Below are 115,343 nucleotides of genomic sequence, written 5' to 3' on the forward strand. Positions count from 1 at the left end.
GACCTTCGTTACCAAGCACCCCAATGCCATGCGCATCATCGACAAGCGTCCAAGCACCCTGTGCTTTAGCACACTTCGTCAGTGCGGGCAGATCCGCAATATCACCATCCATACTGAACACGCCATCTGTGACCACAAGCGTGCGTCTGGCCTTGGCAGAGAACCGCTCAAAACGCGCCGCTAAGCTGTCGGCCTCGTTGTGCAAATAGCGTTGTGAGCGAGCGCCGCTGAGCACACCTGCATCCAACAGGGAAGCATGGTTTAAACGATCCTGAAGGATAAGGTCCTCTTTCCCCATTAAGGCGGTAATCGCCCCTTGATTGGCCATAAAACCACTTGAGAACAATAAGGCTTTGCTGCGACCGGTAAACTCAGCCAGCGCCTCTTCAAGCGCGTGGTGGTAATGGTTGTGTCCATTCACCAAGTGGGAAGCACCGCCCCCAACCCCAACTTCATTAGCGGCCTTTTGAAATGCGGCTATGACATCGGGATGATTGGCCAGCCCTAAATAATCGTTCGAGCTGAACGCCAAATACGGCTTACCATCAATGATGACCTCAGGCTGCTGGGGGGATTGCAGTACCACACGCTGACGATAAAGATGCTCTGCACGACGTTGCTCAAGCTCGGCAGCCAACTGATCAAAGGACATAGAAAGACTCACAGGTGCGCCCAGAACGGGCACACCAATTATTTGCAGATTTTAGGCTTCGTAGAAATGCTGGCTGTCGGCTTGTTTTTGAACGCTCGACAAGATGGCGGCTTCTTGAGATTGATCGTCTTCTTCGATGCGCTGTTCTGGATTGATGCCCAAACGACGGAACAGCATCAGGTCGCGATTCTTCTCTGGGTTGGGTGTGGTCAACAGACACTCGCCGTAGAAGATCGAGTTTGCACCCGCCATGAAGGCCATCGCCTGCATCTCATCGGACATGCTTTCGCGGCCGGCGGATAAACGCACGTGGGATTTAGGCATCATCAAACGGGCCACCGCGATGGTGCGAATGAACACCAAGGGGTCTAAATCTTCAACATCTTCCAGCGGTGTGCCTTTGACTTTGACCAGCATGTTGATCGGCACAGATTCTGGCTGAACAGGTAAGTTGGCCAACTGGCGCAGCAAACCGATGCGGTCGGACGCTTGTTCACCCAAACCTAAAATACCGCCACTGCACACTTTCATACCGGCACTGCGGACATGATCAAGCGTATTAAGACGATCTTCATAGGTACGGGTAGTGATGATTTTGTCGTAAAACTCTGGCGAGGTATCCAAGTTATGGTTGTAATAATCCAAACCCGCCTCAGCCAATTGATCCGCTTTATCTTGAGACAGCATCCCAAGGGTCATGCAGGTTTCAAGACCTAGTTCTTTAACACGGCGCACCATCTCCGTGACATAAGGCATGTCGCGCTCGTGCGGGTGTTTCCAAGCCGCCCCCATGCAAAAACGAGTCGAACCACTGGCTTTAGCTTGCTTAGCTTTCTCTACAACACGCTCAACTTCCATCAACCGCTCTTTCTCAAGGCCTGTGTTGTAGCGGGCGCTTTGCGGGCAGTATTTGCAATCTTCTGGGCAAGCACCGGTTTTGATTGACAGCAAGGTACTGACCTGAACCTGATTCGGATCAAAATGCTGCCTGTGAACCGTTTGCGCGCGGAACAACAGATCATTAAACGGTAGATCAAACAGGGCTCGCACCTGATCAACACTCCAGTCGTGTCGAATAACACCGTCAATCTGTGTGGATGGCATGGTCATAATGGGCTCCGCAAAGGTTCAGGAAAGGCAGCGTATACTGCATTAAAAAGTAAGGGCTATGATAAACCTAGACAACGGACTGTCAACTTATGAAATGGCATCAAATCAACATTAGATCATTTTTTAAACAATCTTGTGCATTATGCCGCCTCAGCCTCAGCGACGAAACCCAAAGCCACCTTAACGAGCTGTGCCAAGGCTGCATGCGCGATCTGCCTTGGGTTGAGCACGCGTGTTTGCAATGCGGCCTGCCCTTGGAGGAGGACAGCCCTCATCTTCGCTGCGGATTTTGCTTAGAGTACCCACCGCCTTTTACCAACACGATCAGTGCGCTTTGGTATGACTTCCCTATCAACCGCATCATGCCAAGCGTTAAGCATATGCGCGGCCAAGCACAGCTTCGCTGGTTGATGAACGCCCTGCTGTTTCGCGTAAAGCAAACGCACGGCGATTACCCAGAAGCCTTGCTGCCGGTGCCGATGCACCCCATCAAACAGCTGCATCGCGGATTTAATCAGGCCGAACTCATAGCGCACTTTCTAGGGAAGCACTTAGATTTGCCCGTACTCAACCATCACCTAAAAAAGCGCAAGCGCACCCAAGTGCAAGCCAGCCTTAAGCGCGATGAAAGGCTCAATAACCTAAAAACCGCGTTCGAGTATTCTGGGCTGCCGGATAAACCGCCGCCTAAGCACATAGCCATCATTGATGATGTCATGACCACCGGTGCCACCATGACCGCCATCGCGTTATGCCTTAAAAGTGCGGGTGTGCAGCAGGTGGATGTTTGGACGTTAGCCAGAACGCCCAGACCATAAACGCAACGCACCGTTGCTTTTACACCTGTGCCAAACGTTGCTGGCATCACGTACACTCGCTCAATCACCTAGCCATCGAGTGGATATGAATGATTGTTGATCCGTGGTTTTACCTTGCTGCGATACCCGCCGTATTAATTACCGGTATATCCAAAGGCGGCTTTGGTGGTGGCTTAGGGTTGCTGGCGGTTCCGATGATGGCCTTGGTGATCGAGCCTCAGTTAGCCGCCACCATTATGCTACCCATATTGTGCGCGATGGACTTAGTAGGCCTTTGGAAGTTTAAAGGCCATTGGAACAAAGAGTGCCTGATGACTCTGCTGCCTGCCGCCATGGTGGGGATTGTGCTTGGCGCACTAACCTTTCACTATTTTACGGCCGACCATATCCGCTTTATGGTCGGTATCATAGCGCTGGTCTTCGCGCTTAATTATTGGTTACGCCCAAAACACATCGAGCCTAAACCCCAAAACCGCCTTCGCGGCTCCATTTGGGGCAGCATCGCAGGTTTTACAAGCTTTGGCGTCCACGCAGGGGGCGCGCCGTTCAATGCGTATATGCTCCCCCTTCGTTTGCCGCGCAGTGAATACGCAGGCACCAGCGTTGTGTTTTTTGCGGCGATCAATTTTGCTAAAGTCCTGCCCTATTTTTGGTTGGGGCAATTTACCAGCGCTACGCTCTCGACCTCACTGGTATTGATGATATTAGCCCCAGTTGGGGTGTTAGTGGGTGTACGTTTACACCATTGGATTAATGACCAATGGTTTTACAAGGTCTGCTACACCTTGCTGCTATTGGCCGGCGCGAAACTTCTGTACGATGCGCTGTTTTAATCGTGGCCGCTTAAGCCCCCGTGTGTGAACGAAGGAGATCTGTGTGAACCTAGAACCGATTGGCTACATTCGATCCGGCTTTAAAGAGAAGTTCGGCATCCCAAGACAACCGGGCCTCACACAAACCATGGTCTCCACGCTGGAGCTTCTCCCTGACTTTGGACACCCCGATACCGTCTTGGGGTTAGAAGGTACCACCCACCTTTGGATTGTCTTTTATTTTAGCGCTACGGCCGATCAAGGCTGGAAACCAAAAGTTCGGCCACCTCGCTTAGGTGGCAACGAGAAAGTCGGCGTATACGCCACCCGATCCCCCTTTCGCCCCAACGCGATCGGCCTCTCGGCCGTGAAGCTCGAATTCATCAAGACCGAGGCCCAACGCGTTGTGCTTGGCATTTCTGGTGCTGACCTTTTAGATGGCACACCGGTATTGGACATCAAACCGTATCTGCCCTATTCAGACTGCCTACCCGAGGCCGAGTGCGCGATTGCCAACCGTTTTGAGCCGCTTGATCTTCCGATCAAAAGCAGCGATGCGGTTAAAACCAAGCTTAGCCAGCTTGGCGAAAGGGGTTTTACGTTGTTAGAGGAGATCAGCGAGATTTTGCGCTGCGATCCAAGACCGGCGTACCAGCGGGACCCAAATCGGGAATACGGTATTCGCCTATACGAATTTGACGTTCGTTGGTCGATTGATGAGGATGCGATCCATCTAGTGGATCTGATTCTCTGCGACCAAGCTTAACCATTAACTTACCAGCTATCGAGGCCGCTATGAGCATCACCGCAAGCGACATTCAGTTTGATCAGGACCACATCTGGCACCCCTACTCTTCCATGATCAACCCGCCTGCGGCTTACCCCATCGTTTCAGCAAGCGGCGTTCGCTTACAAATGGCCGATGGACGCTCTTTGATTGATGGCATGGCCTCTTGGTGGTCGGTGATTCACGGCTATAACCACCCGGCGCTTAACGAAGCGGCGCATAACCAGATCGACCAGATGTCTCACGTTATGTTTGGCGGACTCACCCACGAGCCTGCGATTCGGGTTGCACAGCAACTGGTTAAGATGACGCCTACACCACTGACGAAAGTCTTTCTGGCCGATTCTGGCTCTGTGGCCGTTGAAGTGGCGATCAAGATGGCGATTCAGTATTGGCACGCCAAAGGTCGATGCAAAAAATACCGCCTGATCACTCTGAAAAACGGCTATCACGGTGACACCTTCGGTGCGATGTCGGTCTGCGACCCCGTGACCGGCATGCACGAGATTTTCAGCGATATTTTACCCAAACATCTTTTTGCAGAGCGCCCAGAGGTGGGGTTTGATCAAGCATGGGGCGAGAGCGATATTCGCTCCTTGCGGGAGTTAATTGAACGTCATCACAACTGCTTAGCCGCGCTTATTCTTGAACCGATTGTTCAAGGCGCAGGCGGCATGCGCTTTTATCACCCTGAGTATTTAAAAGCCGCTCGTAAACTCTGCGATGAGTATCAGGTTTTGCTCATCGCCGATGAGATCGCGACAGGGTTTGGACGCACCGGTAAACTCTTTGCCTGCGAACATGCCGACATCATCCCGGACATTCTTTGCCTTGGCAAAGCGATTACCGGCGGTTACATGACGCTTGCCGCCACCCTCACCACCCAAGAGATTGCCGAGACGATTTCGTCAGGCGGGGCGGGCTGCTTTATGCACGGGCCAACCTTTATGGCCAACCCTTTGGCATGCTCGGTAGCCAATGCCAGCCTAACACTTCTGAATAACAGCCCATGGCAAAACACGCTGGCCCGCATCGAGCAGCAGCTTAAACAGGAACTTCAACCGGCGGCTGACTTAAAAGGCGTCAAAGAAGTTCGCTGCCTGGGCGGCATTGGTGTGATTGAACTTGAAGAAGGGGTCGATAACCGAGTCCTGCAACCGATGATGGTTGAAGCCGGTATTTGGGTACGCCCTTTTGGACGCCTTGTGTATATCATGCCACCGTACGTGATGAGCGAAGAAGACCTTCGCACGCTCTGCCAGCAACTGGTGAGCGTGGTCGAGCGTTACCTTGCCCTCTTAGAGTGATCGTTCACTAAAAGAGCAAGGTATTATTGCTACTCTTCAAAGTCGGTGTAAGTGCCCGGCGCTAAGTTTTCAAAGCGCGTGTACTTACCGATGAAGGCTAACTTACACGAGCCGATTGGGCCGTTACGCTGCTTACCGATGATGATTTCACCTATGCCTTTGTCCGGCGAGTCCTCGTTGTACACCTCGTCACGATAGATGAACATGATAACGTCGGCATCCTGCTCGATCGCCCCCGATTCACGAAGGTCGGAGTTTACAGGGCGTTTATTTGGGCGGTTCTCCAAACTACGGTTAAGCTGCGACAGCGCCACCACAGGACACCCCATCTCCTTTGCCAAGGCTTTCAGGGAGCGGGATATCTCCGAGATCTCCTCTGAACGACTGTTCGGCTTACCGGTTTTAATCTGCATCAACTGAAGGTAGTCGACCATGATCATGGCAATATCGCCATGCTCACGCACGATGCGTCGTGCCCGAGTACGCATCTCGTTAGGGCTGATACCTGACGTATCATCGATAAAGAGAGGTTTATCGCGCATCATATTGACGGCTGTGGTGAGCTTAGGCCAATCCTCTTCATCCAGTTGCCCGGTACGAATTTTCGTTTGATCGATCCGCCCGACTGACGAGAGCATACGCGAGATCAACTGATCCGCCGGCATCTCCAAGCTGAATACCAACACGGGGCGGTTTGTCGCCATCAGGGCATTCTCGACCAAGTTCATCGCAAAGGTGGTTTTACCCATGGAAGGACGTGCCGCAACAATGATCAGATCCGATGGTTGAAGACCGGCCGTTCGGTCATCCAGGTTGTCAAAACCTGTGGTCACGCCGGTCAGTTCGCCGGAGTTATTAAAGAGGTAATCTATGCGATCGACCGCTTTTTTCAACAGTGGGTTAATCGGCTCTGGGCCACCTTGGTTAGGACGGTTTTCAGCGATCTGGAAGATCTTTTGCTCGGCATCGTTCAATATCTCCTCTGGGGCGCGCCCTTCTGGGAAAAAAGCGTTATCGGAAATCTCCTGAGCCACACCGATCATTTGGCGCAATAAGGCACGGTCGCGAACGATCTCGGCGTACGCTCGAATGTTCGAGGCACTCGGGGTATTTCGAGCAAGCTCTACCAAGTAATCCAAACCGCCGGCTTTATCGAGGTCACCGGTGCGATCTAACTCCTCGGATAGGGTCACAACGTCAATCGGCTGCTGCTCATTGACCAGCTTTTGCATGATTCGATAGATCAAGCGGTGATCATGACGGTAGAAATGCTCTTCTGAGAGGACTTCTGAAGCCGTATCCCATGTGTTGTTATCCAACATCAAACCGCCGAGCACCGATTGCTCCGCCTCTATCGAGTGCGGTGCAATTTTGACTTTAGCGACTTCGTCATCTTGCAGTTCGGAATAATCCATCAAGCAACCTGTATTACTGAACACAAAACCGTTGAGCTTATTGTTAACCCATTTAACAACAAGCTCAACGAGTCTGATAGCTTAGTGTGTTTACGGCAAAAAAAAACACCGTACCAGTTGCCCGGAACGGTGTTTTTTCTTAAAGCGGGCTAAAATTAAGCTTCAGCAACCACTTTGATAACAGCTTCAGTGCTGACTTCTGGGTGCAGTTGCAGAGCTACGTTGAACTCACCAACTGTACGCAGAGCGCCTTCTGGCAAACGCACTTCGCTTTTCGCAACTTCTTGACCAGCCGCTGAGATCGCATCAGCGATATCACGAGTACCGATAGAACCGAACAGTTTGCCTTCGTCACCCGCTTTAGAAGCGATAGTCACTTCGAAGCCATTCAGAGCTTCAGCACGTACTTCAGCTGCAGCCAGCTTTTCAGAAGCGGCTTTTTCAAGCTCAGCGCGACGCTCTTCGAATTTTGCAACGTTAACCGCTGTTGCAGGAACAGCTTTACCGTTAGGGATCAGGTAGTTACGACCGAAACCAGCTTTCACGGACACTTTATCGCCCAGTGAACCCAGCTTACCAATTTTTTCGAGCAGGATAACGTCCATCTCGTAAACCTCTTTGGTGCTGCAGATCGCTCTGCAGTGCTAAATTCTTATCAACGACCTAAGTCGCCAATACCGTATGTTAACGCCCCGTAAAAAGGACGAACTGACAATTATTCGTGGTTGTCAGTGTAAGGCAGTAAAGCAACAAAGCGCGCGCGCTTGATCGCTGTAGCCAGCTGACGCTGGTAGCGAGCTTTAGTACCAGTGATACGGCTAGGTACGATTTTGCCCGTTTCAGTGATGTAGCCTTTCAACGTTTCCAGATCTTTGTAATCGATCTCAGTTACGTTTTCAGCTGTGAAACGGCAGAACTTGCGACGACGGAAAAAACGAGCCATCTTGATAATCTCCTATCTTATTCAGCCGCTTCGGCTGTTTCAGTTGCTTCAGAAGTTGCTTCTTGAGCTGGCTTCTCTTGTTGCTCACGACGAGGCTTACGCTCTTCACGTGCTTCAGCAGCTTTGATTGGAGATACTTCAGTGATCGCTTCTTTACGACGGATCATCATGTTACGCAGAACAGCGTCGTTGTAGCGGAACATGTTTTCCAGTTCGTCCAGGATCTCTTGCGAACATTCGATGTTCATCAAGATGTAGTGTGCTTTGTGAGCATTGTTGATTGGGTAAGCCAGTTGACGACGGCCCCAGTCTTCCAGACGGTGGATTTTACCTTCAGCACCTTCGATCAGGTTGGTGTAACGCTCAACCATCGCTGGTACTTGCTCACTCTGGTTCGGGTGAACCAAGAATACGATTTCGTAATGACGCATAATAGCTCCTTACGGGTTAAAGCCTTCGGGCGTAATGAGGGTCTTACGACCTCGCCGAAAGCAAGGAGGATGAAAAGTTCTCAAAAAGAGGCGTGCATTGTACAGATTTCGAACACCGCATACAACAAAGAAACACGACCACTTGTACGAAATCTTTGACCTTAGCCACAATAAAGACGATATTACTTTGACTGGCTCATCGTAAGCGTGCTTGCGTTGACACAGCCTGACTCGAAGTACCGGAAACGGATGAAAAGGGAACCCCATGAATCGGCACTCTATTGTGACATTTGCAAACGTAGCGCTTATAACCGCCTCGCTTTTCAGCACGGATCTGCTGGCCGACGCCGTCTATGAATGCTCAGGCGAAGATGGCCGCTCTATTTTTACCGATCGGCCCTGCAGCACGGACGCACAGCGGAAAATTTTTAAACCGGCAACCCCCGTTCGAGATGCACCCGAACCGCAAGCCCCTCCTAGAAGCGGCAGCCTCATCAATGAGACCGAGCAGCCGCAGGCATCCTCGCAGTATAAAAGCTTAGAGATTGAACGCGCAGAACGCGAAGCTTATCAAAACAGAGACAGAAACCTCGACAAGCCCGCCACCCCGGAAGACACCGAGTAAAGCGACGTTTGATAAGCCCAAAAACACAAAAAGCCCCTAATGGGGCTTTTTGGATAGAGGCAGAGAGAACTTAGCCCTCTAACTCGACAATTTCGTAACTGTGAGTGATTTTAACACCGCCTTTCTCTAGCATGATCGATGCAGAGCAGTACTCTTCAGCCGAGAGTTTCACGGCGCGCTCGACCATCTTCTCTTTGAGCTTTCGGCCTGTCACAACAAACTTAACATGAATGTCGGTGAACACCGATGGCACCGTGTCAGCGCGCTCTGCCGAGATTTCAGCGACGCAACTTTCAACGTCTTGACGAGATTTTTTTAAAATCCCCACAACATCGTAACTGGTGCAGCCGCCAAGACCTGCCAAGAGCAGTTCCATTGGTCGAGGGCCTACTTTTTGTTCGCCATCGATCATAAGGTTGAAACCCGTACCGGTTGTGGCTTTAAATCGGACGTCACCGTCCCATGCAACGGTTGCTTTCATGATGTTCTAACCTTATTCGTCAAACAGTTCGGCCAGTTTTGCACCTGGATCATCGGCACGCATGAAGGTCTCGCCGACCAAGAAGGTGTGTACGTCGTGCTGATGCATTTTCGCCACATCTTCACGCGTTTGGATACCACTCTCGGTCACCACAATGTGGTGTTTTGGGATGGCATTTAGCAATTCAAACGTGTGATCTAAGCTCACATCAAAGGTGTGCAGATTGCGGTTGTTGATGCCGATGAGTCGGTTATCCAATGTCAGTGCACGCTCAAGCTCATCGCCGTTGTGTACTTCGATCAGGACATCCATATCTAAACGCTTAGCAAGATTATCTAACTCGGCCATCTGAGCCTCTTCAAGTGCGGCGGCAATCAACAGAATGCAATCCGCGCCAATCGCACGCGCTTCAAAGACTTGGTAAGGATCAACGATAAAGTCCTTACGGATCACTGGCATCGAGGTCGCAGCACGCGCTTGCATCAAGTAATCTTCATGCCCTTGGAAGAAGTCAGCATCGGTCAATACGGACAAGCAGGTTGCGCCGCCTTGCTGATACGATTTGGCAATCGCCACTGGGTCAAAGTGCTCGCGCAGAACACCTTTAGACGGGCTCGCCTTTTTCACTTCGGCGATCACCGCGCAGTTACGGCCCACAATGGAAAAGGCGATGTTATCGGTAAAGCCACGAGGATCGAAGTCGGTTCCTTGCTGTGCTTGGATGCGTTTTTCCAGATCAGCAATCGTACACCGCGCAGAGCGCTCTTTTACTTCCTCGTACTTGCGCTCAATGATGGTTTTCAGAACCGTTGGTAATTCAGACATAACTTACTCAATTCATTCCCTGACTCACACGAGCCAGCTCGGCTACTTTTTCAGCCGCCTTACCGTTATTCATAACGGCCAGCGCTTTCTCGACACCCGCTTGAAGTGTTGCTACTTCGTCGGCGACATACAGGGCCGCCCCTGCATTCAGTGCGATCATCGCTTGTGCTTTTGGCGACTCACCGGCAAACGCACTTTTAATCAATGCCAAACTTTCCTGTGCTGAACCAACCTGCAGTCCATCTAACGAGGTTGTTTCAAGCCCGACATCTTCTGGCGTAAGCTCATATTCTTTAATAACCCCCGATTGTAACTCAGCTACGTGGGTTTTGCCCGACAAAGTGATCTCGTCCAACCCATCAGATGCATGAACCACCATGGCATGCTGAGCACCGAGGTTTTGCAGCGCTTTTGCCAGCGGTAAACACAGTGAAGCATCAAACACCCCCAGTAGGTAATGCTTAACGCCAGCGGGGTTGGTCAGCGGACCTAACACATTAAACAGGGTTCGCATCCCCATATCACGGCGCGGGCCAATGGCGTGCTTCATGGCCAGGTGATGTTGCGGGGCAAACATAAAGCCTACGCCTACTTGCTCAATACAAGCGGCGATTTGCTCTGGGGTGATCTCAAGATTCAAACCGGCGGCTTCAAGCACATCGGCGGCACCAGAGCTTGATGATACAGATCGGTTACCGTGCTTAGCGACAACGCCACCCGCAGCTGCAACAACAAAAGCGGATGCTGAGGATACATTAAACAGGTTTGCGCCATCACCACCTGTACCTACGATATCAACCGTATTGCTATGCTTGATGCTGACAGGCAAAGCCAATGAGCGCATGACACCTGCGGCGGCGGTGATCTCTTCGACGGTTTCGCCTTTCATGCGAAGTCCCATTAACAAGGCACCGATTTGAGCATCGCTGGCTTGCCCTGACATGATTTGCTCCATAATGGATTGCATCTCATCGCGAGTCAGATCACTGTTCTCTGCTATGCGCGCTAGGGCTTGTTTAATCTCCATCCGATACTCCGATCTAGTCCTGCTCTTTATTTATGGCTCGATTTTGGCATTGATTGCGGCTTGGGTCGAGCCTAGCTCTCACGATTACGCTCTTTACGATTGCAAAAATCGATCAAATAAGGCGTGACCGTGCTCTGTCAGGATCGCCTCTGGGTGAAACTGCACCCCTTCGACCAAGAGATGTTTATGCTTCAACCCCATGATCTGATCACGCTCGCCCTGCTCGTTGCATGTCCAAGCAGTGACCTCAAGCTCATCGGGCAGAGACGCAGGCTCAACCACCAGCGAGTGGTATCGTGTGACACGCATGGGGCTTGGCAAACCTTCGAACACACCTTGCTGGTTATGTTCTATCAAGGAGGTTTTGCCATGCAGCGCCACTGGCGCACGCACCACCCGCGCACCGAATGCTTGCGCAATGGTTTGATGCCCTAAACAGACGCCCAGTAAAGGGATGCGGCCTGCAAAGGTTCTCACCACCACTTGGGATATCCCCGCTTCGTTGGGGGTGCAAGGCCCTGGGGAGATCACTATATGAGAAGGCGACAGCGCTTTGATCTCATCCAGAGTGATTTGATCGTTGCGTTTGACCACAACGTCTTTACCGCTAGTAGTAAGATAATGCGCCACATTAAATGTGAAGGAATCGTAATTATCGATCAGTAATACCATCGGTGACCGGCTCAAAAGCGGGGATTAACGCCGCGGAAAAAAACTCAACGGCCTGCTTTAGTGCTGTGCTTGGTTCATGAGGCTCATACCCAAAACCAAACTCGGCTTTATGGTACCAAGGAGCCTTCAGCATTTCGATAAATTGTGCGGCGGCCACCTCCGTATCTACGACCCGAATGTGTCCTTGCTGCTTCTGAGTTTCTAAATAGGCTGCCAAAAGCCCGGTCACATGCTGTGGGCCTTGAGTGTAAAACGCTTGTCGTATCGCCTGACTTTCAGCACTGCTCACGGATAATGCGATGCAACGGATCGCCCTCGCTTCGGTTTGGGTCAGTACAGCGATCATCTTTTCACCAAAACGGGTCAACGAGCGTCGCACATCATCGCACCAAAGCTGTTCATCCTCGGTCATCGGGAACAGGTCCATGGTGGACTGCTCGATCATCGCCTCAAACAAGCCTAGCTTACTGCCGTAGACTCGATACAGAGTACTCATCGACCCACCCGCCCGTGCCATGATTTCGCTGACATTGGCCCGTTCAAAACCCTGTTCTAAGAACACCGATTTTGCAGCAGCCAAAATACGTTTTTGACGATGACGACCTTTAACCGTCGCGGCTTTCTGAATGGGCATAGTGGCAATAAACCATGAATGAATTAAGTGAGACGCTTGCACAGCATTTGTGCGCAAAGATTCCCCAATGAGTCAGGAAAAGCTCTACGCGTTCAACAACAATCTGTTCTTGGAAAAAACGCCTGCAAAACACACGGCGGTCATAAATGTAATGTATATTACACATTAAGTTTCCGCTTGATCTGCGTCAATCACACTTTTGGGCAATCTCCGCACCCTTCAGTCAAACCGCAATGCGATTCGCCCATGCAATCAAGCCTACCTGTACAAAGTTCAGAGGTTTTATGACACACAAACACTCCATACCCGGCCTGATTTTTATGTTGGCGGGTTTAACGGCGATGGCGCCCTTGGCCATTGATGCCTACTTGCCGGCCATCCCCTCCATTGCCGATGACATCGGCGCATCCGTTCACGATGTAGAATTGTCCATCAGCTTCTTTTTATTGGGCTTTGGCTTTGGCCAATTGATGGGCGGCCCTTTATCTGATCACTTTGGACGACGTCGATCAGCCTTTACGGGACTGCTAGTCTTTGTGGTCGCGTCCTTTTTGATCTGCTTTATCGATGATGTCCACGCGCTGTGGGCGTTTCGTATTTTGCAGGCTTTAGGTGGCGGTATTGCAGTGGTCAACGCCAACGCCATCATCCGTGACATCAGTAGCGGCAAGGACAGCGCCAAAACCCTATCAAACATGGCGTTGATTCTGATGCTTGCGCCTTTGTTGGCACCGGTGATTGGCTCGTTTATTTTGGGTGTGATCGGCTGGCGAGCCATTTTCATCTTTTTGCTCGTGTATGCCGTGCTACTGATCATCGTGTTCGCTTTTAACATGCCAGAAACTCGGGTAAAACATGAGCATAAAATCAGTCTTTGGAAACGTTACTGGATGGTGTTGTCGCACCGCCAAGCTTTAGCGTATCTATTTACACTGGCGTGCGCACAAGGTGGATTGTTTGCCTTTATTACTGGCTCTCCATCGGTCTATATGGGCTATTTTAATCTGAGCGAGAACCAGTATCCGATCTTTTTCGGGGTCAATATCTTAGCCTTGATCGTCTCTAACCGTATCAACAACCGAATGTTGCGCAATAAATCACCACATCAATTATTGGGACTTGGTCAAGGGATGCAGTTTGCTGCAGCCATCTTGATGTTTGCTTACATTTATCTGGTCGAGCAGCACTCAGTGTATATCTTCGCACTGCTGATGATGTGCATCATGGCTTGCCACAGCTTTATCATGAGCAACAGCATGTCGAGCACCATTGAACACTTCCCCACCAACAGTGCAACGGCCACAGCGCTACTGGGCGCTTGCGGGTTCAGCACCGGCGCGTTGACGGGGTCTTTAGTGGGTATTTACGGCGATGGCACGCCGCTGCCGATGGCAACCGTCATCTTATGCTGTACGGCCTTAGGGATTGTATTGCGCATGAGCTTACAAAAACGCGAGGAGCCCATCACTCAGGAGGCGTAACCCGCCACTTTAAAACTGGGCACACCCCGGTCGGTCTAGAACGTATTCAGGTTCTAGGCTGATCGGCACACTTCGGCGAAACGCCACCAGCACCAACCCCGGCGCATCAGGGGTGATTTTAAACCCTTCATCCATAAGATTTGTGGTCAGCGCCATACGGCTACTGAGGGAGTCTGCCCCCAAGACCACGCTGATCAATCGCATCCCATCGCGCTTTGCTGCAGCCACTAAATTGTAACCAGAGCCGCAGGTATAGCCGGTTTTAAAGCCCTCAGCCCCTTGATAGCGGTTCAAGAAAGCATTGTAGGTCGGTAACACTTCCCCCTCGTGTGTCAGGCTTCGGTTCGAGAAGATAGGGTAATACTGTGGGTAATCTTTGATAATGGCGCGGGCTAAAATCGCCATATCCCGAGCCGAGGTCAGCTGCTTGGCGTTCGGCAAGCCTGTGACGTTGGTAAAGTGGGTATCCAACATGCCAAGTTTACGGGCCATTTTATTCATGGCCGTCACAAACTTGGAGGTACTGCCCGATACCGCTTCGGCTAGGACTACCGCTGCATCATTGGCCGATACTGTGGCGACCGAATACATCGCCTTATCCAAAGCGATGCTGGTGTCTTTTTCTAGCCCTAGTTTTTTTTGCGGTTGAGTGGCCGCTTTGGCTGACACAGTCAGTGCACTTTGGCGGGTCAGCTTTTTTTGATCAAGCGCCTCGAACACCAAATAAAGTGTCATCATTTTGGTCAAGGAAGCCGGGTACCAAGGTACGTCTGCATCACTTTGCTTAAGGACAGCGCCACTCTCGGCATCAATTAAGATATAGGGTGTCACCGCACTGGCGTGGTTGGATAGAAGTGATGTGCTTAACATACACATCAGGGCAAAACTGCGACCCTTCGACAGACTCAGCCACCGGAAAAACCGCAGCATTACTTTCCTCCTTGAAAGGGAAATCCCATTTCCTTGCGTTTGGCGATAAAGCCTTGATTAGATCAAGGACAGTACGCGATACACTTTTTCCACAAACCCTTCGGGGTTGATCAAAAACAGCACCATGGTCGAAATCAACAAAAATGCCACAATCGATAATAGGATCAACCCCACGCTGTTCGTGCGCTTAGGCGGCTGATATCCACCTTCATCGTAGGGCAGCCCATTGGAGCGGTATTCTGAACGAGAGTGAAGCTCGGTATCAATCGGTACACGAGCATACGCGTTGCTCTCTTTTTCGATGGTCTTTTGGTTTTCTGAGCGATCAAGCGTATCCAAAAGCGCTTGCTGACCAATAGGCGGAGGCAGCTCCGATTCTTTTTGTACGGTCAGCGGTACCGTTTGCTCGGTAACCGAAGACTCCGGAGATTCTACTGGTGAAGCGTCCAGCTCCAGCTCCTCCAGATCGCCCAATTGAAGATCAATCGGCTCGTACCAATCCTCTTGATCAAACTCCTCTCCCAGAGTGAGATCAGCACTGAGGAGCTGCTCTGTGATGAGCTCTTCGATGACCTCTTTTGCGTTGGCGAGCGTTAAACGCGTTAACTCTTCGATGCTGCCAAACAGCATGAGACGGCTACACACCAAGTTGATTTTGCGCGGAATGCCCTGACTGAACTTGTGAATAACCTGATAGACCGGCTCGCTGATCTCAGGCTTGCCAATCCAGCCCGCTATTAGTAAACGGTGCTGTATGTAGGCTTTGGTCTCTTCAAGATCCAGAGGCTTTAAGTGGCAGGTGGCCACCAATCTTTGATGCACTTGCTCCATCTCTGGTCGCTGAATCAAGCTTTTAAGCCCTTCTTGGCCTAGCAAAAAAATCTGAATTAAAGGCTGGTTGCCATCTTGCAAGTTAGTGAGCAAGCGCAGCTCTTCTAACGAGTTCAGTGACAGCCCTTGCGCCTCATCAATGATCAGCAAAGCACGTCCGCCACTTTGATGATTACGGCGAAGATGCAGCGTCAACGCTTGAAGCGTTTGTGCTTTACTGAGCCCCTTGGTGTCTAAACCAAAATGAAACGCCACCATGCTCAGCAGGTCGCTCGCATCCATCTGCGTGGTAACCAGCATGGCGATCTTTACCGGACGATCGGATTCCAGCGTATTGGTAAGATCATTAACTAAGGTGGTTTTGCCGGTGCCAGGCTGGCCGGTGATCATCACAAAGCCTTCTGCACGCTCAAAGGCATACTGCATGTAAGCGCGTGCTCGCGTATAGCTTTTATGACCGTAACTGAAGCGGTAATCAGAACTTAAGCGGAACGGCTCTTCATTCAAGCCATAGTATGATTCGTACATCGTGTTAATCCATCAACGGCGTCAGCGTCTGGCAGAAGCCAGTTGCTGCCAATCCTATAAAATCGAGTATACCTTGATCACAAAGTGATGACACGGTTATTGTCGTCAATGCCCTATTTAAGTAGGCTTAACAAACATCAATGATCGGCATTGTTAGCACAATAAGATGACGATCGCATAAAAACAAACTGTCATCAAAGAGTGACAAATAAGGATTGTAACGTTTTTTAACGTTAAGTGCAGGGATCAATGACAGAGTGCGCACTGCCCACTTCCAGCGTGGAACGCTTCTTTGGTTTTAGAGACCAACCTTTTCGCATCTCTCCTGATACAGAGTTGTTTTTTTCCAGCCAATCCGTGATTAAAGCCAACCGACTGCTGACCGAATTCCTTGCACTCAATGAAGGCGTCTTTTTTATCAGCAGCGAGCCTGGCGTAGGCAAGACCAGTTTTTTAAAACGTCTGTCAGAATTACACTCCAAGCAATACCGTTTCGTTTACCTTCAGTGCTACCCCTTTACCTCTAACGAGCTTTTTGAGGCGATGGCTTTTTCGTTAAAGCTTCGTCCAAGTGAGGACAAAGCCAAAACGTTACAACTGATCACGCTGTACATTCGCCGCTTACGCAGAGCAGGCCACAAAGTGGTGTTTTTACTCGATGAAGCCGACGCCCTCTCAGATGAGGCCTTATATGAGTTGGGGTTATTTGCAGGTGCTCAACATCAGAATGAGCATTTGGTACAAATTGTTTTGGCCGGCTCTCAAGAGCTGATGCAACGGCTGCAAAAAGGGCGTGCTCATTATTTACTGGATAAGATTGCGCTCAGCACAGAACTCAAACCCTTAATGCCCTTTGAGATTCAGCCCTACATCGAATATCGGTTAATGAGCCTATCCGATAACCCGCCAGCTCTAGTGAACGCCAAAACCGCCGATTACCTATTTAAGTTCAGTCGAGGTAACCCGCGACTGCTGAATATCATTTGTTTTCGACTACTCTTAGAAGGTGCCGAAGCCGAAAAAAAAGACCTATCACTGTTGGATTTCCATACCGTGATTCATTCTATGCATCAGGAGGGGTTGCTTCCGAGAAAGCAGGACGGGAGATAAACTCTCAAGGAGTGACGTATGCCAAGCAACACGCCGTTTGAAGACGAACTCGCCAGTCTGGATCATTTTTTAAGCCACCATCCAGACATTGATAATTCCCTGCACGAGCTGACCGAGCAAATAGCGTCTCTATTGGTCGTTACGCGCTGCTCAATCATGTTTGTTAAGCCCGCCAAAGACGATGCGTCCCATCTTAGGATGCGCATTCGCGCCCACACTGGAAGCCTCAGCGAAGAAGCCACCCAAAGCGATCAATCCAAGACTGGGATTTCAGAAACCGTACTCAAAAGCGGAAAGCCGCTTCTGGTTGCCGATATTCAACAGAGCGCCTTTGCACATCTTGCCGAGCGAAGTGGTGGCTTCATCTGCGTACCGATCTGGATGAATGAGACGCCAAGTGGCGTTGTTAACATCAGCGAGCCACTGGATGGCCGAAGCTTTTCTGAACATGACCTTGAGCTGGCCTTAGTCCTGACTCGTTACTTAGCCAAATCGATTCAATTGCTGCGAGTTGAGGGCATTTTGAACTCGCGCTTTGCCATGATGATGCTGGAGAAAAGCCAAACCGCAAACGAAATGAATGCTCAGTTTGCCGGCGACCCCCACAAAGTTGCGGTGATCCTAGCCCGAGGCTTTTTTAACGAATTAAAAACCTTAGGGATTGGCGATGATCACATTTTAGAAGCCGGCAATGAGCTGATTGGGCTGGCCATCAAAGAGATCAACACCCATAAGAAAAACACCGGTTAGGCCTCAGTCCTTGGCTTTTTGAAACGGCACAACAAACGCTTTATAGCTAAGGTGACGCACCAATAAGCCAAGTGGCATCCGAAGTGCATGACCGCGAATAAACAAAACGCGTAACGCAAACGGGCTAATCGCTTTGTACGACTCCGGATGCGGCGGGCACAACACAGCACCGTATAAACAGTCCAACCAGGACCACGGAAGCCAAGGCCGGTAATGTGCGTTCACAGCGGCTTGCCACGTATCGGGGACCGGTGTGTTCAATACCTTCTGTGTATAACGCAACACCAAGGCAAGCGGCATTCCTAAATCCAACACCTTAGCGCGATCGAGCAATGCCTCTAGGGTGATCTGCTCCTCTAGAAGCAAACGAATTAAGGTGTCGCAGTCAATCAGATCTCGATAGGCGTGATCCCATTCACTGTCTGTAAACAGATGGGTCGCGCTGTGAAGAAGCTGATCCACTCGGCTTAGCCTTGATAACCCGTTACCCAAAGGGACAGCGTTATCCAACAAGTCTTTTCCAGAAGGCTTATATTTGGCGGTTAACGGCAATATGGTGTGGTGTAAATCCAATACAGTAAATCGCTTAGAGTGTATCAATGGCGGTAGCTCATGCATCCATTGACGATAATACCGCTGATCGTACTCCGAATGGTGACCACCGCCCCATCCGAGCCAGCCTAGAGACTTTTCAATATTGGGAAGCTTCTCCTGGGGGATCAGTAAGTCAATGTCAGAAAAGATCCGCCCTTCAAAATAGGGATGCCCTTCGGTGACATAGGCCGCGCCTTTTAACAGAACGGTGCTGATACCCTCGACACCGACCACAGGCTCGATATGCCCTAACTCTAGGGCAAGGTCCCGCTTATATTTTTCAGCCAATTTGGCTGCGGACACCAAGTGCCACTGCACCACGTGCGGAACAAATCTTAGCTGCACACGCTGTTTCAAGCGATGATAGAGCATAGCCAAGGTTTGCGATGCTCGGGCTTGCTGAATCACCTCATTCCAAGCTGCGTTATCCAACCCCTTTGGCGACAAGTCACCGACTAACAGTTGCGAGAGTATGCTTGGTGACCTCATTGCGCATCCAACCACTTAATGACATCGTCAACGTCGCTGTACTCTAAATCAAAGAGATCCACATTTTGCACGCATTGCTCTAAGGCTCGAAACCCATCACCGTGAAGCACATGGTAGTTAAAGGCGTTATCTATCAAATCCAGAAAGGCTGCGCCTTTATCTACTTCACTGCACACAAAAGGACTGTCCGGTGAGTATTTTGGGAACAACACCCAATAAGGCGAGACGGCTTGATCCGACGCCAACATAGAGTCATCAGGGGCCTTAAAGTGTGCAACAACGCCCTTGGTCGTCTCGTGGCACTCTTTGCCTTTGATAGCCTCTGGCCAACGCTGCTCGATAAACGAGATAGACGCATTTTTTAAGCTAATCGGTTTTGGGAAGGGAGTAATCTTACCCGTACTCAAATCAATCAAGGTGAGCTCGTCTGACAACAAGCGCCAACCGTGTGCCACCAAAGAGGTGCAGAGCGTACTTTTACCTGAACCCGACGGGCCAGGCATAATCAACCCACGGCCGTTTTTCTCAACAACGGCAGCATGAAAAATCAAATGCGTTTGCACAAAGGCCGAGATACACCAATTAATCCCCCACTCCATTAATGCTGGCGCTTGTCCTTTAGGCAGCGGCGTAAAAGGCACATTACCGTTAAAGACAAACTCAGCCAGCGGTTTAAACCAGCGTCGCGCCCCTTTAACTAAACGAACCTCAATTGGAAAATCGTAAAAAGAGCCCTTAGGGCACAGCTCACTTTTAGGGTAAAGGTGATAGATGTGATCCACTACATCACTCAAGGTGGATCGAATCAAAAAACGATATCGGCCGATTTTTAAACCGAGCCCATCTTGTTTTAATAAGTGGTTTAACTCGCTTCTTGATAGATCTTCAACAATCATGATTCAACCAAGTAGCCCGCTCTACGCAGTTGATCGAATTCACTGACCAAGGGCGCGGTATCAAGAAGGTAGAGCTTCAAGACAGCCTGATCAAAAGTAAGGCCAGAGTCAGCTTCCGTAAAACTTGGGAAAGCAGATAGGAGACGAAAAGCCGCCGCAGACAATAAGAGAACTTGGCCGCTATTCTTGTGATGTAATACCAAACTGGTTTCGAAATCGGCGACCCAAAACTCATCGAGCTGGATCGCGGCACGATACTGCTTCAAAACGATACTGGCAGATTAGGCGATATAGGAAGCCGTAAAATAATCCGACATAGTGAAGCCTACGCTGTTCGGATCTGAGTTCCAGTATACCTCTTGGCCTGTGCTCATAACATAGCCAGAGCCCGTCATTAATGTACTGAAGATTTCGATGACTTTAGCCACGGCATACGCCTGAGACGGCTCGCCTAAGGTGATGTTGCCCGCTTCAGCATTTAACAATGCCGCCACTGCGCTGGCTTCAATATCGCCACCTAAACTGTTCGCACCGGTTTTATTTTTGAGCACTTCCATCAGAGTCACTTCTGGGTCAAAGATACTGACACCAAAAACCTCATTAAAGCGAGATGGGCTACGGCAAGTGGCAAAGCCTGTGACTTCATCAAAGTAGTAACCGTTGTCCGCGCCCCACATAGAGGTGCTTACCGAGCACTCGACCGTAATATCGTCTGGGTCAGCGGTGCTGTCGAGCGTGGTTGCCGCATCAGCCAAGTAGGCTGATGGCCATGCTGTTGGGTTATCGCGCCAATAGCTTGGCGAGTAACCGGCTGATTGCGCACAATCGTTCGCTTCGCTCGGGTGGTGGGATGCAAAAGTTGCGGAGTTGAAAGCAGAAGGCGCACACAACGTGCCCCCCCATGCCGTACGTGATGATAGGCTCATCACCACAGGAGCAGCCAAACTGGCACCAAACAGTTTACGACGCCCTTTGTTCACAGCGGGTTTCTTTTCGCTGTTTTCTGAGCGTTGGGTTGAATTTTGATCCTGCTCCATCATGTTCACATCCTGTTTACTGAAGATCTCGGACTGAAATTGGTCCGTATTCCATAAGCAATTTTGGCACCAACAAAGCTAATCCCATGATATTAATAGGTTTAGCTTACGGCTAACCGCGTTCTTCCATCACACTAATGGGCTTTATACGAAAAGCCCCCTAACTTTGTAAAATTGCATGACACTTAAAGGATTATAAACGCCATAAACGCAAATCTGAACCATCAAACTGATCACGATTCATTAAGCTTTTCACATCCATCACAAGGGCATCACCGTTTGCAAGGAACTGCAAATCGCTGACAGACAAACCTTTGTAGTCCTTATGAGCAACCGCCAAAATAATTGCGTCCGCTTTTGGCAGCTCATCCCACTCTTTCAACGTAACGCCGTATTCATGAACGGCTTCTTCATTGTCAGCAATAGGATCATGCACAGACACATCGCATCGGTAATCGTTGAGCTCTGCAATAATATCTTCAACACGAGAGTTACGAAGATCAGGGCAGTCCTCTTTAAAGGTCAATCCCAAAATAGTGATCTTAGCGCCATTCACCGCTTTTCCGGATTGAATCAACCCTTTAACCGTTTGCTCCGCAATGTACTTACCCATGCCATCGTTGGTCTGACGTCCAGCAAGAATAACCTGAGGGTGATGACCCGCCTCTTCCGCTTTAAAGGTAAGGTAGTATGGATCGACACCTATACAGTGACCACCCACCAAACCTGGACGGAACGGCAAGAAGTTCCATTTGGTACCCGCCGCTTCAAGTACATCCAGTGTATCAATATCGAGTTTATGGAAGATTAATGACAACTCGTTCATTAAAGCGATGTTGAGATCACGCTGAGTGTTCTCAATCACTTTTGCCGCCTCAGCCACTTTTACACTGGCCGCACGATGTACGCCCGCATCAACCACTAATTCGTATAGACGAGCAACTTTGTCCAAGGTATCAGCCGTATCACCTGATACGATTTTAACGATGGTCTCAAGACGGTTTACTTTGTCACCTGGGTTAATGCGCTCTGGCGAGTAACCGATGTAAAACCCTGACGTATCAGCTGCAGCATCAGGCGCTCCCGCCCAAGGCATGCCCGACTCTTTTTCAAGAATAGGTACGCAGACCTCTTCCGAGCAGCCCGGGAAAACCGTTGATTCAAACACAACAATTGCACCAGGCTTGATGTTCGCACCGACTGTTTTGCAGGCACCAATCAGAGGGCTAAGGTCTGGACGACGCGCTTTATCAATTGGCGTTGGCACGGCAACAACGATAATATCCGCCTCGCCTAAACGCGCAGGATCTGCCGTGTACTCAAGCTGCTTTGCCGCAGCTAAACCTTCTGGATCAACCTCACCACTTGGATCCACTCCGTTACGGTAGTTGTCGAGTTTCTTTTGGTCCAGATCAAAACCGATCGTTGCGGTTTTTTTCCCAAAGGCGACAGCCAAGGGCAAACCAACATACCCTAAACCTACGACGGCAATTTTTTCCATGATTACTACCACTCAATCCTTAAATCTAAAAAACGGTTTGGCTCAGTTTGACTCGTGACTGAACCAACGGACGGTCTCTGTTAAACCGTCGGAAATTCGATGGGTCGGCTGATACCCAAGCAACGTTTGTGCTTTACTGATATCGGCCTGCGAGTGACGCACATCACCCGCTCTAAAATCTCGATAATTCGGCTCTTGGCCCAAAACAGACGTGTCATCTTCTGCCAAGCGCTCACGAATGGCACTGAATAACTGATTCAGCGTTGTACGATCACCCACAGCCACGTTGTAGACCTGATTTTTAGCATCTTGATCTTTGGTCAGCGCGGCCAATAAATTCATTTGCACCGCGTTTTTTACGTAACAAAAATCCCGGGATGTTTCACCATCGCCATTGATATGACAGATCTCATGGCGTTTCAACATATCACACCATTTAGGGATCACCGCCGCGTAGGCGCCATTAGGATCTTGTCTTGGACCAAACACATTAAAGTAACGAAGCCCAACCGTATTCACACCGTACACACGCGTGTACACATTCGCGTACAACTCGTTAACGTATTTGGTAACAGCGTAAGGGGAAAGCGGATTACCGATCAGGTCTTCTTGCTTAGGAAGACCAGGGTGATCGCCATACGTCGATGAAGATGCAGCGTAAACAAAGGTTTTAACCTTCGCCAGTCGAACCGCTTCAAGCATATTCAGAAAGCCGTTGACGTTGGACTCGTGAGTGCGAATCGGGTTTTCAATTGAACGAGGAACACTGCCTAATGCTGCTTGGTGAAGAACATAATCCACACCGGATACCGCCTTTTGACAGGTATCAAGATCGCAGATATCGCCCTTAATCAGCGTAAAACGCGACCAGTTTTCATCGCCCACAATGGCTTGAACTTGCTGTAAGTTAATCTCGCGACCTGTCGAGAAATTATCTATCCCAACCACACGCTGACCCAGCTGTAGCAACTCTTCTAATAAATGGGATCCAATAAAACCAGCGACACCGGTGATCAACCAAGTGTGGGATTGGTTTTGGAGGGCGCTTCGAACTTCGTCAATTTTCGACATAAGGAGGCCTTGATCTAATCCTTGATAATCCTGCGAGCATTACTTCCATGACTGGTTTACAATGGTACTGCTTATAGAAGAAGATTTCACTTTAATTTTTTGTGTATTCTCTCCAACTTTACAGGGAATTCCCGAATACACAGATCACCCAGCGACAAGGATTTCCGAAGTACCATGGATTTGGTTGGACACATTGGTTTTTACACCTATGCAGCGACGGGCGTTGGCTTTTCTCTGCTGACCCTACTGCTGTTATTCAGCCGCCTAGCCTCCAAACCTGGAAAACACTCGCACAAGCTCCCCTCTTTCTTTTGGGTTGCCCTTCTGTCCACAGCGCTTTGGGCGGGCTTTACTGCAAGCGGGTACTCGCAAGCCACCTATATCCCTTTAGCCGTTTTTGCGACCGAAATGCTGAAATCATTGGGGTGGTTTGTTTTCCTATTACGCTTCTCTAGTGAACAGATGCCCGATCAACGCTCTTGGTTTGGGGTTTTCTCACGCTCTTGGAAAGCCCAACTTTTTGCCAGTATCGGCATTACACTTTGCATGACCGTGCCGATTCTAGTCAGAATCTGGAACCTCAACCAAAGCACCTTCATTGAAGATCTTCCGACCATCACCCTGTTGATTGTCACTGTTGTAAACCTGATCGTGATCGAACAGATCTTTCGTAACAGCGACCGTGTTCGCCGCTGGGCGGTAAAGCACCTATGCTTAGGACTAGGCATTATCTTCTGCTTTGACCTTTACTTGTTCTCAAACACGCTTCTGTTTCGTCAAATCGATGTCAGCCTAATCAACTTCAGAAGCTTGGTTTACCTATTAGCCATCCCCTTACTTGGCCTTTCACTGCTTCGCCTACCCAGCTGGAGCCGAAGACTGCAAATCTCCCGCGAGGTCGTCTTCCATACAGCAACTCTCACAGGTGCGGGTGCTTATTTAATCATCATGGCCTTCGCAGGTTACCTGATAAACCTGTACGGAGGCTCTTGGGGACAACTTCTCCAATTTACCTTCATCGCCGGCGCTCTGATGCTGCTTTTGGTGCTGCTGTTCTCGGACAAAATTCGCTCCAGCACCAAAGTTATCTTAAACAAGCATTTCTTCTCTTATAAATACGATTACCGAGAAGAGTGGCTGCGCACTACGACTTTACTGTCCGATCATCAGATGGAAATTCCAGAACGAATTTGCACTACGTTCTCCACTATGATCAAAAGCCCAGGTTGCAGCCTTTGGAGCCGTGCACGAGATAATTCGTTCAAGAAGCTCGCACATACTCACATGCCAGAGACGATCGATATCGGCCAAGCCACTCCATTGATCGACTTTATGGAGCACTCTCAATGGATTATCGATTTAGATGAATGGAATAACACCCCAGAGCGTTATGAGCAGTTGCAACTTCCTAAAACTCTAACCGACATCCCTCAAGCATGGCTGATCCTTCCCCTGCTTTTTAACAACGATTTAATTGGTATCTTATTGGTTAAGCGCTCAAGCTTCATGACCGTGGTTAACTGGGAGGATAGAGACCTACTCAAGATCGCGAGCAAGCAGGCAGCCTCTTTTTTAGCTCAACACCAAGCCAACCAAGCCCTGATCGAAGCACGCCAATTTGAGGCATTTAATCGACTCTCGGCATACGTCGTACATGACTTAAAAAATATTTTGGCACAACAGTCACTGATCGTTACCAATGCTGAGCGTCACAAACACAAACCCGCCTTTGTTGATGACGTTATTAAAACGGTCGATAACTCCGTCAAGCGCATGACAAAACTCATGGAACAGATGCGCGAGGGGATGCGAGGCGAACAACTTGACCTTCTAGACATCAACGACATTGCCAAACAGGCCGCTGCTCGATTTACCCACCTTGAGCCAAAACTCTCGATCAGCTTAAGCGATGAGCCCATCTACGCGAAGGCCGACCAAGACCAACTGATCACGGTCATTGGCCATCTTTTACAAAATGCCTACGATGCGACAGACAGGGACGGACACATCACCCTGGCGACCGAAAAAAATCTAAACGACATCACTGTCATCATCCAAGATACCGGCACAGGCATGAGCGAAAGCTTTATACGAGAGCGCTTATTCAAAGCGTTTGACTCCACAAAAGGATTGACCGGCATGGGCATTGGAGCCTATGAAAGCCGCGAGGCCATTCGCGCCTTAGGCGGCGAGATTCACGTCACAAGTTCAGAGGGCGAAGGAAGTAAATTTACGATCACACTTCCCTTTACGACCCCTGAATGATTTATAATGCGAAAAGATGTATGGAAAATGTGTGAAAGGAATGATCAAGCACTTATTAATTGTTGAGGATGACGAGGGGTTGCAAAGCCAGCTACGCTGGTGCTTTGACGACTACGAAGTAAGTATTGCCGGCAACCGCGCCGATGCAATCGCCCACTTAAGACGCACCGAGCCCGGTGTTGTTTTGCTTGATCTTGGCTTACCGCCAGACCCCGGCGGTACTCGAGAAGGGTTTGCAATACTTCAAGAGATCTTAAAACTAATTCCTGAGACAAAAGTCATCATCATTACAGGCGACAACGACCGCTCAAATGCGGTCAAAGCGATCGCCTTAGGCGCTTACGATTTTTATCAAAAGCCAGCCGACCCCGAAATGATCAAACTCATGGTCGACAGAGCTTATCGCGTTTTTGATCTTGAGAAGGAGAACAAACAACTTCATCTCAACCAAAAACAAGGAATGCCTCTGGATGGCATTATCGCAACCAGCCCAGCGATGCTGAGAGCCTGCCGCACCATCGAGAAAGTCGCCCCATCCGACATCACAACACTTTTGCTTGGCGCAAGCGGCACAGGTAAAGAGCTGTTTGCTCAGGCTATCCATAATCTTAGCTCACGCTCGAACCAGCGTATGGTGGCCATTAACTGTGCTGCCATCCCTGAGAACCTCCTTGAAAGCGAGCTGTTTGGTTACGAAAAAGGGGCTTTCACAGGGGCCGCCAAACAAACCATCGGTAAATTTGAAATGGCCAATGGTGGTACGATCTTCTTGGACGAGATTGGCGACCTTCCCTACGATTTACAGGCTAAACTTTTACGCTTCTTACAAGAGCGCGTCATTGAACGTGTCGGCGGGCGCAAAGAGATACCACTGGATGTTCGCATCATATGCGCAACCCACCAAGACCTGACCCAACACATCCAAGACGGACGTTTTCGCGAGGACTTGTTCTACCGGATCAGTGAAATCACCGTCGATATTCCTTCACTGAAGGAACGAGACGGCGATGTACTCTTGTTGGCAAAAGCGTTTTTGAATCGCTTTAATCAGGAATACAGTAAAAACCTAAAAGGGTTTGATCGCGATGCTCTGTCAGCTATGGAGCAATATTCCTGGCCTGGCAATGTACGCGAGTTAGAAAGCAAGGTTAAGCGAGCTGTTATCATGTCGGACGGCCCACTAGTCAATGCCGAAGACTTGGCACTGCTACCCAGCAGCCTACCTATCGACTCAGCGCCGCTTAATCTAAAGCAGATTCGCGAAGAAGCCGAACGCAAAGCCATTTATCGTGCTCTGCATCATGCCAATCAAAGCATTTCGGACGCCGCTAAACTACTTGGGATTACTCGCCCAACCCTGTACAGCATGTTCGAAAAATACGATATCGACCCTAAGAACATCCCGTACCCTGTCTAAAAAGTTAGACAAACTTTCGGCCATAAAAAAACCAAGCATCAGCTTGGTTTTTTTATGGCCGAAAGACCCGCACAGCCTTCCCGCTAGCGCGATCCTTTTTGGAACAAAACCACTTCAACGGTTTGAATTAGGATGTACATATCCAGAAAGAAGCTGTGATTTTTGACATAGTACAGGTCAAACTCCAGCTTTTTCAAAGAGTCTTCATCCGATGCACCATACGGATAACACAACTGAGCCCACCCCGTTACACCTGGGCTTACACGGTGACGCTCTGGGTACAGGGAATTCAACCCCTCGAGGTGATCAACAAACTGAGGACGCTCAGGACGCGGCCCCACCAAGCTCATATCACCAATCAAGACATTCCAAAGCTGTGGCAACTCGTCAATTCGGAATTTACGAATAATCTCACCCACCTTTGTAACACGCGCATCATTTTTCTGAGCCCACTGAGCCTTACCGCCCGCTTCGGCATCAGAACGCATACTTCTGAACTTATAGACATCAAACGGCTTACCGTCACGCCCAACGCGTTTTTGCGTGTAGAAAATTTTATCTTTACCCCGACACTCAATAAGAATGGCGATAATCGTCAACACAATAAAAGGCGAGAAAATAAACAACAAAAAAAGACTAGCTAACACATCAATCGCTCTCTTTTTAAATGAGCGCCATGTATCAGGCTTAAAGCCACGTGAATAGATCATCCAACCCGGGTTAAATAAGTCCAGATGGATCACACCGCGCTCGCGCTCAAAGAAGTCGAGCATATCGATCACTTCAATGCCGCTAAGTTTACATTGCAAAAGCTCGTTAATACGCTTGCCTTGGCGTCGATCATCCAGCGCCACCACAATCTCATCGACTTGATGCGCCTTCGCCCACGCAGCCAGCTCTGAGCTATCATGAAGGATATCTTTGCCCGAGTTTTGAATCGCATCATCAACAGAAACACCGGACTCAGATACAAAGCCAACCAACTCAAAGCCACGCATATCAGCCTTACGACGCATCAGCTGAATGTAGGCCGCTCGTTTACCCGCACCGTATACCATGACTCGTTTGCGCAGCACTTTTCCATCGACATATCGATAGAAAAGACCACGAATAGAGAAAAGCACCAACGCCGATGAAGCCGCTTCTGTAACTCCCAGCTCGAAGAGCGGGTATCCTCTAAACCATACCCAAACGATGTTGACCGAGACTAAGCACAAGGTAGAGAGCACCAATGCCGACAGGATGCGTTTAATCACATAAGACGAGTGCGGACGCTGACGCGTATCATACAAACCAACAGCCGCTAAAAAGAAGGACAATAACATCGGCGGGAACAACATACGCGCATAATCACCCAGCCCCTCCAATTTCCAATCGGATAGTCCAAGCATTAAACACGCTAAAGTTACGAATTCGAACGTGGCAAGAAGAACAAACTGACCATGGACAAAATGATTAAACAGTCGGAATTTGCCGACAAAAAGAGAACGCTTACGCTTGCGGGTATCTTCTTTACCCACAGAGCGACCGTTTAGGGGCAGCGATTCAGACTGACGATAAGCCGTTGCAGAGACCTTATCCATGATCGAACATCCTTGGCAAAATGCCGTTAACCTTACGTAAAGATTAATGTTTCCTTATCCCTGAGTTACCTCAGTACAACCCGAAAGTGAAACATCTTTAAAGCCGTTTAAAGATGCGATATCTCACATTTAGCGTGAATGATACACCAGTTAATGGACCAACCAAAACCTATTTCAAGGGAAAATACCTAAAATTAGGTATCCATTAAGAGACACTTCGAGTAGTTTGGTGCAAATTACTTTTACCATGATCTGTCAATTGCGCTTCAACAGCTTGATAAAGTTCGAGTAATTCACCGTTCCAACTGCTTTTGGCAACCTCTGCGCGGATTTTATAGGGCGCCCGAGTTCCATGGTATTCCATAGGAACCCCTGCATCTAAAAATTCCAACCCAGAGCGTCTTAACAGGCGCGGTAGAAAGCTTTCCATCATCGCCAACACGTTATTCCAACCATAATCCAGCGCCACAGTATTCACTCCCATGAGTAGCGCAACCGCCAACAATGGGAACACCCGCTTTTCGTCATCATGAAAATGTACATTACCGTATCGCGCTGATTTTTCATTTGGGCGGCGACGAAAGTCTGGATCAACGGCAAGTCTTGAAATCTCACAAATCGCATCGCGCTCGGTGGCAAGCAATACAAGTGTCTCTTGGTCGAGACAGGGGGCACAATAGACCTCCATTGGCAAACGATTCACCTTTTTGGTCTCTAGACTTCCGGGGACCAAACGAGCCCCTGCCGCGACACGCCCCGTAGCATTGTGAATTATCACGATATGCTTGGACACCGCATCAAACTTATCTGTCTCTTCGGGTTTAGAAAATGCAGATTGATCCTCATAGCCAAACTCTTCACAGTATACTCGGTAGCGCATTTTGAAGAATGCCTGCTGCTCTTGCTCTGTTAGCGCCTGCTGAATCGTAAAGTACTGATGAAATGTTTCGGCGATCGACTCTGTCATACTGCTACTCTCTAGTACGGCACTCTTAATAGAGACCTAAATTATGATCGGAATAACGTAAGCATAGTTCAAACATGGCATTTTGCTTCCTTGCTTCAGTGAAAACTTGAGTACACGACCTGCTCTGAATGAAAAATACTCAACCGACTGAAGTCAACTGTTACTTATTTGCGAAAAATGGTACCTTTGCATCCAATGTTAATTTGAAAGGAATACCGTGGGTTATGGATTACCGCAGTAGCACTCATCGAAAATATTTTCGTGGGCTTATCAGTCGTATAGGCCTTGTTACCCTGAGCAGTACTCTTATTCTGACCGGCTGCAACCAAGCCTCCAAAACCTATGACGAATATCTAGCCGAATCCCAAAAATTCATTGACCAAAATGAATTTAAATCGGCTGAAATCAGCTTAAAAAATGCGATACAGCAATCTCCCGATGCACCACAAGCTCGCGTCGAGCTGGGTAAGCTCTATCTAGAAAAAGGCCAAGCACACATTGCCGCAGCCGAGCTTCGCAAAGCGGTTCAATTGGGGGCAAACGACGTTGAAGCTTACACCCTCCTTGGCGATGCACTCCTCCTCAAAGGCGACTTCAGCATCATCCTGGAACGTTTTAACCCCTCAGCGACCGATGCTGATCCTTTGGTTGCCGTAAAGAAAAGTTACCTTGCCGAAGCCTACCTGGGTCTTAAAAAGTTTGATAATGCAAAGGTTATGTTTGATCAAGCTTTACAAAGCGACTCGAGTAACATGCGAGCCAAATTGGGAGCTGCCAAGGTCGCCTTGGTAAATGGGCAAACCGATTTAGCGACAGACAGGGTTGGCAAGATCACTGAAGAAGAGCCTAACAGCGCTCTTGCTTGGATCACATTAGCCGATGTATATCGTGCCCAAAAGCAGCGCGAGAAAACCATCGAGGCGTTTGAACATGCCCAATCGGATGATGTAAATGCGACACCTTATGAGCGCTACATTGCCAGACGAAATCTGGCCTATGAGTACCTACATGCACAGGATCTAGAGAAAGCGAGAGCCGCCTTAGACAAGATCCCTAAGGATTTTCAACAGCAATCGAAAATCGACCCTATGGTCAATTATGTCAAAGCCTTTTTAGCGTATGACCAAAAAGACATGGCCAAAGCGAAGGAGCTTGCTGAAAAAGTCCAACCACCTCAGGCTTATCCATTTATATTGATGCTGCTTGGCCACGCCAACTTAGATGCGGGTAACTTTGAGCAAGCCGAAGCGCAATTAAACATCTTCCATAAGATGTATCCCAACCACCCAACCGGCAACCGTCTGTTAGCGATGGCTCAAATCCAGTTAAACAACCTGGATGACGCTAAAGAATCGTTAGAGCGTACAGTCAAAGCCCAAGGGGATCGCGTTGACCCATCTGTGCTCGCATTGTTAGCAAACGTTAACCTCAAGGAAGGTAAAGCAGAGGAAGGCGAGCGCTTATTCAAGCAAGCCATTGAACTGGCTCCAGAAAATGACGCTTTAAAGTTCGGACTTGCAAAAAGCATGTTCATGCAAAGCAACTCTGAGGAGGCCATCAATGAGCTAGCCTCCATTCAAGACAATGAACGTAACCAGGCCTTAGCGACTTTGGCCATTGCCGAAGCTGAAGCGCGTAAAGGTAACTTTGAAGAAGCCCTAACCAAACTGGACAGTTTGCCTAAAGAGTTGGACAACTCACCACTCGTACCCAGCTTTAAAGGAACCATTTACCTGATGATGAAGGATCAGGAAATGGCCAAAAAACTATTTGATGAAGCACTAGAGAAACAGCCTGACTACTTACCCGCTATACGCCAACTGGCTTACATCGATGCTTTTGATGGTGAACTCGATAAGACCTTAGAGCGATTAAAAGCAGCTTATGATGCGAAACCTGATAGCTACATGCTATCAGTGGATTATGCAAAGGCCTTGGTAGAGGATAATCAGACAGACAAGGCCATTAAAGTCCTAGAAGACGCCATCAGCCTCAACCCGAACCGGTTTGAAGCCAAACTTTACTTGGCTCAGTTACAACTGGTTCTTGGACGCCCTGCTGCAACTCTTGGCATATTGAACGCCCTTGAAAGCGGAGCGCCAGCCGATGCTTGGGTGTTGACAGGTAAAGCACGTGCACAGCTGGATGAATGGGTAACTGCTATCGATGCATTTCGTAAGGCTGACCAAATCAACCAAAGTGCCGACACTAGTTTGCTTTTATACCAAGCACTCTTAAAAAATAACCAATCCGTGAAAGCGGATGCTTTGCTCAATGAACGATACGAGCTGTATCCTGAGTCTGAACCACTCAACATCATCATGGCCAATAAGCTGATGGCGTCAGGTCGGTTAGACGAGCTGGATTCGGTGTTAGCCAAAATGAAGGACATCAACCCTGAAAGCGGCGCCTATCATTCCTTGCTGGCCAAACGTATGACTCTTGGGGATGAGTCTGAAGTCGAATCTAAACTCAAACATGCGTTCTCTGAAACAGATCAAATCGCTTACGCCAGCACTTTACTGGCTTGGATGAAAAATCATAACGAGAAAAGCGAAGCCAAAGCTTACATTGAAGATCACCTTAATCACCCAACCCGTGCTGATTACTTTTACACGCTCATGGGCAGTGTGAACTTAGAAGACGGCGATGAGAAAGGCGCGCTCAATGCGTTTGAACAAGCCATTGAGAAGAACGGTAACAATGTCATTGCGTTAAACAACGCGGCATGGCTAATGAAAGACTCTAACCCGAAGAAAGCACGCGAACTGATTAATCGCGCATTAGAGCTTGCTCCGAGCAATCCTGATGTAAGAGACACTTCGGAGAAGATCAAACAACTGTAATTCCCGCCTCCAAAAGCACGCGTTAGCTTAACGACCTAACGCGTGCTGACTTTACTCTGTAAGTGCTCCGATACACCTATCGCGGCCTCTTCAATCAGATCATATACCCGCTCAAACCCTTGTTGATTCGTATAATAAGGGTCAGGCACATCTAGCGTCTGATGACGTGACGATAAATGCGCAAACTCCATCAAAAGAGGCGCCCTGACACCAAGTTTCTCTTGCAGAAGCTGCTGAACGTGATGATCTACCGCAAGTACCAAATCGCTTTGCGCGATCATTTTAGGATTGATCTGACGGGAGCGCCCTTTGGGCACCCTAAGTCCTTTTTCCTGCATTAACTTGATCACACGAGGGTCCGCTTTGCGGCCAGGAATCGCAACAGCGATACCCGCAGATTCGGCTCGAAAGCGCTTATCCACCCCTTGAAGGGCAAACACGGCATTCAACAACTCAGACGCCAACGGTGATCTGCACAGGTTTTCCATACAAACCACCATGACCGTGGTTTTAGGGGCTTTTCGAAATAACTGCGGGAACGCGCGTAGTAACATCCAACTACTTCGCTCTTAAGGCATGAAGGTACTTAACCGGAATGGCATAGGTAATGCCACTTGGTTTTTCAATCGCTGACTCTTTTGTCCCCTTAACAAAGACACTGTTAATGATGCCAATAACCTGACCGGTTTTGACATCCAACAGGGGGCTTCCGCTGTTGCCAGGATAGGCAGTAGCGTCAAGTTGGTACACGGTTAAAGGGTCACGTAATCGACGGATTTGAGCGGCCGTTAAGGTTTTAGATGAAAAGGCTGGCAACACAATGGGAGAAACGGCCGAGATCATCCCTTTATGAGTTACCGAATACAACCCCAACACCATTCCTAGCGGATAGCCAGTAAAGGCAATGTCAGCCCCTGGCAATACCATAGCACTGCCCGCTAAAGACAAAGCTGGCACCTGCCCACTGATTTTGAGTATCGCTAAATCATGGTCCATATCGGCTTTTAATACGGTTGCGGAGTAAGCTCGGGCTTTTTTACCCTCCCCCACAAACACGACCAATTCTTGATTTTTTGTCACATCCAGCTCATTGGCAGAGATGACGTGATAATTGGTAACGATCTCACCGCCGCCTAACGAGAACCCCGTCCCCCAATATTGAACGGCCGGCTTACCACGCGGAACCGCTTTCGCTGGGTATTGAGCCCCAATGGCAACGATACTGGGTTTGACGGATTGGATGAATTGCACAAGATCCGCTTTTGCAATCATTGGCATCAAGATCAATGTAAAAATACTGACGAGTATTGCTATCAAACGCACCCTGTTTTGCATGGCCCCACTCCTTGAGTCGATCAGTGTTCAGATATACACATACTACCCAAAAGCGATAGAATGGGCCAAAGGATTAACCGGTTGTCACTTAAGGAACGGACATATGCGTAGAACTCTGGATGATCTCATCCGTGAGAAGGCGGTTTCGCACCCTTCATCAGCCGCGCTGATGCATAAACAAGACACATATACCTATGCTGAGCTGGACGAACAGATCAGTCTTTTCAGCCAAGCATTAGCGCACAGCGGGCTCACCCAAGAGGAGCGTGTTGCAACCTACTTGCCTAAGCTGCCTGAAAATGTGATCGCCATCATGGGGACATCACGCCAAGGGGGTACGTTTGTGCCCATCAACCCCCTATTGAAAGCCCCTCAGGTTCAGTACATTCTGAAAGATTGTAATGTTCGCATTCTTGTCACCGCCAGTGACCGTCTTACGCTATTGGCAGATACGCTTTCTGATTGCCACGACCTTCGAGAAGTTTGGTTAGTGGATGACAAACCGGTCAACAAAGAATATCCGCACCTGACCTTAAAACGGGTCAGCACACTGCTTGAGGCCACTCTTGAATCTGAGCCTCATCCGCTGCAAAGCGGCCGAACCGACATGGACATGGCGGCTATTTTATATACCTCCGGGAGTACCGGGCAGCCCAAAGGCGTTGTTCTAAGTCATCGCAACATGCTGGTGGGTGCCGAAAGCGTTTCGAGCTATCTCAATAACACCGAGGAGGATCGAATCCTTGCGGTGTTACCGCTCAGTTTTGATTACGGCCTTAGCCAGCTGACCACCGCCTTCAATGTAGGTGCTTGCGCAATCTTGATGGATTACTTACTCCCAAGGGACGTCATCCGTGCGGTTGCGCGCTACGGCGTTACAGGCCTTGCGGGCGTACCGCCTTTATGGACACAACTGGCCGCGCTGGATTGGCCAGAAGAAGCACGTACACTGAGATACGTCACCAATACCGGTGGTGCTATGCCTGTTGCCCTAACTGAGCAACTAAGAGCCACATTGCCCAATACCCAGTTCTTTTTGATGTACGGCCTCACGGAAGCGTTTCGTTCTACATTTTTGCCACCCGATCAAGTCAGCATCCGCCCAAGCTCTATGGGCAAAGCCATCCCGAACGCGTGTGTTCAAGTGGTTCGTGAAGATGGCACCTTGTGTGAGCCGAATGAGCCAGGTGAGCTTGTACACTCCGGCCCCTTAGTTTCGAAAGGGTATTGGAACGCCCCTGGAAAAACAGCCGAGCGCTTTAAACCCAAACCAGGGCAACATCCGGAGCTGCCCATCACCGAAATGGCGGTCTGGTCAGGTGATCAAGTAAAATACGACGAAGAGGGCTACCTCTATTTCATCAGTCGTAATGATGAAATGATCAAAACCTCCGGATACCGCGTAAGCCCAACGGAAGTCGAGAGTGTGATTTACGGCATGGATGGTATTGACGAGGCCGTAGCGATTGGCGCGCAACATCCAGAATTGGGACAAGCAATTGCACTATTGATTGTGGCACCCGAGGAAATAGATGAGACCTTGATCAAGCGCTATTGCCAACAACACCTACCTGCGTTTATGCACCCACGTACGGTCGTTCAGCGCGAGAGCTTGCCGCGCAACCAAAACGGTAAAATTGACCGTAAACAATTGGGCGATGAATACAAAACGATTTTTATGGAGATTGAGGGTGAATAAGCCACAACATGCCCCACAAACCAGCTTTGATGTATCAGAAAGCGGTGAACTGCTGATCGGTGGCCACCCTCTTCGCCAGCTCGCCGCACGCGCTGGCGGTACACCTTTTTACGTGTATGACCGAAGTGTGATGTCACGAACCGTGCACCGCTTACGCGATGCGTTTCCGGAGCGCTTACACCTGCATTACGCGATTAAAGCGAATTCAATGCCAGCGGTGGTTCATCACATGGCTGGCATTACCGATGGCCTTGATGTTGCCTCCGGTCTTGAACTATTAACCGCGCTTGATACCGGCATCCCTGCACGCCACATCAGCTTTGCTGGCCCAGGTAAAACCGAGCCAGAACTCACCCAAGCAGTAGCATCTGGCGTCATCATCAATGTGGAGTCGGAAACCGAGCTCTCTCGTATTATTGCCATCAGCGAACAGCTTCATCTGACGGCTAACATTGCTTTACGCGTCAATCCCGACTTCGAACTTAAGTCATCGGGTATGAAGATGGGCGGTGGCGCTAAGCCGTTCGGCATTGATGCAGACCGAATACCCGCATTGGTGAAATCGATTGTCCAGCACCCTCATTTGTCCTTCGAGGGGTTTCATATTTTCAGCGGCTCTCAAAATTTAAAGCCAGAAGCGATCATCGAAGCTCAGAACAACACCTTTGAGCTTGCGTACCGTTTAGTTGAGGGTTTTGAATCAGAGCTGACTTGGCTGAATATCGGCGGCGGTTTAGGTATTCCTTACTTCCCAGGTGAATCTGAACTTGATTTAACCGAGATTGCTGCAAACTTGACTCTGCGTCTAGAAGAAGCGCACGCGCGACTGCCTAACGCCGAATTTGTAATGGAGTTAGGCCGCTACCTTGTCGGACAAGCAGGCCTTTATGTATGCGAAGTGACTGATGTTAAATCAAGCCGTGATGAGCCTTTTGCGATCACCAATGGCGGTCTTCATCACCACCTATCCGCGTCCGGCAATTTTGGCCAAGTCATCCGCAAAAACTACCCCGTTAGCGTTGCAGGCAAGATTAACGAAAGCCCTGCCGAAAAGCCCATAACAGTGGTTGGACCACTGTGTACGCCGCTGGATATTATTGCCGATAAAATGGCCCTACCTAAAATCCAGATCGGGGATCTAATCGCCGTACATCAATCTGGTGCATACGGTTTTACGGCCAGCCCACGCGACTTCTTAAGCCACCCGCACCCAAAACAGATCTTGGTCTAAAGACAACTGCAACACTCAGCTTTTTAACGCGCTGAGTGTTGCTTCTGCCACTTGCTGACGCATCAACTGATTCGAAAACGTATGATCCGCCTGAGGCAAGTTAATCAGAGTTAGCTTTTTAGAATCAGACCATTCGGCTCGATTGAGTACCTGATCCTTAAATTCGGCTGCGGTTAAATCCTGCCCCGAGATCACCAACGAGATCGGCCCATCAAACAATCGCATTCCGGCATCACAACGATCCGCCAACGACCCCGTGCGAGTTGGATCGGCGGCTTGCGAAGCCCCTTCTGAGCCTTTCGCCATCACCCGTCGTATGATCGAAAACAGTGAACGCATAGAGTTTTTTACATCCAAGCCGCCACTTAAACACTTCTTCCAGAAGGATTTGGACGTTAGACGAGACCAATAATAATGCTTCAGGTACGCCTCGGCCTCACTTTGCTCGCTGCGAACCCATGGGTTTAGCAAAAACAACTGACTGATGCGTGGATCTTTATGGGCATAAAACAGGATCGCGCTGGCTGCATCACATAGCCCCCAGAGCATCACCTGCTGAATGGATGGCTGCTTTGTCAGCAAAGCGTCCACGGCCGCTCGAATCTCGCCTTCGATGGCCTCAAACCCTCGAAGCTCTCCAGCTGAATCGCCCATGCCTTGATAATCAAACCGCAGCGTCATCACTCCCTGTTTTTGGAAGCTTTGGGCCAAACGCTTGAATTGCTGATGACTTCCTACCCGATATTGAGGGCCGCCAACCACCATGATGATCGCTTGCGTCGGTGGCTCTTGAGTTGGGTGAATCACCCCCTGAAGCGGGCTCGACGAGTAAGGGATAACAAAAGGTTCGCAGGCATAATCAGTCGCCAATGGCCAAGACAAAGCCTTCGACTGATTCACGGACGTAACTAAATCTAATGCGTTAGAGGTTAGCTCGATCACCCCGCCCCCATCAGCCAGCTCTTGCGTACCCCAATAGCTTTCACCCTCAGCCACCAGAAGTTCTGCGTTGTTAAGCCCTTCGTAGAACTTAGTCATCACGGGTGTTGCCACACCTTTAGCCGAAACATCCCCCAGCAGGGTGAATTGGTCTCTAATGACGGCTGGCTCAAGCTCAAGAGATTCGAGCGCTAAGAGTGACGTTGCCGACACGCGATACCCTGCTATCTCTAACACTTCACCTGCATTCAGTTGGGCTTTAATGTCGTTTGCGCTCTCTTTGACACCCGCCATCATCGCAGCGGCGGTTCGCAATCGAATAAACTGATTCACCCACTGCGTGCCCTTTAACACTGGGGACCACAGAATTAAGGTTTTAATGGGTAAAGAGGATGATGAAATCACCTCCGGCAGTAACAGAGCGCCAGCACGTATCGCCCAAAGAGTAAGTGAAGTTGCACCTTGTGCCTTGGCCTGCTCAATGATCCAAAGGATTTCCTGCTGCCACTCTTGGTAGGATGTGTTACACCAATCGCCTTCTGAATCACCGGTCCCTCTGAGATCCGGTACGATGACACGGTAGCCTTTCTCCACCAGGCGCTCGGCTTGTTGACGAATGATATGGCGGGATTTGTTCATCTCCTCGGCAAAGGGCGGGAGCAACAGGACAAGATCGGTTGAGGCAGGATTGTAATCACACAAAAAAAGGGCACCGAACGGGCCCTTTACCGAATAAAGATTCAGCATACTCAGCTCAGTTTGCTTTCAACAAATTGATGTAATGTACCAACTGTTTCAAACACATCTGCGCTAATTTCGTCATCATCGACAGTGAAACCGTATTGATCTTCCAAAGCACCAATCACCATAACCACAGCCATGGAATCAAACTCTGGAATACTGCCTAACAAAGGTGTTTCGGCATCAAACTGGTCAGCACGACCGCCTAATTGCAGCGCGCCATCTAAAATATCGATGATCTCCTGAACAGCTACCAAAACAACCTCCTGTCATCCACAGCTCAGAAACCGCACATGATACTAGGAATCGAGTGAAGGCTTAATCCTTAATGTAAAAAAAACCGGATATTTATCCTTTTAGAAGGGTAAAACGAGACACTTCCGGCAAAGGTTTATACAATAAGCCCCTGTAAGGATACAGCTGATTGAGTTTCTAAGGATTGAAGCATGACTGACTCGACACAGGGTACATCATCGAACACATTTATGGGCCTCAACCCTACGTTCGATCTTTATCTGACCATTACGCCGGGTGAACTCCCCCATGGCGAAGGCGAAATTCGCCCATTAGTCGTCACGCCCCACCATGTGCCTCATCAAGTTGAAACCACGCAAACCCATTACCTTTGGTGTGGGGATCCTTACATCGACTCGGCCCCCTTAAGCGAACAGATCCCCTCCATTGAGGCGGGAAAACTCGACCTTAAACAACTGCGCGGCGAGTTTTTCGTCATTGTGGTCGATAAGCTTCTGTGCGAAGTACACCTGTATAACGATAAGTTTTCGACAATCCCGGTCTATTACCATGCGGATTATCGACAAATGAACATCGCAACCCAATTACCCGAGGCATTATCGGTCGCACCTTTCGCGCCACAAGGGATCTTTGATTATTTTTATTTCCATATGATCCCCGCTGAGCAAACGCTGTTTGAAGATGTTAAAAAGCTCCCTGCGGCCACACAACTGACGTATCAGGGGAATACGGGCTCAGTTACTTCACGCCCCTACTGGGTGCCCGACTTTCAAAAAGCACAGCGGCCTTCTACCCAAAGCGATCTCGCTAATGAGCTAAAACGCGCCTTAAAAGCATCGGTAAAACAGCGCATTCTGGGCAAAACCGGTGCCTTTTTAAGTGGCGGTTTGGATAGTTCAACAGTGGCGGGCATGCTGGCTGAAATTCAGCCTGGTAGCGATGTGTTCTCGATTGGTTTTGATGCCGAAGGCTACGATGAGATCGAATACGCCCGTATCACCGCCGAGCATTTTGGTTTAAAGCTGCATGAGTATTACGTAACCCCAGAGGACATCGTAAAAGCCCTACCGGAGATCATTCCCTTTTTTGATGAGCCTTTTGGTAACTCATCCGCGCTGCCTGCTTATTTTTGCACGCGCATGGCTAAGTCCTGGGGCATGGATACGCTGCTCGCGGGTGACGGAGGTGATGAGCTGTTCGCTGGCAATGAGCGCTATGCAAAGCAAAAAGTGTTTAGTCACTACGAGAACCTCCCCAAAGCATTGCGCCAATCTGTTTTAGAACCGTTCAGCGAAGCCCGTATGCCAACCGCGATTTTGCGCAAGGTACAAAGCTACATTCGTCAAGCAGCGGTGCCTTTACCTCGCCGACTGCAGACATATAACTTCCTTGAACGGGAGCCACTGCAAAACATCTTTGAAGCGGACTTTTTACGTCAGGTTGATCCAAGCGCCGCCCATCTTCGATTAGATCATATCTATCATCGTCCTGAGCATGGCTCCGAACTTGATCGTATGATGTACCTAGATTGGCAAATCACGCTCGCCGATAACGATTTGGTGAAAGTGAATAATATGAGCCACATCAACGATGTTCACGTACGATACCCGATGCTGGATGATGACTTGGTCGAGCTCTCGACTCAGGTACCAGACCAGCTCAAACTCAAAGGGCAGAATTTACGCCACTTCTATAAAGAAGCTCTAACCGGCTGGTTGCCCGACGCCACCATCAACAAGAGCAAACATGGCTTTGGCTTACCCTTTGGCGTCTGGCTTAAAGACTATGCGCCACTGACCCAGATGGCTTACGATGCGCTCAGCCGACTTAAAAAGCGCCATATTGTTCAGGCAAGCTATATTGATCACATCATTCACGAGCACAAGTTTGGTCATTCGGCCTACTATGGGGAAATGATCTGGTTAATGATGACGTTAGAGCTTTGGCTGGATGCACACAATGGATCAAAATGAGATCGCTTTCAGTGTGGTGATTCCGGCCTACAACGCCGATGAAACACTGATCGACACACTGGAAAGCGTACTAGCACAGACCTTCCCTGCGAATGAGATCATCATTGTTGATGATGGATCAACAAAGCCCTTACCGGCAGCGGTGACTTCGCATCCAAAGGTGACGCTGATTCGCCAGGAGAACGGCGGTGTATCCTCCGCACGTAATACCGGTATTTTGGCATCAAGCGCGCCTTTTATCGCCTTTTTAGATTCGGATGATATTTGGCTGGACGATAAGCTTGAGTTAGTGGCCAAAGCGATTCAGCAACATCCTGAAGCGGTTGGCTACTACACCTATTTTCACTTCTGGGAAGCCACCAAAGAGAGTGCTTTAGAAGCCACCCAAGCGATTGAGCAAAAGCACACAAAAACCACCATCGATTGCGATGACATCTATCACAAGCAGCTACTGACCAATCACGCGTTAACCAGCGCAACCGTGATTCGAAGAGAGGCCTTAACCTTAACGGGCCTGTACGATACATCAATGCCGGTTGCGGAAGATTGGGATCTGATCATTCGTTTAACCCAAGTGGGCTTATTTTGTCGCATTGACAAACCACTGACCTTGTATCGGATTGCTCATAGCTCGTTGACCTCATCGATCAAGGATAAAGACTACGCCAGCGCCGTGGTCGAATCCGCCATTTTAAAGTATGGCTACACCAATCGCTTTGGCCACAGCCTTGATCGCAAGCTACTCGATAAGCGCGCTTATCGCAGACACATCGAGTACGGCGCAGCCGCGTTTAAGCAAGCCGATTACGTCAAAGCCAGTCACGCTTTTTGGCGAGCGATGCAAAAGCAAGTAACGGCTAAAATCATCGCGTATCTGGTACTCAGTCATATCAAGAAGTGGGTTTCATGAAGCCGTATTATTTTAAATCGAGCCAAGGTAATGTCGGTGATGATATTAACGAATGGCTTTGGCATGCTTTAATCCCCGAGGTGCTGGACCAAAATGAAGAGCACTTAATGATCGGAGTGGGCACTCTGCTGAACCACCGCATCCCGAAGGCTCAGCGTTACACCGTGGTATCCTCCGGTTACGGCTATGGTAAAAAGCCAGCTTTAGACAGCCGTTGGGAGTTTATCGCCGTACGAGGCCCAGTCACTGCAAAGGCATTCGACTTGCCCAGCAATACGGTTATGCTGGATGGCGCCTATCTACTCCCAGAAGTGAAACCGACACCATTTCAACCCATCAAGGGTAAGATTGCCTACATACCGCACGTGGACAGTGCGATAGAAGGTCAATGGGAGCGTGTTTGCGAGCTTGCCGGAGTCACGTTTATTGATCCGCGATGGCCATTCGAGCAGTTCGTAGCGGCGGTCACTCAATGCGAGTTTGTTCTGACAGAAGCGATGCACGGCGCCATTATTTCCGACGCCTACCGAGTACCTTGGGTGCCCGTTGTTGCCCACCCACACATCGATCAGCGTAAATGGAGTGATTGGGGCGGCTCACTTAACCTTGAAATCCGTTTTAACTCGATTAACCCAACCTTTGCAGGTTGCCCAAACGATACAGGGCTTAATGCACTTAAAAACAGCATTAAACGACAGGCTTTGATTAAAGATCTGTTTAAAGGCCGATACACACCAGCCCCTAAGGTTCGCAGCAGCGTTGCTGAAGTAGAACAGGTTGCCGCACAACTGGAGAAGTTAAAGCGCACTGCAACACCAAACCTCAGTCACGACCAGACCTTAAAAGAAGCTCAAGACCGCCTTAGAAATGCCGTTTTAGCTCTACGCGCCTAATTTATCCCTAAAGCGCTTTGGCATAAAAGAGACCAGCATCTCTTTAACGTTCTTGGAGATCAGCACCGCACCAGCAAACCAAAGGGAACAATACAGCACGCCTAAGCCGATGAATTGGATCAGGCTTGGGTCTTGTTCCCAAGCCAATAGTGACACGCCCCAACATTCAGCAAGCAATAGAATCGCCACCAGTAATGCACCACTAAAACAGGTAAATAGCTGAGATATTCGATACTCCAAGTGCTTAGCCACAACGCCAAAGCTGATAAAGAAATTCACAAATGACCCAATCACCAGCGCTATTAGCACTGCCTCTACACTCCAAAACGCCGCCCCAATTAACAAGCCTAAGGTAATGATCTGAATAACGGTCTGCATTTTGACGTTCGTATCGATCTTACCCATAGCCAGTAGCACTTGGACATTCAAGCTGCTCACCGTCAACACACCCGCCGAGATGGCGATATAACTGACCAGCTCTGCCGCTTTGATCCATTGATCACCGTACAAAATGTGGATGATGGTCTCAGAGTAAATAAAGAGAAAGATATAAAATGGAAAAGCAAGACAGGCTACCACTTCAACCACTCGGAGGTAGTCCTGTCGAATGTCGTGCCCATCACTGAGTTTACGAACCAAATGCGGTAATAAGACGGGATACAAGCCTTGAAGCACGCCCATATTGAAGAGTTTCGACAAACCATTCGCCCGGCTATAAAGCCCCACCATCTCCATTGAGCTGATCTTACCAATGATCATCTCGGGAAACTGCATAATGAACATGTTCAAAAAAGAGACATAAGAGGACTTCATTCCAAAACCTAACACGTATCGAAATACTGACCCTCTTGGCCAAACCAGCCTAACTTTGCGACGAAACCAAGAACTCATGATCACCGTGGTTAAGATCCCAACCACCCCGCCAATAGCCAAACTCAGGGAACCCCACCCTTGATAGGCCAGTACGATGGAACATACAGAGTTAAACACCACCGAAGACAGGTTGACCCAAAAGAGCTTTTTGAACTGCATATCTTTACGCAGTAAGTTCAAAGAGACCGATCCAAACGGGATTAAAAAGAAGCCGACGCATACAATACTGAGTACATCCGCTAAACCGTCATGGCCAAAAAAATGGGCAATCGGCCCTTTAAAGATAAAAAAAAGTAATCCAATGCTGTAGGAGATACACAAAGTGACCAAAAACGAGGTCATGATCTTCTCATCGGTCAGCTTTTGCTCTTGAACGATATAATTCGAGATCCCGAAGTCACGGACCATATGTGAGATCGCCACCAAGGTGGCAATTAAGGAATAAACGCCCACCTCTTCTGGAGTCAACAAACGAGCCAAAATCAGGGTGGAAACAAAGGCAACCAGTATCTCGCCGTACTTTTGTGCGAACGAGTAGATCAAAGAGGACTTCAGAGACTCCATACTGCTTCCCTGTCAGTTGGATCGGAGTAGAAATGAAGCACGATATTAAATAAAATGCCCCTATCAAGCAAGGAAGAGCGATATGTCAGAAGTTCTCTGGGATGAGATACCCCTTCGCCGTCTGTCGGATTACAGAACGGATTGGGAGCGGCTTAATAGATCCACATCACCGATTCTATCCATCGATTTTTTTCTCATTTCGATCCGCTATTTTGATCATGAGAACGTTCGGTGCATGATGGCTCGGGATCGATCTACACAACAGATCATCGCCATCACACTCGTGTCAATTACAGGCTGGGGGATCGGCCGTACTTACCAGCCCTCTCAAGCACCGATTGGCTGCTGGTTACAAGCACCCGAGGTCTCCACCAAAGCCTTGATCACAGCCCTGATGCCAAAGCTATCCGCTTGGCCACTTGGTTTTTCCATTACTCAGCAAGACCCCAATGTCAGTGTTATCAATGGCATAGAATCAAGCGAGACACTGCCTTACATCACGATTGGCCACGTGCCTTGTATCGGTTCGTTTGAAGAGTACTGGGCTAGCCGAGGCAAAAACCTGCGTCAAAACACCAATAAGTCGGCCAACCGCATGGCTAAAGAGGGCTATGAGGTCGCGGTAAAACGCATCACCGACGCCGATCAGATGCCGGAGGCGGTCACCCGCTACGCAACATTGGAGGCACAAAGCTGGAAAGCCGATGGCGCCACCGCCGTCGCGCCCGATAACGATCAAGGCCAGTTTTACATCGACTTGCTAAGCGATTATGCCAATCGCGAGCAAGCCATAGTGTTTGAGTTATGGGCCAATGACGAGCTGATCGTCTCGGAGCTTTGTATCCTAAACGATGAAGAACTGATCATTCTAAAGACGACCTATAACGAGGCCTTCCAACGCTTTTCGCCAGCTTCCATCTTACGCAAGCAGCAGTTTGAGTACATTTTTGACCAGACCGATCTTAAACGTGTCGAGTTTTACGGAAAAATGATGGATTGGCACTATCGCTGGACCGATATCACCCGCGAGATGGTGCACATCAACCTGTTCTCTAAGACCGGCCAGCTTCTAAAACGGGTAAAAGGATACCTTGGATGAGCACATTTTTGCTCTGCCAGGCATCCCTCGCCCAACGCTGTACTGTTTTTGAACGCTACTTTTGTGCCACGGGGGCGAAACGCCACGCCATTGAGACCATACCTGGCTGGGAATTGCGTTTATATACCGATTTTCATGGTAACCCGCCCAAGGTGATTCAACTGGCACCCGATACAGCTCAAAGCGTATCCAAGGTGGTATTGATCAACTGGCAAGGGAAAGACGCGGTATTATCCGATGTAAATTGGCAGACTCTGGGGCAAGCCCCTAAAGTATTGAAGCGTCTTAGAAACCTGTGCTCCCATATCCTATTGATCTCCCCTGATGGGGTTGTGATCCATCAAGATGAGATGGGCACTCATGCTCTTTATACCTCCTTCAATCACACGCTGGTCAGCAACAGTTTTTTGGCCATTGCCGACATGATTGGAGGGCGTTTGACCCAATATCATCATGCGGTCTATGAGTATTTGATCAACGGCTCACTGTTTGGCCAAACTACGTTTTTCAATGAAATTAAGCGCGTAGCTCATCATCACGACGTTCATGTGTGCCGCCAGTATGCACGCTTAATCCCGTTTGAGGCTCAACCCAATAGTCAACCGGAGCTTAGCGGATTTGATCAGCATATCGGGCATCACAAAGAGCGACTGCTCAATTACTTTAATGAGCTTGCTATCAATGAGCAGACGCACCTCTCCTTCTCGGGAGGCTACGACTCGCGCCTCCTTTTAGCCTGCACACAAGTGCTTGGGGTTCGTCCAAAGCTCTTTGTGTATGGCAAAGATACAGACAGTGATGTCCAAATCGCACGATTGATCACTCAAAAGGAAAAGCTAGATCTGACCGTTGTGGATAAATCTCAACACCCGACATCCGACCAGATAGTGGATGGTGACGAGACACTGAACACCTTCTACAGCTTTGATGGTTGGAAAGTAGAGCATGGGCTTTTTGATGGTGGCGTTGACCGGGTAGATCGACTTAGACGAAACGCAGGTCAACAAGCATCTATGAATGGCTCTCTGGGTGAGATCTATCGCAATTTTTATTACGCACCGAGCTATCGAACCTCGTTAGCTCAGCTGTGTGATACCTTTTATGCCCAGTGCAACTTTCGCGAACTGACCGGCTTTAACTACGAGTCTTATCAAAACCACATGACTCAATTAATGCGCGACAACCTTCACTTGACCCAAGAGGGCCAAAGAGCCAGCTATGAAGAGCTGTATCAGCACTTTAGGGGACGTTTTTGGGCCGGTCGTGACATCCATATAAACGCGAACTTTGGTACCTGCTTTTTCCCTTTTATGCACGAGGCCTTATCAGAGGGCACCGAGCAAATCCCGCTAAGCTACAAAGACCAAGGGCGTTTTCAGGCTGGGTTAATTCAATCCATCAATCCAACCTTAGCCAGTTACCCAAGCGACTACGGGTTTACGTTTGATCAAAGTAAGCCCCTTAGTTACCAGCTCAAATACGCCATCAGCGTTCACAAACCCAGCCTATTGCGCCGTTTTAGTCAGACGTTAAAAGGATGGAACAAGAGTGATGGGCATGCATTAGAAAGCGCTTTAACACAGCCGCATTGCCCGATTGAATCACTGGATTTTATGAAACACTACATCAAGGTGGATAGAATCCAAGACCCCATGTTGATTCAGCGAGCCATCACGCTGGAGTACCTGTTCCAACGATACAGCGCTTAGCCCCAAGTAAGTATCCGCTCGAACACCGTTTGAGCAGTATTTCCTCGGCACAGTTCAGCCGTCTCTGCCAGCGGTTTTTGCGAGGCCTCTTGGCAAGAAGCGGCATCGATTACTGAATGAAGCGCTCCGAGCTCTTTGCATGCGTTATAAAGCTCGTAGGTTGAATAACGCTCATCCCAGCCATCGATCGTCATCACAGGGCCTTTCGCAAGCGTAATCGGCTCTATTGGATTGTGATTTTTCCCGATAAACACCAGATCAGCATGCTGATAAAGGCTTCTTAAATCCCCAAACGTATCCAAGATAATGACTTCGGCGCCTGTTAGCCCATTGCTAAAGCGATCACACTCAAGGCCTGATTGCTGCACCGCTGATGTTAGTTGATTCAAACTCTGTTCTTTTTCAGGGTGACGATGCACTAGGACTAGGCGATGCGTTGTTTGCCAAAACTGACTAAACGCAGCAAGGCACAGCTTAATTTCTTTATCCGAAGAGAGACTGGCACCCACCCAGAGGAGCTTATCGCCATTGCGCAAAATGGAGGCTACGTTGTGCGTCTCTTCAACAACCCATTCACTCTTATCCAACTTAAACGATGGACAGGTTTCAATCTTGCCCTCATCTACCCCTTTTTGGATGAGCAGCGCCTTCATACGCTCGCTTTGAACAAAGTAGCCATCAAACGCCGCCCGATAAAAACGCGCCAACAAGGCATAGGCGATTTGATGCTCTCGACACGACAAAGCTTCCTGATAAAGCCAGCCATTGACTGCATACACGGGGACTTTATGCTGCTTAAGCACCCTTAAGAGGCCGTATTCAAGATGAAAAGGCGCATCAAACATCTCCATCGGTATTTCACATAGGATAAACCGACTCGGTAAAGGCAAATGGGGTTGCTGTGCTAAATCGGATGCCACTAGGGTTTTAGCAAAGGGTGCAGCGGCTTGAAAAGCGTCCACATAAAAGCGTTTTTCCGTAATCAAGATCACTTCATGATCCTGTGCCCAGAATTGTATAAATTGTAGGCACGCATTGAGCTCACCGATGGTGGCACAGTAGATCCAGACAGAGCGTTCGTTCACGTCTGCAAATCGATACTTAGGTGTCGCGGAACCCACGCATTTACAAAACAGTTTGTATAGAAACCAAGCCAGTTTTTCCGCTATCATGTAATCCTCTTTGGTTTAGCTTATTTGCTTCTCTTTTTGGCACATTACAGGATGTACACGAGGCTCGTTATGGATTGGACGAGGCACTTTCGCCCCGCAGCTACTGTTTCACTGATTGCACTCGGCACTTTAACGTTGACGCAAGCCGCTCATGCGGCCGAAGCTCCGTGGACCGGCTATGATATTTCCGGAAAGCCCTGCACAGGTGTCAAAGCATCGTTTGGGCCCTACGATTACACGCAAGCGTACCTTCATGAGCACGAGCTTTTTTTGGTTGAATCTGCCCACTTTAATAACAAAGTGGAAACCCTAACCAGCGGTGCTAAGCAAAAATACAATTTGTTAGGTGATATACACTACACCTTAAAAGCGTGGCCGAATCATCACAGAGCTCTGAATACGGTCATTAAGTACCGATTTTTAAAAGGCCCCTACAAAAACTTAGGCATCAAACAACCTGAGTGCTATTTCCAAAGAGCGCTCAAGTTTTCCCCAAAAGATGACGTCACCCATATGCTGTACGGGATCTACCTGCACAAGATAGATCACCTTGATGAGGCCAAAGCACAATACGAAAAGGCCAAATCACTTAATCCAAACAATCTTCAGACCCTGTATAACTTAGGCCTGCTCAGTCTGGACCTTGGCGACATAGACGCGGCTCAAGGCTATGCTGATCAAGTGTACAAAAAGAACTTTCCCCTAAAAGGACTGCAGCGCCGCATCAAAGAAAGCGAAGCCGCAGCGACACCTGAAGCGCCAAAGGAATAGCCCTTTAATCTAGCCTTTAAGCAAACGCAGCTGGTATTTCCACTGCGTTTGATCCCAAGGGGTAAAACGTTTTAATGTAAAGCGATCCGCCTCCGCTGGATTAACACCCCAATCGGTTGATACGGCATATAAAAAGCCCAGCTCTTTAACGATCTTGGCATCCCGCTCGGTAAAGTCTGTACCCAAGCCACCGTTGGGATAGGCAAAACCTACCACTTCTCTTTCAAGCCAACCTTCTAAGGTTACTTTACTGGTTTGGATCTCAGATCGCGCCGCGCTTTCATCAAGAGTATAAAGAATCGGATGGTGGATCGTATGAGCACCGATTTCATGCCCTTGTTGAGACAACTGTTTTAACTCCTCTACCGTCATCATCAGATCCGGCAAGGTGGTTTTAGCCGCATCCATCCAATGGGCGATCAGTTGAGTCCGCTCTTCAGGAGTTTTGTATTTTATATGTTGAGTCAGTGTTTGATAGGCCTTACGCATATCACTTGGCGTCTCACAGACGATTCGACCTAGCCCTAAATGATCAGCATCTAAGAAATCACTGGATCGGATCAACTCAGCCAGCTGATCATTCCACATCATGCCCCCTTCGGTAAAACCGGTGCTGATGTAAAAGGTCGCCTCAATACCCGCGCGGTTTAATTCATCGGCAGCAACGTACAGGTTATTTTTGTAACCGTCATCGAACGTAATGCTGATCGCATTTACCGGTAACCGCCCTTCGTTTTGCAGCCGAATGGCTTTATCTAAGCGAATGGGGGTGTAATGCTGTTTAATCCAAACCAATTGCTGTCGAAACGAGGCACGCGTGGGTTCGGAGGGTTTGATCGGGTCCGTTTCCTCAAAGACGTTGTGGAAAATTAACACCCTAAGTGCGTCTGACTTTCCTTGGCCTAACACGCGTAAAGACTGAATGGCCAAGTGTGCGATGCTGTTCATCATGCCGATGGCCCTCGACCCGAGGTAGATGCAGGTTTAGGTCTTTGCTCCATCCACGGAAAACGGGGCTTCGGCGGATTATAGGTTAACTGTCCCTCTAACATGAATTTTTTCATCAGGACGGAAATCGCAATCAAGTGCCATGGCAGGTCAAAATAAGACAAACTTAAAAATGCCCCACCGGTAAAATAGGCGACGTAACTGACTTGCAGCATTTTGGCGAGTGTTTCTTCGGGTGCCCCTTTGTCGGCGTATCTTATGACAAAGGTGAGGTTGCGCCACGAAAAGAAAAAGCACAGTAAAAAAAGCAATAAACCAATCCAGCCATGATCGGCCAAGACGCTGAAATAAATACTATGGGCAACCGCCACAAACTCGGCACTTGGGTTATACACAGCATAGGTTTGCTCACCCCAAGAGTTAAAACCGCCGCCTGTGATGTTATGGTTGGCGATGTTAATACTGTAAATCCATGCATTGATTCGCCCCATTGCAGAGCGGTCTTCTTGATAGTCCTGAATCGAACTCATCCGCTCATGCCATTCGGCCGGCATAAAATTCCATGCCACCACAGCGAACATCACAATCCCAAGGCCACTGATCAGCTTGCCCTTGGTTTTGAGCCAATAAAACCCGAGTACTGCAGCCGAGGCGATAAACGCCCCTCGAGACTGAGAGCCCAAAGCCGATATTAAACTTAAGCCAAACCCCGCCATCAATCCGTACTTAATCCACTTATTTTTTTGTACGGTGTACAAATAATAAATAAGCGGGATCACCATCAAAGTTGCCAATGCCAGTGAGTTATTCTCTTGAATGAAACTGCCAGGTGGCCCCCAGACGCGGAACCCGCCACCGGTGGCCAAAGTGAATATCCCACCTTTAAAACTGAAGAACCCGATCGAGAGTACAATGGTCCATATTAAAAACTCTACACGCTTGTAGTTGGTTAAAAACAGGATGCTCATTACGGTAACGGCTTGGATTTTAATGATTTTAATCAAAGCCGGCATAGCCGAATCAGGATAGATCGCCATCGCCGTGGTCAGACACATCCAAAGCAAAAACAGCCCCCACGTAACGGTCAATCGATCAAGCGGAATCTTCTGTTTATCGCGGTTAAAGAGAAACGCCAACACCAACGCGACCGCAATCATCTGTGCAAAAGGCATGCTGTAGGCAAAGCCATACGCCAGTCGGTGCGGATTCATATAACTGATCCAAGACCAAACTAAAATACCGATATAGGGCCTGTACAAGGTTGCAGGGATCGCCCCCACGACAATGAGTGTTATCAGTAAATCCCTCATGAGCGGACCACCTCCTGATAAAGGCGGACTTGCTCGCGTACTACATGATCCCAAGTAAAGGATTCGACATACGCTTGATGATCAATACCCACGTACTCCTTGGCCGCCGTTACTGCTTGGGTAATTCCATTGGCGGAACGCTCAGGAATAAGACCGCCGTGTTCAGGTACAGAAAGAATCTCCGAAACCCCGCCAACATCAGTACTGATCACTTGTGTATTACAGGCTAGGGATTCCAAGAGAACATTGGGCCAGCCTTCACGAGATGAAGCTAAAATAAAGAGATCTGCGGCCGTATAAATGGCGGCTAGCGCCTCCTGAGGGACAGGCGGTAGAAAGGTGAGTCGTGCCTGGACACCCAGTTCTTTAGCAAGAGCCTCAAGCGAGGCTTGCTCCTCGCCGTGTCCAACGATCACTAAGGAGGCCTCCGGTATCTGAACTAAGGCTTCGATCATGTATCGATGCCCTTTAAGTTCAGTCAGGTTACCCACGCTTAAAAGCTTTAATCCCTTCTCTGAGTGCGGCCATGTAAACCCTTCGGTCGGTTTAAACACCCCTCTATCAACGCCATTTCTTAACACCGCAATACGATCATCACACAGACCTCGTCGCCGCATTGTATCGGCAAGTGACTGCGAAACCGCTATCGAGCGCTTCGCGATACGAGAAGCCCAGCGAACCATGGCTCCAGACCCTTTCATACCAGCGATAACGTTGATATCGGTTCCACGTGCAGAGATGACCAAAGGCTTCTTAAGCCACTTTTTAACAAGAGCGGCCGCAACACCGTCGGGGTAATAGTAGTGCGCATCTAAGACATCGATCTCGCGTCGGCGTGACCAAGCCGCCTTAAGAAAAGCCAGTGCTAAGAATAAAGGCGTGAGCAACATACCGACTTTGGGAATAACCAAGTAGCGTGGATGATCGATCTCAATTCCATCAATCACCTCTTTACGAGGTACCTTCGCCCACTCAGCATAACGACCAAAACGCTTGGACGATACGGGATACCAAGGCACCGGTGCAATCACTCGGGCACTGACCTCCCCAGAGGCGATCAACTGCTTAAGACGTGTATGAACAAAAATACCGTGCCGACGATTAACTGAATTGGGATAAAGCGTCGTCAGCACACATAAGCGAATCATGACAAGAGCGACTCGTACACCGATCGATAGTTAGACACGCTGTTTTCCCAGTTACGAACCTGCTCAACATAATCCCGGCCGTGTTGGCGCAGGTCAGCCCAGTTCGCTTTATCAAGAATCATGGTATCTACCGCACTGACTAATGAGTCTCTTGAATCCGCTTCAAACAGACGACCGTTATAACCATCCTGTATCAGCTCTTTGTGCCCCCCTACATCACTTGCAATCACAAGCTTACCCTGAGCCATCGCTTCCAATGGCTTCAAAGGAGTCACTAAATCGGTCAGACGCATACGATGTCGTGGGTAAATAAAGATATCGACCAAGCTGTAGTAACGGTTGACTTCCGTATGCGGTACACGGCCAGTAAGAATAACTTGTTCACCTAAGCCTAGATTGGCGACCAACTGTTTGATCGAGGCATCTTCTGGGCCACCACCTACTAACAGTAACACCACATTGGGGTTGGACTTTAGGTAATCACTGAGTGATCTAACCAAAAACACCAGCCCTTCATAGGCATAGAAAGACCCTATAAAACCAAGCACGGTATTATCGTTGAGCTTAAGCTGCGACAATAACGCACTCTCTTTTTCCGTGATGACCGGGAAGCGTTCTATGTCCACAGCATTAGGAATCACCGTGATTTTTTGATCTGGAATGCCACGTGCCGAAATGTCTGCGCGTAACCCCTCACAAATGGTGGTCACTGCATCTGCGTTTTTAAACACATGTGTTTCCATGGCGCGCGTCATTCGGTATCGAAGGTCACCTTCTTTACAGGTACCGTGATCTACGGCGGCATCTTCCCAAAAGCCTCGGCACTCATACACCACGGGAATACCGGTTTTCTTTCGGACTTTCAGGGCGGCCATGCCCGTCAGCGCGGGTGAGTGACCGTGCAGGATGTCAGGTTTTTCAATGTTTACAACTTCTTCTAAGCGCTCGGCCATCTCTTCGATGAACGCCCATTGGTTAAGGACAGGCCATTGACTGTAAAACCGAGTATTGACTTTAGATCGGTAAAACCGAAACTCCTCGACCTCTTCGATGGGCGAGCTGCACTCACCTTGCTTACCGGAAGTCAGATGGGCGGTTTCCCAGCCAAAACTGCGCTGCTGCTTTAAGATAGAGCGCGTTCTAAACGTATATCCGCTGTGAAGAGGGATTGAGTGATCTAAAATATGTAAAATTTTCACAAAACCATCCTTAGTGTGACAGCGAATGACCGGCGTGAAGCTCGTTATTCAAAAAGGCGTTAAACATCAATAAGGTCCAGATCACGACACTGTGATCACGCACACCACTTTGATGTTGTGCCAACACTGACTCAATGTAACTCATATTGAAAAGCCCACTGTGACGAATCGTATCGCCTAAAAGGCTCTCTTCTATTTTGGTTTTTAACGGTCCGCGGAACCATTTAGCCAATGGCACACCGAATCCCATTTTCGGGCGATATAAAACGTCTTGTGGCAAAGTCGGCTCTAACGCTTTTTTCAGCGCGTATTTACCCTCTTGGCCTTTCAGTTTCACATCCGATGGCAGGCCCGAGACCCACTCAATGAATTTATGATCCAGTAACGGAACGCGAACCTCCAGTGCATGCGCCATGCTCGCACGGTCTACCTTGGTCAAAATATCGCCAACCAGATAGGTTTTCATATCCAAGTATTGAATCAAAGAGAGTGGATCATCTGTGGGCGACTTATCCACATACTCATTAAACACTTCAATGGCGTTATAGCCACCTAACCACTCTTTAAGCTGGTCACTGAACAGCGCATCGCGTTGTTCTTGATTCAACAAGGATACGGTATGTAAGTAGGCCTCGACCGAGTTACGAGCCAAACTCTGAAAGGTGGTTTTTGCACGGAACACCCGAGGTGCCCAATCGGCTTTGGGATACCATTTACCCAACGCGCCGAACAGTGGTTTGCGCAGGGATAACGGCAAGCGCGAGCGAAGCTGCTCTTCATTCATGTGCCAACGGTAGCGACGGTAACCAGCAAAGTTCTCATCCCCACCATCTCCCGATAAGGCTACCGTTACCCGTTTTTTCGCTAACTCGCAGACTTTATAAGTAGGAATGGCCGAACTGTCAGCATAAGGCTCATCATAAAGATCCGCCAAGGTATCCACTAAATGGAAGGTATCGCTGGCGACCTCTTCTTTGAAGTGATTGGTCGAGTATTGTTTTGCAATTCGGTCTGCGTATTCGGTTTCATCAAACTGAGCCACATCAAAACCGATGGCGCAGGTGTTCACAGGCTCACTTTGTAGCGAGGCCATTGTGGCCACAACCGCACTGGAATCCACACCACCTGAGAGGAATGCACCGAGCGGCACTTCAGCCACCATGCGAATGTCGACGATTTCACGTAGCCAACCGTTCAGCTGAGTGTACATCTCTTGTTCGCTGGCAAACGGCACAGGCTTAAACGGAATATCCCAATACTCTTTTTGTAAGGGTAAAGAGGTGTCGCCCACCTTTAAGGTGAGTGTGTGGCCGGGACGTAGTTTATACACCCGCTGGAAAATTGTTTTAGGTTCAGGGATATAACCAAAGGTGAAATAGTCCTCTACCGCGCGAGGGTCCAATTTACGCGGCAAATTCGGGAGTGCTTTAAGCGATTTGAGCTCAGAGCCAAACGCCAATGTGCCATCATCCAGCAGCGAGTAAAATAATGGCTTAATACCAAGGCGGTCTCGGGCAATAAAGAGGGTTTGTTGATTACGATCCCAAATGGCGAATACAAACATACCACGAAAGCGTTCAACGCAAGCCTCGCCCCACTCTTCCCAAGCGTGGACAATGACTTCGGTATCGCAATGGGTACGGAACGTATGGCCTAATGCCTTGAGCTCTTCTGACAGGGACTCAAAATTATAGATTTCGCCATTGTACGTGACGACAACAGAGTGATCTTCGTTAAACAATGGCTGAGCACCATTGGATAGATCAATAATCGCTAAACGTCGGTGACCAAAAGCCACGCCCGCTTCGCGGTGTATTCCACCCGCATCAGGCCCGCGATGAAACTGAGTTTCGTTCATTGCATGGATCAGCGCTTCATCAAAATCCGCCAATCCGTTAAGATCAAAGAGGCCTACTACACCACACATGTGATCACTTCCTTATTCACCGACATCCCTTACGTTCGCTTTAGCAGCGTGTCATACACCATGATATAGTGGTTGACGGTTTGACTCCAATCAAAATTCTGACGCACCCACTGCTGAGCTGCAGCACCCATCGACACTCGCTTTGCTGGATGATCTATCCAATCTTCCAACGTCTTCGCTAAAGCATCCACATCCCCCACGGGGAACAAGTGACCATTGAATCCGTCTTTTACCAACTCAGGGTTTCCGCCGGTCTGTGTCGCAATGACGGGTAACCCCGATGACATCGCCTCCAAAATCGTATTCGAGATCCCCTCGGCTAACGAAGGCAACACAAAAAGATCCATCTGCGCCATCAAATCAGGTACATCGGAGCGGTCCCCCGCCAGCCAAACATCCCCATGTAATTGATGCTCACTAATGCAGTTTTCTAACTCAGCCCTTAAGGGCCCATCGCCTACTAGCATTAACTTGACAGCACGTTCTGGACGACTCGACCGTAATGCGGCAAAGGCCTTAATCAAGGTAACTTGGTCTTTCACCGCCGCCAAACGCCCAACGGTACCAACCACACAAACTTCATCATTTAAAAAGCCAGCAGGTATCCCCTCTGGCACAGGCGATACGGCATTAAACCTAGCATGGTCAACGCCATTGTAGATCTGATGAACACGATTCGGATGAACACCCACGGTGGTTATCAGCCACTGTTCCAAATCCTTTGATACAGCGATGTAGCGCTTAATAAAACGTCGCATCGCTTTGCGAAGCAGGTTGTATTTTCGGTTTTGGCCATCCAGATCAAAAATATCGCGCCCGTGCTCACCGTGCACCGATGCACAGTTAGGACTCAACCAGCCCAGTAGTTGGAGGTCGACCGTTGAAAGGTTGCGCGTGTGCAAGATATCGGGGCGATAACGCCAGAGCAGCTTCCAGATCTTAAGGTAGGTTCGCCAATCGTTACCCGGACGTTTATGCAGCTCGATGATTTCGATGTCATCGCGCTCCAACCGTTTTGCAAACGGGGTTTTTTCAGTCAGGCATACAATCACATGTCGATAGCGCTCTTTCGGCATTCGATTGATGATATTGATCATGCCATTTTCCATCCCGCCTGTGCCCAGCGCGTAGATGATGTGCATTACCAGCGGGCGAGAATCAGCGCTCATGCAGTGCATCGCCTCTTTTTTTCATCTCGACGTTCAAATCGGGATAGCGGGATCGAATCAAGTCCTCCAGCGTGTCTTGCGCTTTACCTTCTTGTAGGGGATCCACCTCGATCACAAACATGACTCTGGCACGGTCTTTACGGTCCATGATTAAGCGAGAGAGCCCTTCCCACAACTTGGTTTTGTAGGTTCCAACCATGGGTTCACCGCCCACTTGATACCAAGAAGCAACCCAAAGCTCAGTATTGGAGACGTACAAGCGTGCGAGTTCATACGGCAGCTCATCGCCATTATCAAATGTGAGGTTCTTATTAGAAACCGAGACAACCCGCTTGCTGAGCTCCCCTGGCTCCACCAACAGGTTTTGCGAATTGATTAACTCACCTTTAGCAGGGTCGGGATAATAGTCGACAAAAACGCCGCCACGTTGCTCTTTGTTTTCAAAATACAAAGCCGACTGAATGGCTTCAAACGCCAACGGCGACCAAGGCCATTGCCAAGCTGGCGACTGAATGAGCTCCCATTCCTTTTCTGACCAATGTTCACCATCAAAAGCCGTTTGATCGATCACATACTCTTGGTTTTGCTCAATCGTATACACTACCGGCCAAATAACCGTAACCGCTACAATGATCAGAGCCGCAAACGTCCATTTTCCTTTACCCGTTGATGACGTTACCTCAAGAGCGCTCGTGTTCGATGCCACATCGGATACCATCTCATCCTTAAAAAAAGCACCAATACGAATCATGATGAAAACCACGACACCAAAGAACAGCCAACCATAAACCAAGTGGTCGACACCCGTGGCGACGGTCATGTCACTCATGTGTCCCAGCATAACGATCATATAGGCGCGAAGCCCGTTCGCGATGATGGGTACACCGATCGAGATAAGAATGAAGATGCCGCGCTTCCACCATTTCTCATAGGTTAGATAGGCATAAAGCACCCCAAGCGTGATCGAGGCAATCAGATATCGGACACCACTGCATGCCTCGACGACCGACCAGTTCCCCGTTGGCAGCATGAAAAACAGCCCCTCCCGATAGACGGGAATGCCGGTTAAGCGCACCATCTCAACGGTAAAGTCTGCGGTAAACTCCATCATCGGTGGGACAAGATCCTCACCCATCGGCACCATAAAGAACAAAAATAATAAGGGGAAGGCGATACTCCAGCTTGCCGACCAACCAACACAACTAAGTACCAAAGCAATCACAATGCCGACCGCGGCTAATTGCTGTATAACCGCCGCGCCCATTAGGGTCCCCAGCAGCCAAACACCGCCACCACAAAACACCAAAGCCATGCCTATCCCAGAAAAACGAGGCACACGGGATAACAGCGCATCGCGCTTTTCATAGATCAGCCAAAGCGTAATGGGGGCAATCAAGAAAGCATGAGTGAAGGTCTCAGAACGCAGCCAAATACTGACCATATCAACCCAGGTCGACCAGAACGCGCCAATACTGATCCCAATCGTAAGGATTGCCAAGCATGCGTGCAGCCACCAGCGCTGCTTGTGCGGCTGTGTTAACACATAGGTGTTATTGGATTCGTCAACGCCGACTACCGCATCAGACATGCACGGCCTCCTTATTGAGCGCTTTGAGCACCACTGGCAAGGTATGATCCCAATCGAACTCATCTTGAACAAAGCTTCGCGCGCAATGGCCAATGTTCTGTGCTTGCCCTGATACACTCTGACACACCGCAGACGCAAACGCGGTTTCATCGTTGGCGACATAGACGTGCTCCCCATCAAGCGCGGGAATGCCATCTAACCCCTTTTGAGTCACGACCACCGGTTTTGCCATTGCCATACCTTCAAGGACCTTATTCTGTATCCCCCTTGCGATTCGCATGGGAGCCACTACCGAAGTCGCATGCTGTATGTAGGGCCGCACATCGGGTACTCGTCCCGTCACCATCACACCGGGAAGGCGTGAAAGCTCGGTCACTTGATCGGTGGGCTTTCCACCTACGATTGCAAATTGAGCATCGGGGTAGGTTTTCTGAATGATGGGCAACACGGATTGTGCAAACCACACCACAGCATCAACGTTAGGCCAATAATCCATCGCCCCCGTGAAGACAAAGCGTATTGGTTTAGATGCGTCATAAGGGTCTTCGAACATCGCATCCGGTGCAAAATACTCATGATCGACCCCGTTATTAAAAAACGTCACCTTAGAAGCCGTTGTTGGGGCTCTGTCGATAAAATCTTGAGCTTCCGTTGAAGACACGAAAAAGGACCGATCAAACTGTTCAGCCATTCGCTTCTCGTATTCAAATAGGGTTTTCGCTTCTCGGCGGTATACCCAGTTCATCGGCCACGTTTTTTGATCCGCGTATTGCTGCCACTTATCTGAATCAATATCGACAATATCGATCACACGAGTGGTAAGCATGCTGGGGCAAGACTCTAAAAACTGGGCCATCGCCGCTGAAAACGCAACGGCTTTGGTAATACCAAAGCGATTCACAGTGCTATCAACCCAGCGTTGTAGATCATTCGACTCATAAAACGGCAAAGTAAGAGGCTGACCTCTTAATAAACCTTTCAATGATTTAATTTTTGCGCGCGTAGGGTTGAGCTCTAATAACTGAGTACTTACACACCACGTCTTAAGGTCGTCTTGATACGCCCAATCCTCTGGGTCGTCGACAAACGTACCAAGGTGCACATCAAAGTACTGAGATAAAAACTTCAGAAGATGAAACGCACGAATCTTATCCCCTTTATTGGGCGGGAACGGAATTCGATGGCATAGAAAAAGTAGTGGCTCCTTGGTGTCGGAGGACGCTGCACTGTTCATCAACCTAGACTCTTGGAAAGAAACGGACCAGCGCAATTCGCAATCGGAAGTGGCAAGCGTTTCCAAGCATTGATAAACAGCTTGTATTTAGGGTTGGTAGGGTTCACCTCAGGAATCGCGGGCGATTTAACCAAGTAGTATTCGTACGCTAAGGGCATAGGCTCAAACCCCCACCCTTTTTTGAAGGAGTAAGGACCAGTCCCCTCTTTTGAACGACCAAAATCGAAGCTTCTGTAGCCTTCATCTACACTTAAGCGCATCAGCTCCCAATACATGAAATCGTGGGCTTTAAGGTGCTTGGCACTGTCAAAGCTGCCTGCATAGTAAGGCAGCACTTCCTCCTTAAAATAAAACGACATTAAGGAGGCGATATCTTTACCCTCATGCGTAATCATCAAGACTCGACAATCATCACCAAAAACGTCTCGAAGAATGCGAAAGTACTTTTTCGAAAAAACAGGTGTACCTAAGTTTCTAACGCTTTCTGCATAGGCTGCAAAAAAACGATCCACGCCCTGATCCGCTTCACTCTGTAACCCTGCCGAGATACCGCCGCGAATCATGGCACGACGCTTACGCGGAATCGCTTTCATGTTTTCATCGTGATCCGCAGAGAGTGCTTTTTTAAACGTGTAGTAAAGATGCTTGGTCGGCCAATCATGTCCGCTTGGCGATTGATGACGTAATTCCATGGCGTCCACTTGAAGGTGGTCCGCCAAATCTGAGGCGTACTGCAAGAGCGCCGCTTTGGCTTCATCATTGTCAGCAACCACACCACCGTACACGCACATTGGCAACGAGGTAAGCGAGTGCCCAAACAGAAAGCTTTTCACTTCGGCCAACGGCAAAATGCCAACCACTTGTTCTTGCTCGTTAATGGCCATCAAAAAGTGTGTTTTATGACCAAAAGCTCGCTCTAAAACTTCAGCCCATTCTGCTTTGTGAAAAAAGGTCGATTCAGGATGCGAGTCAACAAACCCATTCCAAAGGGCTTGGCCGTTTCCTGTGAAGGTTTTCAGCGAGATAACCTGCATGATGACTGTCCTTAGTGTCTAACGGGCGAAGATACTAACGCCTAGCTTAAACTGACTTGATGAAACCTAAATGAACACGAATTTCATTAGGCGGCGTCTTTGATCGCCTTGGATGCTGGACTTAAAAAGACCTCATCCATTCGCCCCCATTCAAAATCTTTCAAAAGTTGTTCTAAGCGTGGGTACATACGCGAAAGATTCAGGTAGTGACGAAACTTTGTTTTACCGCCGAGGTTGTTGATGCGCGGCTGATCCGGGTCAATTTCCCAAGGATGAAAATAAAAGATACCCGGTTGTTGCTCATCCTGATTAATACGATTTAACGCCCAACGACTAAACACATAGGGAAATAGACGGAACCAGCCACCACCACCACAGTTGATGTTTTTCCCCATAACGGTGGTCGTCGAAACCGGTACCTCCAACAGTTGCCCGTTGGATTGCCAATGCGCAAACCGAGACGCTCCAGGCATACCGTAATGGTCGTGTTTGACGGGGACAATGCTCGAGCTGTACTCGAAGCCTTGCTCGTGCAGGATATCCAACGCCCATAAATTAGACTCGCCAATCGAATAACTGGGGGCTCTATACCCGACGATTTTGTGCCCAGACACAGATTCCAGCATGGATTTGGATCGCTCAATATCCTGGCGAAACTCATCCGGAGTCAGACTGGTCACACGGCGGTGATCCCAACCATGACTGGCCAATTCATGCCCTTGATCTACGATTCGTCGGACCATTTCCGGGTATCGTTCAGCTAGCCAACCCAAGGTAAAAAACGTTGCCTTCACATCGTATTGATCAAACAGTGACAGTATTCGATCTACGTTTTGTTCGACGCGACATTCGTGATGATCCCAATCAGAACGATCTATGTGCGACTCAAACGCGGATACTTGAAAATAATCTTCCACATCCACGGTCATTGCATTGATGATGGGCAAACGACTCATAGAGAGGTACCCTGCTGAAAATAGCTTTCCAACACAGAGCAGATCCGTTTAGCAGCATCGCCATCCCACTTTTCAGGAACCTGACCTGACTTACCGCCTGTTTCCATTACCTCGTTAAATAGAGAAGTAATGACTTGGCTATCGGTACCTGCAAGGCTGTTCGTGCCCTGCGTTAAAGTAATTGGGCGCTCTGTATTTTCACGCAACGTGATACATGGGATACCCAATGCGGTGGTTTCCTCTTGAATGCCACCAGAGTCCGTAAGTACCACTTTGGCACCGGCCATCAGCCCAAGCATTTCAAGATAACCTTGCGGCGGTAAAAGATGGATATTAGCCGCCTCAATCACCTTTGATAAACCAGCCTTTTCGATGCAGGCGCGAGTTCTGGGGTGAACTGGGAAGTACAACGGCAGATCTTTACTGATGTTCGCAAGTGTATTCAATAAAGACGCTAAAACCTTTGGATCATCTACATTAGAAGGACGGTGTAACGTCATCAAACCATACGCGTCTGGTGCACTGCCAAAGACTTGTTCCAATGTTGTGGTAGAAGGCGTTGCTCGCTGCAGGTTATACAGCAAGGTGTCGATCATCACATTGCCCACAAAGTGCACTTTAGACGGCTCGATCCCCTCTTTGGTAAGGTTCTCTATTGCATCCGATTCTGTGGTAAAAAGAAGGTTCGAAATTTGATCCGTCAGGACACGGTTGATCTCTTCGGGCATCGTGCGATCACCGCTTCGAAGGCCCGCTTCAACGTGAATGACGGAGATCCCTTTCTTCACAGCCACAAGCGCACACGCAATCGTTGAGTTTACATCGCCTACAACCAAAACCGCGTTCGGCTGATGCTCGTCCAGCACAGGCTCAAATCGTTTCATGACCTCAGCCGTTTGAACCGCGTGCGAGCCAGACCCAACTTCTAGGTCGATAGAGGGTTCAGGGATGTGCAACTGATCAAAAAATGAGTGCTTCATGCTTTGATCGTAATGCTGACCGGTGTGCAGAAGTACCGCTTCAATCAATTCACTTTCTGAAAAAGCACGCATGATCGGTGCAATCTTCATAAAGTTGGGTCTTGCGCCAACCACACAGATCACTTTATACGGTTTCATATGGGAATCCTTTCTCGGTCTCAGAACTGATGCATAATCGACAGCTGCAACCGATTCTCCGTGTATTCGAAAATTTCAAATTCGCTATTGCGCTTAGCTAACAGGTAAGACAACGAGATCGAGCTGTCTTCGGGAAGCTGGCGCGACAACGATAAATAGATGCTGTGCGTGGTTGTATCCACATTTTGATAACGGTTTTGCTGGTAAAGCGAGTAAGTTGCAGCAAAATCCGATAACGGTGATAAACGACGCGTAAACGTAGAACCTATGGTTTTCGTTTCTTCATCAGGCATAAAGCGGTTTTCGTACTGCTTTGTGGAAGAGCGGGCGAAGAAATTCAGAGTACTTCTGACCCCAGTCAGCATCCAAGAGGCCGATAAGCTCTCATCGATATAGACCCCTTCGGTAAACGTTTTCTCAACAAGACGAGGTTGAGCGCTGGGGTCGGAGCTATCAACCGCAGTGCGAAAGAGTCGTGTAAATTCGGCATCGGAATCAACAACTTCATGTGTATAAGCTAACGAAAACACGCTATGTCGTTGACGATGCATGATGCTGATCGTTGGCCAGCTACCAAAATAGCGTTCTCCATAGCCAACATTGACGGAAGTCCTTGAAGATGGAAACCACGCCAGTCCAGCTTGCCAACGATCACCTTGGTTATCACTGCGGCTACTGCTGTAATCATTGGTTTCATACCCTAGCGTCATCGTTGCACGTAATGTTGGCAGAATGAGATAGCCTAGCTGCGCATCAAGAGAACCAAATCCATTTTGGTTTCCGCCACTGGTGTTGTTGTTTTGACGATACTGACCCAACAAGGCCCAAGATACTTTTGACCAATCATCCCCACTGGTTAAATTCGCATCAAACTGGTTACTGATCCTATCGCTACTGGTTGCCCCGGTGCTTTTACTGTAATCAAAGGTATATCGAGTGAGTAGGTCTGCCTGATCCGAAAAATGGTATTTTGCGTAGGGACTGACGGATACAGTCGTGCGAGTCGAAGATTCGGACTCAGGTACCTGATTGTATTGGCCCGAGTCATCATCAACCGCACCATCACGAATAATGCTGGTCGAATTTTGAGTGATATTGGCCGATGCATCAATAAAGTAACGACCTGGCTCCAATTCAGCTGACATACTGGAGCGAAGATGGGGTATAAAGTTGTCTCGCTCCGATGTGCTTAACTCAAATTGAGCGTCCAAGTTAGCACTGATACGGCCAGAGTTTCGAGTCAACTTGAGTGAGGGCACCACGGATGCGTCCAGCGCCGTTTGCTCATCCCGATAGGTCAATCGATCATTATCGGTCAACGCCGCATTCAAAGAGATGCTTTTTGTAAGCTCCCACTCTTCTGCATTAGCGTTCGGTATCGCCGAGCACATCAGCAACACGCAGCTTGTCGACGCTTTTAGATCCATCTTAAAACGCACGCTTAATGCCCCTCAATGAGCTGCTTTTTCTTCGGACGGCGCAAGTCGGCTTCCATAGCCATAACCGTAACCATATCCGTACCCATAACCGCCGGAGCTTTGATGCTTGGCTTTATTAAGCACCAGAGCCACAATGGCGTCCGAGGTAATGCGCTGAAGACCCTCAAGTATTGCATCTTGAGATGTTTGCTCGGCAGCCACCACAAAAACAACTTGCCCCATCAAATTGGCAAGTACAGAAGCCTCAGTGGTCAACAATAAAGGAGGCGAATCAAAGACGATCACTCGGTCTGAATAGCGCTCAGCCAGCTCTTCCATCAGAACTTTCATGTTATGGCTGGCTAATAATTCGGTTGCGCGCTCATGCAAACGTCCCGCCGGTATCACACGAAAATTCGGGATATTGGTGTGTAGGAGAACATCTTGTACAGACAGATCAGGATTGTGTAATAAATCGATCAAACCTGGGGTATCGCCTTCAATGCCCAGCATACGTCCCGCCGAGGCTTTAGACACATCGGCATCTACGAACAATACAGACTTGTCTTGCTCCATTGCGATGCTCATGGCCAAGTTGACTGACGAGAAGGTCTTACCCTCGCCAGACAAAGAGCTAGATACCATGATCAGGTTAGGGTATTTAACCTCAGCCGCTGTTTGACCGTTGATATTCATCAGAAGCGGACGTTTAATCCCACGGTACTCTTCCGCAATCGTTGAGCGAGGAGCACTTGGGCTGACCATACCCTGTGACGCCAATCGAGCGAGAGGGATGTCCACTCGCGCCTTCGATTCATCCGCGCGTTTTGGCTCTGCCGTAAACGAAGATACCGCCGCACTTTGTGCTGGCACTTTGTTTATATTTTGCTGTGCAACTGATGAAGCTACGACTGGTTCAGACGGCGCAGGCTCTTGAGACGCTTTACGGCCACGAACATCTAATCGCTTAACCGCTTTTTCGATAATACTCATGCGATCTCTCCGTTGATAACAGGCATTATCCCCACGATATCCAACTGCATTCCTTGGAATACCGAGACAACGACAAAGACCAATAACAACCCAAGCGCTGCCGCCAAGAACAACAAGTTATTAATGAAGGCTTGCCGCTTTTCTTCAGGTGCTCGGATTAAGTGAACCGCGCCCAACACTGGTAATCCTGTTAGCTGACTCAGTGTCGACTTCGTGCTTACAACCGGACGCAATAAAGCCATCACCAAAGCAATACCAATACCCGCACCTAAAGACGCCACCAACACCATGGAGTTCATCAACATTTTGTTGGGTTCATTTGGTTTTAGCGGTACAAACGGCGGGTCAATAACACGGAACTTAAGGTCGTTGGCTTGCTGCTCAACATTTTCAGATATACGAGCACTTTCACGACGCCCAAGCAGCGTCTGATGTTGACGCGCGATAACATCATAATCTCGGGTTAATTGCTGGTATTCAGATTCCAGCTCTGGAATTTGACCAATCTGATCTTCCAAACCTTTGACACGCGTTTCGTATTCATCAACACGAGTACTTAGCTCAGCTTCAGACGCTTCTGTTTCAGCCAACATAGTACGCATTTGCTGGTAAACAGGATTATCGCTAAACCCTGCATAATCATCAGGCGCTGCCCGCTTCAAGGCAGCAACCGAGGCCGCTTTTTCACTCTTGAGAGCAGAGATCATGTCACGTACTTGTTTTACAGAGGGGTGTTCGTCAGTGTAACGAAGCAATAAAGAGTCTAGGTTGTTTTGCATCGAAGTGATTCGCTGTTCAATAGCGGTCACCTGAGGAGAAGTTTCAACTTGATTGGAGAGAAAAACAGGTTCTTCACCTTCCAGTTGACGCTCCAATTCCTCTTTACGATTCACCACAGCACGAAGCTGCAACTGAGCAGACGATAGCTGCTCACGCTCAAACTCAAGACGACGATAATACTCATCCATATCCGATGGCATCATGCCTGAGTTTTTCTGTTTAAAGTCCGATAAACGCGCTTCCGCTTCCCGAAGACGCTGTTCATAATCAGCGATCTGCTTATCCAAGAACTCCTGAGCACCAGAACTGTCTTTTCGCTTATCACCCAGCGCACTTTCCACAAAGACCGTCAGCATCGACTCAACCACTTTTTTTGCGGTTTCTCGGTCTTCATGCTTAAAGGAAACGGTGTAAAGGGAAGCATTACGGCGATCGCCACTCAGCGAGATGGAGTTTTTTAGATCATTCATGATCTGCTCTTTCTGTTGCTCGGTTCGAACAGACAGATCAAGATCAGCCATACGCATTAACTGCTCAAGGTTTGGACGGCTGAGCATCGTCTTACTCATCAGAGCGATACGCTCGTCAACATCCGGCTGGATAGCCAAGCCCCTCAACAGCGGACGAAGGATCGTATTTGTATCGACGTGCACACGTGCCGTTGCAAGGTATTGTTCTGGCGTTAACGCCACAAACACCCAACCGGCCATAGCAACAACCCAAACAACAACAGCAGCAAGCCAACGAAAGCGCCAGACCCCCCAAACATACTCGGTAATCTGACCTATTACATCACGCATAGTAGACTCTCTGTGGTTAGAACCACGCTTCTGGGATAATCACGATATCGCCTGGCATCAGCGCCAAGTTCGCATCGATATCTCCGTCTTTCAGTAAGCGATCCAGCTTCAAGCTGTAACTATTTTGCTCACCGTCGAAGCGACGAACCAAAACAGCGTTATCACCGTCTGCAAATTCAGACAGACCACCCACCGCGACCATCAGATCCAGCAGAGTCATATGTTTGCGATAAGGTAGAGAGAGAGGTGTTACACCCGCACCAACCACACGTATCTGTTGGTCAGGAACAGCAACAAAACCGTTAACCATCACGGTTACGACGGGATTTTTAATGTATCGGGAATAGACTTCTTCGATTTCTCGAGCAAGCTCAGTTGAAGTCTTACCACTAGCATCAAGATCTTCAACCAAACGCGTCGTTATCTTGCCATCCGGCCTAACAGGAACAGCACCAGAGAGCTCTTCATTACCCCAGACAAAGATCTGTAACGCATCACCCGCACCAATCACGTATTCGTAATCAGGTTGCTGAAAACGTTGATCTTCAGGAATTGAAGAAAAGTTACTGTTCGTAGAACAGCCAGAGAGAATCAATCCACTTATAAGAGCCCCTAGAACAGGCACTCTTGAGGAGCACTTCCGTATGAGATTACGCACGAGCGTTTCCTCCAAAACATCCTTTTAGAGCAGCACAAGGCTACCCACCATCCACAATTACGCTCAATTATAAATACAACAGAAGTTTATTGTAAACGATACTTTTCAGAAAATAGCACTAAACGTCTCCAACAAGAGACTCCTTATGCCACTTCTGCTACCGCTCCACACGCCAGATAATCTGTAATATCAATATCGGCTCCCTTCGAGTCAATCCGTGACACACTGAGTACGTGAGGGAGCGTTTCAAACCCCTCTTCAACCGGTAAATCAAACCCGCTTAACGAATAATAAGCATAGCCGAGCTTTTCATGATAACGCTTATATAAACGTGCCTGAGTCAAACCCGACACATAGAAGCTAAAACCGAATTCATACAAGCGTGCAACCGTTATCATCTTTTCCAACAACAACGCCAAGTTCACTCGATTACGATATTCAGGCATGATGACTAATCGCGACCACTGACAATAGGCAGCATCCTCAATTATATCGGATAGCTCTGACTGCAAAGAGAACCGACTCCTTCGATCAGAAAACGCATGCTCAACAGGCAACATCAGACCTGGGTTTTTATCTAATCGGCGACTGTCACCATTAAGGCGAACACCACCGATGCAGAGATCACCATCGAAGAAAGCAAGAACAACTCCGGCACAATCAAAGATGTCCTCCCCCCCATCAAAGTCCTCAAGCCCTAAATCCTTTCTAAAGCAATATTCACGAATTTTGTAATAGCGATTTAATACTACAGGGTCTTCAGTAACTTCAAAGCTTAGCTGCATAATGATTTCTCAGGGTTAAAACTGCGATAAAACCATCGACACGCATGAAATATTCATGCCAACTGTTACAACACCCCCTAAACTGCAGACCGCACTAGGCAAGTACTATTAAGGCATCGATTTTTATATTCTTTTTTATCTCTTTAGCGTCTCTTTTAGCAGACACGCTATCGCGTTTTAAACAAACACCATTAACATCATAGGGTTAACGACGCCTGATTTGCGACACATAATAAGCGAAAACACCTACTAATTAAAACAGATCACTCAGCGATTCTACAATCCATTGTGCATTCAAAGGCTTACCGTGGTTATACCCATAGGGAACCCCACAAAACGCCACATTTGCAGCCTCTGCAGCGTATTGATCATTAACTGAATCCCCTATGAATAGGACATTTGTGTGATACAGATCAAATTTCCCAAGTGTTTCGATGATCGGCATGGGATCTGGCTTTTTCTTTGAAAAAGTGTCTCCGCAAACCCAACCTTCAAAATATTCATCAATTGAAACAGCTTGAAGAACAGGTAGCGTAAAAGCAGAAGGTTTATTCGTGACAACCATCAATCGAATCCCTAATGAACGAGCCTGATTTAAAAACTCGATCACACCAGGATACAGCACAAGACGCTCAGATAAACGATGCTGATAAGCCGCCAAAAAAGCGTTATAAGCCTCATCAAAAGACACATCCAGCGCCACCTGTGCTAAAGCCCGCTCAACAAGCTTAGAGGCGCCATTACCTACCCAGGCTCTGACCAGATCTTCATCCACCGGATCAACCGTCTGCAGCGCCAACATATCATTGATCGCGAGTGCCAAACTGGGGACGCTGTCCACCAGCGTCCCATCAAGATCCAGCATGATCAAATCAGGGAGGCATCCTCCCATGATTTTTTTGATCAGCACGTGATCGCACCCACTTTAGCTAGCTCCTCACGCATTTTTTGAATGGTGGCCGCATAATCTTCGGTATTAAAAATGGCAGAGCCTGCTACAAAAGTATCAGCGCCCGCTTCAGCCACTTCACGAATATTGCCAACACCCACACCGCCATCGACTTCAAGGCGAATATTGAAACCACTTTGATCAATGCGCTCACGTACCTGCTTAAGCTTATCCAAGGTTGTTGGGATAAATTTTTGGCCACCAAAACCTGGGTTTACCGACATCAAAAGAATCATGTCCAATTTATCCATCACATGATCCAAATAATGCAGTGGCGTTGCAGGGTTAAATACCAAGCCTGCTTTACAGCCACCATCTCGAATCATCTGCAATGAGCGATCGATATGCTCAGAAGCCTCTGGGTGAAACGTAATAAACGAAGCCCCTGCCTCAATAAAATCACCGATCATTCGATCCACAGGCTTAACCATCAGGTGAACATCAATCGGAGCTTTAATACCGTAGGTACGCAGCGCCTTACACACCATTGGACCAATCGTGAGGTTCGGAACATAATGGTTATCCATCACATCGAAGTGAACAATATCAGCACCCGCCGCCAGTACGTTTTCAACTTCTTCGCCCAAACGAGCAAAATCAGCAGACAGAATCGAGGGAGCAATTTTAAAATCGGACATATGTGAATACTCGCAATCTTGATCGGATAACCCAATCGATTTGATTAGGCGTTTCGACTTCTTAAAAATTTGCGGCTATTGTACCTTACCACCCGTTGATTGCATGACCGATTTGATGCGTTTTTATACACACCCCTTTTTATATACCGCTTTTTGCCTTCTGATCCTCAGTGGATACAGCCCAATTTCATGGTCTGAAGAAACCACCAATGAAGCTCCCGAGTCAGAAGAGCAAAGCGCAAACCAAGAAACCAGCACCGAAAGTGAACCTTTAATAATCCCCGAGCGCACGCTGCCTCACCCTCAGGCCTCGCGTTTTGACGCACTAGAGTCCGAACTCCGCTTAACCAGCGATCAAGAGTGGGTCGAGCTTGGCACCGACGCATTTACACCCAAGGGACTTCTAACCCTACACCGCAATAAAGTAGTTCGTGGCACTGTCCTGCTCTATCCCGACAGCGGAACGCATCAGGACTGGCCAAGAATTACACACGCCTTAAGAGAGCAATTGCCAACGACCGGATGGAACACCCTTGTATTACCGATCCCTAAGATCACAACACTGGATATACCCAAGCGCACCCTACCAACGCTTAAACTGATTCGCGTCGCGACTGAAGCGCCAGTAGAGACCCCCGAGGGTGAGAGTCAACCATCAGAATCGGTAAACGCGGAGGAGGTTAGCGAGAGCGAACAAGCCGACACCACGCCCACTGATGCGACCGAGGAGAACCTTGCACACACTCAAGAATCTTTAGAATCGGATAGCAGTGAATCGATTACAGGTGAGCAATTCACACTGGAGAACGTCTTTGCTTTAAACTCAAACCAGACGCTCGCTGCCATGCAACGAGCGCAAGCTTTGGGTGATTTCCCTATCGTGATTTTAGGCATTGGGGATGGCAGCGTTTGGGCCGCGAGAGCCGCGCAGACTTTGCAAAACCAAGCGCGAGTGTCCTTAATGATGATTGATCCAGCGCCGTTAAAAAACAGCGATCAAAACACCCTAAGCCTCATTGCCCAGCTTGATCTACCCGTTATGGACATTGACCTACCTAAATCGACGCAATCGAGGCTTTCAGAAAACACCCAAACTCAACAGCAGCGCCAAGCCATCGCAAACCGAGCCGACAAAGCGTTTTACCTAACCGCGCGCATTCCACAACAAGCTTGGTCTCGGAATCAAAGTGATTGGCTGGTTCGCTACATTGATGGCCGATTGCGGACATTAATCGCCATCGAACCCATTGAAGAAGTCGCACCAGACGGCCAAGCTCAACCTTTGAGCAACATACCGCCCGGAGGACAAGGATAGTGGTAATGGTCTAGCGCATCCCGCGGCTTTGTTTGACCCGGTCGTACGCGGACTGAATCTCTTGCGCTTTTTCTTTTGCCATCGCCATCATCTCTTCTGGCAAACCTTTGGACACCAGCTTATCGGGGTGATGTTGACTCATCAGCTTACGGTAGGCTTTTTTCACTTCGGCATCGGTTGAGCTCGCACTCACACCCAGTACGCCGTAGGCCTCCTCAAGCAATTGAGCTTCAGGCACATAGCCCGCCCCACCCGACTGACTGTGTTGATAATAAGACTGATGCGCTTGGACGCGCGCCATTAAAGCCATCATCTCTTCGGATGACATGCGTAGCGCCATGCAGATGTGACGAATGATGTCTAACTCAGGTTGTGACGCCTGACCATCCGCCATGGCCGCTTGAAGCTGGATCTCAACAAAGGCGATTTTGACCGCCGGCTGACGCTGCAACATGATGGATAGCGGTCTAAGTACCGCATCCAGATCACACTCGTCGGACTTACCTTCTGTGAAGTAAGCGATCGCTTCTTTTCGGCGCTCTTCGTTTAAGCGCATCTGATCCATGACCGCACGCGCGAATTGGATCTCACTCTCGGTGACCCGACCATCAGCCTTCGCAAGCTTCCCCATCGCCATAAAGGTCGCTTTAAAGAACAAAAGCTGGGGAGGCACGACATTTTTCAGGACCTTTTTTATCCCTCGCTGGATGAAAAACCCAATCGCACCGCCGATCACAATCGCCCAGACTTTACCGGTCAAAAGCCCAAGTACGGCACCGATGATAATCCCCTTTCGATAGGCGAAGATGGACTCGCCCACCGCTTGGCCTTTTTTTTCCGACTCTTGCTGACTCATAGCATCCCTTAAAACTGCTGCTCAATCATTTGCTCGGCCGATTGTAGGCGCTCAACAGTGCCAATATCAAACCAGAGTCCCGAATAATGCTCTCCAACAACCGCACCCTGCTTACAGGCGGCTTTTAAAAGCGGTCCCAATCGATGAGCCCCAGGTGTTAACCCATCAAATAAATGTGGGCTAAGTAGACTGATCCCCGAGAAGGTATAGCTGTGACGCTCATCCTGATCCGACAACACATGATCACCCACAAGCCCAAAATCCCCGTTCGGATTGTGCTCTGGGTTATCCACAAGCACCAAATGTGCAAGTTTACCCGGTGTTAGCTCATGACGCCGAAAGCCGTCATAGTCCGACCATACATCGCCATTGATTACCCAAAAGGTCTCTCCGTTTGGGCTTAACAAAGGTAAGGCTTTCAAAATACCACCAGCCGTCTCTAACGGCTCACCCTCTCGCGAGTAGGTAATATTAACGCCCCATCGTGCACCATCACCAAGCGCCTCTTCTAGCTTCTCACCCAGCCAAGCATGGTTAATCACAATGTCGTTAATGCCCGCTTTCGCCAAGCGTTCAATGTGATATTCAATCAAGGGCTTTCCCAATAGCGGGATCAAGGGTTTGGGGGTCGTCAAGGTTAAGGGGCGCATGCGCGTACCAAGCCCCGCCGCTAAAATCATCGCCCTCATCGTGCCGCCTCACATGCCGCTTGGGTCTTCTGTAGCCCTTGCTCAAAGACGGGCGACACAACACGGTCTAACCATGCTTTAAATGGGACTAACTCCGGGTATCGATTCGCAATATCCACAACATAGGCATACACAAGAGGTAGATCACTCAAATAGGCGGACTTGTGATCCCGCAGCGCCAAGCGACAAAAAATACCCAACACCTTGATGTGACGTTGAAGCCCCATCCAATCAAACCACTTCAAGAACTGATCGCCCGTTACCGACTCTGGGATAGCGCCATCCTTAAGCAGTGATTGATGAAACTTCGATACCCAAGATTCGACTTGCGCTCTTGGCCACGCGATGTAGCAATCTTTTAGAATCGAAACCAAGTCGTAGGTAATAGGCCCCACCACTGCGTCCTGAAAATCAATGATGCCAAGATCACCCGTTGGCAAACACATCAGGTTTCGACTGTGATAATCGCGATGCACACAGACCTTTGACTGCTGTAAGGCCGAGTCAATCAGCATTTGATACAGAGGCTCAAGCACCTCTAAGTCCGATTGTGCCAAAGGGCGCCCCAAAATAGCGGGGGCAAACCACTCATCCAGCAAACGCATCTCCCGCATCAGCATCAGCGCGTCATAAGTAGGCAGACCTTCAATCTGTACTTTCTGAATGGCCTGTAAGCTGTTTAAAGCTTTTGCATACCACGAATCAACCGAGGTGGCGTTCAGTAAAGGTAACAGCTGTTGATCTCCCAGATCTTCTAACAGCATGTATCCCTTAGTTAAGTCAGCATGATGAACCAGAGGCACATGGATACCATACGTTTTCAATGCCTTGGCAATGCGAACGAAGGGCTCTGAGTTTTCTTTGTCGGGAGGTGCGTCAACGGCTATGTAGTTGCGATGATCGTCGGCAGCCCGAAAATACCGTCGGAAACTGGCATCCCCCGAGACGGTGGACAACTGCCAACCTGAATCAAGCTCCAGCGTTTTAGCCGTACGTTTTGATTCAATCCACTCTTTTAAGCCATCGCGGCGTGGGTCCATTCTTCGGTTTCCTCTAGCACATCCAATAATGAATGTTTATTATTCCAGACTTTACGACTTAAACAACGATCCACTCGTTAATCCATGGACTGAATACCGTTTAAGTTTGAGTTTCACGATCGGCCCAATGGAAAACCCCGGATGCCTGTAAAGACCCGTTCTTTTCTGCCTTTGTTCAGCGCGTGTCTCTTTTATGTTCCTACCCTTGCAGTTGCCGAGGAAACCTCATCCTCTCTTCCCTGCTTGACGAACTTACCGAAAGAGTCGGCACAATGCGGATCTGCCAATGCGGCAGGCGTCACATCTGACTCGCCCTACCGTTCTGTGGACTGGTATCCCTACCCTGCAGGCACAGCTGGTATTTGTGCCGGTCGCTATGTCGACCCGACCGAGTGGGAAAAGGCCGAATCTGAAGACCAAGCACTGGATCAACCTGTCATCATCAATGCTGAAGAAGGGTTTTCAGATTTGGGTGATGCCGCTGTGCTCAAAGGCAGCGTAGACATCATGCAAGGCAATCGCCGTTTGCAAAGTGAAATGGCGACCTTTAACCAAGTCACTGGCGACATCACACTAGAAGGCGGCGCGACCTACCGTGAGCCTGGGTTATTACTGAAAGGCCAATCAGCACACGCTAATACTCAAACGCTGGTCACCACACTGAACGGTGCCCAGTACGTGATGCATGAGCGTCAGATTCGCGGCGATGTAGAAACCATCACACGTGAAAGTGATAACAAGATCCGGATCGTAGAAGGCACCTACACCCAATGCCCTCCGGGTGATGAGTCTTGGAAGCTGTCCGCAGGTGAGATTATTCTTGATCAAGAGACCGGCTTTGGCTTAGCCAAGCACGCATCACTAAAAGTAGGCAACGTCCCGATTTTATACTTGCCCTACTTTTACTTCCCGATTGATGATCGTCGTGTGAGTGGTTTTTTATACCCATCGCTTCGTTACAGCAGCGATGACGGCTCCGAAATCAATACGCCTTATTACTTTAATATCGCGCCACACATGGACGATACGCTCTCGCCAAGTTACATCGAAAAGCGCGGTATTTTGTTAGAAAACGAGTTTCGTTATTTAACCGAGCACACTCACAACACCCTGACAACGGCTTTTTTAGCCAGCGATAACGATTACGATGATCAAAACCGCTGGCTATTCTCTTTCGTGCAGCCGGCTCGCTGGTCGGAAAACATCACCTCTGAGATCAACTACATTCACGTCAGCGACGATGACTACATGGACGATCTATCGACCATGGCGGATTATGATGGCGATAGCCACTTAGGCCGAAAGGCCCTGCTGACCTACAATGAAGAGCTTTGGTCGGCAAATGCGTTGATTCAGGGATACCAGACGGTCGATGATGATGTAGAACGACCTTATCAGCGCCTACCTCAACTGACCTTTCAGGGTGACACCTCTGAAAAAGGCCGCCTGATCAATTACGCAGGCACCGCTCAGCTGACCCACTTTTATCGGAATAACAACGACTTAACAGGCATCGAGGCGGTTAACGGTACTCGCTTGCACGTTGAGCCCGAAGTCTACCTCAATTACAGCAAGCCTTGGTTCTATGTACGTCCAAGCTTGAAGCTCTGGGCAAGTCAGTACTCGCTATCGGAAACCGATGGCACCATCGAAGAAAATCCATCGACATTTGTGCCGATCGCAAGTCTAGATACCGGCCTCATCCTTGAGCGTCCGACTCATTTTGGTGAAAACGAGTACCGCCAAACCTTGGAGCCAAGACTGTTCGCACTCTATGTACCGTATGAGTCGCAACGCGATATCCCGGACTTTGACACCAAAGAATACAACTTCAATTACGATGCTTTGTTTCGCACCAATCGATTCAGTGGTTACGATCACATCGGCGATACCCAGCAACTCTCGCTGGGCTTAACCACACGCCTGTTTGACCCAATGGGCCGCGAAACCTTAAGCGCCAGCGTTGGACAGGCGTACTATTATGCTGATCGAAAAGTCACCTTGGACGATGACGAAAGCGACTTCGATACATCAAGCTCATCAGACATCGCCACTCAGGTGGTTTGGCGGGCCAACAAACGCGTTGATTTGTCGTTTGACGCGAACTTTGACCACTCAGCCTTCAAAAACACCGAACATAACTTATCGGTACGCTACCGTGCCGATGATAATCGCTTGCTGAACTTAAGCTACCGCTCAGCCGACGATAAGCGTGAACAAAGTACCGTGAGCTACCTCTGGCCCATCAATGAACGCTGGTCATCCCTTGGGGTTTGGCAGCGCAACTGGTTAGAGCAGGACGATGTGGATGTGGCCTTTGGTTTAGAGTACGAAAGCTGCTGCTGGAAGACACGAGTGGTGGCGCGCCATTGGCTCAAAGATAATGATGAAAAAGATTCGGCACTCTACGTCCAATTTGTACTCAAAGGACTCGGAAGCTTGGGCAGCGATGGCGGCTCAAACTTCATGGAAAAAATAACCGGTTTTAAACAGCGTGATGAAAATGATGATACCTTCTAGCACACGATTCACCTCGCCATTGAAATGGCTAACACTCGCAATTGCCGCCAGCACTTGCTCTGTCTCTCTTGCTGAGCCAGTGCTACTCGATGGCGTTGCCGCCATTGTTAATGACGATGTTGTGCTTGATTCCGAACTGAACCAACGTACAGAACTGATCGTAGAGCAGCTGCGCGCGCGCGGCCAGCGGATCCCGCCTGCCAACATCCTGAACACTCAGGTGATGGATCGTTTGGTCCTCGACAACTTACTGCTGCAATTAGCCGATCAACAAGGCATTCGTGTCACCGATAACCAGCTCAACGAAGCGATTCAATCCATCGCCGCTCGTAATGGCTTGACTGTGCAGCAGTTCCGCCAAGCCCTGATCGCTGAGGGGCGCGATTATGTATCGGCTCGCGAACAGATCCGTCGCGAAATGCTCATCAACCAAGTGCAGCAAAGCAACGTAAGCCGCCGTATTCGTGTCTCCGACCAAGAGGTTCAAAACTTCTTGAAGTCCGATCCAAACGCGCTAAGTCAGCCAGAACTGCTACTGAGCTTTATCTTGGTCGACATTCCGGAGCAAGCCACACCGGATCAGATTCAGCAATCCGAGGCGAAAGCGAACGCTCTGTTCGACACATTAAAAGACGGTGCTGACTTTGCAGAAACCGCCATTGCGGCCTCCAGCGCACCGAACGCTCTGAACGGAGGAGACCTTGGCTGGCGCCGAGCTTCCGAGCTACCAGAAGACATCGCCTCCGCCCTTAAAGGCTTAGAGCCAGGTCAGATCAGTGCGCCAGTGCGCTCACCGAGCGGATTTTACATCGTTCAATTGCGTGATAAACGCGGTGGCGATGTGCAGATGGTCAACCAAACCAAGGTTCGTCACATTCTGTTAAAACCGAGTGAGATTCGCTCGCCAGAACAAACCAAACGATTGATCGATTCGGTTTACCGACGCCTTCAAGGGGGTGAAAACTTTACCGAATTGGCTAAAGAACTCAGTGATGACTTGGGCTCAGGTTCCGAAGGCGGCGAGCTGGGCTGGGCACAGCCAGGTCAGATGGTGCCTGAATTTGAGCAGGCGATGAACAGCACGCCTGTGAACCAAATCAGCCAGCCGTTTGAAAGCCGCTTTGGTTGGCACATTCTTCAAGTAGAAGATCGTCGCCAGCAAGACATGAGCGACCAGATTTTAGAAAACCAAGCGCGCTCTTTACTGACCAAGCGCAAGTTCAATGAAGAACTCGCCAACTGGTTACGTGAGATCCGTTCCGAAGCTTACGTAGAAGTGAAGTAACCATGATTGCCCGTTTAGCCATTACCCCAGGAGAGCCCGCCGGCATCGGCCCGGATTTGGTACTCGCTATCAGCCAGCAATCGTGGCGCGATCAATTGATTGCCATCGGTTGCCCTGACGTGCTGGCTAAGCGCGCAACTCAGTTAGGTCTTAACATCACGCTAAAAACCTGGTCACCGGACATGCCCCGCGAAGCCTCTGAAGCAGGGTCGCTCTGGGTTTACCCCATTGCCACTAACGCCCCAGTTACAGCAGGTAAGTTGGACAGCGAAAATGGCCAATATGTGCTAGATACGTTAACGGCAGCGTGCGAAGGCTGCTTGTCCCAAACCTTTGATGCCATGGTCACCGCCCCGGTGCACAAGGGGATCATCAACGATGCGGGCATCCCTTTCAGTGGCCACACCGAGTTTTTAGAAGCGCTGACCCAAAGCGAAAAAGTGGTCATGATGCTGGCAACCGAAGGGCTAAAAGTGGCGTTGGTAACCACCCACCTGCCGCTTCGAGAGGTTGCCAATGCCATCACTGAAACGCGCCTTAACGAGATCATCAAAGCACTGCATCATGATTTAGTGCACGATTTTGGCCTACCTAAGCCTCGCATTTTGGTCTGCGGCCTTAACCCACACGCTGGCGAAGGCGGGCATATGGGCCATGAAGAGATCGACATCATCGAGCCGGTACTCGAACAGTGGCGTGCGAAAGGCGCCAATTTGATCGGCCCGTTACCGGCCGATACCTTGTTTACCGAAAAACACCTCAGCAAGTGTGACGCAGTACTTGCCATGTACCACGACCAAGGTCTTCCTGTGCTTAAGTACAAAGGGTTTGGGAATGCTGTTAACATCACCCTTGGCATGCCCATCATCCGCACATCGGTTGACCATGGCACCGCCCTTGGCCTTGCCGGTCTCGGCCAAGCCAACGATGGTAGCTTACGAGTGGCCATCCAATACGCCAGTGAAATGACACAGAACCGCCTCAATAAGACCAAATAACCAGTCGAATCAGATTACCTATGAGCTCAAAAAAACCGGCCATGCATAAGGCCCGCAAACGCTTTGGACAGAACTTTTTACAAGATCAGGCCATCATTCGTCAGATCATTCGCTCCATTGCGCCCCACCCAACAGATCATATGGTAGAGATTGGTCCAGGTCTTGGCGCATTAACAGAAGAGATTCTGGATGAAGCCGGCGCACTGGACGCGATCGAGCTCGACCGTGACCTGCCACCCATTTTGCGCACTAAGTTTTTCCGATTTGGCGATAAATTCCGCATCTTCGAAACCGATGCGATGAAGTTTAATTTTGGCACGCTTCGCGAAGATGACGATCGACTGCTGCGGGTTGTGGGTAACTTGCCTTACAACATATCGACCCAGTTGATTTTTCATTTGCTCAGCCACAACGGAGATATTTTGGACATGCACTTTATGCTCCAAAAGGAGGTTGTGGATCGCTTAGCCGCTCAGCCGGGCGATAATCACTACGGCCGACTGGGCATCATGGCGCAATACTACTGCAAGGTAGAGCCTCTGTTTATCGTTCCGCCTGAAGCTTTTGATCCGGTTCCTAAAGTGGACTCGGCGATCGTCCGACTGACGCCATATCAGACGCTGCCACAAACCGCTAAATCGGTAGAAACGCTGGAAAAAGTGGTCAAGACGGCATTTACCATGCGTCGCAAAACCTTACGGAATAATTTGAAAGAGCTGATCAGCCCCGATATCCTTGAAAGCTTAAACGTGGACCCAGGTTTACGACCTGAGCGTTTAGAATTAAGCGATTTCATTAAAATCGCTGATTGGCTGACGGATAACAAGGGTAGTTAACGTGCAAGAGATAAGACCTTCCGAACACGACATTAAGATCAATGTCATTACACGTTTCTTACCGGACCAGTCGGACCCGGAAGCGCATCGTTTTGTGTTCTCCTACGAGATCACCATTCGCAATCAATCCCAAAGCCCGGTTCAATTACTGAGCCGCCGCTGGATTGTTACCGATGGCAACGAACACGTACAAGAGATCGAAGGTGAAGGCGTTGTGGGTGAACAGCCGGTCATACAACCGGATGATCAGTACCAATACACCAGCGGCACGGTGTTGGCGACCCACGTTGGCAGCATGTATGGTTATTACCTGATGGAAACCTCAAGCGGCGAGCAATTCAAAGCTCCGATCGCCCCGTTCACATTGGCGCAGCCCAACGCGCTGCACTGACCACCCTTCATGCATTTCGGGTTCTGACATGGCAACGTATGCAATTGGTGATATTCAAGGCTGCTTAACGGAACTTAAGCAGCTTCTTACACAGCTTAACTTTACCGACAGCGATACGCTCTGGTTGTGCGGCGACCTGGTCAACCGAGGCCCCGAATCACTGGAAACGCTGCGTTTTATTAAAGACATAGGCCCACAAGCCAAATGCGTCCTAGGCAATCACGATCTGCATCTACTGGCCGTGCATTTTGGGGTTACCAAACCTAAGCGTTCCGACACGATAGAAGACATTTTAAACGCACCGGATCGTGATGCGTTGATGGACTGGTTATTAACCCTGCCTTTAATGCACTATGACCCTAAGCGTGCGCTTTATATGGTGCATGCAGGTCTCCACCCACACTGGAGCATTCCACAAGCACTCACCCTATCCCAAGAGGTACAGAGCGCTTTACACGAAGACCCTCTGCCTTACTTTCAGCACATGTACGGCAACGAACCTGCCCAATGGTCTGATACGCTATTGGGGACAGACCGGTTACGAGTCATCACCAACTACTTTACCCGCATGCGTTTTTGCTCGCCCAGTGGGAAGTTGGAATTTGCATCAAAAGAGGGACTCGATAGCCAGCCCAAAGGCTTTGCCCCATGGTTTCAGATCCGGGAACAGCATTGGCCAAATGAAACTTGTGTGTTTGGCCACTGGGCCGCCTTGGAGGGCAAAACCGGGTCGGATCATTTCCAAGCATTGGATACAGGCTGTGTCTGGGGAGCCGCCCTTACGGCATTAAACCTGGACACTCTCGAGCGAACCTCCGTCCCCAGCCAGCAACGCGCGTAAGACTGCGCTTACATTTTTTAGAGGTACTCTATGAGCCAATACCGCTGCATATCCATCCCAGAAGCCCTAGAGCTGATGGAACAAGGCGCTGTCATCGCTGACATTCGCGACCCTCAAAGTTTTGCCGCCTCCCGAATTGAAAAGGCGGTTCATTTAAGCAATGACAACCTTGAGCAAGTGCTTAGCGAATGGGATTTTGAAACACCGGTCATTGTTTGCTGCTATCACGGTATCAGCAGTCAAAACGCCGCCGCCTTCTTGGTTGAACGCGGATTTGAGGACGTCTCAAGCCTTAATGGTGGTTTTGAAGAGTGGCGCGTGAGCCAGCCCGAAAAAGTCGAATCTTAAGAGAGCCATCATGAAAGCCTACTTGGTTGGCGGTGCCGTCAGAGACACCTTATTGAAATACCCAGTCTACGATAAAGACTGGGTCGTCGTTGGCGCGACACCCAAGGAGATGCAAGAAAAGGGGTTCAAGCCGGTAGGTAGTGACTTCCCTGTCTTTCTGCATCCCGATACCAAAGAGGAATATGCCCTGGCGCGAACCGAGCGGAAAAATGGCAAAGGCTATAACGGCTTTGATTATTATGCTGCACCCGATGTGACCTTAGAAGAAGATCTCTCCCGTCGCGATTTAACCATCAACGCCATGGCAATGGACCAAGACGGCAAACTGGTTGACCCTTACGGTGGCCAGCTCGACTTAGAACAGCGATACCTTCGGCATGTCTCAGCCGCCTTTGAGGAGGACCCGCTTCGCGTCCTTCGTGTGGCTCGCTTCGCTGCCCGATATGCCCATTTAGGCTTTACCGTGGCAGACGAAACCCTAGAGTTGATGCGAAAGATCAGCGACAGCGACGAGCTTCTACACCTAACAAAGGAGCGCATCTGGCAAGAGATGTTTCGCGCACTCGGTGAACGCTCCCCACTTGTCTTCTTTAAAGTGCTCAATGATGCCGGAGCCACCGCGAGCCTTTTTCCAAGACTCGCACCAATTGGCGATATCAACCGAGAAGCCACACCTGACTCCCTGTTTGATGGGTTTTCAGCTACAGAGCGTTTGGCCGCACTGATCACCGCTTACCTCAAGGAGGAAAGCCATGATGACGTCGAAGCCCTGTGTCGCGATTTGAAAATGCCCAACGCCACACGGGAAGCGATCTGTTTAAGTCATCGTTGTGCACATCACTTACTGGCATGGTCATCACTGGACGCCCATGACCAACTGAGCGTCTTACAAGCGCTTGATGCCGAGCGAAAACAAGAGCGCTTAACCGAGGTGATCAACACGACACGTTTGGTGAACGCATTACAAAGGGATAAGGTCGACACTGCGTTTGAACAAGACATCGATACATCACTTCAAGCGATTCAATCGGTCGATGTGCAGAGCGTCATTCAGGATGGGCATAAAGGCAAAGCGATTCGAGAGGAGCTGATCCGTCGTCAAATCGCCTCATTGGAAAATACGCACAACTCGCGCTGAGCGCCTTTTAAACAGTGCTTGAGATCAAGCGTCCTTGCCAGCGAAACTCAACTGGGGCTAAGACCTGTTGAGTTTTATCGTAACGCGACCACAAAATACGGTAGATCTCTTTGCTGATCGGGTGCGCTTCATTAGGGGCTATTTCGGCCAGCGGCCACAAGACAAAGGCGTTATAGAGTATTTCGCCACGAGGCAGCTCAACCCCATCGATCAAGCCGATGCAATCATCATAGGTTAAGATATCCACATCTAAGGTGCGTGGCGCAAATTTTGGCCCGCCGCGTTTTCGACCGTTTCGATCCTCAAGGCGCTTCAACCATCGTGACAGCTCGCCGACACTCCAATCCGTTTCAAGGCCAACCACCAAGTTTAAGAACGCACTGCCCTTAAATCCGACCGCTTCGCTCTCATAAACCGACGATATCGACATCGAACCAAACGCGTCCTGCAGTGCATTCAGCGCTGCGGTAATATGCTGATAACGATCGATATTACTGCCAAGGCTTAGGTAAACCTGCGCCATTAATGAAACTCTCCGCGAATGATCTTGACCCCGACACCGCGCGCCTGCTGGATGGCATCAGGCTTAGTGACTTTCACAGAAAGCCCAGACACATTGAATTCATTCATGATCAGTTGCGCGATCTCTTCGGCCATGGTTTCAACCAATAAAAACTCACTGGCCTCGATAAACTCAATCAAACGATCACACACCGATTTGTAATTTAACGTGTGATCAATCTCTTCGTGCTGTGCCGCTAAGCGAATGTCGGTTTTCATTTCGACATCTAAAATCACTCGCTGGCGTATTTCGCGCTCCCAATCATAGATACCGATGACGGTTTCAATGGTCAGACCTTCAATAAACACTGTATCGTTCATGCGGATTCCTATTAGACGCTTGGTAGCATTTCCATTGGCCAACGCGGCTTGGCTTCAATCACAAGATCACTCTGCTGCCCCGCGAGCAAACGCTGACAACCGGCGTAAGCGATCATAGCGCCATTATCGGTACAAAACGCTGGGCGCGCGTAATAAAGTGTTGCTTTCTCTTTTTGCATCACCTCTTCAAGGCGCTCCCGAAGGCGTGTATTGGCACTGACGCCGCCTGCAATAATCAGCTGCTTAAGGCCAGTGTGTTGCAAAGCACGACGGCACTTAATCGCCAAGGTTTCAACCGCCGCCTCTTCAAATGCACGAGCAATGTCGGCTTTGTCTTGATCACTGATCACGCCATCATCACCGGTGTGCGCTGTAATGGTGTTCAGCGTGAAGGTTTTTAAACCGGAGAAACTAAAATCCAACCCGGGGCGGTCGGTCATCGGGCGCGGGAATTTAAAACGACCATCGGTGCCCAGCTGAGCCAATTTGGCAATGAGCGGACCACCTGGGTAATCGAGCCCCAGCATCTTCGCAGCTTTATCGAACGCTTCACCTGCGGCATCATCCAGCGACTCACCCAGTAACTCATACTCACCGATACCGGTCACTTTGACCAACTGGGTATGACCACCACTGACCAATAGCGCCACAAAAGGAAACGCTGGCGGTGACTCCTCCAACATCGGGGCCAGAAGATGACCTTCCATATGGTGCACACCGATGGCAGGAACCCCCCAGGCCATGGCCAACGAACGCCCCGTCGACGCCCCCACCATTAACGCACCCACTAGACCGGGGCCGGAGGTATAAGCAATGGCATCGATATCGGATGATGTCAGATTGGCTTCAGACACGACCTGACGAATCAATGGCAAGAGCTTACGAACGTGATCACGGGAGGCCAACTCAGGCACCACACCGCCATACTCGGCGTGCATTTTCACCTGACTGTATAACGCATCGCCCAGCAGCCCTTTGTCACTGCTGTAAATGGCAACACCGGTCTCATCACAGGAGGTCTCAATCCCCAAAACATTCATTCGCACGGTCTCTGCATCTGGATAGATTACTTGAGCGCGCATTATCCCTGAAAAAACGCGCAATTTCACGACAGATTCTTTGACAAAATATGAGCGGATGAATAGAATTTTGCACCTTATTCGAAATGGGTCGAATAAATCTGCTCACTATTGAGCTCTACTCACACCATCAGGAGGCATCATGCCAGCTGTTAAAGTTAAAGATAACGAGCCATTTGACGTTGCTCTGCGTCGTTTCAAACGTTCTTGCGAAAAAGCAGGTATTTTGGCAGAAGTTCGTAAGCGCGAATTCTACGAAAAACCAACATCTGTTCGTAAGCGTAAAGCGGCGGCGGCTGTTAAGCGTCACGCTAAAAAAGTTCAACGTGAAGCGTCTCGTCGCGTTCGTTTGTACTGATTGATTAGCAACGTAAACACGATCATTTAATTCACATTTTTTGGGCGAACCCACTCGATACAGGTTATTAGCATGTCAGATCTGAAAAAACAGATTACTGAAGCACGTAAAGAAGCCATGCGCTCCGGCGACAAAGAGCGACGTAACACCGTCAGCTTGATTTTGGCAGACATCAAACGCGTAGAAGTAGACGAGCGTATCGAACTGGATGACACACAAGTTTTAGCGGTATTGGACAAAATGTCCAAGCAGCGCAAAGACTCGATTGCCCAATATGAAGAAGCGGGCCGCACCGATCTTGCGGACACTGAGCGACAAGAGCTGGAGGTGATTAAAACTTTCTTGCCGCAACCGCTAACCAATGAAGAAATTACCACACTGATTTCCGATGCCATCAGCCAATCTGGCGCTGCTGGCATGCAAGACATGGGTAAAGTGATGGCCGTTTTGAAGCCAAACCTACAAGGCCGTGCCGACATGGGCGCTGTTTCTGGATTGGTTAAGGCTCAACTGGCCAAATAATCCCACCACCCGTGCGGAGAGAGCATGGCAGGCCGTATACCTCAAAGCTTTATAGACGACCTGCTTGCACGCGTTAACATCGTTGACGTTATCGACGGACGCGTAAAACTCAAGAAAGCCGGAAAAAACTACTCCGGCCTATGCCCTTTCCACCAAGAAAAATCCCCCTCTTTTTCCGTAAGTCCGGATAAACAGTTCTATTACTGCTTTGGCTGTGGTGCCGGCGGTAATGCAATTGGTTTTTTAATGGAGTACGAGCGACTCGAATTTCCACAAGCCGTGGAAGAGGTCGCCAAAATGGTGGGGGTCGATGTTCCCAAAGATGAGAGCATCAAAAACCGCCGCCCCGAGCACAAAGCCCAATACCAAATTTTAGAAGAAGCCAACGACTTCTTTCAGCTGCAACTGCGCTCACACGCACAAAAAAACGACGCCATTAACTACCTTAAAAAACGCGGTTTGACCGGCAAGGTCGCTCAGTTTTTTGGCATTGGTTACGCCCCACCTGGATGGAGCAACCTACTGGATGGCGTAGGCTCTAACAGTGAGAAAGCCAACCTGCTGGAACTGAGCGGCATGCTGATACGCCACGAAGAGAAAGACTCTCTTTATGACCGCTTCCGCCATCGTATTATGTTTCCGATACGCGATGTACGCGGCCGAGTGATTGGCTTTGGCGGGCGAGTTCTTGGAGATGACAAGCCTAAATACCTTAACTCACCAGAAACCGAGACCTTTCATAAAGGTCGGGAACTGTACGGCCTGTATGAAGCCCGCAAACTGACACAACGCCTTGAACGGATTGTCATCGTTGAAGGCTATATGGATGTAATCAGTCTTGCGCAGTTCGGTATCACGTATTCTGTGGCCACACTCGGCACCGCCACAACCGAACACCACCTAGAGCGGCTATTCAAAACCGTCTCGGAGATCATTTTTTGCTTTGATGGGGATGCAGCAGGACGAAAAGCCGCCTCACGCGCCCTTGAAACCGCCCTCCCCGTCATCAAAGATGGGCAAGAAGCGAAATTCCTCTTTTTACCTGATGGCGAAGACCCCGACACTCTAGTGCGAAACGGTGGTGCAGATGCGTTTGAGCAGCAGCTTAGAGAAGCCCTGCCACTATCGGAGTTTTTCTTTAAGAGCCTGTCAGAACAAAGCGACATGACCAGCATCGATGGCCGCGCCCGCTTCAGTAGCCAAGCTTTACCCATGATACAAAAAATGAAACCCGGGATACTTAAAGAGATGATGTTCGAGCGCATCAGCGAGGTAACAGGCTTAACGGCGGATCAGATCAACAGCACTATACAGCTGACCCAGCCAAAAGCACCGTCAGAATCTCCCGCCTCAGCAGCTCCCACCCATGAGGCACCCGAGGGGTATGAAGACTACCCAAGTTACGATGACCACCCCATCCCATATACGGATGAGGAGCACTATCGTGGTCACGAGCCAACCAAAGGGCGTACTGAGCGCAAGCCGCACAACAAACCGGCAGGTCAATCCAGCAGCAACGCACTGTCACTTTGCGCTCATTTGATCTCATTGCTACTGCATGAACCCAAGCTCGTGAAGCTTGCGGAAAACAACCTTCCTCCCGTTCAGGACTTGCAAGACCCTCAAGCCACCCTACTCCATGAGCTATTGGGTTATTTGATCGAGCACGGCGAAAAACCGCTACCCTTTATTTTGGTCGATTGGCGCGACGATGATCACCTGTCAGGCCACCTAGTAGCCTTGAGCGAAATCTCACGTCTCGACCCCATACTGACTGGCGACCCAGGACGGTTATTTTTGGATGCATGGAAACGCCTTACCGCCCGCTGCCAAGAAGTGGAGCTGAGCAAACTGCAAAAACGACCGCTTTCAACCCTGTCTCAAGATGAGAAAAAGCGACTTGCTGAGCTACTTACAGCCTGCAAACGACCTTAATTTTTGCCCGCACCTTGAAAAATCACGCGGCGCCCACATTATTCCGATAACACAGCTCAAGCCCATTGTTCCCTTTTAGTAACACTTTGTATCAGCGATTCGTCATCGCTTGTCCCGCAATATGTCCAAGTTGAACTAAACTTGAGCAGAAAGTAGGCTCCAACTTGGGCTTTGGGTAGCAAAAAATCGCCCTTAGCGTTATAATATCGCGCTTACTTTTTTGTAGTCTCTTAATCGCATCATTGTAGGACATCTATGTCAGATACCTCGCAGCAGCAGCAATCTCGTCTTAAAGAATTGATCGCCCGCGGTAAGGAACAGGGTTACCTCACGTACGCCGAGGTAAACGATCACTTACCTGAGGATATTGCCGATCCAGATCAGGTAGAAGACATCATTCGAATGATCAACGACATGGGCATCAGTGTTTCCGAGGAAGCTCCGGACGCTGAAACCCTGTTGATGACTGAAGGCGACTCAGCAGAAGACGCAGACGAAGATGCCGTTGCCGCGCTTGCCGCAGTGGAATCCGACGCTGGTCGTACAACCGACCCGGTGCGCATGTACATGCGCGAGATGGGTACCGTAGAACTGCTGACCCGCGAAGGCGAAATCGACATCGCTAAACGAATCGAAGAAGGTATTCGTGAAGTCATGTCGGCCTTGGCACACTTCCCAGGTTCAGTTGAAACCATCCTTGAAGCGTACAACACCACTCTTCAAGAAGAAGGCCGCCTAAGCGACATTTTCAGCGGTTACATCGACCCTGACACCAGCGACTTCGTACCACAATCCGACGCGGAGCCTGTTGCCGAGGAAAAAGACGATTCCGATGACGATGATGAAGACGAAGAAGATGGCAACAACGACAGTGATGATGACGATGACGGCGATCGCGGCCCAGACCCGGAAGAAGCCCGTCAACGCTTTACACTGCTGAACGAAAAACTGGTTGCTCTGCATCTCGCGGTTGAAAAAGCAGGCCGCAACTCGGCTGACTACAATGCCGCTTTTGAAGAGCTTGCCGCTTCGTTTTCGCCAATCAAGCTTTCACCACGCTATTACGACTTCCTCGTTGAGCGTGTACGCGAATTCATCGACCGCATTCGCCAACAAGAGCGCACCATCATGCGCATCTGTATTCAGCGTTGCGGCATGCCACGTAAATTCTTCATTCAGGAATTCCCGGGCAACGAAACTGATCCAAAATGGTTAGAAGACCTTGCGGACAGTTCCGAAAAATTTGCAGACGGCATTCGTGCTAACCTGCCTGATCTTCAGCGAGCTCAACGCAAGCTGGTTCAGATCGAAGAAGATGCGATGATCACCCTGAGTGACATCAAAGAAGTTAACCGCCGCATGTCGATCGGTGAAGCACGCGCTCGTCGTGCCAAGAAAGAGATGGTTGAAGCCAACCTTCGTCTGGTTATCTCGATCGCCAAGAAATACACCAACCGAGGTTTGCAATTCCTGGATCTGATCCAAGAAGGCAACATCGGCTTGATGAAAGCGGTGGATAAGTTTGAATACCGTCGTGGTTACAAGTTCTCCACGTACGCCACTTGGTGGATTCGTCAGGCCATTACCCGCTCGATTGCCGACCAAGCACGTACGATTCGTATCCCGGTTCACATGATCGAGACGATCAACAAGTTGAACCGTATCTCTCGCCAAATGTTGCAAGAGATGGGTCGCGAGCCGCTTCCAGAAGAGCTGGCTGAGCGCATGGAGATGCCTGAAGATAAGATCCGTAAGGTATTGAAGATCGCTAAAGAGCCGATTTCGATGGAAACACCGATAGGCGACGACGAAGATTCAAGCCTTGGCGACTTTATTGAAGACGTTAACCACACGTCACCAGTGGAATCAGCAACCGGCGAAGGCCTGCGCGAAGCCACTCGTGAAGTACTTTCTGGCCTAACAGCACGTGAAGCCAAAGTACTGCGTATGCGTTTCGGTATCGACATGAACACTGACCACACACTCGAAGAGGTGGGTAAGCAGTTCGACGTTACCCGTGAGCGTATCCGTCAGATCGAAGCGAAAGCGCTACGCAAACTGCGTCACCCAAGCCGCTCAGACCACCTGCGTAGCTTCCTCGACGAATAAACTTCTGCAATAAATTCAAGCTATTGCGCCAATCATACTGAATCGGTATGATTGGCGCCTCTTCTAGGGCCTATAGCTCAGTTGGTTAGAGCAGAGGACTCATAATCCTTTGGTCGCAGGTTCGAGTCCTGCTGGGCCCACCACTGAAAACTTCCTTTGATTTCAATTGATTGAGAACCATTCTCAATCATACCTTCGTACACTGACTAACTCCTTCATAAGTCGAATTTTTTTACAATAAAACCCTCCTTTTCGACAGAATATTACGTACAATGAGTCGATTACCGATCTATCGGAGCTAGAGTTTTTTAAGTTATGGACAAACGTGTTGCTATAATCGGCACCTCTTTTCGTTTCCCCGGTACAACACCTCGCGATTTCTGGAATGACCTTCTTGCCAATAAAGATCTGGTTAGCCATGTAGAAGAGGGTCGTTGGTCATTTGACGCTTATACCCATCCCGATAAAAAGCACCCTGCTACCAGCTACACCTTTAAGGCAGGCTCCATCGGGGATGTGTCCGGTTTTGACGCCGCCTTTTTTGGTATTTCGCCGCGCGAAGCTTCCTTAATGGACCCTCAGCAACGTTTATTGCTGGAGATGTCGTGGGAAGCGATCGAACACGCCGGTGTCGCTCCGAGCCGCCTTAAAGGCAGTCAATGCGGAGTCTACATCGGCATCGCGAGCGCCGATTACGCCTATCGTTTCACCGAAGATCTGTCCATCGTTGACTCATCCGTTGCGACTGGCAACACCGCCAGTATAGCGGCCAACCGTATCTCCTACCTGTTTGACCTGCACGGTCCAAGCATTGCGATGGATACGGCCTGTTCATCCTCGTTGGTGGCGTTTCACCAGGCGTGCCAAGCGATTCGCTCTGGCGAGACTGAACAAGCACTCGCAGGCGGTGTCAGCTTACATTTACACCCATACGGCTTTATCGCTTTTTCCAAAGCTACGATGCTGTCTCCTAAAGGACGCTGCCAAGTCTTTGATGCCGATGGCGATGGCTACGTGCGCTCTGAAGGCGGCGGTATTTTCTATTTGAAAGACCTTGATGCCGCCGTACGTGATGGCGATCGTATTTTGGCGGTTGTGGCAGGCTCTGGCGTTAACACAGACGGGTACAAATCCGGTCTGACCGTGCCTAACCCCAACGCACAGATGGAGCTGATGAGCGCCACCTATGCCAAAGCGGGCCTTACGGCCGACGATCTAGATTATCTTGAAGCGCACGGCACCGGTACCTCCGTCGGTGACCCTATTGAAACACGCGCCATTGGCCTTGCATTGGGGCAGAAGCGTCAGTCACCACTGCCCATCGGATCGATCAAAAGTAACGTCGGTCACCTAGAAGCAGCTTCCGGTGTTGCCGGCCTTGCTAAAGCCTTGTCCGCCATTCGCTATCGCGAAGTACCGGCGACCATCAGCATGAAAACGCCGAATCCGAACATTCAGTTTTCGGATTGGAACATCGAAGTGGTCAGCAAGAACCGTCCCCTGCCAAAAGATAAGCCCCTCACGGTTGGCTTAAACTCCTTTGGTTTTGGTGGCGCGAATGCGCACGTCATCCTGCAATCGCCACCGAGCGATACCTTAACTCAAAGCCAACTGGCGGACTCCGTTGCATCTGATGAGCCACTGCCGTTGGTTGTGTCAGCGCGAGATACACACGCACTGCAGGAAACCCTTGCTCAACTGATTGAGCTGTTAGGGGATGATTCGATCGCTCTTTATGATCTTGCGTATAACTTACTGGAACGTCGTGAGCGTCACAGCCAAGCATTGGTTCTGTGGGTAAAAACCAAGGAAGAGGCACTGGCACTGATCGAAGCGAAGCTCGATCAAGAGATCACCCCACTCTACTTGGATAAGCCAAGCTCCGATGTCGCCTTTGTGTATTCCGGCAACGGTTGCCAATGGGAAACCATGGGTAAAACCTTGCTTGAAACCTCTTCAAGCTTCCGACAAGCCGTTACCGAAGTGGATCGCTACTTCACGCCGTTGGCTGGGTTCTCCTTAGTGGATGAGCTACAAGGCTTAAACGGCAAAGATCGCTTCGCTCAGACGGAGATTGCTCAACCTGCTCTGTTTGCTTTGCAGGTGGGTATCACCGCCCTATTAAAAGAGCACCACGTGACACCGGTAGCCGTCACTGGCCACAGTGTCGGTGAAGTAGCCTCAGCTTGGGCAAGTGGCGCGCTAACATTGGAAGAAGCGGTCAGCGTTATCTATCACCGCAGCCAATCTCAAGGCGAAACAGCCGGCAACGGCGAGATGACCGCCGTTGGCCTTGGCGAATCCGACATGCTGGCCATCAAAGAGTCTTTGGGCTGCGATCAGGTTGAACTTGCCGGCGTCAACAGCGTGAAAGGCACAACCTTGGCCGGTAACCCTGACCAGCTAAGCCTGATTGAAGCACGCCTAGCGGAAGACGGTACCTTCCATCGACGCTTAAGCCTGAATTATGCCTTCCATAGTTCAGCGATGGACCCGATCGAGTCGGGCATCAAGCAGAGCTTATCGACTCTTGCCCCCAAAGCGACGACTATCCCGTTTTACTCCACGGTTGCAGGCGGCATCACTGAAGGCACGCAACTTGGCGCCAACTACTGGTGGGATAACATTCGCCAGCCGGTTCAGTTCCAATCGGCGATTGATGCCTTAATTCAGCAAGGCATCACCCATTTTGTCGAGATTGGCGCTCACCCGGTCCTGAAAAGCTACCTGAACGATCAGTTAAAAGCGGCGAATCTAGAAGGCACCGTTCTGTCAACCATGACGCGACGCGACGCGACGCTCAATGCCATCGAAGCAAGCGCCTCTACGGCCCTGCTCTCCCTACCTACAAAACCTGACACACTGCTGCCCGTTACTGGCCGTTTTGTTGAGCTGCCTGATTACCCTTGGCAACGTGAATCTCTGTGGCACCCGACCACGGCCGAATCGTTAGGCATGCTCGAGCGAACGCTGACGCACCCGTTGCTCGGCTTCCCAGTGAAACAGATTGATAACACATGGGAAAACACGCTCGATACGCATCAGGTGCCTTGGTTAGCCGACCACAAAGTGGGCGAAAACGTGGTATTCCCAGGAACCGGCTATATAGAGATTTTGCGTGCCGCGGCCTCTGAATATTCCGATGCAGGTATCCTTGAGCTTGAAGAGCTTGAGATTAAACAACCGATCCTTCTGGATGAGGACAGCTGCAAAAAACTGCGCGTTCAATACACCCCAGAAACGGGCAAAGTAACCCTACAAAGTCGCGAGCTCGTTACTGGCGAGCAGTGGACACCTAACGCCAATGCCCGTGCCCTTAAAATGGCCACAGGCTTGTACTTGTCAGCCCAAGCACCGGTTATTCCTGAGCGCGCGCCTGATTTTGATCAAGCAAAACACCTTGAGTACACCGCCAAAGCAGGTTTGGACTACGGCCGCGCCTTCCAAACCTTAGATGCAGGCTGGGCCGATGAGCACACCGTGGTTGCTCGCATGGCACCGGACTACGATACCCAAGGTCTTGGAGTGCATCCGGCACAGCTTGATTGCACGTTCCAGCTGATCATCCATTTCATGTTGGATCGGTTAAATGCCGAACAAGGCATCGCCTATGTACCAACGCGTATTGGTCGCTTATTCATGCAGCAAGGCGCACTGAAGCCTTCTGTGGTTCGAGCCAAACTGATCAAGCGTGCGCCTCACTCGATTACCGCTGAGTTCGATTGGTTCTCAGCCGATGGCGAGCACATCTTATCGGTGAAAGAAGCTCGATTCCGTGCGGTACGGGTCAAAAAGAACGCCCAGCAACACGTTGATTTCTTGGATTATCAGCTAACACCGATCAGCCCAGTGGCGACGGCCACCGATTCTGCTTGGGCCACACTCCTCGGCAAGGACCTAAAAGGCGACCTTAACCAACGCTCGCGTGTCTTAACCGAAGAGTTTGACCCGTTGTGCGATGCTTTGATTACCGCCTACCTTCGCGAAACGCTGGGGCAACATGCAGAAGACGGTGTGATCGATGCGCAGCGGATTGATCAATGGAAGCAACAGCAAGACGAAGGCGCTCGCTTCATCGAAGCCTTGCTTCGCTTTGCAGAAGCCCGCGGTGTTGTTGAGTCCGAAGGACAGCAATACCGAGTCTATCAAGAAGAAGATGCCATCCCCGCTGATGACATCTGGCAAATGATGGCACGCGACTACCCGGACTACTTTGCGATGACCCATTTGGTGGGGCGCTTTGGTTTACACCTAAACGCCCTACTGTCCGGTGATCGCAGCGCATTCGAGGTTGAGATCGATAGCTTGTATCCACAGTTGCTTGCCCACCGCAGCAACAGCGCCCTGCGTGCCCATTTGGGTCAGCAGGTTGCCCGCTTTTTAGAAGAGCAAGCTACGCCTACCGCGCGCCGACGCGTACTCGAAGTGGGTGTTTTTGAGCCTGCGATTCTGCCGGTGTTAGCTGCAAAATTTGATTTTGCTCAACAAGATTTGGCCTTCGCAAGCTTAGATGGCGATGCTCTACTGCGTGCTGAACACCTCCAGGAAAGTTATCCTTTGATGAATGTGTTCTCACTGCTGGATGACAACGAGCAAGCTCGCACCTTCGATACAGTGATCATCCACATTGATGGCGTGGCTCTGGACAGCATGGGTCAATTGTTAAGGCACCTCAGTGTCTTCACGGCCGAAGGAGCGAATGTACTCTTTATTGCACCGCAATACACCGATTGGTTAGAGGCGGTTCTATCGGTTGATCCAAAATGGACCGTGGATGCCGACACGCACACAACGCAACAGATTACGCCAAAAGCCTGGATAACCCTGCTGGAACAAAGCGGCTTTAGCCAAGTGCATTTAGCCCATACCGCCGTTGATCACAGCCAGTTCTGGTTAACCGCAAGTGCCACAGGTTCTGCCTCGGCTGAGACGGCACCGGAGGGTAGTTGGCTGCTGCTTGGCCCAAGCTCTGACCTAGCTAAATCTATTCTGGCATCCGCGGGTGCACAGCTGCAAATTCAGCACATTGAATCGGATTATGCGTCGTTGGCCGACCACAGTGCAGAGAGCTGGATTGATACGGTTTCAAACGCGCATGCGGATCGCATCATTTTGCTACCAGAGGCCGCCTCCTCTTCATTTGATGAGGGCGTGTTCCAGCAGCTGTCGAACCGATGCAAAGCGGTCAATCATCTTTATAAAGCGCTAGAAGGTGCTGGCCTTGAGCAAACAGTTGTCGTTGTGACCGAAGGTGTCGCAGGGATCTACCAAGGTGGCTCGAGCACGCTTTCTCACGATTCGGCGGTGTGGGGCTTTACCCGTACCCTGATGAACGAAACCGTTAAAGCGGCATTCCGCTTAGTGGACGTGGCCTCTGGCCACACCTCAGAAGCGACTGTCGAGACCTTACTAAACGTCTGCGGTTCAACCACCAATGAGGCAGAAGTCTTCATCAACGCCGATGGCTTATGCTTTGCACCACGCCTTCGTGTGACCGATGAATCTGCATGGGCTGAGATTAACGACACCACTGATCAGGCTGAAAACGTTTTCCTTGGCTTTGATATGCCAGGTCAGCTTAAAAACCTGAAATGGTTTGCGCAGAACGATACGCCACTTGAAGCCGGACAGCTTCGCGTTGACGTCAAAGCCACCGGCCTTAACTTCCGTGATGTGATGTATACACTTGGCCTTTTGTCGGATGAAGCGATCGAAAACGGCTTTGCTGGCCCAACGCTTGGCTTAGAGTTTTCGGGTGTCGTGACAGAGGTTGCCGAAGGTGTCGAGGGGTATGCGATTGGCGATGCCGTCGTCGGTTTTGGCCCTGCAAGTTTCTCGCGCCGTGTTATTACAACGCCAAATGCGATCTCCCACATTCCAGAGGGGATCTCTTTCGAGGCCGCTTCAACCATCCCGAGTACTTTCTTTACGGTCTATTACGCCCTTCACTATTTAGGGCGCTTAGAGCCTGGCGAGAAGATCCTAATCCACGGCGCAGCTGGGGGTGTGGGTATTGCGGCGATCCAAGTAGCTCGTTGGATTGGTGCCGAGATCTACGCAACGGCGGGGTCTGACAGCAAGCGTGACTTCTTGAAGATGATGGGTGTGGATCACATCTACGATTCTCGCTCACTGACCTACGCCGAAGAGATCCTGTTTGAAACCGACGGTCGGGGCGTCGATGTCGTCTTAAACTCACTCGCCGGTGAAGCGATCAACCAAAACTTGCGGGTATTAAAACCGTTTGGCCGCTTCTTGGAGCTTGGCAAACGCGACTTTTACGAGAACACCCACATTGGCCTTCGCCCGTTCCGCAACAACATCAGTTACTTTGGTATTGATGCGGACCAGTTGATGCAGGAAAAACCGGTACTGACCCATCGCCTCTTTACTGAAATGATGGGGCTGTTTGCAGACGGTACACTGTACCCGCTGCCGTACACGCGCTTTGATGCGACACACATCGTAGATGCGTTCCGTTATATGCAGCAGGCGAAGCAGATCGGTAAAATTGTGGTCGGTTACGACCAACCGCTCGAAGCCAGCAGCAAGTCGAAAAAAGTAGACGAGCAAGCTCTTACCCTTAACCCGGATGCGACCTACCTAGTGACCGGTGGTCTGGGCGGATTTGGCCTTAAAACCGCACAATGGCTGGTTGAAAAAGGCGCGCGTCACTTAGCCTTGCTGAGCCGCCGTGGCGCAAGCTCTGAAGAAGCCACCGAGGCGTTAGCGCACTTTAAATCAAGCGGTATCAACGCTCAGGCGTTTGCCTGTGATGTCACTGATAAAGCCGCCCTTTCAGGTACACTGGCGACCATCAATGACACCATGCCTACCTTGAAAGGCGTGGTACATGCAGCGGCACTGATCGAAGACAGCTTAGCGCTAAACCTTGAAGATGATCAGCTAGAGCGCGTGCTTCGCACCAAAATCATGAGCGCACAATGGCTGGATGAACTGACCGAGAACTTGGATCTGTTCGTGCTGTACTCCTCCGCTACGACATTGCTGGGTAACCCCGGCCAAACCTGTTACGTTGCGGCAAACCATTGGCTCGAAGCGCTGGCAGCCAACCGTCAAGCACGAGGCGAGGCAGCCACCAGTCCACGCTGGGGTGCCATTGACGATGTAGGTTTCTTGGCACGCAACGAGAAAATCAAAGATGCGTTGCAAAGTCGAATCGGCGGCCAAGCCCTGCCATCCAAGAAAGCGTTGGACGCCCTTGAGAAGATGATCGTACACGGCATCGTTCAACAAGGGGTTCTGGAGTTTGACTGGGGGCCATTAAGCCGCTTCCTGCCAAGCGCGGATCAAGCGAAGTTCTTGGAAGTGGCACGCACCGCTCAGGACAGCGACCAAGGTGAAGACAATCGTCTTGATCTGGATACGCTGCTCGCGATGTCCGAATCGGAACTGATTGAAACTGTTCTTGATGTTTTGCGGTCTGAGTTGGCTCAGATCCTGATGACGTCCGAAGAAAAGCTCGACATTAATCGCTCTATGTACGATATGGGTCTAGACTCATTGATGGGCGTGGAATTGATGTCGGCCATCGAATCCCGTTTAGGCGTCACTGTATCGGTGATGGCTTTAAGCGAAACGCCAACGCTTGCGAAACTCAGCGAGCGCCTTGCCGCACAGATTCGAGGGGATGAATCCGCTCAGGAAGATATGGCCTCACACGTGGCCAAGCAACACGCCGGTAAAGGAGATTCGGCTGAATGACATCGCAAAAGTTGTCTCAGAACATCAAAGATAAACTGATCCAAAAAACGCTTCAGCAACGCCTGAAGCGTGCGGAAAATGCCGGTGGTGGCATCTCATCAATCTTAAAATCCACCAGCAGTAAATACGAAAAAGCGACCCGTTTTGATCAACTGCCGGGGTTCCAGCAGATGCAGATCATCAAAAACGGCGCAGCAAGCCTAGGCATCGACAGCCCTTTTTTTCGAACTCACGAAGGGGTTGCAGGCGCAACGTCGATGATCAATGGCAAAGAGGTCATTAACTTTGCCAGTTATAACTACCTAGGGTTGTCTGGCCATCCGAAGGTGAACCAAGCGGCTAAAGATGCGATAGACCATTACGGTACCTCCGTGTCGGCCAGCCGCATTGTGTCCGGCGAGCGCCCGATTCACCAGCAGCTTGAGCAAAAAATCGCTGATATGTACGAAGTGGAAGATGCCATTACGTTTGTCAGCGGTCACGCCACCAATGTCTCGACCATTGGCTACCTGTTTGGCCCAAAAGACCTTATTGTTCACGATGAGTACATCCACAACAGTTCCATCGTGGGTGCGCAACTCTCTGGCTCCAAGCGGCTTTCCTTTCCGCACAATGACCTAGACGCCCTTGAAAAACTGTTAAGCGATAATCGCCATCAGTTTGAGCGCGTGCTTATTGTCGTTGAAGGCCTGTACAGCATGGACGGCGACTACCCAGACCTTAAGCGCTTAGTTGAGATTAAAAAAGAGCATTACTGCTTTTTGATGGTCGATGAAGCCCACTCCTTTGGCGTACTGGGCGAGCACGGACTCGGCCTGCGTGAAGAGTTTGGCGTTCCCGGTAAAGATGTGGATATCTGGATGGGTACGCTCAGTAAAACCATGTCTGGCTGTGGTGGTTACATTGCAGGCGAGTCCGCACTGATTGAGCATTTACGCTACCTTGCACCCGGTTTCCTTTACAGTGTTGGCATGCCCGCTCCGATTGCGGGTGCTGCCATCGCCTCGTTGGAAGTCATGCAAGAGGAGCCTGAGCGTATTCAACAACTGAAGGCGATCTCAAATTACTTTTTAGAGAATGCAAAGTCACTTGGCTTTAACGTGGGTGAATGCCAAGGGATTGCGGTTATCCCGATCATTATTGGTAGCTCCGTTACGGCGGCAAAAGCATCGGCGGCCTTGTTTGAAAAAGGGATTAACGTCCAGCCTATTTTGTACCCTGCCGTACCAGAGCAGAGCGCTCGCTTGCGCTTCTTCCTCTCGTGTGAACACACCGAAAGCCAGATTCGAGAGACACTGGTTTTATTAAAAACCTTGCTCTGAGATGCGTGAGTGAACAATCGTCATTTTCTTTTTTTGCAGGGGCCAACGAGCCCCTTCTTTTCTAAGCTCGGTGATCGATTACTGAGCGAAGGCGCGGGCGTATCGAAGATCAACTTCAACATGGGCGATCGCGTTTATTGGCGCAACAAACCCGCCGATGCGTTTCGCCAGCACGTTGAGCAACTCCCGGCTTTTTTAGAAAAAACCATCGAGCAAAAAGGGATTACCGACATCATCATGTTGGGCGACACACGCCCGGTGAATGCGGCCGCTTTGCGTTTTCAGGCCTCGCATAATGTTCGCTGCCAAGTCTTTGAAGAGGGTTATTTTCGCCCACGCTGGTTAACACTCGAAGAAGGCGGCATTAACGGCTTTTCCAAACTGCCTAAATGCCCAGAGTGGTACAAAAGCGTTGCTGACACGCTGGACCCACTGACCGAAAACGACACCATCGCTAACCCGATTTTGTTATTGGGCTACCACGAGATTGGCTATCACGCGCCCAATCTTTTAAACCCACTGTTTTATCCAGGTTACAGCACACATCGCCCTTACATCTCTGGAGTGGAGCTGGCCGGCTGGGGCTCACGTTTTTCGAAGATGCCCTTTTATGAGCGCAAGGACAAGGTGACCATTGATGAGCTACTCGCCTCCAAACAGCCTTATTACATCCTGCCGCTTCAGTTAGACAGCGACAGTCAGATTCAAACGCACTCGCCGTTTAACTCAATGGCCGAAGTGATTCAAACCACGATGGCCTCATTTGCGGCACACGCCCCAAAAGATACGCTATTGGTGATCAAGAACCACCCGCTGGATACCGGGTTTGTCTCTTTTAAAAAGATCATCCATAAACTGGAGCGCTCGCTCGGCTTAGTTGGACGCACCCTGTATTTAGAGAGCGGGCATCTGCCTACTTTGTTGGATCACACCCAAGGGGTGATCACCATCAACAGCACGGTGGGGACTTCGGCCCTGTTTCATAAATGCCGATTGATCACCCTATCCGACCCGATCTACAACCTTCATGGTTTAACGGCTCAGTGCTCGTTGGATGAGTTTTGGACGGACACGGCAAAGCCTAACATGGCGCTCTTTAAAGCGTTTCAACGAACGGTGATCCACACCACCCAGATCTATGGCGGCTTTTACAGCAAGAAAGGGATTAACGCCGGGGTCGATTCGGCCACCGAGCGCTTTTGCCTGCCCGAATCGCCGCTTGAGCAACTGCTTAAGGTGTTTCCACCTAAGACGCCGCGTGATAGCGCTCCGACACCAGCGTCAGAATCTGAGGCGCAAGCTCCGACACATCCGAAGGTACGTTCGCCTCTGGCCGTTTAATCTCGTACTGATCGCTCCAGAGGAAATAACGCGTTTCGCCGCTGGGTGCGCCCAGCGTGCGATAGACATCCGCCATAATAGGAACATGATCGCCATACCATGCCAACACTCCACCGCGGTCGGAGTGCGACAGAGATGCGGTTAGCATTTCGATCATGCGATCCGCATTTTGTAAGTGCTTAGCATATACCGTCAGGTCATCACACTCGGCAGGTTGTGTATCTACATACAAGGCGTTTTGATCTTCAACCTCTGGCTTTTCAAGATGCAGTGGCCCGTGGTTTTCCATCGTGATCACAAACACAAACACCGGCGCATCCGATGGCTCCAACAAGGTCAGCACCTTTTCTGTAAGCGGTACATCCCCAGTGTATTGCCCGACCTTGTCGGCCTCGGTAAACGCGGTGATGTCGATAAACTCATCAAAACCCATCTTAGGGTAAAGCTGGTCGCGCAGGTAAAACGAGGCCGGATAAGGGTGTACGCACACGGTACGATAGCCCAACGCTTTTAACGCATGTGCCAGCGTGGTTTTGGGGGACTTCATCAAATGCCGGTATGGGCTGAATTGATGCACGCCAAATTGTTTGGCAGCATGACCTGTTAAAAAGGCCGATTCGGTTCTGATGGTATTCGCCCCCCACGCAGGCACGGTGAGCGCGCCGTACCCATAAGCTTCATGGCAGGTCTGATCAAAATGACTCAAGATGGATGGGTCGAGTAGGTTTGGATAATCCGCACGTGGGTCAAAAAAGGATTCGCTTTGCACGACAACCAGGTTCGGTAAGTGTTGCGAATGAACGGGGCTTTCGATGGAATGGTCCCACTCGGCACGCTCGGTCGTGGTTTTGGTACGGATATGCAAAAGCCCGTAATGCCAAAGAAAACCCGCAAACCCCAAACGCTGGTAATCGGTTTCAGGGTTGAGGCTCAAGCCCTTCACTTGATAGCGCATCCCCACTCGGATGCTGATCGCCGCCGCGACAAACAAAGCAACAATCGTAAAATAGGTATCGGTCAGGGTGACACCCGGCTGATCATAAAGCGGCGTCTCCCAATAGATGCCCAACCCCAATACCGCGATAAAGCCGATGGTGGCCGCTATGGCTTTACCAACCCCGAAAAACGGCAAATACAAACGTGGGTGTTTGATCGCATCGGTAAAGTACTCAAAATCGTGAACCAAGAACGGCTCCCTCATGGAGTGGTACTTGGCATTATTGACCACAATTACCAAGGCATGCAGTGCCAAAACATTGCCTACCGCAAACCAAGGACGGCGAAACAAGATCATCTCAAAGGTGAGCAGCGCAAAAAAACCACCGATATGAAACGCATAAGAGGCCTTAGGTAGCGAGAAAAACGAGCGCTGCTTCGGGGTCAGTAATAAACACAGGGCAAAACTGGCTAATAGGCCCAGCAAGGCCGGCAGTATCATCTGGGACATCGCTTAACCACCATACCCTAGCCACTTTAAGATTTTTTGCGACACACCCGGTGGCAAGGCCGCTAAGCCCCAACAGCCGATGTTTAGCGGGAATGGAAAACTGATCCTCGGGTGGTTTTTCGCCACGCGGCGAGTAATCACTTTGGCGGCGCGCTCCGGCGTCCATAAAAACGGCTTGGGCCCAGGCATCGCATGGCACATCGGCGAGGCCACGTAGCCTGGCATCACAACGGTGACTCCCACGTTAAAGGGGGCAAGCCAACCGCGAATCCCTTCGGCGTACGCTTTAACAGCCGCTTTACTGGCGCTGTAGCTTGGGGTGTCCGGCAAACCAAAAAACGCCGCCAGCGAGCTGATCAACACCAACTGCCCGCGCCTTTGTTGCTTCATCGAGAGCGCAAATACATGAGTGAGGGCCAGCGTCGATTTTACGTTCAAATCGAGCAAGCGGTTCATCTCCTCCCAGGATTCGCCTTCTTGCTGCTCGCCGGTGTTGATGTTCATTCCGGCATTGGCATAGACGATCTCGGGTTGATGTCGCGATAAAATGGAATGTGCCCACTCACGAGTGGATTCTGGGTCCGATAAGCTGAGCGTGTGCGCTTCGGCTTCGCCTCCCAGCGCTTGGCACTCCTTAACCAAGGCATCGAGCACCGCTTGCTGGCGACCCTGCAAAATAAGACAGTAGCCTTGGCGGGCATATTGTTTTGCTAACGCTGAACCAATGGCGCCGGTGGCACCGGTAATAACGATGCTGGGCATCCTGATTCCTTAAATTCCGAGTCGTGTCCCAACCCATGAAAGGGTTGTTAATACACGGCATTTGACCCCAACCCACCAAGAACGTTTCTGGCGGGATAAGTACTTCACCAAGACCTCTGGTTCACATGCCCGCTCATGTCTGGGGTCGTAATAGTGACTGTATTCCACCAATAACTGATACACCAACGCCTGGAGCGTTAAGGTTCTGGTGCGCCGTTCAAAGATGACATCGTCTTCGGTTAGCCCCCAACCCGCGTAAAACGGCGAGCCAAACGTAGTCACCTGCTTACCGCGCAGTAAGGCTTCAAAACCACTTAAAGATGACACGGTGACCAGTCGATCACACCAATGGATCGCCTCTAGAATATCCACCTCGGCACTGACGGCATCGACCTTGGACGCAATCTCTTGGTGGGTGACTGCACCTTTACGAAGCCCTTTAACCACATCTGGATGGGGTTTGAAAACAATGCAGGCCTCTGGATAACGCGCCCTAGCCGCGCTAATCAGATCCAGATTGATGTTCTCACTGTTCGCACAATCCAAGGTGCTAGATAGACTGTTGCGGATCGACGCATCGTCGGCCACTTGCCCGATCACTAAGATCTTCTCTTGATCGGATGTCGGCAGATTGGCCTTCTTACCTTGGATGTTGTACTTGGTGATGTTGAGCGAGACGATTTTATCAATCAGCTTTTGAGCGCGCTCCGCTTGAGCCGACGTGATCTCACGGTCATTGAGCATCGACTCCAGTGCGCTTTCTTGCTTTGCGTTGTAATAGATCCCCTTTCGATCCATCACATAGGAAGCGCCGCCGGTTAACCCCGCACCCAACCCCACAGAGCGAATAAAGCCGTCTTCTAGACGATAAAAAGGCACGTGCTGGCGAATGCGTGCTTCTTGGTCGGCCGTTACGCGTGATGACCAACCAATGAAGGGCGCGTGATTGAGTTGCGCCAACGACAATGCCCGCGAAAAATCATTCACAAACAAAGGGGCATAACCAAAGGCTTTTTCGACAATCACAGAAACCGCTTTACGGTTCCAGAAACGGACACTGTAAACAATGGGTGGGGACGATAGCGACGCTAAGCGCTCAGACATGATCCAAAAACACAGATAGACAAAAGGCGAACATAACATTCGCCTTATAAATCAACAAGGTCTATCTTTCATTTGTTCTCTTTGAAGAGTTTTCTTAAGGAGTATCCCACTAAGAAAGGAATTAGAAATAAGCATACACTAATAGAGATATGACCGATTGATAACTCGCACATCTTACCGAGTTCAAAGGGTGGCCCTAATGCGAACGTACAAACTCCATAGATATAGAAAAAATACAACCCAGCTAAAACGAATAACTCAGGTAGACTAACGGAGAACCGATAACTAACAAAAAGAGCCAGCAAACCATTCACTGCTAACATCGTATTCGATATCTGAAATTCACGTCCAATGTGACTGAGTAACAAAAATACCAGCAATAAATATAATGGTCGTATATTCAAAAGAAAAAACTGTAAAGGCTTAAAAAGCACAATCACCCAGCAACCACCTTAAGATTTATTGGAAGTTTGCTCATACTGATAGCGAGAACCAACTTATCAGTTGAGTCATCACCGAACAACCCGCCTCCAACATCAATACAACCCGCACTACCTTTTAGCCGTCCTCCGTGGAGAAAGAAATTGTCTCGACCGTACGACTCGGTTGTACTTTTGGGGTGGATACGAATCCTAAAATCTCCCCAGTCACCTGGGGAGTCCGGTCGAAAGCTTCGAAACATATCACCAATTGGCGTGGGATCACTTAACTCCTGAGGAAGAAGGTAATAATCCCCAACAGGAATGGGGCCTTGCCAGCCTTTTTCCATGCACTCGACAGTTGCTTGATTCATACAATCATTCTTTCCGCTAGTTGCATGCATGACTGCTGAATAACTTTTCGTTGAAACTATAAGCTTCTGCTTATTTATATTAAATAAAAGTTGCACATTTCATCCTTGAATTAAATATCCATATTTTTTTAATTACTTAGCCCAAAACTCGCTTGGTTCTTTACACACGATAAAGTATGGGTTCAACAGGGTGTCTGGGCGGCTGTTGTAGATCAAAGGCTTGAGGCTTTCGACTTCCAGAACCTGACCACCCGCGGCCAAAACAACGGCGTGTGCTGCCGCGGTATCCCATTCGCTGGTTGGGCCAAGGCGTGGGTACAAATCGGCAGCGCCTTCGGCGACCAAACACAGTTTTAGAGAGCTGCCCATCGCCACGATGTCGGCCTCCGGCAGCGCTTCCATGAAGGCTTTAAAATCGTCGGATTGGTGCGAGCGGCTGCCTACAACACGCCAGCCGGTTTTCACACTTGGATTATCGCCACATTGGATCGCTTTCGCAGGCGCATCGCCCTCTTGTTTGAAAGCGCCTTGGCCTAACTCACCCCAGTAAAGGATATCCATTGCAGGTGCATACACTACACCCCACACAGGCTGACCATCTTTAATCAGAGCCACATTGATGGTGAACTCGCCGTTTTTCTTGATGAACTCTTTGGTGCCGTCGAGTGGGTCGATCAACCAGTACTCGCTCCAGCTAAGACGTTCCTCTTTTTCGGCATCGGTCGACTCTTCGGACAGAACCGGAATCGCCGGTGCAATCGCTTTTAGGCCATCGACCAGAATGTGGTGCGATGCCAAATCGGCTTCTGTTAACGGGCTGCTGTCGGATTTGTCATAGACGGCAAAGTCCTTTTTGTAGATGTCCATCACAGCGTCGCCAGCTTGCTTGGCCAGCGCCAGAAGTTTATCGGTATCAAATTGCATCGGAGATATCCTTCTCGTTTGTCACTAAAAAGTCAGCCATTAAGATCGATCAAAACGGCCAAATAAAGGGAATCAATAAAATCGAGGTCAGCGCCGCTACGATGCTCATCGGTATACCGATGCGTGCAAAGTCCGACGTCTGATAACCGCCAGGCCCCATCACCATCAAGTTGGTTTGGTAGCCAAGCGGCGTAATAAAGCTGGCCGAAGCCGCAAACATCACCGCAATTACATAAGGTAATGGGCTTACCCCCAACTGCTCTGCGATGGAAACAGCAATGGGGAACATTAAAATTGCCGCAGCATTGTTAGTGATGATCTCGGTAAAGGTCGTGGTCAGTAGATACACCAAGGCCAACATCACCCACGGGGACATATCCTCACTGATCATTAGCCATCCGGCAATTTCGGCCGCCATGCCGGTTTTGGTCATCGCCTCCCCAAGCGAGAAGGACGCTGCAATCACGGTAATCACGGTAAGGTCTATGTTACGACGCGCTTTGGTAATCGAGATACACCGCGTGATGATCATAGCACCGGCCGCCAAAAACGCCGCCTCAAGGATACTCAGTAACCCTGTTGCACTGATCACCACCATACCCAGCAGAATGTACAAAGCCAGCGGGGCTTTTTTAAAGGCTGGCGGGGTCGAGTCGTTCATGGCGCTAACCAGCAAGAAGTCTCGACGCGAGCGATACTGGCCGACAAAGTCTTGGCCGGTTTCTAATAGCAAGGTATCACCGACCTGCAAACGGATATCACCGATCTTACCTTTGATACGCTCACCATTGCGCGATACCGACAAAATCGCCGCCTGAAAACGCGTTCTAAAGCGTGAGTCTTTGATGGTTTGATCCAGACCGACGAACTCAGGGCCGATCACCGCCTCGACTAGGCAGCGCTCGTGGCTGGCGACTTTTAATTTATCCACATCCCCATTGGCTGGGCTTAAACCATGAATGTTACGCAGCTCACGGGCGCATTCGGGCGCACCGATAAACACCAACTCATCATTTGCCAATAACAATGTATCTGGCGACACAGCGGATAATATTCGAGTATCGCGGTGAATCTCTACCAGATAACCATGGGTCAAATTACGAAGGCCGGCTTCCTCAATACTTTTACCCACCAAAGGTCCATTGATATCAACGGTGACATCCACACTGTATTCACGGGCGTTACCCAATTGATCAATGTTACTGGCACGGTTTGGGAGCAATTTATCAGCAAAAAGGTACATAAAAAGCCCGCCGACAAACAGTAAAGGCAAACCCAACCAGGCTAGAGAGAACATGCTCAAATGCATGCCAAGGGTCGATTGCATTAAGCCATCGACCACTAAGTTGGTGCTGGTACCGATTAAGGTACAGGTACCGCCTAAAATAGCGGCATAACTCAATGGGATCAAAAGCTTAGAGGCAGGGATGTTTACGCGTTTAGACCAATCTTGGATGGAAGGTATGAACATCGCTACCACCGCGGTGTTGTTCATAAACGCACTCATCACCGAGGTTGGGATAACGACTTTGATTAAGCCCTTACGGATGGATTGAGGCTGGCCCAACAGACGACTGGCAATCCACTGAATGGCACCGGTTTCTTTTAGACCGGCTGCCACAATGTACAAGGTCGCTATCGTCATAACGCCAGGGTTAGAGAACCCCGCTAACCCTTCCATGGGGGTTAAAATGCCCAAAATCACAAGAGCCGCAAGCGCGGACATTAAGATGACATCGGTGGCCAATTTACTGAAGACGAGCGCGATAAGAACGCCTAAAACAATCGCAAGTGTTAAATAAGCTTCGTATTCCATGAGCTTAGGAGCTTCCCATAAAAGGCCAAATGCCGTGTAAAAATAACGCGTTAACTGGCTGACCGCAAACGTCTCGAGACTAACAACACAAAGCAAAACAGATCGAGACAAAAAATGTTTAATAAAGCGTATTGAGATACTAACGACAATTGCGTAGTATCTCAACCAATGTCGCTTTGGCGATCACTTTTTAACCAAACCGTTAAGGCTTTGTGTCTGGATCATCATGGAAGGATCAAACCTCTCGCAAGAAAAGCTCGACCAACTGCGCAAACGCGCGGTCATGATGCGTATTCAAAAGAAAAGCCTAAATGAGATTCAAGACAGCACCGGTTTAAGCCACCCTACGATCATCGCCGCGTACAAAAAGTTTCTGGAAGGCGGCTGGTTAGCGTTAAAAACCCAACCGCGGGGACGCCCTTCGGGCAGCAAACGCATCACAAAAGATGACCTGTCCGAGCACTTATTGGCGTTACTGGATCAGCCCGCCCCTATCGACCAACACGTCTGGACGGCGGACCTCATTAAGGATGCTTTAAGCGATACCTTAGCTGCGCGCCAACAAAAAGCACCGTCGCTTAAAACCGTCCAACGCTACTTAAAAAGCGCCGGTTTTTTTCCGGCCGAAAGTACCCTGACGCTGGATCGAGAGTTGTTTAAGCGCTGGCAAAGCGACCAAGCCGAGGCGATCGACACTCGCTTTTGTAAGGCGAAGCTCCTGACCATCGGGCTTCGTAACCTGCGCCCGCTTCGCTCACTCGATGACAACCTCGCGCTGCCAAACGCCATGGGTTATCAGGTGTATGCCAAAGACGCCAAGCGAAAGCTCTACTGGTGGCATCAAGACCAGAACTTTGATGAGCAGGGCTTGATCGACTTTTTAGCCGCACTGTTTCACGACAAAGAGCCTGCGGTGATTACCCTGAAAGTGCCGGATTTATCCAAACACACACGACTGAACGCCTGGTTGTCGCAACAGCCACATCTGTTGTGTGTGCCGTTTCACGAACTTAAAGCCTTATTGGATGCGGATGCAGCCAAGCCTTGGCTGACAACTCATTCTCAATCTCAACAGACAATCCCGGGGAAGGATATGCCTTTAACACATTTGCAACGCCTGGAAGCGGAGAGCATCCAGATCATGCGGGAAGTGGTTGCCGAGACAGAAAACCCTGTCATGCTCTACTCCATCGGTAAAGACAGTGCAGTCATGCTGCACATAGCGATGAAAGCGTTTTACCCATCGCTACCGCCATTCCCATTACTGCACGTTGATACGCGCTGGAAATTCCGTGAAATGTACGAGTTTCGTGATCAGATCACGAAGGACTTGGGTTTAGACCTGCTCGTGCACGTGAACCCAGAAGGTGTTGAGAAAGACATCAACCCGTTCACCCACGGTTCTGCCATCCACACCGACATCATGAAAACCGAAGGCTTGAAGCAAGCGCTGGATAAGTACGGTTTTGATGCCGCCTTTGGTGGTGCGCGTCGTGACGAGGAAAAATCCCGTGCGAAAGAGCGTATCTTCTCGTTCCGTAGCGCTGATCACCGCTGGGATCCGAAAAACCAACGCCCAGAGCTTTGGAAGCAGTACAACGCCCGTAAGCACAAAGGCGAATCCATCCGTGTATTCCCGATCTCAAACTGGACTGAGCTGGATATCTGGCAATACATCCACCTAGAGAAGATCCCGTTGGTGCCTTTGTACTACTCAGCAGAGCGCCCAGTCGTTGAGCGTGATGGCACCTTGATCATGGTGGATGATGACCGCATGCCACTGCGCGAAGGCGAAGTGCCAATGATGAAGAAAGTACGCTTCCGTACCTTGGGTTGCTACCCACTGACCGGTGCAGTTGAATCAGAAGCGGCAACGCTCCCTGAGATCATTCAAGAGATGCTCCTGACCAACACCTCTGAGCGCCAAGGCCGTGTGATTGACCACGATTCGGCCGCATCCATGGAGAAGAAAAAGCAGGAGGGCTACTTCTAATGGCACACGTATCCGATTTGATCTCAACAGATATCAACGAATATCTGAAGAATCACGAACACAAAAGCCTGCTGCGTTTCATCACATGCGGTAGCGTTGACGACGGTAAAAGTACCCTGATCGGTCGTTTGCTGTACGAATCAAAAATGCTGTTTGAAGACCAGCTTGCTGCGGTTGAATCCGACTCTAAGAAGTTTGGTACCCAAGGCGATGAGATCGACTTTGCCCTGTTGGTGGATGGTCTTGCCGCTGAGCGCGAGCAAGGCATCACAATCGACGTAGCGTATCGCTTCTTCTCGACGGATCGTCGTAAGTTCATCGTTGCGGACACCCCAGGGCATGAGCAGTACACCCGTAACATGGTGACGGGCGCTTCCACAGCGGACGTTGCGATTCTGATGGTTGATGCGCGTAAAGGCATCCTTACGCAAACACGTCGTCACAGCTTCTTGGTTAACTTGATCGGTATCCGCCACATTGTGGTTGCGATCAACAAGATGGACTTGGTGGATTACTCTGAGAAGACCTTCAACCAAATCGTTGAAGATTACACCGAGTTTGCGAAACAACTGGGCATCCAGAACATCACCTTTATCCCGATCTCGGCGTTTAAAGGCGACAACATCATCGAGCCAAGCGAACGTACCCCTTGGTACCGCGGCACAACCTTGATGGGCTTCTTGGAAACCGTCGAGATTGACGAAGAGCGTCTGCAAAAATCAGCGTTCCGTATGCCGGTTCAGTGGGTTAACCGCCCTAACCTGGATTTCCGTGGGTTCTCTGGCCAGATCGCAGGTGGTGTGGTTAAACCGGGTGATCGTATTCGCGTATTGCCATCGGGTAAAGAAAGTACGGTTGACCGCATCGTCACGCGCGATGGAGATCTTGAACAAGCCGTTGCAGGCCAATCGATTACGATTACACTGGCAGACGAGATTGATATTTCTCGCGGTGACTTACTGGTTGAAGCAACGCAACCGGCTTCGGTTGCTAAACAGTTTGAAACGACCATCGTTTGGATGCACGACGAGCCAATGCTCCCAGGCCGTACTTACTTAATGAAAGTCGGCACTAAAACTGTTTCCGCAACCCTGACCGACATTAAGTACCAAGTGAACGTCAATACACTTGAGCACACGGCGGCTAAGAAGCTGGAACTGAACGGCATTGGTATTTGTACCATCAGCCTGGATCAGTCGATCCCGTTTGATCCGTACACAGACAACCAAGACACCGGTGGTTTTATCCTGATCGACCGTTTAAGCAACTACACCGTAGGTGCGGGTCTGATTAACTTTGCCCTGCGTCGCAGCCAAAACATCACGATGCAACACGTGGATGTAAACAAGGAAGCGCGTTCTACCCTGAAGCACCAGAAGCCATGCATCCTGTGGTTGACTGGCCTTTCGGGTGCAGGCAAATCCACCATCGCCAACTTGGTAGAGAAGAAGCTGTTCAGCATGGGCCATCACACCTACCTGATGGACGGTGACAACATCCGCCATGGCCTCAATAAAGACCTTGGCTTTACCGATGCTGACCGCGTTGAAAACATCCGCCGTATTGCGGAAGTGGCTAAATTGATCGTCGATGCGGGCTTGATCGTAATCAGCGCGTTTATCTCTCCGTTCCGCTCCGAGCGCGATATGGCACGTGAAATGGTAGAAGATGGTGAGTTCATCGAGATTCACATCAACACACCACTGAGCGTAGCTGAAGAGCGCGACGTAAAAGGCCTGTACAAGAAAGCCCGCCAAGGCGAGCTGAAAAACTTTACCGGTATCGACTCCCCTTACGAAGCACCGGAAAACCCAGAATGCCGTTTGGATACGTCTTCCGCTACCGCTGAAGAATGTGCCGACCAAGTGATTGAATACATGCGCGAGCGTGGGTATATCTAATTGGGTTAGGTAGAACTGAAAAAGCCGCTCGAATGAGCGGCTTTTTTGTGCCTTTTATTTTTCGATATTTACAGGAAGTGATTTGTAATCAACGCTCTCTATTTCATCAGAAAAAATTAAATCAATCGTTCCATCTTTAATAATAATCGCTGTTGGTAATCCAGCCCCAGGGTCATCATATACTTTTGAGACAGGTTTGATATTTGGCTTTCCACAAACGTCAAATTCAGGCTCACTGGTAAAAAGCGAATAAAAATAAACCTTATCACTAAACCCTGATACCGATAGGTATACTGAAAAACCCTGTTGAGTGGCATCAGTGCTCGTAATTTTATAATTTACATTACTTACCAAACATTCTTCGGATTTATCAGAGCAACCAATTAGAAAAACAGTGAAAAAACTAGTTAAAACAAAGATTGATATATTCTTCATTTCCAAACCTCCTGCCAACTAGATGTATGTCTAAAGGCTTTAGCAATACCTATAACGGTCATATAGTGAGATAAACCATCTGGCAATTTGATAACATACTGCTCATTAAGCGGCAAATGCGTCACATCACCTTTAGAAAAAGGCTCAAAATCATAAACACTATCGACTTTCCAAGTAGAATGATATCCATCCTTATCCTTAAAAGTCTTAACATTCAAATAAAATCTATGATCAGCATTTTTTAAACGTTTATTTACCTGCTCAGTTAGTAAAGCTCCGTAACTATATAAGTATCCTTTAGTTTCAGGATCTCTTCTACCACGAAGTAGATGCTGGGCAAATTGAGAAAGCGTAAAACGTTTATCTTTAGAGCTAATAAAGGCAATTGGTTCGCTTTTAGAATCTAAGTCTACAATATATTCTTTCATAGCTTCAATTGTAGCTTTAACAATCACTGACTCTTTATAAACCTGAGAATTTATAATAATCGCTTCACCATCCCCGTTCACATAGTGATTAGCAAGTTTAGCAGCTTCATCATAATCCTTATACTTCCCTCCCCACCATAAAGCCTCAAATAATTCTATAAGAAACTCTTTCTCATCAGATGTGAAAGACAACCCTTGCTTCCCTTTACAGGTCAAATAGTCAATTGTGTTCTGGAGTAACAAATAGCTCTTTTCAGAGTCAAAGACTGCAACTTTACCCATATGCCATAGAGGTGCAGAAGGTACTTCAATTCTTTGATCTAAACACTTATTTCCAAGATCAATCAGTTTAGCTTGCGACATAAAAAAATCCTTTTATTAAATTCCTTTTAAAAGACACAAAATTTTATTTTTAATAATTTCCTTATAAAATTCTCCATACTATTAATTACAATCTATCTACACCTATTACGTTCCATAATCGAGCTAACAATAGATATTGATGAGACATCCAAAACGGCAGCATGTTCCATAGCAAACTCGCCTACCACACCATGAACAAACTCACCCTCCGCATAGACGAATTGTTCAGAATAGGGCTCCTCGCCAAGTGGGAAGTAGTTTTTATAATCCGCCTTCGATAAGGCAAGCCAGTACTCGTGAGCGGAGCCGCAGGATTGGAACGATTGCACTTCAAAGCCAACCGTTGCCGCCCCCAAAAAGCCGATGGCATGAGCTTGAGTTGATAGAGCAATACCAACCCATAAACCCAATAGGGGTAGATACTTCAAGAAGCTAACGCTTGGACGTGGCTCAGGACTTTGCTCACAATTGACTGCGCATTGGCTTCAGAGTCAGCCTCCGCATAACAGCGTAGTTCAGGCGCATTACCGGAAGGACGCAAATGAACAATATTGCCGCAGGCAAGATTGACCCTTAACCCATCAATCGTTGAAACACTTTCGACAGATGCATCGGCTAGACCAATCTTAGCAAGCAATGCAGCTACATCCTTCTCGCCTTCTTGGAGAAAGGCTTTACTCCACTCAGTAGGCACCTCTTTAATACGGTCACTTGCGGTAAAGCGCTGAGGTAAGCTCTCGACCCACTCAATAATTCGCTTGCCTTGTTTTTCGCTACCTGCGATAACGACGATACCTGGCAATAACGCATCCCGCGTAGGCAGCGCTTTAAGGGTGACATCATTTAATGAGCAATCCGACCCTAACAAGAAACCACCGTTCGCTTCGAACCCTGCCACCGAGTTGAACGATGCCAACTCATCAAAGGCAGCTATAACGTAGGGTGAGCCGATGCGAGTACGCGTTACTTGCTTGAAAAATTCGCTCTTTTCGATGGCGGTATTACAACTCACAGGAACGGCTAAAGCTTCGATACCCAAGTACTGAGCCGTCATTAAGCCCACGATGTCGCCACGTAACCAGTTGCCGTGTTCATCAGAGATCAATGGGCGATCCCCATCACCATCGGTTGAGAAGATCGCATCAAGTTGGTATTTCTCCGCCCATTTTTTGGCTTTGGCTTTATCCTCTTCCGAGACAGCTTCGGTATCGATCGGTACAAACGTATCGGTACGCTCTAGCGAAATCACTTCTGCCCCAAGTGCGGTAAACACATCCGCATAGAGATCACGACCAGCGCTTGAGTGCTCAAACAAGCCTATACGCTTACCTTCCAACGTTCCGGATGCAAACAAGCCTTTATTGCGACTGATGTAATTGTGAGCCGCTTCTGGCTTTACTTCGGGTAATTCGATATCCGCAAAGCCGACAAAGGGAGACTCGCAGTTTAAGATGGCTTGCTCATCCTCTTTGCTGATCTCACCGTCGGGACGGTAGAACTTAAGCCCGTTCCGGTCGAAAGGGATATGACTGCCAGTCACCATGATGCAAGGAATGTTATCCTTCATCGCTTGCAACGCCAGCGCAGGCGTAGGAACAACAGCGTAGTAATCCACCTGCAAACCTAACTGGCGCATCACTTTGATACTGGCTAAGGCAATATCTGGGCTGCTTGGGCGGTTATCGATGGCAATCGCGATTGAACCGAAATCGAAGTTAGACTGCATGTGCTCGATAAAGGACTGAGTGAACGCGCCGACAACCTCCGGCGTGAAATCCGTAACTAAGCCACGGGCGCCGCTGGTGCCGAACTGGACGTTGGATGACTCAAAAATAGATAAGCATGATGGCATAAGAAACCTGCTATTCCCTGCTAAACATTAAATGGAAGACGATAAAAACTGATCACGCTCGTCTACTAAGTGCTGAATGGTATCTTCTACCTCGCAACGCTGACCGGTGTTGAGATCAACATAACGACAATACTGGATATAGGCTGAATAAAAAATCGCCTCTAATGATCGCTCAACATTACGTCGCTCACATGACAATGCATCAATCGTGAGGCCCCATCCTCCGTAAAAAGGCATTCCAAAGCAATGAACGGTTTTACCCGCAAGAAGTGCCTCAAAGCCCATTTGACTGGTAACAACATAAACATCCGTCACTATATCAAGTACCGACCATGGATTACATTGCTCAGTGATCAGAGTACAACCCAACTCTTCAGCAAGGGTTAACAAGTGGCCTTGCTTTTTACCGGCTAACACGTCGGGATGGATTTTAACGAGGATTTCAGAATCAGGATGATCTAACACCGCTTGCCGCAGCATTTTTTCAAAGGAAGAAGCGCTTGCCAATCCGTATTGAATGGAAGCATCTCCAAAGGTCTGATCAACGACAAGAACTTTAGGTTTACCACTTAAGTTAAAACTGACTTCGGGCGCTTGGTTATATTTCGATAAGCGGTGCTGCTTTATCAAAGAAATGCAATTTAAAGCTCGCTCTATCTGGGCTGGATCCAGATGATTTTGGTGAATAGCCTTTTCCAGATCAGATGGGCAAGTAGCATCGTAATAGATACCAGAATGATCAACGACCAGGGAATGGGGATTTGCACCTTCAACACCGAGCTTTACGGAACGAAGAAAGCCATCTTCTAAAAAAACAAATTCTTTGAAGAAAATACGAGCTAATAACCTAGGAAAAAAAGTGTTGCTTTTTAAACCCCATCCTAAGACAGAGCAACTTTTAAAAAAAAACAACAAAGAACAACCAATAACCTTGGCTTCTATAAATTGATCAACAAAAGGGATAGATACTATCCCTTTAGAAAAACTGAAGAACCTCACAAAGCAATCACTTTACAATCGTGAAATACAGATTCATTAATAAATTTAGAATATGAATTTATATCAAAACTAGACATACGACCATGATATTTATATTCACTAGAATGATCATAAATCGTAATCTTGGCAGACCATTTCAAATAATCAATAATAGACAAGAAACAATTTGAAATATAGATATCAAAACACTTAGATTGTGAATCAGAACACATCAAGTAATCAATAAATCCCAAGAATCTTAAAGCGACATCTGTACTGACTGAGCAATCAGAATCGAAATATAAATCAGAATCGCATTCAGGAGAAAAAACATGCAACCGAATAGATACAGGTATACGCTTGAATAAAGAATATAAATCAGAACTATCAACTTCGGTGTTTATAATCGATGAGACTCTATTAACATTCTGATCATCAAATGATAATGTAGCCTCATTAACCAAACTAACCTTATGCTTACCAAAAAGATTTATAAGCAATCTATTATGATAAAAATAATCTTCATCCTGAGCCCCACAGTTAAACACTAGAGATTTTGACACCCTTGAAAATAAAATCAAAAACTTACTTTCAATATCACTCACATTAACAACCAAAGTTTTATCGGGATACTTTAGAGTTGCAGAATAAATAAGATATTCAAAGTCTTCATCAAAAAAAGGCGAATCTATTCTGTCGATAATAAACTCATTCGAGTCAATACCATGAAGTTTTAAAACATCATAAATATTAAGATAAACCTTATCATCAGATGTTAATAAATTATATTTTTCATGAACAGATAAACTAGCGGAAAAGATAACAATAATATTTGACCTTATCCTCTCCAATAAAGACCCTTCATGAGTTTGGCAAAAAAACCTTGAAGACCTTTTTAAATTAGAATAATCAGATTCATTTTTCTTAGAAAGGATTTCCATATGGCTAATTTCTTTATGATTATTATTTAAAAAGACATTTGAAAAAAAATCACGAAATTCTTCAGCATCATGACTAACCTTTCTGACAAAAAACTTAGTCTCTGAGATAAAAACTTTTGAAACATCATCGTTATAATATACTTTTGGAACTCCTCTTGAAGTAAAAGTATAGCGAGTTAATAAATTAGCAGATATTTGATTTTTTGGTACAGTATTAGCTACAAGCGTTTGAAAGAAAAGCTCATCCGGAATCCACGTGCTTTTATAGAAAGATGTAAGACTAGGGTTATCCTTGATCAAATCAAATAACTTTGAAAGAGTTGCAGAGCGCAAACACCACCATTGTGATCCCATGTGTGGTATATGATTAAAGGGCAACTTTCGATTTATACCTATTTTTCTCTGAATAAAAAGAGAATAATCAA

General features: G+C 49.2%; 99 protein-coding genes and 1 tRNA gene (2 of these 100 only partly in view). 38 read left to right on the plus strand and 62 right to left on the minus strand.

Translation table 11 applies throughout. The annotated features are described in order from the left end of the window. Both bioF and bioB read right to left on the minus strand, forming a co-directional pair. Positions 1 to 652 carry the 5' portion of an 8-amino-7-oxononanoate synthase gene (gene bioF, locus ACXAF9_RS01070; RefSeq protein WP_475069381.1) on the minus strand. It extends 530 nt beyond the left edge of the window, so only the first 652 of its 1,182 coding nucleotides appear in the window; its start codon is at positions 650 to 652; its stop codon lies off the left edge, out of view. A 51-nt stretch (positions 653 to 703) separates the two neighbouring features. After that, on the minus strand, positions 704 to 1,762 hold the full coding sequence (gene bioB / locus ACXAF9_RS01075; protein WP_475069382.1) for a biotin synthase BioB: 1,059 nt from the start codon (positions 1,760 to 1,762) through the stop codon (positions 704 to 706). An 89-nt stretch (positions 1,763 to 1,851) separates the two neighbouring features. On the opposite strand from bioB, the gene ACXAF9_RS01080 reads away from it, so the two are divergent. From ACXAF9_RS01080 to bioA, 4 genes are all read left to right on the plus strand, one after another. Continuing rightward, on the plus strand, positions 1,852 to 2,580 hold the full coding sequence (locus ACXAF9_RS01080) for a double zinc ribbon domain-containing protein (protein WP_475069383.1): 729 nt from the start codon (positions 1,852 to 1,854) through the stop codon (positions 2,578 to 2,580). Between the two features lie 89 nt (positions 2,581 to 2,669). Next, entirely contained in the window at positions 2,670 to 3,413 is a 744-nt protein-coding gene (locus ACXAF9_RS01085; protein WP_475069384.1) for a sulfite exporter TauE/SafE family protein, read from the plus strand. 43 nt (positions 3,414 to 3,456) lie between these two features. Beyond that, on the plus strand, positions 3,457 to 4,158 hold the full coding sequence (tsaA, locus tag ACXAF9_RS01090) for a tRNA (N6-threonylcarbamoyladenosine(37)-N6)-methyltransferase TrmO (protein ID WP_475069385.1): 702 nt from the start codon (positions 3,457 to 3,459) through the stop codon (positions 4,156 to 4,158). A 29-nt stretch (positions 4,159 to 4,187) separates the two neighbouring features. Beyond that, positions 4,188 to 5,486 carry an adenosylmethionine--8-amino-7-oxononanoate transaminase gene (gene bioA, locus ACXAF9_RS01095; RefSeq protein WP_475069386.1) on the plus strand — a complete coding sequence of 433 codons (1,299 nt, stop codon included), beginning with the start codon at positions 4,188 to 4,190 and terminating at the stop codon, positions 5,484 to 5,486. Between the two features lie 29 nt (positions 5,487 to 5,515). Here the strand turns inward: bioA and dnaB are convergent, their stop codons facing one another. The 4 genes from dnaB to rpsF form a co-directional block, all read right to left on the minus strand. Beyond that, positions 5,516 to 6,901: a replicative DNA helicase gene (gene dnaB, locus ACXAF9_RS01100; RefSeq protein ID WP_475069387.1), complete on the minus strand. Its 1,386-nt coding sequence runs from the start codon at positions 6,899 to 6,901 to the stop codon at positions 5,516 to 5,518. Between the two features lie 155 nt (positions 6,902 to 7,056). After that, on the minus strand, positions 7,057 to 7,506 hold the full coding sequence (gene rplI / locus ACXAF9_RS01105) for a 50S ribosomal protein L9 (RefSeq protein WP_475069388.1): 450 nt from the start codon (positions 7,504 to 7,506) through the stop codon (positions 7,057 to 7,059). 110 nt (positions 7,507 to 7,616) lie between these two features. Further along, complete coding sequence (gene rpsR, locus ACXAF9_RS01110) at positions 7,617 to 7,844, minus strand: 30S ribosomal protein S18 (protein ID WP_475069389.1); 228 nt, start codon at positions 7,842 to 7,844, stop codon at positions 7,617 to 7,619. 17 nt (positions 7,845 to 7,861) lie between these two features. Next, positions 7,862 to 8,275 carry a 30S ribosomal protein S6 gene (gene rpsF, locus ACXAF9_RS01115; protein WP_475069390.1) on the minus strand — a complete coding sequence of 138 codons (414 nt, stop codon included), beginning with the start codon at positions 8,273 to 8,275 and terminating at the stop codon, positions 7,862 to 7,864. A 265-nt stretch (positions 8,276 to 8,540) separates the two neighbouring features. Between rpsF and ACXAF9_RS01120 the strand changes: the two genes are divergently transcribed. Next, positions 8,541 to 8,900: a DUF4124 domain-containing protein gene (locus ACXAF9_RS01120; RefSeq protein ID WP_475069391.1), complete on the plus strand. Its 360-nt coding sequence runs from the start codon at positions 8,541 to 8,543 to the stop codon at positions 8,898 to 8,900. Between the two features lie 70 nt (positions 8,901 to 8,970). On the opposite strand, the gene ACXAF9_RS01125 is transcribed toward ACXAF9_RS01120, so the two are convergent. The 5 genes from ACXAF9_RS01125 to ACXAF9_RS01145 all read right to left on the minus strand — a co-directional run bounded on the left by ACXAF9_RS01125 (position 8,971) and on the right by ACXAF9_RS01145 (position 12,539). Then, the gene (locus ACXAF9_RS01125) at positions 8,971 to 9,381 is read right to left on the minus strand and encodes an OsmC family protein (RefSeq protein WP_475069392.1); all 411 of its coding nucleotides are present in this window, start codon (positions 9,379 to 9,381) and stop codon (positions 8,971 to 8,973) included. Positions 9,382 to 9,393: 12 nt separating this feature from the next. Then, the gene (trpC, locus tag ACXAF9_RS01130; RefSeq protein ID WP_475069393.1) at positions 9,394 to 10,206 is read right to left on the minus strand and encodes an indole-3-glycerol phosphate synthase TrpC; all 813 of its coding nucleotides are present in this window, start codon (positions 10,204 to 10,206) and stop codon (positions 9,394 to 9,396) included. A 7-nt stretch (positions 10,207 to 10,213) separates the two neighbouring features. Next, a complete protein-coding gene (trpD, locus tag ACXAF9_RS01135; protein ID WP_475069394.1) occupies positions 10,214 to 11,233 on the minus strand; it encodes an anthranilate phosphoribosyltransferase in 1,020 nt (339 codons plus the stop codon). Positions 11,234 to 11,326: 93 nt separating this feature from the next. Next, positions 11,327 to 11,905, minus strand: coding sequence for an anthranilate synthase component II (locus ACXAF9_RS01140; protein ID WP_475069395.1), 579 nt, complete (start codon positions 11,903 to 11,905; stop codon positions 11,327 to 11,329). Then, complete coding sequence (locus tag ACXAF9_RS01145; RefSeq protein ID WP_475069396.1) at positions 11,886 to 12,539, minus strand: TetR/AcrR family transcriptional regulator; 654 nt, start codon at positions 12,537 to 12,539, stop codon at positions 11,886 to 11,888. The genes ACXAF9_RS01140 and ACXAF9_RS01145 overlap by 20 nt, the downstream gene beginning before the upstream one ends. Positions 12,540 to 12,823: 284 nt before the next feature. Here ACXAF9_RS01145 and ACXAF9_RS01150 point away from each other — a divergent pair, with 284 nt between their 5' ends. Further along, positions 12,824 to 14,020 (plus strand): multidrug effflux MFS transporter, encoded by a 1,197-nt coding sequence (locus ACXAF9_RS01150; RefSeq protein ID WP_475069397.1) that lies wholly within the window; start codon positions 12,824 to 12,826, stop codon positions 14,018 to 14,020. Between the two features lie 9 nt (positions 14,021 to 14,029). Here the strand turns inward: ACXAF9_RS01150 and ACXAF9_RS01155 are convergent, their stop codons facing one another. Next, positions 14,030 to 14,950 carry a D-alanyl-D-alanine carboxypeptidase family protein gene (locus ACXAF9_RS01155; protein ID WP_475069398.1) on the minus strand — a complete coding sequence of 307 codons (921 nt, stop codon included), beginning with the start codon at positions 14,948 to 14,950 and terminating at the stop codon, positions 14,030 to 14,032. 57 nt (positions 14,951 to 15,007) lie between these two features. After that, positions 15,008 to 16,309, minus strand: a complete 1,302-nt coding sequence (locus tag ACXAF9_RS01160; protein WP_475069399.1) for an ExeA family protein — start codon at positions 16,307 to 16,309, stop codon at positions 15,008 to 15,010. 249 nt (positions 16,310 to 16,558) lie between these two features. Here ACXAF9_RS01160 and ACXAF9_RS01165 point away from each other — a divergent pair, with 249 nt between their 5' ends. After that, positions 16,559 to 17,419, plus strand: coding sequence for an ExeA family protein (locus ACXAF9_RS01165; RefSeq protein WP_475069400.1), 861 nt, complete (start codon positions 16,559 to 16,561; stop codon positions 17,417 to 17,419). An 18-nt stretch (positions 17,420 to 17,437) separates the two neighbouring features. Then, positions 17,438 to 18,169, plus strand: coding sequence for a GAF domain-containing protein (locus tag ACXAF9_RS01170; protein WP_475069401.1), 732 nt, complete (start codon positions 17,438 to 17,440; stop codon positions 18,167 to 18,169). 3 nt (positions 18,170 to 18,172) lie between these two features. On the opposite strand, the gene ACXAF9_RS01175 is transcribed toward ACXAF9_RS01170, so the two are convergent. The 5 genes from ACXAF9_RS01175 to ACXAF9_RS01195 form a co-directional block, all read right to left on the minus strand. Then, positions 18,173 to 19,252: a nucleotidyltransferase family protein gene (locus ACXAF9_RS01175; protein ID WP_475069402.1), complete on the minus strand. Its 1,080-nt coding sequence runs from the start codon at positions 19,250 to 19,252 to the stop codon at positions 18,173 to 18,175. Continuing rightward, positions 19,249 to 20,148, minus strand: coding sequence for an HprK-related kinase A (locus tag ACXAF9_RS01180; RefSeq protein ID WP_475069403.1), 900 nt, complete (start codon positions 20,146 to 20,148; stop codon positions 19,249 to 19,251). Before ACXAF9_RS01180 ends, ACXAF9_RS01175 begins: the two co-directional genes overlap by 4 nt. A gap of 281 nt (positions 20,149 to 20,429) precedes the next feature. Then, positions 20,430 to 21,188 (minus strand): hypothetical protein, encoded by a 759-nt coding sequence (locus ACXAF9_RS01185; protein ID WP_475069404.1) that lies wholly within the window; start codon positions 21,186 to 21,188, stop codon positions 20,430 to 20,432. 190 nt (positions 21,189 to 21,378) lie between these two features. Then, the gene (locus tag ACXAF9_RS01190) at positions 21,379 to 22,686 is read right to left on the minus strand and encodes a nucleotide sugar dehydrogenase (protein WP_475069405.1); all 1,308 of its coding nucleotides are present in this window, start codon (positions 22,684 to 22,686) and stop codon (positions 21,379 to 21,381) included. A gap of 42 nt (positions 22,687 to 22,728) precedes the next feature. Then, on the minus strand, positions 22,729 to 23,757 hold the full coding sequence (locus tag ACXAF9_RS01195; RefSeq protein ID WP_475069406.1) for an SDR family oxidoreductase: 1,029 nt from the start codon (positions 23,755 to 23,757) through the stop codon (positions 22,729 to 22,731). A gap of 174 nt (positions 23,758 to 23,931) precedes the next feature. On the opposite strand from ACXAF9_RS01195, the gene prsK reads away from it, so the two are divergent. Together prsK and prsR are read left to right on the plus strand one after the other, a co-directional pair. Then, entirely contained in the window at positions 23,932 to 26,022 is a 2,091-nt protein-coding gene (gene prsK / locus ACXAF9_RS01200) for an XrtA/PEP-CTERM system histidine kinase PrsK (protein WP_475069407.1), read from the plus strand. A gap of 40 nt (positions 26,023 to 26,062) precedes the next feature. Continuing rightward, entirely contained in the window at positions 26,063 to 27,439 is a 1,377-nt protein-coding gene (prsR, locus tag ACXAF9_RS01205) for a PEP-CTERM-box response regulator transcription factor (protein WP_475069543.1), read from the plus strand. 83 nt (positions 27,440 to 27,522) lie between these two features. Here the strand turns inward: prsR and ACXAF9_RS01210 are convergent, their stop codons facing one another. Continuing rightward, a complete protein-coding gene (locus tag ACXAF9_RS01210) occupies positions 27,523 to 29,022 on the minus strand; it encodes a TIGR03013 family XrtA/PEP-CTERM system glycosyltransferase (RefSeq protein WP_475069408.1) in 1,500 nt (499 codons plus the stop codon). 205 nt (positions 29,023 to 29,227) lie between these two features. After that, the gene (locus ACXAF9_RS01215) at positions 29,228 to 29,989 is read right to left on the minus strand and encodes a PEP-CTERM/exosortase system-associated acyltransferase (RefSeq protein WP_475069409.1); all 762 of its coding nucleotides are present in this window, start codon (positions 29,987 to 29,989) and stop codon (positions 29,228 to 29,230) included. 224 nt (positions 29,990 to 30,213) lie between these two features. On the opposite strand from ACXAF9_RS01215, the gene prsT reads away from it, so the two are divergent. Then, positions 30,214 to 32,835, plus strand: coding sequence for an XrtA/PEP-CTERM system TPR-repeat protein PrsT (gene prsT, locus ACXAF9_RS01220; RefSeq protein ID WP_475069410.1), 2,622 nt, complete (start codon positions 30,214 to 30,216; stop codon positions 32,833 to 32,835). Positions 32,836 to 32,870: 35 nt separating this feature from the next. On the opposite strand, the gene ACXAF9_RS01225 is transcribed toward prsT, so the two are convergent. Both ACXAF9_RS01225 and ACXAF9_RS01230 read right to left on the minus strand, forming a co-directional pair. Continuing rightward, on the minus strand, positions 32,871 to 33,389 hold the full coding sequence (locus tag ACXAF9_RS01225; RefSeq protein WP_475069411.1) for an arsenate reductase/protein-tyrosine-phosphatase family protein: 519 nt from the start codon (positions 33,387 to 33,389) through the stop codon (positions 32,871 to 32,873). 4 nt (positions 33,390 to 33,393) lie between these two features. Further along, entirely contained in the window at positions 33,394 to 34,170 is a 777-nt protein-coding gene (locus ACXAF9_RS01230; RefSeq protein WP_475069412.1) for a S1 family peptidase, read from the minus strand. A gap of 103 nt (positions 34,171 to 34,273) precedes the next feature. Between ACXAF9_RS01230 and ACXAF9_RS01235 the strand changes: the two genes are divergently transcribed. Beyond that, on the plus strand, positions 34,274 to 35,869 hold the full coding sequence (locus ACXAF9_RS01235) for an acyl-CoA ligase (AMP-forming), exosortase A system-associated (RefSeq protein WP_475069413.1): 1,596 nt from the start codon (positions 34,274 to 34,276) through the stop codon (positions 35,867 to 35,869). Further along, positions 35,862 to 37,100, plus strand: a complete 1,239-nt coding sequence (locus tag ACXAF9_RS01240; RefSeq protein WP_475069414.1) for a pyridoxal-dependent decarboxylase, exosortase A system-associated — start codon at positions 35,862 to 35,864, stop codon at positions 37,098 to 37,100. The genes ACXAF9_RS01235 and ACXAF9_RS01240 overlap by 8 nt, the downstream gene beginning before the upstream one ends. 15 nt (positions 37,101 to 37,115) lie before the next feature. Here ACXAF9_RS01240 and ACXAF9_RS01245 read toward each other — a convergent pair whose 3' ends face one another. Both ACXAF9_RS01245 and ACXAF9_RS01250 read right to left on the minus strand, forming a co-directional pair. After that, positions 37,116 to 38,786, minus strand: coding sequence for a hydrolase 1, exosortase A system-associated (locus ACXAF9_RS01245; protein WP_475069415.1), 1,671 nt, complete (start codon positions 38,784 to 38,786; stop codon positions 37,116 to 37,118). A gap of 2 nt (positions 38,787 to 38,788) precedes the next feature. Next, positions 38,789 to 39,037: an acyl carrier protein gene (locus ACXAF9_RS01250; protein ID WP_475069416.1), complete on the minus strand. Its 249-nt coding sequence runs from the start codon at positions 39,035 to 39,037 to the stop codon at positions 38,789 to 38,791. Between the two features lie 189 nt (positions 39,038 to 39,226). On the opposite strand from ACXAF9_RS01250, the gene ACXAF9_RS01255 reads away from it, so the two are divergent. Genes ACXAF9_RS01255 through ACXAF9_RS01265 form a run of 3 tightly spaced genes read left to right on the plus strand, consistent with a single transcriptional unit; the run spans position 39,227 to position 42,811 of the window. Beyond that, positions 39,227 to 41,008, plus strand: a complete 1,782-nt coding sequence (locus ACXAF9_RS01255; RefSeq protein ID WP_475069417.1) for an asparagine synthetase B family protein — start codon at positions 39,227 to 39,229, stop codon at positions 41,006 to 41,008. Continuing rightward, positions 40,995 to 41,918, plus strand: a complete 924-nt coding sequence (locus ACXAF9_RS01260; protein ID WP_475069418.1) for a glycosyltransferase family 2 protein — start codon at positions 40,995 to 40,997, stop codon at positions 41,916 to 41,918. Before ACXAF9_RS01255 ends, ACXAF9_RS01260 begins: the two co-directional genes overlap by 14 nt. Then, the gene (locus ACXAF9_RS01265) at positions 41,915 to 42,811 is read left to right on the plus strand and encodes a polysaccharide pyruvyl transferase family protein (RefSeq protein WP_475069419.1); all 897 of its coding nucleotides are present in this window, start codon (positions 41,915 to 41,917) and stop codon (positions 42,809 to 42,811) included. The genes ACXAF9_RS01260 and ACXAF9_RS01265 overlap by 4 nt, the downstream gene beginning before the upstream one ends. Here the strand turns inward: ACXAF9_RS01265 and ACXAF9_RS01270 are convergent. Then, positions 42,800 to 44,248 carry a lipopolysaccharide biosynthesis protein gene (locus ACXAF9_RS01270; RefSeq protein ID WP_475069420.1) on the minus strand — a complete coding sequence of 483 codons (1,449 nt, stop codon included), beginning with the start codon at positions 44,246 to 44,248 and terminating at the stop codon, positions 42,800 to 42,802. The two genes, ACXAF9_RS01265 and ACXAF9_RS01270, sit on opposite strands and share 12 nt — an antisense overlap. An 82-nt stretch (positions 44,249 to 44,330) precedes the next feature. On the opposite strand from ACXAF9_RS01270, the gene ACXAF9_RS01275 reads away from it, so the two are divergent. Next, positions 44,331 to 45,347 carry a GNAT family N-acetyltransferase gene (locus ACXAF9_RS01275; protein ID WP_475069421.1) on the plus strand — a complete coding sequence of 339 codons (1,017 nt, stop codon included), beginning with the start codon at positions 44,331 to 44,333 and terminating at the stop codon, positions 45,345 to 45,347. Next, on the plus strand, positions 45,344 to 47,056 hold the full coding sequence (locus ACXAF9_RS01280) for a hypothetical protein (protein ID WP_475069422.1): 1,713 nt from the start codon (positions 45,344 to 45,346) through the stop codon (positions 47,054 to 47,056). Before ACXAF9_RS01275 ends, ACXAF9_RS01280 begins: the two co-directional genes overlap by 4 nt. Here the strand turns inward: ACXAF9_RS01280 and ACXAF9_RS01285 are convergent. Further along, positions 47,053 to 48,228: a 3-deoxy-D-manno-octulosonic acid transferase gene (locus ACXAF9_RS01285; protein WP_475069423.1), complete on the minus strand. Its 1,176-nt coding sequence runs from the start codon at positions 48,226 to 48,228 to the stop codon at positions 47,053 to 47,055. The two genes, ACXAF9_RS01280 and ACXAF9_RS01285, sit on opposite strands and share 4 nt — an antisense overlap. A 69-nt stretch (positions 48,229 to 48,297) precedes the next feature. Here ACXAF9_RS01285 and ACXAF9_RS01290 point away from each other — a divergent pair, with 69 nt between their 5' ends. After that, positions 48,298 to 48,999, plus strand: a complete 702-nt coding sequence (locus ACXAF9_RS01290; RefSeq protein WP_475069424.1) for a tetratricopeptide repeat protein — start codon at positions 48,298 to 48,300, stop codon at positions 48,997 to 48,999. A 9-nt stretch (positions 49,000 to 49,008) separates the two neighbouring features. Here ACXAF9_RS01290 and ACXAF9_RS01295 read toward each other — a convergent pair whose 3' ends face one another. From ACXAF9_RS01295 to rpe, 18 genes are all read right to left on the minus strand, one after another. Beyond that, the gene (locus tag ACXAF9_RS01295; RefSeq protein WP_475069425.1) at positions 49,009 to 49,950 is read right to left on the minus strand and encodes a polysaccharide deacetylase family protein; all 942 of its coding nucleotides are present in this window, start codon (positions 49,948 to 49,950) and stop codon (positions 49,009 to 49,011) included. After that, on the minus strand, positions 49,947 to 51,257 hold the full coding sequence (locus ACXAF9_RS01300) for a putative O-glycosylation ligase, exosortase A system-associated (RefSeq protein ID WP_475069426.1): 1,311 nt from the start codon (positions 51,255 to 51,257) through the stop codon (positions 49,947 to 49,949). The genes ACXAF9_RS01295 and ACXAF9_RS01300 overlap by 4 nt, the downstream gene beginning before the upstream one ends. Then, positions 51,254 to 52,405, minus strand: coding sequence for a glycosyltransferase (locus ACXAF9_RS01305; RefSeq protein ID WP_475069427.1), 1,152 nt, complete (start codon positions 52,403 to 52,405; stop codon positions 51,254 to 51,256). The genes ACXAF9_RS01300 and ACXAF9_RS01305 overlap by 4 nt, the downstream gene beginning before the upstream one ends. Then, entirely contained in the window at positions 52,402 to 53,604 is a 1,203-nt protein-coding gene (locus ACXAF9_RS01310) for a TIGR04063 family PEP-CTERM/XrtA system glycosyltransferase (protein WP_475069428.1), read from the minus strand. The genes ACXAF9_RS01305 and ACXAF9_RS01310 overlap by 4 nt, the downstream gene beginning before the upstream one ends. Before the next feature lie 10 nt (positions 53,605 to 53,614). Further along, a complete protein-coding gene (locus ACXAF9_RS01315; RefSeq protein WP_475069429.1) occupies positions 53,615 to 55,531 on the minus strand; it encodes an XrtA/PEP-CTERM system amidotransferase in 1,917 nt (638 codons plus the stop codon). Positions 55,532 to 55,560: 29 nt separating this feature from the next. Continuing rightward, complete coding sequence (locus ACXAF9_RS01320) at positions 55,561 to 56,700, minus strand: TIGR03088 family PEP-CTERM/XrtA system glycosyltransferase (RefSeq protein WP_475069430.1); 1,140 nt, start codon at positions 56,698 to 56,700, stop codon at positions 55,561 to 55,563. Further along, a complete protein-coding gene (xrtA, locus tag ACXAF9_RS01325) occupies positions 56,690 to 58,288 on the minus strand; it encodes an exosortase A (RefSeq protein WP_475069431.1) in 1,599 nt (532 codons plus the stop codon). The genes ACXAF9_RS01320 and xrtA overlap by 11 nt, the downstream gene beginning before the upstream one ends. Further along, positions 58,281 to 59,522: a TIGR03087 family PEP-CTERM/XrtA system glycosyltransferase gene (locus ACXAF9_RS01330; RefSeq protein ID WP_475069432.1), complete on the minus strand. Its 1,242-nt coding sequence runs from the start codon at positions 59,520 to 59,522 to the stop codon at positions 58,281 to 58,283. The genes xrtA and ACXAF9_RS01330 overlap by 8 nt, the downstream gene beginning before the upstream one ends. Then, on the minus strand, positions 59,522 to 60,556 hold the full coding sequence (locus ACXAF9_RS01335; RefSeq protein WP_475069433.1) for a FemAB family XrtA/PEP-CTERM system-associated protein: 1,035 nt from the start codon (positions 60,554 to 60,556) through the stop codon (positions 59,522 to 59,524). The genes ACXAF9_RS01330 and ACXAF9_RS01335 overlap by 1 nt, the downstream gene beginning before the upstream one ends. A gap of 86 nt (positions 60,557 to 60,642) precedes the next feature. Continuing rightward, positions 60,643 to 61,512 carry an XrtA system polysaccharide deacetylase gene (locus tag ACXAF9_RS01340; protein ID WP_475069434.1) on the minus strand — a complete coding sequence of 290 codons (870 nt, stop codon included), beginning with the start codon at positions 61,510 to 61,512 and terminating at the stop codon, positions 60,643 to 60,645. Beyond that, positions 61,509 to 62,630 (minus strand): non-hydrolyzing UDP-N-acetylglucosamine 2-epimerase, encoded by a 1,122-nt coding sequence (gene wecB / locus ACXAF9_RS01345; RefSeq protein WP_475069435.1) that lies wholly within the window; start codon positions 62,628 to 62,630, stop codon positions 61,509 to 61,511. Before wecB ends, ACXAF9_RS01340 begins: the two co-directional genes overlap by 4 nt. A gap of 20 nt (positions 62,631 to 62,650) precedes the next feature. Further along, entirely contained in the window at positions 62,651 to 64,069 is a 1,419-nt protein-coding gene (locus ACXAF9_RS01350; RefSeq protein WP_475069436.1) for a TIGR03016 family PEP-CTERM system-associated outer membrane protein, read from the minus strand. 12 nt (positions 64,070 to 64,081) lie between these two features. Continuing rightward, positions 64,082 to 65,041 carry an XrtA-associated tyrosine autokinase gene (locus ACXAF9_RS01355; RefSeq protein ID WP_475069437.1) on the minus strand — a complete coding sequence of 320 codons (960 nt, stop codon included), beginning with the start codon at positions 65,039 to 65,041 and terminating at the stop codon, positions 64,082 to 64,084. Next, positions 65,038 to 66,621: an XrtA system polysaccharide chain length determinant gene (locus ACXAF9_RS01360; protein WP_475069438.1), complete on the minus strand. Its 1,584-nt coding sequence runs from the start codon at positions 66,619 to 66,621 to the stop codon at positions 65,038 to 65,040. The genes ACXAF9_RS01355 and ACXAF9_RS01360 overlap by 4 nt, the downstream gene beginning before the upstream one ends. Positions 66,622 to 66,637: 16 nt before the next feature. Continuing rightward, a complete protein-coding gene (locus tag ACXAF9_RS01365) occupies positions 66,638 to 67,279 on the minus strand; it encodes an XrtA/PEP-CTERM system exopolysaccharide export protein (protein WP_475069439.1) in 642 nt (213 codons plus the stop codon). 143 nt (positions 67,280 to 67,422) lie between these two features. Beyond that, positions 67,423 to 68,064, minus strand: a complete 642-nt coding sequence (locus tag ACXAF9_RS01370) for a hypothetical protein (RefSeq protein WP_475069440.1) — start codon at positions 68,062 to 68,064, stop codon at positions 67,423 to 67,425. Between the two features lie 253 nt (positions 68,065 to 68,317). Next, positions 68,318 to 68,974, minus strand: coding sequence for an HAD family hydrolase (locus ACXAF9_RS01375; RefSeq protein ID WP_475069441.1), 657 nt, complete (start codon positions 68,972 to 68,974; stop codon positions 68,318 to 68,320). Then, positions 68,968 to 69,651, minus strand: coding sequence for a ribulose-phosphate 3-epimerase (gene rpe, locus ACXAF9_RS01380; RefSeq protein WP_475069442.1), 684 nt, complete (start codon positions 69,649 to 69,651; stop codon positions 68,968 to 68,970). The genes ACXAF9_RS01375 and rpe overlap by 7 nt, the downstream gene beginning before the upstream one ends. A gap of 103 nt (positions 69,652 to 69,754) precedes the next feature. Here rpe and ACXAF9_RS01385 point away from each other — a divergent pair, with 103 nt between their 5' ends. Continuing rightward, on the plus strand, positions 69,755 to 70,966 hold the full coding sequence (locus tag ACXAF9_RS01385; protein WP_475069443.1) for a DUF3530 family protein: 1,212 nt from the start codon (positions 69,755 to 69,757) through the stop codon (positions 70,964 to 70,966). Positions 70,967 to 70,976: 10 nt separating this feature from the next. Here ACXAF9_RS01385 and djlA read toward each other — a convergent pair whose 3' ends face one another. The 3 genes from djlA to ACXAF9_RS01400 are packed head-to-tail and all read right to left on the minus strand — an operon-like array spanning position 70,977 to position 73,551. Next, positions 70,977 to 71,822 (minus strand): co-chaperone DjlA, encoded by an 846-nt coding sequence (gene djlA, locus ACXAF9_RS01390; RefSeq protein WP_475069444.1) that lies wholly within the window; start codon positions 71,820 to 71,822, stop codon positions 70,977 to 70,979. Positions 71,823 to 71,830: 8 nt separating this feature from the next. After that, entirely contained in the window at positions 71,831 to 72,511 is a 681-nt protein-coding gene (gene murU / locus ACXAF9_RS01395) for an N-acetylmuramate alpha-1-phosphate uridylyltransferase MurU (RefSeq protein ID WP_475069445.1), read from the minus strand. Further along, positions 72,508 to 73,551, minus strand: coding sequence for an aminoglycoside phosphotransferase family protein (locus tag ACXAF9_RS01400; protein WP_475069446.1), 1,044 nt, complete (start codon positions 73,549 to 73,551; stop codon positions 72,508 to 72,510). The genes murU and ACXAF9_RS01400 overlap by 4 nt, the downstream gene beginning before the upstream one ends. Before the next feature lie 141 nt (positions 73,552 to 73,692). On the opposite strand from ACXAF9_RS01400, the gene ACXAF9_RS01405 reads away from it, so the two are divergent. The 8 genes from ACXAF9_RS01405 to ACXAF9_RS01440 are packed head-to-tail and all read left to right on the plus strand — an operon-like array spanning position 73,693 to position 81,908. Next, positions 73,693 to 76,071 (plus strand): LPS-assembly protein LptD, encoded by a 2,379-nt coding sequence (locus tag ACXAF9_RS01405; RefSeq protein ID WP_475069447.1) that lies wholly within the window; start codon positions 73,693 to 73,695, stop codon positions 76,069 to 76,071. After that, positions 76,055 to 77,356, plus strand: a complete 1,302-nt coding sequence (locus tag ACXAF9_RS01410; RefSeq protein ID WP_475069448.1) for a peptidylprolyl isomerase — start codon at positions 76,055 to 76,057, stop codon at positions 77,354 to 77,356. Before ACXAF9_RS01405 ends, ACXAF9_RS01410 begins: the two co-directional genes overlap by 17 nt. 2 nt (positions 77,357 to 77,358) lie before the next feature. Further along, complete coding sequence (pdxA, locus tag ACXAF9_RS01415) at positions 77,359 to 78,354, plus strand: 4-hydroxythreonine-4-phosphate dehydrogenase PdxA (RefSeq protein ID WP_475069449.1); 996 nt, start codon at positions 77,359 to 77,361, stop codon at positions 78,352 to 78,354. Between the two features lie 20 nt (positions 78,355 to 78,374). Further along, entirely contained in the window at positions 78,375 to 79,190 is an 816-nt protein-coding gene (gene rsmA, locus ACXAF9_RS01420; protein WP_475069450.1) for a 16S rRNA (adenine(1518)-N(6)/adenine(1519)-N(6))-dimethyltransferase RsmA, read from the plus strand. A gap of 1 nt (position 79,191) precedes the next feature. Beyond that, positions 79,192 to 79,581 carry a Co2+/Mg2+ efflux protein ApaG gene (gene apaG, locus ACXAF9_RS01425; protein ID WP_475069451.1) on the plus strand — a complete coding sequence of 130 codons (390 nt, stop codon included), beginning with the start codon at positions 79,192 to 79,194 and terminating at the stop codon, positions 79,579 to 79,581. 28 nt (positions 79,582 to 79,609) lie between these two features. After that, entirely contained in the window at positions 79,610 to 80,422 is an 813-nt protein-coding gene (locus ACXAF9_RS01430) for a symmetrical bis(5'-nucleosyl)-tetraphosphatase (protein ID WP_475069452.1), read from the plus strand. A 30-nt stretch (positions 80,423 to 80,452) separates the two neighbouring features. Further along, positions 80,453 to 80,770 (plus strand): thiosulfate sulfurtransferase GlpE, encoded by a 318-nt coding sequence (gene glpE, locus ACXAF9_RS01435; RefSeq protein ID WP_475069453.1) that lies wholly within the window; start codon positions 80,453 to 80,455, stop codon positions 80,768 to 80,770. 10 nt (positions 80,771 to 80,780) lie between these two features. Next, positions 80,781 to 81,908 carry a tRNA nucleotidyltransferase/poly(A) polymerase-related protein gene (locus tag ACXAF9_RS01440; RefSeq protein ID WP_475069454.1) on the plus strand — a complete coding sequence of 376 codons (1,128 nt, stop codon included), beginning with the start codon at positions 80,781 to 80,783 and terminating at the stop codon, positions 81,906 to 81,908. 7 nt (positions 81,909 to 81,915) lie between these two features. Here ACXAF9_RS01440 and folK read toward each other — a convergent pair whose 3' ends face one another. From folK to tsaD, 3 genes are read right to left on the minus strand one after another with little or no spacing between them, the layout of a single operon-like run. After that, positions 81,916 to 82,431: a 2-amino-4-hydroxy-6-hydroxymethyldihydropteridine diphosphokinase gene (gene folK, locus ACXAF9_RS01445; protein WP_475069455.1), complete on the minus strand. Its 516-nt coding sequence runs from the start codon at positions 82,429 to 82,431 to the stop codon at positions 81,916 to 81,918. Beyond that, on the minus strand, positions 82,431 to 82,790 hold the full coding sequence (gene folB / locus ACXAF9_RS01450; RefSeq protein WP_475069456.1) for a dihydroneopterin aldolase: 360 nt from the start codon (positions 82,788 to 82,790) through the stop codon (positions 82,431 to 82,433). The genes folK and folB overlap by 1 nt, the downstream gene beginning before the upstream one ends. A gap of 11 nt (positions 82,791 to 82,801) precedes the next feature. Beyond that, a complete protein-coding gene (gene tsaD / locus ACXAF9_RS01455) occupies positions 82,802 to 83,830 on the minus strand; it encodes a tRNA (adenosine(37)-N6)-threonylcarbamoyltransferase complex transferase subunit TsaD (protein ID WP_475069545.1) in 1,029 nt (342 codons plus the stop codon). A 181-nt stretch (positions 83,831 to 84,011) separates the two neighbouring features. Here tsaD and rpsU point away from each other — a divergent pair, with 181 nt between their 5' ends. From rpsU to ACXAF9_RS01495, 8 genes are all read left to right on the plus strand, one after another. Next, the gene (rpsU, locus tag ACXAF9_RS01460; RefSeq protein ID WP_475069457.1) at positions 84,012 to 84,227 is read left to right on the plus strand and encodes a 30S ribosomal protein S21; all 216 of its coding nucleotides are present in this window, start codon (positions 84,012 to 84,014) and stop codon (positions 84,225 to 84,227) included. Positions 84,228 to 84,299: 72 nt separating this feature from the next. After that, complete coding sequence (locus tag ACXAF9_RS01465; RefSeq protein ID WP_475069458.1) at positions 84,300 to 84,749, plus strand: GatB/YqeY domain-containing protein; 450 nt, start codon at positions 84,300 to 84,302, stop codon at positions 84,747 to 84,749. Positions 84,750 to 84,773: 24 nt separating this feature from the next. Continuing rightward, positions 84,774 to 86,684, plus strand: a complete 1,911-nt coding sequence (gene dnaG / locus ACXAF9_RS01470) for a DNA primase (RefSeq protein ID WP_475069459.1) — start codon at positions 84,774 to 84,776, stop codon at positions 86,682 to 86,684. Between the two features lie 255 nt (positions 86,685 to 86,939). Then, entirely contained in the window at positions 86,940 to 88,793 is a 1,854-nt protein-coding gene (rpoD, locus tag ACXAF9_RS01475; RefSeq protein ID WP_475069460.1) for an RNA polymerase sigma factor RpoD, read from the plus strand. Positions 88,794 to 88,859: 66 nt separating this feature from the next. Then, positions 88,860 to 88,936, plus strand: a tRNA-Ile gene (locus tag ACXAF9_RS01480). A 172-nt stretch (positions 88,937 to 89,108) separates the two neighbouring features. Then, positions 89,109 to 96,518: a type I polyketide synthase gene (locus tag ACXAF9_RS01485; RefSeq protein ID WP_475069461.1), complete on the plus strand. Its 7,410-nt coding sequence runs from the start codon at positions 89,109 to 89,111 to the stop codon at positions 96,516 to 96,518. Beyond that, positions 96,515 to 97,840: an aminotransferase class I/II-fold pyridoxal phosphate-dependent enzyme gene (locus ACXAF9_RS01490; RefSeq protein WP_475069462.1), complete on the plus strand. Its 1,326-nt coding sequence runs from the start codon at positions 96,515 to 96,517 to the stop codon at positions 97,838 to 97,840. The genes ACXAF9_RS01485 and ACXAF9_RS01490 overlap by 4 nt, the downstream gene beginning before the upstream one ends. A 9-nt stretch (positions 97,841 to 97,849) precedes the next feature. Further along, complete coding sequence (locus tag ACXAF9_RS01495; protein ID WP_475069463.1) at positions 97,850 to 99,181, plus strand: capsule biosynthesis protein; 1,332 nt, start codon at positions 97,850 to 97,852, stop codon at positions 99,179 to 99,181. On the opposite strand, the gene ACXAF9_RS01500 is transcribed toward ACXAF9_RS01495, so the two are convergent. The 6 genes from ACXAF9_RS01500 to ACXAF9_RS01525 all read right to left on the minus strand — a co-directional run bounded on the left by ACXAF9_RS01500 (position 99,087) and on the right by ACXAF9_RS01525 (position 106,027). Continuing rightward, complete coding sequence (locus tag ACXAF9_RS01500; RefSeq protein WP_475069464.1) at positions 99,087 to 100,628, minus strand: LTA synthase family protein; 1,542 nt, start codon at positions 100,626 to 100,628, stop codon at positions 99,087 to 99,089. The two genes, ACXAF9_RS01495 and ACXAF9_RS01500, sit on opposite strands and share 95 nt — an antisense overlap. 3 nt (positions 100,629 to 100,631) lie before the next feature. Next, a complete protein-coding gene (locus ACXAF9_RS01505) occupies positions 100,632 to 101,390 on the minus strand; it encodes an SDR family NAD(P)-dependent oxidoreductase (RefSeq protein ID WP_475069465.1) in 759 nt (252 codons plus the stop codon). A 9-nt stretch (positions 101,391 to 101,399) separates the two neighbouring features. Next, positions 101,400 to 102,494: a capsular polysaccharide export protein, LipB/KpsS family gene (locus tag ACXAF9_RS01510; RefSeq protein ID WP_475069466.1), complete on the minus strand. Its 1,095-nt coding sequence runs from the start codon at positions 102,492 to 102,494 to the stop codon at positions 101,400 to 101,402. Positions 102,495 to 102,930: 436 nt separating this feature from the next. Continuing rightward, a complete protein-coding gene (locus tag ACXAF9_RS01515) occupies positions 102,931 to 103,383 on the minus strand; it encodes a tlde1 domain-containing protein (protein WP_475069467.1) in 453 nt (150 codons plus the stop codon). A gap of 36 nt (positions 103,384 to 103,419) precedes the next feature. Further along, positions 103,420 to 104,211, minus strand: a complete 792-nt coding sequence (gene cysQ / locus ACXAF9_RS01520; RefSeq protein ID WP_475069468.1) for a 3'(2'),5'-bisphosphate nucleotidase CysQ — start codon at positions 104,209 to 104,211, stop codon at positions 103,420 to 103,422. 49 nt (positions 104,212 to 104,260) lie between these two features. Next, entirely contained in the window at positions 104,261 to 106,027 is a 1,767-nt protein-coding gene (locus ACXAF9_RS01525) for an SLC13 family permease (protein WP_475069469.1), read from the minus strand. 787 nt (positions 106,028 to 106,814) lie between these two features. Here ACXAF9_RS01525 and cysD point away from each other — a divergent pair. Both cysD and cysN read left to right on the plus strand, forming a co-directional pair. Beyond that, entirely contained in the window at positions 106,815 to 108,020 is a 1,206-nt protein-coding gene (cysD, locus tag ACXAF9_RS01530) for a sulfate adenylyltransferase subunit CysD (protein ID WP_475069547.1), read from the plus strand. Then, the gene (cysN, locus tag ACXAF9_RS01535) at positions 108,020 to 109,921 is read left to right on the plus strand and encodes a sulfate adenylyltransferase subunit CysN (protein ID WP_475069470.1); all 1,902 of its coding nucleotides are present in this window, start codon (positions 108,020 to 108,022) and stop codon (positions 109,919 to 109,921) included. Before cysD ends, cysN begins: the two co-directional genes overlap by 1 nt. A gap of 54 nt (positions 109,922 to 109,975) precedes the next feature. Here cysN and ACXAF9_RS01540 read toward each other — a convergent pair whose 3' ends face one another. From ACXAF9_RS01540 to ACXAF9_RS01565, 6 genes are all read right to left on the minus strand, one after another. Next, positions 109,976 to 110,356 carry a hypothetical protein gene (locus ACXAF9_RS01540; protein WP_475069471.1) on the minus strand — a complete coding sequence of 127 codons (381 nt, stop codon included), beginning with the start codon at positions 110,354 to 110,356 and terminating at the stop codon, positions 109,976 to 109,978. Further along, complete coding sequence (locus ACXAF9_RS01545; protein ID WP_475069472.1) at positions 110,353 to 111,147, minus strand: hypothetical protein; 795 nt, start codon at positions 111,145 to 111,147, stop codon at positions 110,353 to 110,355. Before ACXAF9_RS01545 ends, ACXAF9_RS01540 begins: the two co-directional genes overlap by 4 nt. A gap of 92 nt (positions 111,148 to 111,239) precedes the next feature. Then, complete coding sequence (locus ACXAF9_RS01550) at positions 111,240 to 111,575, minus strand: hypothetical protein (protein ID WP_475069473.1); 336 nt, start codon at positions 111,573 to 111,575, stop codon at positions 111,240 to 111,242. Beyond that, on the minus strand, positions 111,572 to 112,999 hold the full coding sequence (locus tag ACXAF9_RS01555) for a phosphomannomutase (protein WP_475069474.1): 1,428 nt from the start codon (positions 112,997 to 112,999) through the stop codon (positions 111,572 to 111,574). Before ACXAF9_RS01555 ends, ACXAF9_RS01550 begins: the two co-directional genes overlap by 4 nt. A gap of 27 nt (positions 113,000 to 113,026) precedes the next feature. Beyond that, the gene (locus ACXAF9_RS01560; RefSeq protein ID WP_475069475.1) at positions 113,027 to 113,998 is read right to left on the minus strand and encodes a capsular polysaccharide export protein, LipB/KpsS family; all 972 of its coding nucleotides are present in this window, start codon (positions 113,996 to 113,998) and stop codon (positions 113,027 to 113,029) included. Then, positions 113,995 to 115,343, minus strand: the 3' portion of a protein-coding gene (locus ACXAF9_RS01565; protein WP_475069476.1) for a beta-1,6-N-acetylglucosaminyltransferase. The gene runs 469 nt beyond the window's last position; only the last 1,349 of its 1,818 coding nucleotides appear in the window; the start codon falls outside the window, past its right edge; the stop codon is at positions 113,995 to 113,997. Before ACXAF9_RS01565 ends, ACXAF9_RS01560 begins: the two co-directional genes overlap by 4 nt.

Source organism: Neptunomonas sp. ABH4_499 (genome assembly GCF_056160565.1).

Bases quoted from the DNA above. Each gene is read 5' to 3' on its own strand.
- ACXAF9_RS01230 (WP_475069412.1), bottom strand. From the start codon at position 34,170: ATGCAAAACAGGGTGCGTTTGATAGCAATACTCGTCAGTATTTTTACA.
- ACXAF9_RS01430 (WP_475069452.1), top strand. From the start codon at position 79,610: ATGGCAACGTATGCAATTGGTGATATTCAAGGCTGCTTAACGGAACTT.
- ACXAF9_RS01545 (WP_475069472.1), bottom strand. From the start codon at position 111,147: ATGTCGCAAGCTAAACTGATTGATCTTGGAAATAAGTGTTTAGATCAA.
- rpsU (WP_475069457.1), top strand. From the start codon at position 84,012: ATGCCAGCTGTTAAAGTTAAAGATAACGAGCCATTTGACGTTGCTCTG.
- ACXAF9_RS01190 (WP_475069405.1), bottom strand. From the start codon at position 22,686: ATGGAAAAAATTGCCGTCGTAGGTTTAGGGTATGTTGGTTTGCCCTTG.
- ACXAF9_RS01275 (WP_475069421.1), top strand. From the start codon at position 44,331: ATGTCAGAAGTTCTCTGGGATGAGATACCCCTTCGCCGTCTGTCGGAT.
- pdxA (WP_475069449.1), top strand. From the start codon at position 77,359: ATGATTGCCCGTTTAGCCATTACCCCAGGAGAGCCCGCCGGCATCGGC.
- ACXAF9_RS01440 (WP_475069454.1), top strand. From the start codon at position 80,781: ATGAAAGCCTACTTGGTTGGCGGTGCCGTCAGAGACACCTTATTGAAA.
- ACXAF9_RS01140 (WP_475069395.1), bottom strand. From the start codon at position 11,905: ATGGTATTACTGATCGATAATTACGATTCCTTCACATTTAATGTGGCG.
- trpC (WP_475069393.1), bottom strand. From the start codon at position 10,206: ATGTCTGAATTACCAACGGTTCTGAAAACCATCATTGAGCGCAAGTAC.
- ACXAF9_RS01175 (WP_475069402.1), bottom strand. From the start codon at position 19,252: ATGAGGTCACCAAGCATACTCTCGCAACTGTTAGTCGGTGACTTGTCG.
- ACXAF9_RS01315 (WP_475069429.1), bottom strand. From the start codon at position 55,531: ATGTGTGGTGTAGTAGGCCTCTTTGATCTTAACGGATTGGCGGATTTT.
- ACXAF9_RS01320 (WP_475069430.1), bottom strand. From the start codon at position 56,700: ATGAGCGCTGATTCTCGCCCGCTGGTAATGCACATCATCTACGCGCTG.
- ACXAF9_RS01150 (WP_475069397.1), top strand. From the start codon at position 12,824: ATGACACACAAACACTCCATACCCGGCCTGATTTTTATGTTGGCGGGT.
- prsK (WP_475069407.1), top strand. From the start codon at position 23,932: ATGGATTTGGTTGGACACATTGGTTTTTACACCTATGCAGCGACGGGC.
- ACXAF9_RS01160 (WP_475069399.1), bottom strand. From the start codon at position 16,309: ATGTACGAATCATACTATGGCTTGAATGAAGAGCCGTTCCGCTTAAGT.
- ACXAF9_RS01540 (WP_475069471.1), bottom strand. From the start codon at position 110,356: ATGAAGAATATATCAATCTTTGTTTTAACTAGTTTTTTCACTGTTTTT.
- ACXAF9_RS01210 (WP_475069408.1), bottom strand. From the start codon at position 29,022: ATGGATAAGGTCTCTGCAACGGCTTATCGTCAGTCTGAATCGCTGCCC.
- ACXAF9_RS01260 (WP_475069418.1), top strand. From the start codon at position 40,995: ATGGATCAAAATGAGATCGCTTTCAGTGTGGTGATTCCGGCCTACAAC.
- rsmA (WP_475069450.1), top strand. From the start codon at position 78,375: ATGAGCTCAAAAAAACCGGCCATGCATAAGGCCCGCAAACGCTTTGGA.
- ACXAF9_RS01385 (WP_475069443.1), top strand. From the start codon at position 69,755: ATGACCGATTTGATGCGTTTTTATACACACCCCTTTTTATATACCGCT.
- ACXAF9_RS01120 (WP_475069391.1), top strand. From the start codon at position 8,541: ATGAATCGGCACTCTATTGTGACATTTGCAAACGTAGCGCTTATAACC.
- ACXAF9_RS01305 (WP_475069427.1), bottom strand. From the start codon at position 52,405: ATGATTCGCTTATGTGTGCTGACGACGCTTTATCCCAATTCAGTTAAT.
- ACXAF9_RS01285 (WP_475069423.1), bottom strand. From the start codon at position 48,228: ATGATAGCGGAAAAACTGGCTTGGTTTCTATACAAACTGTTTTGTAAA.
- trpD (WP_475069394.1), bottom strand. From the start codon at position 11,233: ATGGAGATTAAACAAGCCCTAGCGCGCATAGCAGAGAACAGTGATCTG.
- tsaD (WP_475069545.1), bottom strand. From the start codon at position 83,830: ATGAATGTTTTGGGGATTGAGACCTCCTGTGATGAGACCGGTGTTGCC.
- ACXAF9_RS01400 (WP_475069446.1), bottom strand. From the start codon at position 73,551: ATGGACCCACGCCGCGATGGCTTAAAAGAGTGGATTGAATCAAAACGT.
- ACXAF9_RS01500 (WP_475069464.1), bottom strand. From the start codon at position 100,628: ATGTCCCAGATGATACTGCCGGCCTTGCTGGGCCTATTAGCCAGTTTT.
- dnaB (WP_475069387.1), bottom strand. From the start codon at position 6,901: ATGGATTATTCCGAACTGCAAGATGACGAAGTCGCTAAAGTCAAAATT.
- ACXAF9_RS01165 (WP_475069400.1), top strand. From the start codon at position 16,559: ATGACAGAGTGCGCACTGCCCACTTCCAGCGTGGAACGCTTCTTTGGT.
- ACXAF9_RS01225 (WP_475069411.1), bottom strand. From the start codon at position 33,389: ATGTTACTACGCGCGTTCCCGCAGTTATTTCGAAAAGCCCCTAAAACC.
- prsR (WP_475069543.1), top strand. From the start codon at position 26,063: ATGATCAAGCACTTATTAATTGTTGAGGATGACGAGGGGTTGCAAAGC.
- ACXAF9_RS01490 (WP_475069462.1), top strand. From the start codon at position 96,515: ATGACATCGCAAAAGTTGTCTCAGAACATCAAAGATAAACTGATCCAA.
- ACXAF9_RS01335 (WP_475069433.1), bottom strand. From the start codon at position 60,556: ATGCAGGTTATCTCGCTGAAAACCTTCACAGGAAACGGCCAAGCCCTT.
- ACXAF9_RS01215 (WP_475069409.1), bottom strand. From the start codon at position 29,989: ATGACAGAGTCGATCGCCGAAACATTTCATCAGTACTTTACGATTCAG.
- rplI (WP_475069388.1), bottom strand. From the start codon at position 7,506: ATGGACGTTATCCTGCTCGAAAAAATTGGTAAGCTGGGTTCACTGGGC.
- ACXAF9_RS01525 (WP_475069469.1), bottom strand. From the start codon at position 106,027: ATGGAATACGAAGCTTATTTAACACTTGCGATTGTTTTAGGCGTTCTT.
- ACXAF9_RS01155 (WP_475069398.1), bottom strand. From the start codon at position 14,950: ATGCTGCGGTTTTTCCGGTGGCTGAGTCTGTCGAAGGGTCGCAGTTTT.
- ACXAF9_RS01295 (WP_475069425.1), bottom strand. From the start codon at position 49,950: ATGATGAACAGCATCGCACACTTGGCCATTCAGTCTTTACGCGTGTTA.
- rpoD (WP_475069460.1), top strand. From the start codon at position 86,940: ATGTCAGATACCTCGCAGCAGCAGCAATCTCGTCTTAAAGAATTGATC.
- folK (WP_475069455.1), bottom strand. From the start codon at position 82,431: ATGGCGCAGGTTTACCTAAGCCTTGGCAGTAATATCGATCGTTATCAG.
- ACXAF9_RS01170 (WP_475069401.1), top strand. From the start codon at position 17,438: ATGCCAAGCAACACGCCGTTTGAAGACGAACTCGCCAGTCTGGATCAT.
- ACXAF9_RS01485 (WP_475069461.1), top strand. From the start codon at position 89,109: ATGGACAAACGTGTTGCTATAATCGGCACCTCTTTTCGTTTCCCCGGT.
- ACXAF9_RS01180 (WP_475069403.1), bottom strand. From the start codon at position 20,148: ATGATTGTTGAAGATCTATCAAGAAGCGAGTTAAACCACTTATTAAAA.
- cysD (WP_475069547.1), top strand. From the start codon at position 106,815: ATGGGTTATCAGGTGTATGCCAAAGACGCCAAGCGAAAGCTCTACTGG.
- ACXAF9_RS01085 (WP_475069384.1), top strand. From the start codon at position 2,670: ATGATTGTTGATCCGTGGTTTTACCTTGCTGCGATACCCGCCGTATTA.
- glpE (WP_475069453.1), top strand. From the start codon at position 80,453: ATGAGCCAATACCGCTGCATATCCATCCCAGAAGCCCTAGAGCTGATG.
- bioA (WP_475069386.1), top strand. From the start codon at position 4,188: ATGAGCATCACCGCAAGCGACATTCAGTTTGATCAGGACCACATCTGG.
- ACXAF9_RS01465 (WP_475069458.1), top strand. From the start codon at position 84,300: ATGTCAGATCTGAAAAAACAGATTACTGAAGCACGTAAAGAAGCCATG.
- rpsR (WP_475069389.1), bottom strand. From the start codon at position 7,844: ATGGCTCGTTTTTTCCGTCGTCGCAAGTTCTGCCGTTTCACAGCTGAA.
- rpsF (WP_475069390.1), bottom strand. From the start codon at position 8,275: ATGCGTCATTACGAAATCGTATTCTTGGTTCACCCGAACCAGAGTGAG.
- ACXAF9_RS01405 (WP_475069447.1), top strand. From the start codon at position 73,693: ATGCCTGTAAAGACCCGTTCTTTTCTGCCTTTGTTCAGCGCGTGTCTC.
- folB (WP_475069456.1), bottom strand. From the start codon at position 82,790: ATGAACGATACAGTGTTTATTGAAGGTCTGACCATTGAAACCGTCATC.
- ACXAF9_RS01355 (WP_475069437.1), bottom strand. From the start codon at position 65,041: ATGAGTATTATCGAAAAAGCGGTTAAGCGATTAGATGTTCGTGGCCGT.
- murU (WP_475069445.1), bottom strand. From the start codon at position 72,511: ATGAGGGCGATGATTTTAGCGGCGGGGCTTGGTACGCGCATGCGCCCC.
- ACXAF9_RS01080 (WP_475069383.1), top strand. From the start codon at position 1,852: ATGAAATGGCATCAAATCAACATTAGATCATTTTTTAAACAATCTTGT.
- ACXAF9_RS01125 (WP_475069392.1), bottom strand. From the start codon at position 9,381: ATGAAAGCAACCGTTGCATGGGACGGTGACGTCCGATTTAAAGCCACA.
- ACXAF9_RS01195 (WP_475069406.1), bottom strand. From the start codon at position 23,757: ATGTCGAAAATTGACGAAGTTCGAAGCGCCCTCCAAAACCAATCCCAC.
- ACXAF9_RS01300 (WP_475069426.1), bottom strand. From the start codon at position 51,257: ATGAGGGATTTACTGATAACACTCATTGTCGTGGGGGCGATCCCTGCA.
- ACXAF9_RS01290 (WP_475069424.1), top strand. From the start codon at position 48,298: ATGGATTGGACGAGGCACTTTCGCCCCGCAGCTACTGTTTCACTGATT.
- dnaG (WP_475069459.1), top strand. From the start codon at position 84,774: ATGGCAGGCCGTATACCTCAAAGCTTTATAGACGACCTGCTTGCACGC.
- bioB (WP_475069382.1), bottom strand. From the start codon at position 1,762: ATGACCATGCCATCCACACAGATTGACGGTGTTATTCGACACGACTGG.
- ACXAF9_RS01555 (WP_475069474.1), bottom strand. From the start codon at position 112,999: ATGCCATCATGCTTATCTATTTTTGAGTCATCCAACGTCCAGTTCGGC.
- ACXAF9_RS01245 (WP_475069415.1), bottom strand. From the start codon at position 38,786: ATGCTGAATCTTTATTCGGTAAAGGGCCCGTTCGGTGCCCTTTTTTTG.
- xrtA (WP_475069431.1), bottom strand. From the start codon at position 58,288: ATGTCTGATGCGGTAGTCGGCGTTGACGAATCCAATAACACCTATGTG.
- rpe (WP_475069442.1), bottom strand. From the start codon at position 69,651: ATGTCCGATTTTAAAATTGCTCCCTCGATTCTGTCTGCTGATTTTGCT.
- ACXAF9_RS01370 (WP_475069440.1), bottom strand. From the start codon at position 68,064: ATGCAGCTAAGCTTTGAAGTTACTGAAGACCCTGTAGTATTAAATCGC.
- ACXAF9_RS01145 (WP_475069396.1), bottom strand. From the start codon at position 12,539: ATGCCCATTCAGAAAGCCGCGACGGTTAAAGGTCGTCATCGTCAAAAA.
- cysQ (WP_475069468.1), bottom strand. From the start codon at position 104,211: ATGCAATTTGATACCGATAAACTTCTGGCGCTGGCCAAGCAAGCTGGC.
- ACXAF9_RS01510 (WP_475069466.1), bottom strand. From the start codon at position 102,494: ATGTCTGAGCGCTTAGCGTCGCTATCGTCCCCACCCATTGTTTACAGT.
- ACXAF9_RS01185 (WP_475069404.1), bottom strand. From the start codon at position 21,188: ATGATGGAGCAGGATCAAAATTCAACCCAACGCTCAGAAAACAGCGAA.
- ACXAF9_RS01235 (WP_475069413.1), top strand. From the start codon at position 34,274: ATGCGTAGAACTCTGGATGATCTCATCCGTGAGAAGGCGGTTTCGCAC.
- ACXAF9_RS01410 (WP_475069448.1), top strand. From the start codon at position 76,055: ATGATGATACCTTCTAGCACACGATTCACCTCGCCATTGAAATGGCTA.
- ACXAF9_RS01265 (WP_475069419.1), top strand. From the start codon at position 41,915: ATGAAGCCGTATTATTTTAAATCGAGCCAAGGTAATGTCGGTGATGAT.
- ACXAF9_RS01360 (WP_475069438.1), bottom strand. From the start codon at position 66,621: ATGCGTGATGTAATAGGTCAGATTACCGAGTATGTTTGGGGGGTCTGG.
- djlA (WP_475069444.1), bottom strand. From the start codon at position 71,822: ATGAGTCAGCAAGAGTCGGAAAAAAAAGGCCAAGCGGTGGGCGAGTCC.
- ACXAF9_RS01505 (WP_475069465.1), bottom strand. From the start codon at position 101,390: ATGCCCAGCATCGTTATTACCGGTGCCACCGGCGCCATTGGTTCAGCG.
- ACXAF9_RS01270 (WP_475069420.1), bottom strand. From the start codon at position 44,248: ATGGAGTCTCTGAAGTCCTCTTTGATCTACTCGTTCGCACAAAAGTAC.
- ACXAF9_RS01255 (WP_475069417.1), top strand. From the start codon at position 39,227: ATGACTGACTCGACACAGGGTACATCATCGAACACATTTATGGGCCTC.
- wecB (WP_475069435.1), bottom strand. From the start codon at position 62,630: ATGAAACCGTATAAAGTGATCTGTGTGGTTGGCGCAAGACCCAACTTT.
- ACXAF9_RS01330 (WP_475069432.1), bottom strand. From the start codon at position 59,522: ATGAACAGTGCAGCGTCCTCCGACACCAAGGAGCCACTACTTTTTCTA.
- ACXAF9_RS01280 (WP_475069422.1), top strand. From the start codon at position 45,344: ATGAGCACATTTTTGCTCTGCCAGGCATCCCTCGCCCAACGCTGTACT.
- ACXAF9_RS01340 (WP_475069434.1), bottom strand. From the start codon at position 61,512: ATGAGTCGTTTGCCCATCATCAATGCAATGACCGTGGATGTGGAAGAT.
- cysN (WP_475069470.1), top strand. From the start codon at position 108,020: ATGGCACACGTATCCGATTTGATCTCAACAGATATCAACGAATATCTG.
- prsT (WP_475069410.1), top strand. From the start codon at position 30,214: ATGGATTACCGCAGTAGCACTCATCGAAAATATTTTCGTGGGCTTATC.